Genomic DNA, 93,580 nt, shown 5'->3' with positions numbered 1-93,580 from the left:
TCACTGTTGCGAGGTGGCGTATATTACGCTTTCCTCTTTCAGAGTCAAGCGTTTAATTTCGCTTTTCTCTGCCGAGATTCTCAGGAGAACCTCGCTGACCCGGCGGCTTGTTTGCCGTTGTTCCGTCTCAGTGGGGCCGCATTATAGGGAGTTTCTCATATCCCGCAATAGCTAAATTGCAGAAAAATGACTGACTGCTGCAATCCACAGCAGAACCCCACCTTATACCCATTTACACACAGAGTTATCCACAATCGTCGGAAGTTAGCATCAAAATAGCGCGAGACAATCCCGTCCAATTACCATTTCGCCTTCTATATATAAAGAAGGCGCTGTCGTTTTCTCCGATATCTGCAAAGGTAGTGCCGCCGAGTTGCCAAATCATCCAGCCACCAGTGGATGCTGTATGCCGACACGCGGTCAACTCCGATAGAGATCAAGACAATAGTACAGACGCTACTCTATGAATGAATAGCCCGGCAGGGTAACAATTGATAGGAAGACTTTATTGAACATCAAGATGGTATTAGCGCCTTGAACCAGAAGGACTTTACAAGCATCATCACAATTATTTGGTTACACAGGTAACGTGATGGCTTCCAGCAAATCCCTGCAACAGGCAATTTCTAGTATCACTATCTGGCGCAAAGACGGACAGCGCGCACCACATAAACCGTTATTGCTCCTGTATGCTCTGTCACGTTACAAACAAGGGCACGGCCGTTTCTTTAACTACGACACTGAAATTAGAGAGCCGTTGCATAACCTTCTGGAGCGTTTTGGACCACAGCGCGCCCAGTACCGTCCAGACATGCCATTTTGGCGTCTTCAGGGCGACGGATTCTGGGAACTTATCAATACCGAACGCTGCTCAACTACGGGGAGAAGCAAAGAACCTCGTGCTGGTGAGCTTATAGAAAACAATGTGTCTGGCGGATTTGACGAAAAACACTATGCCTTGCTGGTAAATAGTAAAACGCTTATTAACACTCTTGCACAACAGATTCTAGAATCCCACTTTACAGAAAGCATTCAAGAAGAGCTTGCTGATGAATTGGGCTTTGATATTCAGCAAATTCGCAAATACCGCGACCCTTTGTTCCGCCAGCAAGTTTTACGCGCCTATAACTATCAATGCACCATTTGTGGTTTCAACATGCGGCATGATAATACTTCTATCGCACTGGAAGCCGCTCATATCAAATGGAAGCAGCATGGAGGACCATGTGAAATCACAAATGGCCTAGCACTTTGCGCAATCCATCACAAAGCCTTTGATAAAGGCGCAATTGGAGTGGATGAGAACATGCGAGTCCAAATATCTTCCGCTGTTAATGGCAACAGCATTGTATCCAGACTCTTTTGGGATTTTTCAGGGGCTCAAATCCATCTCCCGATGCAAAAACAGAATTATCCGCAGGACAGTTTTATCGCATGGCATGCGCGGGAAATTTTCAGGAAGTAGCGCTCATATAATTTTGTGTGTGATAAGGATGCTATTTCCGAGATATAGGGGTGGGAAAGCGAGGAAAGCCTTGCGGATACTGGATTTCAGGCACAAAAAAGACGCCCGTTGACGTCTATTGATGTGTTGATGGTGCGAAGGCCGCACCGCGATTTTCAGCATAACAACATGAAATCAATGGATTTATAAAAATACGCAGTTGCTTTGTATACTCACATGTATACTCAGCACCATTTCTTAAGAAATCAATTCATTCAATACTACTCATCATCGTCTTCCACTGGTTCCAGTACGTCAAGCGCAACTCGCACCATCGCAATAGAACCTATACGGATAAAAGCATCCTCCCCATCCTCATCAGTTATCATGTAGCGATCTGCTGTTTCAGGCTCACAATCCAGCATTTCAAAGAACGCGTTCAACTGACCGATATCCCCCGCCTCCTCATTTTGCGGCGCATCAGACTCAACACTCAGCGGTATCACTGGCCCACCGTTGACCAGAGTGATATGAACATTGAAATAATCGTCCTCGTAGTCATCCTCTTCATCAACGATTGTTGGTAAACCATCAGCCAGAAACTGATGAAATACCACTTCACGTATATTTAATGCGTAGCGATGCTGCTCGGAATTAAAAACAAAGAAACGTTCTATATTAGGGGCGGTCTGTTCCTGAAAATAATAATAGAATCGCCGCTTATCCGCAGAAGATATAGGCAATAGCAGGTAATCCTGCTGCCCCTGTAGCCAAAGTTTTACGGTCCAGAGGTTGCAGTCCATTTCGATGCCACTGGTCGCAATATTTTCCAGCTCCTCATCGCTACAACTATACTGACTGCGCACTTTTTTCAGTGTGTTTTCGCCACCAGGAAAGACGGCATTTAGCGGTTTATCCAGCGCTGAACATATTGCCTGCGCAAGCCCCAGTCGGGCTGCAACCTTTCCACTTTCGATACGCTGAATTTGCTGCTGGCTGGTTCCGACCATAAATGCCAGTTCGCGTTGGGTGATAGATAGCTGGGTACGAAGCTGTTTGATGTTGTTCTGTAACATGGCATCCATCCTTCAGAAGGAGACAGAAAGTACCATTAAAACACATAAATGAGTAAAGACACAAAATCGTGTTTTTACTCAGTAATCAGCGCTCGTGAACGAAAAGAAAATCTCTTCAGCGTTCTTCTTTTGTATGCCAGAGATCCACGATATAGATATCATTGTCACGAAGTTCGTAGTGAACCTCGTAATCATCAAATAACACTTTTCGGACTTCCCGAGGTTCATACCGAGGCTGCTGTACGCCAATTGCCGGATGCGCTGCAAGGCCAGCGCATCCAGTAATCAGGCGATCCAAAACGTCATCGGCGTGCTGGCGGCTATACTGAAGGGCAAAACGGTAGATACGCTCCAAGTCATCCTGAGCTTTAAGCGTCCAGTAAATTTCCATTTATCAAGCTTTCTTTAAACGGTTAGCGAAATCCACCATGTTCGAATGACTCACCACACGACCAGCATCCACATCGGCAAGACCGGCCTGGATACTCTGATGACGCCGTTCTCTTTCGGCCAGCATACTGGTCAACGCTTCCTTAATAATCCAGCTCTTAGAACGATCTAACTCAATTGCCAGATTTTCAACAGCAGCAGCCAACTCCACTGGTATCTGTGCGCTGATGGTTTGTTTAGTAAGCGAACCCATAGGGATTATCTCCTTTAATAACATTTAATAACTCCTATTAAGATTAGCATAGAGGTGCCTATAAAAACATCACATCTCATTTTGCAGGCAACATCCCCGGAAAGTGCTTTGCCACAATGTCATTCATCTTTTCCACCAGATCCAGCCGTTTGAACGTGATATGCCCGCTCCCCTTCTGAAAGTAGCGAATGATGAACAAATCATCTTCGAAAACCTGCTGATGCGGGTTATCGCGCACAAAATCCATAAACCGGATGGAGACATCATGCCGGTTATCGGGAATGGTTTTGCCATCCAGCAGATACAGCATCCGCTCCAGATCGGCGAGCTGATCGCGCCGCCAGCCCCAGTTTAGGCTGTAGCCCCATCGGTCATGTTTCACCAGATTGTTAACGATGATCTTCTTGCCGAAGTAGCAAGGGTTATTGGTTTTATAGTCCCAGCTCAACCCTTTAAACACATTGATAATGCCGCGCTCAAAAACGTCCTGCTTGTTATGGTGCAACTGCTCAAAGGTACTCAGGATATTGGCTTCGCTGATGGCCGGAAGATCGCCCTCCTCCAGGTTCTTCGCCCACTGACTACGGGCTTCAGCGTCCATCAAGGTTAACATCCCGGATTTCAGCATCAGATCGCGCCAGATGCTGCGATCGATATTGCGGGCGATAACTGGCAGAGCTTTGTCAGTTGCCTGCATCAACCAGCAGTCAAAAGCCCGCCCCTGTCGCATCGCCCAGTGCTCCGCCGTGTTGCCGCCAATACCGGATGTCAGTCGGGAAATCTCATCAAGCTGGTGGATCACGGCTTCAATCTGTTGCAGCGCAGCATTCCGCCCGGTGACGATCCGTTCAATATTTGTCGAGCAGATAAGTTCGTTATGGTTAGTTAACACTTCAGCTTCTGTTTGCATAATTTTTCGTCCGTATAAAAGCAAACGCGCCCGCCGGGAATGGCAGGCGCATTATGCAGGGAGTTAACAGGGATGAAAGATCGGGAATGGAATACGGGAAGGCCGCTCGCAAGATTCAGTGCGCCGCCAGATGACGGCGACCTCGCAACAGGCCCGTTGCCTGTCGCGCCCGCAGAATATCAACAGCCCTAAGGTAAGGTGATGCGTCCTGCCAACCGAATCCTTTGCGATCGATACGAACCAGTTCGTATTTCTCCACAATAAAATTCACGGCATTAGCCAGCGTGATACCGGCGTCAATGTGTTCCTGAATCACTTTCTCTTCGCTAAACGGCGTGTCGTTGAGCGTGAGGCCATAATGCTTAGCCAGCAAATGCGTCAGCATTTTCTGCCAGATTTCGACAGGCGACGGCTGTGATGGTGTCGCCCGGTATGGGTGGTTGTATTGGGTTTGCATAATGAAATTCCGTTGGTAAACAGATATTGAGGGAGGATGCCGGTCAGCTTTTAACGATGGTTGGGTAAAGCGAAAGATAAACGTAACCAAACGATCCGCACGTATCGGCTTCACAGGTTATGCCACGAATTTCAGTCGTAAAACGTCTGGCCTCGCGCGGATTGAGTGCGCCAGTGCGTAAAGCAGCCTCCATCTGTTTAATAAACATCGGAAATACGATATTCAGCGTCTTTAGTTGCGCCGGGGTAAATTCACCGTAAATACCCGCCCGGTCAGCCAGATAGTGCAGGTGATTACCCTCCTGAACTAACCGCGCGCCAAATGACGGGAAGACATCTTTCCGTAGTCCCCATACCGGTGTGGATGTAGTTTTATTTATTTTCATTTTTAGCTTTCCTTAAAGATGATTAATTCAGGGTCACGCAGCGCAGGAGTGCATACGGTCCGTATTGGTCCTGACGACGTTCGGCAAAGACGGCCAGTACGCCGCTGATCTCGGGTACGTGACGACCGGTGTAATGACAGACGCTGCCGGTCCAGCGGTAATGACCAGTACAGTAAGAGGCCAGCCGCGCGCCGGGCGTCTGCCGGTAAATCGTCATCGCCTGGCGTTTACTGACGATGTTCATAGCCAGCCTCTCTCAGCAAACGAAACAATTTCCCGGTGGCCGACGATGAAGTGATCGAGTGTCCGTACCTCAACCAGCAGCAGCGTATTTTGCAAATTACTGGTGATAAGCCGGTCCGCTTTGCTGGGCTCTGCCGTGCCGGAAGGATGGTTATGCGCGAGGATCACCGCAGCGGCGTTATGGCGCAGCGCTGCTTTCACGATTTCACGGGGATGCACTTCGGTATGGTTGATAGTTCCAGTGAACAGGGTTTCACAGGCCAGTAGCTGGTGCTGGTTATCCAGAAACAGAACTATAAATTCCTCCCGCTCCAGTGCGGCCATTTTCAGCCGCAGCCAGTCACGGGTTTCCTCTGCCGAGAGGAACGATACACCGGGCTGGCGCAGGTGCTGTTCCAGTATCGACAGTGCCTGATGGATGATGCGCTGAGCGCCAGGGGTCAGACTGATTGCCGCAGAGGGTATTACATCGGGCTGGATGGCAACCAGCGATAGTGCTGTGTTCATAAGGGGTTTCCTCAGTCAATCAGCCGCATGATGCCGCTGCATTCAGGATGGGCCAGCGCGTAATCGCGCAGGCGGTAGTAGTGCTCACTGATAGCCTGACAACTGGTGCGGCAGGCATGGTGACTCCAGGCCATCAGGCACACCGCGATACCGGTGGCTTCGGTGCTGAGCTCAGCGTCATTGCCGTTGTGTTCGTTAAACAACGTGTAGCTCTCTTGCTCCGGCGGAGTCAGGAACGCGCCGCCATTCGACAGTATGTGAAAATCCCAGATGCCGCCCTGATAGTCGGTGCTCCAGAGGTCAAGCCAGGAAAACACCTGAGGCTCCAGAAAGACCCACTGGCGGACGCGCCCAAAGCGACGACCCCAGAAGGCGATTCGTTCTTCGTCGGGAACAAGGCTGGCCGTGATGATGGTGCGGTCAGGTTGCATCTGGCGTACCGGTGTTTTTGCTTCAGGTGTAGTGGTGTGTTGCATGATAAAATCTCTCTGCAAATTAATGAGTTGGATAGATAAAGTGAAAAAGGATGTGGTGCTGTCGGGTATCAACTCAGCGCCTGCTGGAGTTCTTCGGCCATCACCCATAACGCCCGGTTGAGCTTCAGGTCGCCATCGATGCCTTTCACGGCACGGGTGTGACTGCGTTTCCCCTGAGCTGAACGGCCCGACAGACCGCCTTTTATCAGCGACTCCTGGATGCGGTTATAGACCGTCCACAGGTCGCCGGATTCGTCCTGCCAGCGGCGGGGGGCCAGAATTTGCGCTTCAGTTACCGGCTGGTGGTCTTCACCAAAGCGGTAAGTCAGCGCGGCCTTTGCAAAAGCCTGTTGTGCGGGAGGTGGAAGTTGCAGCGACTGCATGGCCTCGCGTTTTTCCTCCACGCGGTCAAACACGCCGAGCACCTCGTAAGCGCCTTTGATAACCTTCTCCACCACGTCTCCCCGATGCGGCACGCGGATTTCACCCAATGACTGACCGCAGACGAGCGAATTGGTACAGACGCTTCTGAAGTACCCCGGCAGCATCTGGTACGAACTGGAACCATCGTGGCTGTTGAGCAAAATAATCTCCGGCACCTGCACACCGGTGATTTGCCCGGCACGACGCAGACGCAGCAGATGTTTGGTGTGTTCACGTTTGCCGGGGTCCCTGACTCTGGACTGGCAGGCAAAGAAGGGCTGAAACCCTTCGCGTTGCAGGTTCTCCAGCAGTGTGATGGTGGGGATGTAAGCATATCTGTCACTGCGGGATTCGTGGCGGTCTTCACTGAACACGCTGGGAACCACCTGCATCAGTTCCTCATGGGTTAATGGACGGTCACGGCGTATCTGGTTTATCCACCCGAATCGGCTGGCTAATCGCATGGTTTGTTCCTCAGTAGTGGGGTAACGGTATAAAAAAGACCATGCTCCTGGCGGGAACATGGTCTGATGGTGTGGTTGTGGGCAGGTTATGCCCGCTGTGGCTGAATGTCGGTGGACTACGTCTGCGCTTCTGCCAGCTGGTCACTGGTTTCTTCCAGTGCGCTGACTGCTGCATCCAGTGCAGCAATGGCCGTCTGCATCGCATCGCCGCGCTCGCCATTCTGTAAGCCTTCCGGCAGGTTGTTAAAGGCATCCTCTTCCTCCTCAAGCACAGCCTGCACGTCGTCCTTCAGTTCAGTGACTTGTTGCGCCAGCAGAGCCAGGCGTTTACGGCGTTCGTTGTTCACGCGGACTCCTTACGAATGCCGTAGTCAGCGATAAAGCGGTTCAGCCCCTGACCGGCTCCGGCAGCAAAGTTCCAGTCCCGCCAGATAAGGCTTCCGTCAGTATCACGAACGACCAGACGAAAGTGGGTCTGCTGATCATCTTCGATGGCAACATTCTGATAGCAGTCGGCAATTGCATTTGCTTCGGCACGGATAAATGGCCCGTCGGGTAGTAATGCTGGTTCGGTCATTGCAATCTCCTCAGAGAGCAAACAGAAATAAAGAAGCCCAGTCGCCGTAACGACTGGGCTGTGAAAAAACAGAGATGATGTTGTGTAGAGCGATAAATCAGCGGCTTAGTCAGTATCCTTATAAAACTGACCGTCCATACGGCTCTGAAATGCCATCGGCCAGCAGACGTAGGGAAGTGTGAGCTCAACCTGCTGCTGGCTCTGAATGCTCTGGTAAGTACAGACTTGTTGATTCAGCTGTGCGCTTTTTCTGCTACTAATAAACCGGTAGGTAATATAATCGGTATAGCTCCCGGCCTGACTGGTGACGGGCAGGCATAATGCTCCGGCGACAAGTAATAATCCTGACAGGGCTTTCAGATTGAGTTTCTGGCGTTGCATATTTTACAGCTCCTTATTGGCAATATTGATGATGAATTAATGGCATTGATGTATCACGTAGCTCAGTTCGTCACGATGAGAAATGTTTTCAGTCGTGTGTTATGAATTTTTCATTAGGGAGAGAAAGGGCGATAAATGACCGGGATGTAGTGTTTGAAAAAAATTCATTAGTGTAAGGAATGGCACAACCAAAAGAAACGCACGCAACAAATGCAAAGAGAATGTTTTTACACATTCTCTTTGATGTTCAATGAAGTAATATATATTTAAAATTTATTTAATTTCACCGGAGGAGGTTTTTTGTCTGTTGTATTCCTCAGAAATAAGATGATTAATGAAATAATCCTGATTGAAACCCGTGTGTTTTACCATGCTATCCAACTTTTCATTGTTTTCATGAGATATATAGAATTTTTTGTTGATGTTTTTTCTACCCTTTTTATCTCTTGTTTTTTGCGATGATAATGCGCTGCCTATTTTCTTTCTAAATAACTCCTTCTTCTCCGGAGTATCAAGAATTGCATCATAGAAACCCGTTAGGCATATTTTTTTATCTTCATTTGTGATGGGCAAAAAATACCTGGTGATATTATAAGGCGGTTTCTCAGCATAGTCCCATCGATACGTTATTTCCCTCTCATTATCCTTTGCAAAAGGATCTGGCATATTTACATATTTTTGCCACTCGCCTCTTAAATCATCAAGGATTTTTTTCTTCCTCACCCCACTGCAATCCAATTCATCAAAGTATTTTATCAGCGCATCAAATCGTCCACGATGATCGGGAAATACTTCATTACGTCGGGTGTTGCAACCAATTTTAATATACCATGCCCATAGACAAATTCTTTTATCATTTATCAACCCAAAGTCAGTTAACGGCAACAATTCATCCTTACAGGCCGCCTCCATTTCCTCTATGAACTGATCTATCCGCCGCTTATTTCCCCGATAATAATCGTTGAGTTCATCATCAATCCATTGGCATATTTCACTCGTATTTCCGGATTTATTATCCCAGTCAAATTCATCGCGAACGCTTATTCCTGAACGTCTTCTGCTTTCCATGTAACGGACATAAAACTGGCACTTTCTAATGTTAGTTTCAGAAACATATTTTTCATAACTCATCAACAAATACCTCATTACATAAACAATCACGCCGTGATTTTACCGTCATTCTGCATGATTTTATGGTGTTTTTGTCGCAAATTTATCAAAAATTAACCGAAAATGCGCCGTGACGATTTTAAAGGTCTAAAGAGTGAATGGTGATCGACGTTGATCTTCAGTGAATGAATTTTTAGTTTTATCGACCAGACTATGCTCTGTCACCCTGGTTGGATATAGCCGTCAGTGCTAGCCAGTCACAGCCCAGGAAGCAGTGATTCGTGATATGTGCCATCATGCTGAAATAAGGTTATTACTGTTATTATACAGCGACAGTATATCTGACCGGATACAACGTACATCGTTATCAATACCCTATCTAATATTACTAACCAGAGTCAACTAAAAACTTACGTCCCTCTCTCATGTTCATGATGCAACATAATGAGGAACGCATGATGAAATCAATCCCAGTTACAAACGCTAATCACCCAACATCCCCTCATCTGGAAAGCTGCCTGCACCGGCATGTAGATAACCTCTTCAACAAATTCTCCAAACTAATTCTGCTCAGAATCGATTTTGCCTATCTGAGTTACTCGCCTGAGTTTACTCAGCAGGATGTTCATGGCCTGTGTGCTGATATGGTTCAACTGGAGAACGCATTAAACAATATCCACGGTATCGCGGGTTATCTCTGGGTCGCTGAATATGGGGATAATCACCGACACCATGTACATAGTGCAATATTCATTAATGCTCAGTTACGCAATAAAGCCTGGCCGGTCTTTCAGGAGATTGCTGAGTGCTGGCAGCGTATTACCGATGCAGAGGGTTATGCTCATCGATGTACGCCACAGCGCCATTATAAAGTCAGAGGGGAAGAAGTAACTGAATACAATGACGATGAGGGGATAAACTCTATGAAATACATTCTCAGCTATCTGGCGAAGACTGAGCAAAAACCTGATGGAATAAATATCCGGTTTAGCACTATTCCAGATAGAACCCGCAGGGGAAGGCCAAGAACCCATCTCTGGAAGTGATTTATTACGGCGGCTGTTTTTGTCATGAGCAGTACCACATTCATTCTCATCCATCCCGGTACTGCTCTCCTGTTTACCGGAGAGAACATCATGACCAGCTTGCCAAATACATTATTAAGCGATCAATTAGTCGATATGAAATTCATCACTACATTTACCGGCTTGACGGATAAGTGGTTTTATAAACTTATCCAGGACGGGGGATTTCCAAAGCCGATTAAATTAGGCCGGTCTTCACGCTGGCTGAAAAGTGAAGTGGAAAACTGGCTGCAACAGCAGATAGAAAAATCCCGTGGATAAGGGGGTAATATCCATGAACGATATGATCCAACTATCCGCACTGCAACGGCATTATCAGCGGCTCTTAAACAAGTGTGTTGCCCGCGATGATGCAACGGGCCGTTTGCTATCCCGTCATCGTGACCTGCTCAGAGTTGTACCTGCTGATATATCCGGGATTGGTATCATGCTGGTTCCGACGTTCTTACTCCCGACATCACCAGCGGATTGTGGCGAACGGTTAGTACCTCGCTCTGCCATTCGCTTTACGTCTGAGACGCCCTGGAGCAGTATTCTGACCAGTGAGGTGCATAGATTGGGGCTACGGGATTACACGGCGGCATATAGCCATTTGTCGCCGTATCAACGCGAGGCCCAGGCGCTGGTGGTCTTCAGTGCATTACTCACTAACCACCCGCATTCTCCTGAGCCAGATATCAACGACTTGCAGCGCACCAACCCGGAACATCACCAGCTGGTGGACGAATATCTGTTCTTTGCCTTCTACGACCAGTGGTGCGACATTCCAAAACCAGTGTAAGGCGATTATGATGGTTAGCTGTGTTTTGCTGGCCGCATCGTCATCGCGATTCAAAGCACCGGAAGCGCCTCCCAGTCAAACACATGCCCGGTCGTATCCATCACGTCGGCGTGGCCGCTGTGATGTTGCAGGTAATCGCGTATCGACTCCGGCTGTTCCCCCTGCCGGGTGATCCCCATCCATTCTTCCATTAGCCGGTTGTTGTTTACCGTAGACCAGAGCGGCTGTTGGTTACCAGTTATCGAATCCTGAGTGGCTACCTGTGGGCTGAACCAGAAGAACATCGGCACCTGAATAGCCTCGTGCGGCGGGTGAGTCCCTGCGTGGTGATACATCACATCTCCCACGGGATCGCGCACCAGTGCGTGATCGGAGAAATAGAGCACGGAGGCGTGTTTATCCTGCAAAAGCCGGAAGACCTGACCCATCAGCGCATCAGTGAAATGCACCGAATTGTCATAGCAGCCATCCGGGTTATTCGCGTCCGGGAAAACAGCAGCGTTATGCGGATAGCGGTCGCAGGCGTTTTCATGGCTACCGTAAAGATGCAGCACAATCAGCTTTTTCCCCGGATGCGTCAGCGCATCACGTAAGAGCGGCACCAGTGCATCATCATAGCCCTGATCCACCCATTGCTGGTGGTGAGCCAGTGAAGCGATGGCGGTAATAATATTGTTGTGCGCACCGCCGGTCCCCTGACGACTGAACCACCAGGTATCAAAGCCTGCCTGATTTGCCACGCTGATAATATTATCCCGGTAATGCTGAAAATCATGGTGTGAAGGCGTATCGCCAGTCAGCGCCAGCGGCACTGCCATAATCGTGACGGGCGCACCGCTGGCTGCATGGCGAAACAGCAGCAGATGGTTACGCTGTGCCTCCAGTTCGGGTGTCGTCTCTCGTCCATATCCGTAAATATGCATATTCGCAGTACGCTCCGACTCACCAATAATCAGCACGTAGGTATCAATGCCGGTATCGCGGGTGGTCGGTGCGTACTGTGGTGGATTCGCGGTGACGGAGGTAATGATCTGACTGTCCTGCCAGACCTGTAAAAATACATTGGCATTGCTCACTGGCGTGGCAGCCAGCACCCGCTGTAACGGGCTCTGAAGATTATTGCTGCGCAACTGATGGATCACGGCCTGAATACTGAACCCGGCCAGCAGCAGAAAAAGCAGTAAAACCGGGGTCTGACGAAAACGGTTTGTCAGGTGGGGTGTTCTGATGACGCTCAGTAGCAGAATTGCCAGCGCTATAATAAACAGTATCACGTAGCGGAAATAAAGCCCCAGCATGGACAGCGATTCATCCACGTTGGAATCCAGAACGCTCTGTGCAAATCCATAGCTGAATGCCGAATGAAAGCTGAGCCAGGCCCAGCCGGTCAGGGTGATATCCAGTGCAATCAGCGCCAGCACAGGCAACGCAATACCGTAGCGCCAGCGCTTACTGACGAGCTGAGAGAGACTCAACATTATCAGAACAAAGACCAGCGCCCGGTCAAAAACAACATGGACTGGTGCTATCAGAATATTGGCGAGAACCACCAATAGCGTGGCGATAATTAACGTGGACCAGCGGGAAATACAGGCGACAGAAACAGGCCGTAGCCGGATTTTAGACATAGCTTACCCTACCCGTAATTACAGGTTATTTTTCAGCAGAATGCTGCGGTTAGAAGGCTGGCGCTGCCAGCGCCGCTATTGAGGAGAACGCAATGCGGCCTTCATTCATGAGCCCCTGTTGGCGGGGAATGTAGGCATGTATCCCGATATCTTCGTTTAGCACCACGAGTTATGAATATAACCATGCCGGAGATATGGATTATGCGGAACGGATGCTGGCAGATGTTCACGAGAAAGTCAGATCGTTTTCACAGATCAATTTTTCGATATTGATCGTTTTCACCGATCAGGCGTGAATTCCGGGGATATTTCTCTGAATATTTTTAAGTTCAATCAATAAATGACCAATTTTCTATCGCTGAGTTATGACGCTGGTATCAGTAAGTTAGTCTGAATTATGGTGATGACATAACCAGCCATTAGGCTGGCGTACAGTGCGGTGATTTTCAGTGGGTGAGTAGAGGTATATAAACGATTAGCACAACAGCATTCTGGCCGGTGAGATACTGTGATTAGGGTTAACGGGTGATACGGTAGTATATACCGGTTCGGGGCATCATTGGCTGGCAGACGAATTCTCCGGTAAAAACAGAACCAGCATCAGAGTGAATTTAATAAACTCTGATGCTGTTCGTTCGGCGATATTGCGAGCAGTTTACATTTTTAGATTAAAGGTATTAGTCGCACTGTCTTTAGATACGTTATAACCTTTAGAAAAATAGTGCGTCTGAATATCCTGCGCCATAGCATCGGCCCCAATATTGCTGTTAACACATTGGGCTGTATATGTCTGCTGCCCATCAATAACCATGGTGTAAGACCCGTTTTGACGACCATCTTTCAGATTGTAGCCGGATTCAAGTATTGCATAACCAACCTTGTTGCCATCATTGAATTTGAACCACAGCTCGGATTCGACATACGGCAAAGCACCCGAATGCATGGTCAGGTTATATACCGTTAACAATCTATTGCCATCGAGCTGATCGTCATTCGGATATTCCCATGACTGATGGGTTTGATCATTAACGTAGCCATACCAGACCACGCCATTTTGAGCGTAAGCAGTAACCTGCTGATGGTCATCAAGGTCGCACAGAAATACCTGATGCATATCGCCAGCGTGCGCCGTTGCAGTCGCCAGGATAGCCGCTGCGATAACAGCTTGAATGGTTTTGGTTGTTACCATGAATATCCTCCTTAATTAGTTGTAATTGTTATACCATAGGCAATGTCATCGGTTTGGTTAATTCTGGCATTCCACGCTTGCCGATAATATTTCTGCCTATGCTTTATTGCTCCATGATGTACTTCGTTCACATCCAATTTAGTGGTGGAAAAATCGGTTCTTAATTAAATACTCAGCAGAGCCACTCTGCGGTTTTTTTATTAATTAAAACATAGCCGGACGCTACATAAAAAATGTGCTGTATGCAGATATCTGGATTATCAGAAAGATGGAAGATGCACTTTCTCACCATCCTTGTAGCTAATGTAATCCATCGTGAACCCTGGCTTCAGTTGCTCCGACTTAATGAGGTAACGCAGCTCCCACGCAAAATAGACATCGTTCTTACACATCATCCTGCTGACTAATTTATTGTCATCGTAATACTCAATCATTCCGCGTCCAGTTTTCCAGTTCGGATTATCATTAGTATGAAGCTGGTGAATAGCAGTAGTATCCAGCGTGACTTTCATCTCCCCCTTTTTACTGTCACCGCCCCCCATGAATGAAACGGAAATACGGTCGCGGTACCCGTAACGCTCATCATTTCCGTAACGCGCGTCGATGTGGAGCAATTTATTATCCGGTTTTTCCGGGTACCGAAAGTTCCAGGTGGTTCCTTTATCTTTGTTATGAATGTCTACGTTGTACTGGAGGAAACCATTCCGATTGGTCATTCGGAAATAGTCGCCATTGTCTAACTGGCATTCAAAAATTTCGTATTGTCGGTTAAGTGCATCAGTGACATCGGTATAAGCGCTGGCGTTAGTTGCCACCAATGCGATTGCTGAAAGTACGTATTTAAACATAACAGAGTTCCTTGAAAAACGGCAGCAGGCCTTGGTTACGTTCTCCGACCTGCAATTAGGGAATAAAAAACGTTCCCGAAAAACCTGTCGGTAAAAAAGATGGTGTGACTGGCAATCTATGCAACCCTGAAGGATAACGGTTGCGGAGTAATAAGTTGCTTTATTATCGGGCAGAGAACGCTGGTGAGGCAACAGGTTTCTTAGTGCTGGTTACTACTAAATAGCTGCGTCTAATACCGCTACACCTGCCAGTTACTGACATATGGCTGGTTGCGTGCGAGCAACGCATTTCAGGCCCGATTCGGTGCGGTCAGGCAGAGGAAACGGCCCCAAAGCCTTGCCCTGCAAGCGCCAGACGAAAGCGGAGCACTATTCCGCGCAGCTATTTAGCCAACTGAAACAAACGCAAATAGTATCGTGTTGCATCACAGGAACCGCTTCCCATAAGAGTCTTGTCTCTCTGCTTCTCTGGAGGGCCTTCAACTGTATCGACTATGCCACACCGTGATTTAGAGGTTTATACTCTAGCTATCAAATGTTAACATACAAGTATGGCAAGTATATTCGTCGAAGATCTCACCATCCAGACTGCCGCCTGCCGTTGCTCCCAGCGCGACCCCGCTCCCCATACCCACCAGAAATCCAATCACACCACCGGCAATTGTCCCGACACCCGGTATGATTGAGCCTGCCGCCGCACCGAGCGCTGCACCTTCAGTGCCACCAGATATACCCGCAACGCCACCAGCGATCGCTCCAATGCCACCTCCAATTTTTCTACCGACATTTCGTTTCTGTGTGTTGGTTGAACCGCAATGTGGACAAATCATTTTTATCTCCTGAGGCAATTAAAATAAAACCCGCTTGAAGGTGATTCACAGCGAGCCGTAAGATGTTGTCATGGAGATAATATCTATCTTAAAATAGTTTAGTCATAAAATTACCTTAATTGATTTTTTATATTCAGTATAAATTTTATATTTGAAAATATAGAATAACTACAATTTAGAAATTATATCCCAACATTACTGAAATATTCTTACATTCGGAATAAACAATAATGCTGGGCCAATATCAAGGAGATGGTGAACGGTAAAGAACCGTCTTCAGATAATCATCCGTTGCGGTAAACTCCGGTGCTTGTCCACTCAAAGCCTGCGTCAGAGGGATAATTTTTGTCCTGACCCCCATTCCCCTGAAATCAACGTAACCATAGTCGCGCAAGACTTCCATGATAATCGTATTACGCGGCGAGCGCTGGCCTGCCACCATCTTCTCAACCGACATAGATTTATTCAGCGCACCGGGGCTAATAACCTCGAATCGGTTATTATATAAGCCGATTTCAATCTCAACAAAGCGTGTCCAGTCACGATGCGCCAGGGCATTTACAACGGTTTCACGAACAGCTTCTAACGGATAATACCAAGTGGTTTCCCGACGCAAGTTCGTATCAGGTTGAGAGGCCTCAGAAGTAATAAATGGCATGATGGTTGACATCAAACGCTCAATTAATCCTCCATCGATCAACGCTCTCCCAGCCTCTTCGGTATCAAAACGTCCCACCATTGGGCCATCCAGAATATCATCCAACAACGGCTGATATTCTTTGTCTTCACTGGCAAAGGCAAAGACACGGATACCCGATTGACGTAAATACTGGCGTGGATATTTACCAAAAAGAACTAACCCGGCAATCGTACAGCAAACATTTTCACCCGCTTGCGTCAGAAAGCTCAACCCCAGCAACCGTTGTTGCCATTGTTCCGGTGTCTCCGGAATATCTGGGTCATGCAAAATATCGCGCAGATAATTCAATAAGCGGGCTTCATCCAGGCAGGTAATATCTGTTCTCGGAACGGGCATCACCTCGGTATGTAACATACCGCCAATTTCGAACAAACGCATTTGCTGCTCGCGAGTCGCCAATCTGGACGTGGACCCCACGCGAATGAAGATTTCTTCCCTCCCCTGATGGCGCACGACATAAGGTTTAGAAATTCCTTGAGGAAAGCTCACGATAGCCACCGTAAGAGAATCATCCATTCGGACTTCTTCATAGAACGGCAAAAGCATTGGGTGAATTTTATCCTGCATTACATTCATCACCCACTCTTCCAGGTTCTGACGATGAATACCAGAAATGGTGCCATCATCCTCAACACCTAGCAGGACGCATCCTCCCTGGAAGTTAGCCATGGCAACAACTTCTTTCGCCAGTTGCTCCGGGCGGATATCATCACGCTTAAACTCCACTCCGGAGCTTTCTCCGTTGGCAATGATCTCCAGTAACTCGCTTTTAAGCATGGCTGACTCTCGCTTTTCTGTTATTTAAACCCATATTTTTCCCGGCGTTGATTAAAGGCACTTTGACCACCTTCGAGAATATTCGCCGCCAGGCGTTGGATCTCCGGCAAATCAATAGCCCCCTGCTGCTCAGGAAGAATACGACCTTTACCCTCTTCCACGCTCAATACACCAATCCACTCAGCATCACCGAACACCGGTATGTTAGCGTTATGCGTGGCAAATAAAAACTGCCGGGAGAGCTTCGCCTTGCGCAGCTCTGTCACTATACGCTCTGCAATAAATGCGTTATCCAGGTTATCTTCTGGCTGATCGAGGATCAGTGGGTCTTGATTTTCCAACAACAATAAATGCAAGACAGCAGTACACTGTTGCCCGGTAGAGAGTTCATCAATATGACGCCAGAGAACACCGCCACCGTCATGCATGACATTCAGCTCAATTTGCATCGTATCCGGTAGTGATAATGCTTCCAGTTCCAGAAGCTGTTTTTCGCTCAAACGTAGCAAAGCCTGGGCGACGGTTGGTGTGATTCCCCACCCGGCATTATGTAAGGCCTGTTCACCAAGACGGATATTCTCAACCAGATTTTCCGGTGTAAAATCATGCTCCAGAACCCAGGCAAGCCGCCGTGGACCAACCCCTTCCAGATTACATTGCTCCAGAAAATGCAACAGAGGTTGACGATCGCCTTCTGGCTGCAAATTGAGCCGCACTTTTTCATCTAGTTTTCTGTTCAGGCGTTTGACTGATTTCGCCAACGCAGCGGAACGTTGAGAACGAGCCTGGATAAGCTCCAGAAGTAATCTTTTTCGCTGCTGGTATAGCTCATCAAGTTGTTTCTGCCGGTTCTCCAGAGCCGTTGCTTTAGGACGAATAGAAGCAATCTGGCGTAACAACGTTTGATAATCTGCACCTATCTGTCGCCCGCTTTTTCCCTGGCTGGCCGGGATATCTTTAAAGGCCTTTTCAAGTTGAGCTTCTTCTGCACCGATTAAACTTGATAGCTCGCTTTGTAAAGGAGTAAGTTCTGCTGATGAACGCTGAACAACCTCATCCAGTTGCTGAACCAGTACCGCCGTCTGCTCCTGCACCCGCTGGAGCACATCACGCTGTTGGAGAAGAAGAGACTGATGCGGCAGAACATTTATCACCGCATCGCTGAGATAAGCAAGATCGGGGAGGCTATCTTTTAACGTCAGAAGAGCATCTTGCACTCTGGACAATTCTTCCTGATGGCGTGAGCTAAGCTGCTTTTCTTTTTCCAGCAAGGGAACGATTTTGAGTTTTTCATCCAGACCAAGTTGTTTAAATTGTTCTGCCTGCTCCAGTAATTTCGGCAGCCGTGCAACTTCAAGTTCCGCCTCCGCCTTTTGCTCCAGAGCACTAAGGATAGTTAGGCGGCTATCTCCGAGACGAGCCAACGCTTTGTTGATAATCACATCAAACTGGTTGTGATCACCTTCCAAAAACCTCTCCACTAAATGATTGCGACTCTGCGCATCACGGGTCATTTCGTAAATTTCGTTCTGCCCGTACAACTCCAGCCCAGGAAGTAAATCATCCGGAGAATAAGGCGAAACATTACCTTCACTGTCCGTTACGATGGATTGTCCACCAAATTTGCGGCTAATGGTAAATGCACGCCCCTGCATTGCAGCAGAGCGGACATTCAGTTGGACCAACGCACCATTCCCCAAGTTACTCTTAATAATTGCGCTGTGCTGCTTTTGTGCCGAATCGCCAAAAGGCTGCTTACCAAGAGCGAAACGAATAGCCTCCAGCAAAGTCGATTTACCTGTCCCACGACCGCCAATAACAGCATTAAGGTGGTCGGAAAAAGTAATATCGGTCTCATCCAGATATCCACCAATAAAACGGATATTTTCAATTGCCGAAGCATAGCTATGCGGCTTATCTGCATTCAGACGTACCCGTGATTCAGGATCTAAAAATGCCTGTTTAAATGAGCTAAAACATGGCCTGGTCATTTTTATCAAGCAAGATGCTCCTGCCGTTTTAATTTCTTCAGGCTGAGCAACATCTGCTGCGTTGATAATGGCAATAGGCCGCTCACGACGATAATCAGGAAGTTTGTTCAGGATGGCTTTCCGGTAAAAATCATCCTCAACCCCTTTTAAGTCATCAACCGTTCCAGGAATCTGCGCCGCCAACAATGCACTTTCTTTCCATATATGGTTCATACGGCATTTCAGTACACCATTATCATTGGTGCTATGCGCTGCAAAAATAAATCCGTCCAGATCATCTACTTTTTCAATGATCTGCACAGCACTGAGCTTTGATGGGGAAATACAGTCTTCGGGATCTTCATATCCCAAATTACTCAAATAACGTTCCAGCTCTTGCACTGTCCGATTTTCATCAAACAAACAAACGAAGTGAATTTTCTCGCTGGAGCAAATCTCAAAACCAGGAAAAACGACAATACCATGTTCATTAAAGAGCTGACGAAGTCTGTCCACCGCATCCACAGCACCATGATCAGCAATACCAACAACCTGAACCCCAGCCTCAAGACAGGCCTCCAGAAGCTGCTGGTTGTAGACCTCTTCGCTGAGTGATTCTTTCCCGCGATACTTGTTATAGCCCGCAGGGTTTACCTGCAAAGCGCACTTAAAAAACTCAGCTTTAGTCCAGTTCACAGACATCGTCAGGCTCCTTATCTTTCTGGCGGTTCACTACTCGTAGCAAATAATACGCTTAAAAACCCTGCATACCGTTGATAAATGTATCAATCACACCACGCACGCGCTCATATACTCGCGCCCGAACGCTTTTGCGCTCCAGAATCTTAGGCGTCCAGGCCAGGGTTTCAGCCACCTCATCTTCACGCGGCATCACGTCGGTAAACAAATAGTTACTCTTCAAACAATGCGACGATCGTGCCATGTGGTGATCTTCCCCATGCACTTCAGGGAGGAAAGGTGCTTCTCAAGCTCATTACGCAGTGCTTCATCTACATGAGAGTAAGAAAAAAACAAGAGTTGTCATAATGGTAAGTTGCTCCAGAGCCGTAACCGTCATTATGGCTATTTTACCTCTGAAACGGAAAAAATCACGGTGGTCGATAGCAAAGGCAAAATGTGTTTTGTCATAAGGCCATATGTCTCAATTTCGCGTATCATAACGGAGTTTTTAAACCCTGACCGTGGAGCCATTATGACCGCCAAAGAATATCTGGGTGACATCATTGGTGGCAGCCTGATGTTGCGTGAGAGCAGAGTCATCGCGGAGCTGCTGATATCCTCACCAAATGATGATCAATGGCATAATGCTATTGTAAATGACAATGTGCTGCAGAAGACCTCAGTGCACAGTGTTAAACGCATGGCTTCAACCCTGCGTAAAAGAATTCAACCGATGGGTGAGGCATTCTGGAGTGAGCTACTAAAGGCCCCTGATGATGCAGCCAGACAAATGTTGCTAATGGCGACCATGTGCCAATCCCCAGTGCTGACCGATTTCATGGCAACGACACTGTCTGATGCCCGACAGATGTTTCGTGAATCATTGCGCAGCGAAGACTGGCAGGAATTTATTCTATCCCGCCAGCGTGCCATTGTCGGCTTGGATCAATATTCCGAAAGCTCAATCCAGAAAATGGGCAACAATGTATTTAAAATCCTCGCAGATAGCGGGTATCTGGAATCAGGCCGCAGTAAAAAGCTGAAAAATGTCTTCCTACTACCCCAGATAAGAGAGTGGGCAAACAGTCTCGACTGCCAAAAAGTCTACGATGTGATGGAGACAGTCAGATGAGAGCGAAACTGGACAGTAAGCCGCAATTGTCAGCTCGTCTGGAACAAATCGAAGACCGGCTTAAAAGTGAAGGCTTCCTGAAGAACCAAGAGCTCGGTGGTGAGATCGGTTTTTATATCTTTGATTACCCACCTCAATTTGAACTTACCGTACGGGAGTATCTGAGATTGACTCTGCCTCGCCTAGCTCGGCAGGGGCTGAATTTCGCTCATCTCAATCTGTTCGAAGAGGTACTGGCAATTTTGCAAGAGCGTAAATTGTTAGATAAAGCTTTTGATCTGGAACGCAAAAAAGGTACCGATGAGCTAGCCAAAGCACTTAAAGGACCTCTTGAACAAGGTCGAATTGCTAAGCATCTGATAGATAAAGTGCTTCCGGCCTCGCCTCAATTTGTATTGTTATCAGGTCTTGGCCAATGCTGGCCATTGCTACGTGGTCATAGTTTGCTTAATGCATTACATGCCCATATGGGGGCAATACCATTGGTATTGTTTTATCCGGGCAGTTACAACGGCCTCGAACTTTATCCTTTTGATCTGGACAGCGCAGAAGTGGCAACAGCCAACTACTACCGAGCTTTCCAACTGGTGCCTCACGCATCTAAGTACTGAAATTTAAACTGCTGCCGTAGCTTGTTTTTTGAGAGAATTCAAACCACTAACTTGGCCGCGAAAGAGTCATCACGTTATAGCGAGCAGAAGCGTCTCGCTGTATGATAGAGACGGAATTTTTAATGCAGATAAGAGAGCTGTTTACCAAACAACTGGATCGCCCAATCAATGGTGTGGTGAAAGCCGAGCAGTTGGATGAGCAAATCATCTGGACTGAGCTTGACGAGTATGTGGTGACCCGTGAACTTGACCGCCACCTTCGTCACTTTTTTGAGACCTACCTGCCTGGTGTCAGCCATCCAGATGATCCTAGTGTGGCGGGTAAAATTGGGATTTGGGTATCGGGTTATTTCGGTTCCGGTAAATCTCACTTTATAAAGATCCTCTCTTACCTGCTCGGTAACAAGAAAGCTGTTAACAATGGCCAAACAAAAGCTGCCATCGAGTTTTTCAAAGAGAAAATCAGCGATCCCCTTCTTTACGGTGATATCCACGCTGCAGTTAACCGCAATACTGAAGTAATTCTCTTTAATATCGACAGCCGCGCAGATACTGAAGACAAAGAAGATGCCATTCTCAAAGTTTTCTTGCGCGTCTTCAATGAGCGCCTGGGATATTGCGCTGACCATCCTCATATCGCACATCTGGAACGTGAGTTAGATTCCCGTGGCCAATACGAGCCATTCAAAGCAAAATTTGCTGAACTCACGGGCTCAAGCTGGGAAGAACAGCGTGATGCCTATGGTTTCTGTCGTGATGAAATGGCAAAAGCCTGGGCCTATGCTACCGGCCAGTCAGATGCCTCATCGGTGCAGAGTATGGAAAATCTCGAATCCATGTTTACTCTCGACATTGCCAACTTCTGTAAATGGGTGCGGGAGTATCTCGATCGTAGCGATCCATCTGGTGACAGTAAACGCATGGTCTTTCTGGTAGATGAGGTCGGACAGTTTATCGGCAACAACACCCAGATGATGCTCAAACTGCAGACGATAACAGAAAATATCGGTACCGCTTGTGGAGGCAGAGCTTGGGTAATCGTCACTTCACAAGAAGATATCGATGCCGTACTAGGAGATCTTAGCGCTAAAAAAGGCCAGGACTTCTCCAAGATCCAAGGGCGTTTTCACACAAGGATTTCCCTCTCCTCGTCCAATACCAATGAGGTAATACAGAAACGTCTGCTCGAAAAAAGTGAAGACGCTAAAAACTGCCTGGCAGAATTGTTCAGTCAAAAAGGCGACATTCTTCGCAACCAGTTGACCTTTGATACCAGCACTACAGCTGAGCTTGCTAACTACAGTGATAATGTTGAGTTTGTTGATCACTACCCTTTTATTCCCTATCAGTATCTGCTGGTACAAAAGGTCTTCGAAGCAATCCGCAAAGTGGGGGCTACCGGTAAACATCTCTCCCGTGGTGAACGTTCTCTGCTGGATGCATTCCAGAATGCCGCACGCCAGCAGATGAACAAAGATATCGGTGTATTGGTGCCTTTCCATGCCTTTTATCCGGCAATCGAATCTTTCCTCGATACCAACGTTAAACGCATCTTCGAACAAGCGGCTGAGAAAGCAAGCCTCGATCCTTACGACATTAATATTCTTAAATCGCTGTTTTTAATCCGCTATGTCGATCTGATCAAATCCACCATTGATAATCTGGTCACACTCTCTATTGAAGAAATAGATACCGATAAAGTGGCACTGAAAAGCCGAATCGAAGCCAGTCTACAGCGTCTTGAAAACCAGCTATTGATTGTCAGAAATGGCGATGAATACGTATTCCTGACTAACGAAGAAAAAGAAGTCGAGCAGGAGATCAAACACACTCAGGTTGAAGCAACTGAAGAGAACCGGCAACTGGCCCGGTTGGTGTTTGAAGAGGTAATGGGCAATCGCCGTCAGTATCGCTATCCGGTAAACAAGCAGGATTACCCTCTGACTCGCTTTTGTAACGGTCACTCTATAGACGGCAGCCAACAAACAGATCTGGTGCTCAAAGTCATTTCCCCACTGGATGCCAATTTTGACAGTTATAACGAACAATCCTACAAGGCACTGAGCCAAGAAGGGAATGGTTGTATTCTGGTACGCCTGTCGAGTGAGAAGCGGATCTGGGCTGAATTTGATACTTGGTTGAAAACCGAGAAGTTCCTGGCAGGGATACGAGGTAAACGACCTGAGCAAGAGAAATTGCTGGCAGAAAAAGCACTCGAAAACACCCAGCGTCGCAGCCGTCTGAAATTACTATTCGATGATCTGGTGAAACAAGCACAGATATTCGCACTAGGTAATGAGCTGCAAAGTAAATCGGCTAGTGTCAGCAATATGCTTGATGAAGCTTGTGCCTACGTAATCGAAAACTCATTCCAAAAGCTCTCTTTACTACAAAGCTGTGGTAACAACCCGGTGCAAGAGCTGAAGTCGGTGATCATGGCCGATGACATGGCACAGCTAAATATAAATCTCGGTGAACAAGACCCCAATGCTGCTGCAAAAAAGGAGATTGAACTCTTTTTAAATGTCGCAGATGAAAAAAATCAGCCGGTCTACCTTAAAGAATTGTTAGAGCGATTCAGTGCTCGTCCCTTCGGCTGGAACCGTGACGAAGTAATGCTACAGGTGACTCATCTGGTCTTGCTTGGTAAGGCTGCGCTATCTACACCGAATGGTGATTTGCCCCTCAAACGCAGCTACGAACATTTTACCTCGGTACGTAGCCACAGCACACTGCGTATTCGTCGAGTACGTCAGCATACAGAACAGCAAGTAGCTAAAGCGGCTAAACTGGCGAAAGATATTTTTAATAAACCCTTCGAGAGCAGCGAAAAAGAGCTGGCGAATAAGCTTCTTGACGTACTAGGCGAGTGGCAGCGATTAATTAAAGAATTTGATTTTAAAGCTAAAGATGGGAATTGCCCTGGCAAAAGCACCCTGCTTACCGGCAGTCGATTGATCGCCAGCCTGCTTGAGCTGGGCAACAACAGTTATGCCCTAATCGATGGACTCTGCCAGCAGAGCAACGAATGGCAGGATTTTGCCGAAGATTTTGAAGAAGTCGAGGAGTTTTTCACTCGTCAGTTTGATATCTGGCAACAGTTGCGTCGAGCCCTCAACGATCAATTCAAATCCAATCGCCATGCACTGGAGCAAAACCCAGAAGCGGCTAAAGCATTATCTGCACTGCAGGCTATCTACGATGATAAATCCCCGTATAGCAAACTGCGCCAGGTGGGATCGTTAATTGATCAACTCATCGCCATTAACCTGCAACTGGTAGAACAGAAACGTGCCGCGGCTTTGGAAGCGATCAATGCAACCCAGCAAGGTGTTGCACCGCTGGTTACTGACTTACCAGCTGAGTTACAAAACCAGGCAATGCGTCCCTTTAATCTGTTAAAAGAACGGGTCAGTAACAGCTTATCCTTACATGAGATTGTTAGCCTGCAACAAGAGGCTGATGATGAAGAAGATAAGGTCTTAGAACTGATCAACCGCTACAGCGCCGAACTTCAAGCTCGTCTGGAAGCGGAGCAAGCCGCAGCACGGAAAAAAGCGGCTGAACCGCCTAATAGCGATGCGGGTACTTTGCGAGAACCGGATCCATCAGGCTCGCCAACTACTATTGCGAATAACTCTGCTGCGACAGTGGTTAGCCACAAACCAATACCTAAACCTATCGAACTGGTTTCACCCGCAGAATTACTCGGTGCCAGCCATATCTTTATAGAAACGGAGCAGGATATCGACACCTATCTCGCGACACTTCGCAGCCGTTTACAACAGGCAATAGGTCAGGGTAAAAGAGTGCGGATCAAATAGTGTTGCGCCCAAAAGCAAGGATGTAAAACGCTCGGCCCCTTTTCTCATCAAAAGGGGCGTAAAGAGTGCTTCGAACACAACCATACGGGAAGAGATAAAACATGTACCAAACCGGTGGCACCATCGAAACGCTGCTGAACAAAGTTGAACAGCATGAATATATTTTGCCTGCAATCCAGAGAGAATTTGTCTGGCGGCCAGATCAAATCTGCCAGCTGTTTGACTCTCTACTACAAGGCTACCCGTTTGGTACCTTCCTGTTTTGGAAAATTAAAACTGAGAATCTGCGTCAGTATCAATTTTATGATTTTATGCGTGACTACCACCAGCGTGATCAAGTCCACTGTAAAAAACTAGATATCATCGGTGAAAATGATCGCATCGCGGTTCTAGATGGCCAGCAGCGAATGACAGCACTAAACATCGGGTTACGCGGTTCCTATAGTTGGAAAACTCAGGGTAAATGGTGGTCCAGTGCAGACGCCTTTATCGAACGTCGCCTCTATCTCAATCTTTTTGAATGCACAGACCCTGACAGCGGAACTCGTTATGAGTTCGAGTTCTTGAATGAGGATGAGGCAAGCCACAACGATGAACAACACCATTGGTTTTTAGTCTCCCGTATTCTCGGTATGAATGCCTATGACGTAATGATGTCAGTCATGGAAATGAAAATGCCAGATGAACGCAAACCAGCAGCAGGTAAAGTGATTTCCCGTTTTCATGACATCATTCACAATAAACCTTTGATCAGTTACTACCTGGAAGAAGGTCAGGAGCTATCCAAGGTTCTCAATATCTTTATCCGTATGAATAGTGGCGGAACAACACTCTCCTATTCAGATCTACTGCTCTCCATCGCCGTAACGCAATGGAGCACGCTGGATGCGCGTGATGAGATTCACAAGCTAGTAGATGAAATGAACCAAATAGGTAATGGTTTTTCCTTTAGCAAGGACCTGGTGCTCAAAGCAGGTCTGATGCTGAGTGATATCGGCAGCGTTGGGTTTAAAGTCGAGAACTTTAGCAAAGAGAACATGCGCAAGCTGGAAGATAATTGGGAATGCATCCGTAAAGCTTTACTTCTTGCAGTCAATTTACTCAGCAGTTTCGGCTTCAACAGTTACAATCTGGGAGCAGACAGTGCCCTACTCCCCATAGCCTATTACCTCTACCATCGAGATCTGGATAACCGCTACCTATCCCGTAGCGAGTATGCTGCTGATAGGCAGGGGATCAGAGGTTGGCTAATTCGCTCTATCCTTAAACAATCCGGTATTTGGGGAAGTGGTCTTGATACGCTTCTGGCTAGCTTGCGAAGCAAGATCAAGGAACATGGTCAGCAAGAGTTTCCTTTGATAGAAATATCGATTGCAATGACAGAACGTGGCAAGAGCTTACGCTTTGATGAAGAAGAGCTACAGTCGTTGGTTGAACTCGACTATGGTAACCGTCGAACTTTTGCCTTGCTATCTCTGCTCTTTCCGGGACATGACTTCTCCCATCACTTCCATGTTGATCACATATTCCCTAGAGCCCGCTTTACCAAAAGCCAACTGAAAAAGATAGGGATGACCGATGAAACACAGATTGAAGAGTGGATGATCATGGCTAACCGGCTACCTAACCTACAGTTGTTAGAAGGGGGCCAGAACAATGAAAAACGTGAGAAGTTACCGCATGAATGGTACGAAGTGATGTGGCCGGAGCCAGCTGCCCGTGCCAATCATCTTCACTTACAGGCAATCGACTCACTTCCAGAGACTTTGGCTGGATTTGAGGCGTTCTATCATAAGCGTCGTGAAATATTATTGGCGCGTTTACGTCACCTTCTTAGTGAACCTCTTACGGCATAATTTCTTTTTCAGGTGAGTTACAACTCATCCAACATTGTATTCTGAATGGTGGGATACCGCCCGGATAAACTAATTTGTGAGCCTTAATGAACACTGCCAATTTAAAAAAAATAGCCCCTCGGGCTCGTACAGCATTTATCACAGCGATCAAAGCACGCGCTGCTGAATTTGGAATCACTGCCAAGGGCCATATTGAGCCGGTAATTAGCGGTGAAGTTTTGCAAGTTGCTGGATTTACCCATCCAGCCAGTTGTGCCTCTGCCCTTAAGCGCCTGCAACAACAGCTTGCAAACGATAGCTATGAGACTTTAATAGAGCATGTCGCATACACTTGGTTTAACCGCTTCTGTGCCATCCGCTTTATGGAGCTGAAAAGCGAAGAGGGATATTTAGAACACGGTGTACGTCTGCTATCACACCCTTCTCAGCCACAGGGTTTTGAAGTGTTGGATCGCGCCCCTGAGGTGATCGATTCCCTGATAACAGAAGGTGTGGCTTTGGATAAGCCCGCTCTGTTGGACTTGTTACTGGCAGGTAATGAGCAGGAGACTCTCTTCCGTGAGCTACTTCTCGGCCAATGTCACCGACTGCATCAGGCAATGCCATTTTTGTTTGAAGCCATTGATGATGAAACAGAACTCCTGTTGCCTACAGGCCTTACCCGCACTGATGCCTTCTGGCGCGAACTGGTAGATGAGATCCCAGAACTTGACTGGCAGCAAGTAGAGGTTATCGGCTGGCTTTACCAATTTTACATTAGTGAGAAAAAAGAGCAGGTCATTGGTAAGGTGGTCAAATCCGCAGATATTCCTGCCGCTACTCAGCTGTTCACGCCTAACTGGATAGTACAATATCTGGTGCAAAACTCGGTGGGACGTTACTGGCTGCAAACCTATCCTGAGTCCACACTCAAAAGCACGATGCCCTACTATATCGACCAAGGCGAGCAGGCTTCCGAGGTAGTGGCACAACTGGCTGAACTTACAACCGCCAGCATCGAACCTGAATCAATACGCGTACTCGATCCAGCCTGTGGGTCCGGCCATATTCTGGTGGAAGCCTATAATGTGCTCTATCGAATTTATGAAGAACGCGGTTATCGGAGCCGCGAGATCCCAGTGCTAATACTTAAGAATAACCTCTTTGGACTCGATATCGACGACCGCGCTGCACAGCTGGCGGGTTTTGCTTTGCTAATGCGTGCCCGTCAGGATGATCGTCGTCTGTTTTCTCGTAACAATGGTTGTGATATAGACCTGAATATTTACGCCCTACAGGAAAGTCGACACCTCAACATTCAGAAACTTTGGCAAGCACTTAATCTCAATGCTGATGCGCAGCATGGCCAGACTCAAGATCTACTTACAGTAGCCCAAGCTACAGATGACCCCCGTCTGACGCTTCTAAAAGACCTGCATCAGCGTTTTCTTAATGCCAAAACACTGGGTTCCTTAATTAGTATATCTACTGAACAAGCCTCAGCTATTGAGGAGCTCTATTCCACGATTCAGGAACTCAGCAAAAATGGCGATAATATGCAACGACCTGAATCTAAAAAACTATTACCGCTGCTAGCACAAGCTCGCCTACTAGCTAAACGCTATGATGCGGTGATTGCAAATCCACCGTACATGGGCAGTAAGGGGATGAATGCGGATCTGAAAGAGTTCGCTAAGAAGCAGTTCCCTAATAGCAAGTCAGACCTGTTTGCCATTTTTATCGAACGAAATCTGGATTTAACCAAAGAGTCAGGTGTGGTAGCGATGATCACCATGCAAAGCTGGATGTTCCTTTCTTCATACGAGTCATTGCGTACCCGAATTTTGAATCAACACACTATCCTGAGTATGACCCATCTTGGGGCAAGAGGATTTGATAGTATTGGTGGAGAAGTCGTCTCAACTACTGCATTCGTATTAGGAAATTTTCACCTTTCAAGCTATCAGGGCACTTATCTCCGTTTAGTGGATGGAAACTCTGAAGCAGAAAAAGCAGCCATGTTTAAAGCAGCTATTGCTTAAAGAAATAGGGCTTAAGCAGATAATGTCAAACTCTAACCTCCACAAATTGACTCGCGCCGAGTTAGCCGACATCTATGAAAAATTGGTGCTCTATTACGAGCAGCACCAGGGGCTAACATCTGAACTGTTATCAACCCAGGTTAAAGGATATCGCAAGTTAAAGAGTGGACTTAGTCTACAAATCCAGCCTTTCTCGACTGAAAAAGAGCTGGCGACATCAACCCTACCTACTGCAGATAACAAGCAAAATCTGATCTGGTTCCATAACGCGAAGAGTAACATTTTAAAGAGTATTTTTTACCATCTGCGAAATGCAGCTGCTCATGCCGATATTGAACGAGTTGCAGGAAATCCAATCTGGTATCACATTGAACATCGTTATAAAGGCCAGCTAAAACTCTTCTGTCAAATGAAAAAGACTGACTTCTGGTGCTTTGTTGATACAGCTAAAAATCTGAAAAAAAAAGCAGTAGCAAAACGAAAATAGGGAAAGGAGACACGATATGGGTTTTACATTAGAAGATTTAGGGCTCGCTTATCGTAAGGCTAAAGTAGACCTCTATTACTCGACAACTCCGTCGCTATTTGCCATTGCTGACTACGAGGATAAGCTGCAGGTTAACCTCACTGATTTGCAAGAACGAATCAATGGAGAAGATCAAGATTGGATACACAACCCAGATTTTCTAGGGGGTTGGTCTCTGGTCCCAAAAGCCATTAAAACGGAGAAAACAGATGACAGCACAGGACTAATTTTCGCGTCACCTGATGATGAATGGCAGAAGATAATAGAAGCTGGAAAAGAAATCACAGCAGAATTTCGTTTGATGGCCTGCTGCAGTTTGGACTTCCATGTCCTTTCAGCTCTTTGGATGCTCAAGGTGGGTTCGCTTTTTGATAAAAAACTCAGTAGCAATGTTTATGGCAGCCGATTACGCCGTAATCGCCATGGTCAAATTAACGAACTAGCACTGGGATCATTTACTCCTTACCTCAAACCTTTTCGCGACTGGCGTGATGGCGGCATTAACGCTATGCGTTCAGCACTGCAAGATAAAAAAGAGGTCTTAGCTCTTACAGCTGATGTGAGCAGTTTTTTCCATGAACTAAATCCCGGTTTTATGCAAGATCCGGCCTTTATAAAACTGATCGGCGTCGAATTGGATCAGAGTCAGACGAGAGTGCACCAATTGTTTATTACTGCACTGGAAGCCTGGGCAAAACTAACACCACTCGGAAAAGGCTTACCCGTTGGTTTGCCAGCCTCTGCTGTTGTTGCCAATGCAGCACTCTTTAAGCTCGATCAGTTTATCGAACAGCAGGTTGTTCCACTCTACTATGGTCGCTATGTGGATGACATCCTGTTAGTGATGGAAAATACCAGTAAGATAAAAAATACGTATCAGTTCTGGGATTGGATCTTCAATCGGGATGGGGGCAAAGAGTTATTTAAGTGGGAACATATGGATAACCCAAAAGAACAGGCTATCCTTTTCAAGCCTGATTACCTTGAAACATGTTCCAGCCGTATCGTGTTTACAAACAACAAAAATAAATTATTCGTTCTGTCTGGCGCGGCTGGTATTGCTTTGGTCAATGCTATCTCTGAGCAGATTAATCAACGTGCAAGCGAATGGCGCTCTTTACCAAACCTTCCTGATTCAGCCGAATCAGTGGCAACCGATCTGCTTAAAGCAACCAGTCATATTGGTGAACAAGCCGATAATCTGCGTAAAACTGATGCTTTAACCCTGCATCGAGCTAGCTTCGCTCTCAATCTGCGTGACTATGAAGCTTACGAGCGCGACCTTCCGCCTGATGCCTGGAAAGAACACCGCCATGCTTTTTTTGATGCGGTAACAGGTCATTTGCTTACGCCGATAAAATTCTTCGAACTGGCTCAATACCTGCCACGTATCATTCGAATGGCAGTCGCTTGTGAAGATTTTAGCTATCTTGATAAAATGATTAAGGCTCTTAATAAGCTAACGGAAAAGGTCAAAGATCATTGCACTATATCGATTAAGGCTCTGCAGTCTTCCTTGCAATATCAACAACATGATTGGTGGAACACACTTTACGATGCTGTTGCTGAAAGCATTATTTCGTCTTTTCCACACAAGCTATGTGGTGAAGGAAAGGTTGCCTGGGAGGAATTCCGTAATACCTTACAGTTTAAAAAGCACTTAGAGTCTAGTCTGTTTAAACTTCTCGGCAGCAATGTCTTACAGGGAGCTCATGCTCGGCTATTCAGTTACGATCTAGCGCATATTCCACTTCGCTTCATCGGCCTGCCCAAAGAGATTGTGAGCCAGCGAGGCATCATTGCACGTAATAAATTAATCACCTCAGATGCACATGAGTTACTTCCTTGCAATATAACGGAAGGTATCCGTATTCTCGTGGATTGGCTCAAATTTAAAAGAGGGATCCCGGCAGGTCTAAATTTCGCTACTCGCCCTTTTAGCCTCAATGAGTTGTATTTGATAGCACCAGATCCGTTTAATTCGCTTCACTGCGCTAAGCTGAGCCAGGTGATGCAGGCTTTACGTGGTTTTGAGCTGACCAAGCACAAAATGCCGCATTGGAATAACGGTAAGAAAATACTTCAGATCCCTGATGGCGAACCTAAGTCCAAGCATACAATCGCGGTATCTAGCTGGGAAACTAGTGGGTCGAGTTTTGTCGCAGCGGTGATGAACAAACCCGATCCTGATAGTCGTCGCCGTTATCAGCGACTCAGTCGTCTAATCAATGAACTGATCTCCAGACCTGATAATAGTGGATATCTCATTTTACCGGAGCTGGCTTTACCACCGCAGTGGTTTATTCGCATAGCCCACAAACTTAAGGGGCGTGGTATTTCATTTATCAGTGGTGTGGAATATCTGCATGCTCCGAAAAAGCGCGTACGTAATCAGGTATGGGCCTCGCTGAGTCATGATGGTCTGGGCTTCCCATCTCTGATGCTCTACCGACAAGATAAGCAGCGACCTGCATTACATGAAGAACAGGAACTCTTCCGCCTTGCAGGTCTTGAATTAAGCCCTGCCACACAATGGACACAACCCCCGATTGTGCAACATGGAGATTTTCGTTTTGCATTGATGATCTGCAGCGAATTGACCAATATTCGTTATCGGGCAGATCTGCGCGGTAAAATCGATGCGTTATTTGTACCAGAATGGAACCCTGATACCGACACGTTTAATGCATTGGTAGAATCCGCTGCACTTGATATCCATGCCTACATCATCCAGTGTAATAATCGCCTTTATGGCGATAGCCGTATTCGTGCACCTTACAAAGAACGCTACCAACGCGACTTAATGCGCGTGAAAGGTGGGAATCACGATTACTGCATCACCGGTGAAATTGATGTAACGACCTTACGCCAATTCCAGTCCAACCACCGTTCACCAGGAAAACCCTTTAAGCCCGTTCCGGATGGATTTGCTCAGGATATGGCACATAACAGAAAAGAATTGCCAAAAGGAGACTCATAATGGTCCAGCAAGAAAATAACAACATGGACAAACACTTTTATCGAGCTTCAGCCAAGGATTTTGAAAAAATTCCGGGAAGCCCAATTGCATATTGGGTTAACGACATGGTTATTTCCAGCTTCAAATTTGAAAAGCTACGTGAAGTTGCTGATGCAAAACAAGGCATGGCCACCTCTGATAATGGCCGCTTCTTACGTTTCTGGCATGAAGTAAGCGCGGATAAATCATGTTTTGACTGCAAAAGTGCCGAAGAATCTGAAAGCAGACCTGAGAAATGGTACGCCTACAATAAAGGTGGAGAGTTTCGTCGTTGGTTTGGAAATAACGAATATTTGGTTAACTGGGAAAAAAATGGAGTAGAACTTAAAGAGTTTGTTGAAGAAATTAACAAGCTTAGACCTGGAGGACGCCTAAAAAATCAAGAATACTATTTTCGTGAGAACATAACTTATTCATCGTTAAGCTCTGGCTTATTCTCTGCAAGATATAATCCTACAGGCTTTCTTTTCGATACCAAGGGATCTTGTATATTTCCTATATCTGTAGATAAACATGGGCTACTTGGTCTGTTGAATAGCAAGGTTGCTCAAACTTTTCTGAATATTCTTTGTCCGACACTTGACTACAGTTCAATAGGGATAAATGCGATACCGGTTAAATTACCAGAAAAAAAATTCTTGACCGAGACCCTCATTGAACTGTCAAAAAGTGATTGGGACTCTAATGAGCTTTCTTGGGCATTCAATAGATTACCTCTACTCCCACCAGTTTTCAGTGAGTTATTGTTGGATAACTGCTACCAAAAACTGCGTACATCTATGCACAATAAATCTCAGGAAATGCAACGCCTCGAAGAGGAGAATAACAGTCTTTTTATCGACACCTATGGCTTGCAAAATGAGCTGACGCCTGACGTACCACTAAGTGAAATAACCCTCACCTGTAACCCGCATTATCGCTATGGCGGTAATCTGACCGACAAAGAGCGAGAAGACAGACTGCAATCGGATACCGTCGTAGAACTGATTTCCTATTCGCTCGGCTGTATGATGGGGCGCTATTCACTAGATCGTGAGGGACTGGTTTATGCCCATGCCGGTAACAAAGGTTTTAAAACACTAGTTGAAGGAGGTGCTTATATCAGTTTCCCGGCTGATAGCGATGGTATTCTACCTCTGGCCTCAGAGACTTGGTTTGAGGATGATATTGCTGTTCGTTTTGTAGAGTTTATCCGCACTGTATGGGGGAATATTCATCTGGAAGAGAACTTGCAATTTATTGCCGATAGCCTGTGCTTAGCTGCGATCAAGCCAGTGAAAAAAGGAGGAGAAACCTCACGCGAGACGATTCGCCGCTATCTCTCGACCCAATTCTTTAAAGATCACTTGAAGACCTACAAAAAACGCCCGATCTACTGGCTATTCAGTTCAGGTAAAGAGAAAGCCTTTGAATGCTTGGTCTATTTACATCGCTACAATGAAACAACTCTCCCGCGCATGCGCACTGAGTATGTCACGCCCCTGCTCGGCCAAATGGATAGCCGTATTGAGCGCCTGCGCCTGCAGCAGAATGAAGCAGAAACAGCCGAAGCCAAACTCATCGGTAAAGAGATCGATAGCCTGACCAAACAGCTTACCGAGCTGCGTTCTTTTGGCGACCAACTCAAACACTATGCTGATATGAAGATCCAGCTCGATCTCGACGATGGTGTTAAGATCAATTACGGCAAGTTCGGTACTTTATTAGCTGAAGTGAAAGCTATTACTGGTGATAAAGCCGAGTAAGTTCAAAAAGATAAAGCGGAGACACTAGTGTCTCCGCTTTATAACTTTGTTCTCACTGTCCCCTTGTACAAATCAGTTAGATTAGCTATCGAATCTTTAGCATGTGGGATTCGGTCACTCATCAACGTTCAGAGTTGGTATAATCATCTTCAACATTACACACTACCGCCGATTCACAGCCATGGTGCTGATGGCTTAATTATTCCGAGACGTACTGATGGATATCACTCAGCTTCAAACCGGGCTTAACAACAAATTCACCGCAGATAGGATTGTTTTCTGGCACGACCCAGAACAGAGCTTTACTGCACAGCTAACAGAACTCGCCATACTGTGGAACGGGTTGCCAGTAATAGTGCTCAATATGGCAGAGCAGTCACAGCTTCAGACGCGCAAACGCATTGAAATCGATGAACCCACGCAGGGGTTCCTTCTCTACTGGCCCAGTTCAGAACCATCACCAGCTAAAGACTGGTTGCTCGATATACGTCGTTATAGCACCACGTTTTATGCTGATGCAGCCTCAATTCTGCTTAATGACCTCGGTCTCGCCAATATGGCGCTGCGCGACCACATCGCGTCACGTAAAAGCTTTTTCGCCAACAAGGAGCGTACTGCAGCCTTTAAACGTCGCCTGGACGGCCGTGGCGGCATAGAAGATCCGCTATCACTTGATATGAAAATGATAAGTGTCGTGCTGACCTGTCATGCTCAGATTGCCGAAATAATGAAAAGCATTGGCGATCGGTTACTTGAGAATGCTGAAACCGCTCTTTTTCCGCTAGAACAGCATGGATTGCTGCCTGCATTTTGGCATTTAATGAACCGTGAATATGGATACCACATAGCTGAAGGGACAGAACCGTCACTACGCGAACTGATTCGTAAGTTACTGGTGAGTGAATGCTACGAACAGCTTGATGCTAAAGAGCGCCCTGTCTGGCTACAGTCACAACTATTAGCCACTCCCACCGGACGTGCGAATGCTATGGCTCTACTATCTGGTTGGCGTGATTCTAACCAGTACAGCAGCAATTTTGCCGACATCTCTGCACAGGTAGCGGATCAGCTCGAACTTGCTTCACGCCTGACAGCGCAAGATATCTGGCTCTGGGGAGAAGTCGAAGGCTTTGAAGCAGTCGAACAAGGTTTGATCCGTGAGCTGATATCTGGATTAAACAACGGTGACTTGAAACTGAATCGAGTAGAGTTTGCCCAACTAATCTCTCGTCGTCGACATGGATTCTGGGCCAGAACTATACCTAAATATGCATATATTTACCAGGCGCTGCAACAAGCTGAATTGTTGCTAGAACTACGCCGTTCGAAACCGGATGGTTTTCATTACACTTCAGCGCAAGAAATGTATCTTGCCTATGAAGCTGAATTGTTCCAGTTTGATGCAGCCTATCGCCTATTTAATGAAGCACTATTGCATCTGCAAGGGCAGTCGGTAGAAGTGCTGGCAGTACTGGCCAGTAAAATCGAAGATCTGTATGTGAACTGGTATCTATACCAACTGGGACTGACATGGGATGGGTTGCTAGATAAAGAGCAGTTGCTTGATAACTGGCAACTTGGTCTCCCTTCTCAGCATCGCTTCTATGATACAGTCATCAAACAACGCCTTACCCAAAGCGGCGTCAAGCGCCAGTTTGTTATTATCAGTGATGCCTTGCGCTATGAAGTTGCTCATGAGCTCCAGGGACAGATAAATGAAGCCAAGCGCTTCTCTGCACAGCTCAAGAGCCAGCTCGGGGTACTACCTAGCTACACGCAACTTGGCATGGCCGCCTTACTCCCTCATCAGCAACTTGACTATGCCGCTACCAACTCAACAGTATTAGTAGATGGACAGAACAGCGCGGGTTTAGAAAATCGCAGCACTATTCTAAGTAAGGTAGGTGGTATAGCGATTTCGGCCAAAAGTCTGCTGAGCTGGACCCGGGCAGAAGCTAACGAGGCGGTTGGTGACGCAAAGGTAATCTACGTCTATCACGATGTCATCGATGCTCAGAGTGAATCTCAGAAAAGTGAGCTCAAGACATTCATTCATGCCCGCCAGGCTATAGACGAACTGAATGGACTCATCAACAAAATTATCAATGGGTTTGGCGTTACTCGCGTAGTTATCACAGCCGATCATGGATTCTTATTCCAACAGGCCTCAGTTGAAAACGGGGTAAAATCGTCTCTGAAATACGAACCATCTGGAACTCTGGAAGCTTCAAAACGCTATCTCCTTGGTCGCAATTTACCAACAAACGAAGATGTCTGGCATGGGCAATTGCGTAATATTGTTGATGGTAACTCTGATGTGGAATTCTGGCTTCCGAAAGGAGTGAGCCGTTTCCATTTTGTTGGTGGAGCCCGCTTCGTCCATGGTGGTGCAATGTTGCAAGAGGTCTGTGTTCCAATACTTGAAGTACAAGAGCTGCGTGGCAAGAAACAAACTCTGCATGAAAAAACCAAAGTCGACATAGTTCCGGCATACCAACCCATTAAGCTGGTAAATGTTATCGATAAAATCCGCTTCCTGCAGACCGATGCCGTCGATGAACGTCATAAATCAAGAATGGTTCGTATCTCGGTGTTAGATAGTTCAGAACAAACCGTGTCAGCTATTGAGAAGCTACTCTTTGAAGCGACCTCAAGTAATCTGGATCAGCGCCAGCAAGACGTGCGTTTAAAACTGACCGGTGCTCAATTTGACCGCAAGGCGCAGTATCAATTGCTGCTCGTTGATGATGAGGATGGTATTGAAATGGCACGCTATCCAGTCACTATTGATTTGGCAATCCAGGATGAATTCGGTTTTTAATGGCTCGCAAAATAGCGATCCTGTGGATGTGATAAGTAAATTCTAATGTTGGGTGCCAGCTAATCAGTACCCGGGAGCAATACCAGATGCCACATGATGAGATAAATCCTACTGAAGGTGAGTTTGTAGGAAAGGAAACCGCACAAGAGCCAGCGGTGAATGTCACACATATCACGAACAATGTAGTGATCCAGCAGATGGACGTTTACACGGAGAAGCTTGCCCAGCCGAGCGGAACTACTGTTGATGAGGCTTCTATGCTCAGCATTGACGATGAGTTATCTCAGCATGCCAGCATGGATCTTGATGCCCGTCTAAATCGTTACTTTAAGGGTAAAGTTGTCCGTAAGGATTTGACCAAACAGCTAAAAGAAGGGGCTAATGTCCCTGTCTATGTACTGGAATATCTGCTCGGTATGTACTGTGCTTCAGACGATGATGAAGTGGTACGCGAAGGTCTTGAAAACGTCAAAAAAATCCTCGCTGAGAACTATGTTCGCCCGGATGAGGCTGAGAAAGTAAAATCTCTGATTCGTGAGCGTGGTAGCTTTAAAGTGATCGATAAGATCGGAGTAAAGCTCAACCAGAAGAAAGATGTCTACGAGGCTCAGCTTTCGAACCTCGGTATCAAAGATGCCGTGATCCCCGCCAACATTGTTAAAGCTAACGAGAAGCTGCTCACCGGGGGGATCTGGTGTATCGTTACTCTTAACTATTTTTATGAAGAAGGGCAAAGAATTTCGCCCTTCTCAATTTTCAACCTTAAGCCGATCCAGATGCCCTCCATGGATATGGAAGAACTTTTTGCCGCCCGGGCTAATTTCTCAACAGACCAATGGCTGGATACCCTGATCCGCTCTATTGGCATGGAGCCAACCAATCTGAAGCAACGGGTGAAATGGCATCTGTTAACGCGGATGATCCCCTTTGTTGAGAACAACTATAACGTCTGCGAACTCGGCCCACGTGGTACCGGTAAAAGCCACGTCTATAAAGAGTGCTCGCCTAATTCATTACTAGTCTCAGGTGGCCAGACGACGGTCGCCAATCTGTTTTACAACATGAGTTCCCGGCAGGTTGGGCTGGTAGGCATGTGGGATGTAGTAGCTTTTGACGAAGTGGCTGGTATTACCTTCAAGGATAAAGATGGTGTCCAGATCATGAAGGATTACATGGCATCGGGCTCTTTTTCCCGTGGCCGTGATTCTATCGAAGCCAAAGCATCCATGGTATTTGTCGGCAACATAAACCAAAGCGTAGAAACGTTAGTCAAAACCAGTCACCTGCTGGCACCTTTCCCGGAAGCGATGATCGATACAGCCTTCTTTGACCGTTTCCATGCCTATATCCCAGGCTGGGATATCCCTAAGATGCGGCCTGAATTTTTTACCAATAACTACGGTCTGATCACCGACTATCTGGCCGAATATATGCGAGAAATGCGCAAGCGTAGTTTCTCTGATGCTATCGACCGCTTCTTTAAACTCGGGAACAACCTCAACCAACGCGATGTAATCGCAGTACGCCGCACGGTCTCAGGTTTGCTCAAATTACTGTATCCTCATGGTGTGTTTGGTAAAGAGGAGGTACGTCCTTGTCTCACCTACGCATTAGAGTTACGTCGTAGAATCAAAGAGCAGTTGAAAAAACTAGGCGGCATGGAGTTTTTCGATGTTCATTTCAGCTATCTCGACAACGAAACTCTGGAAGAGTTTTTCGTCAATGTACCTGAGCAAGGCGGGAGCCAGTTGATCCCCGAAGGTCTGAGTAAACCGGGAGTTGTGCACATGGTTACCAAGGGTGTCACAGGCCAACTGGGCCTGTATCGCTTCGAGACTCAGATGACCCCCGGTAATGGTAAACACACGACATCTGGCCTAGGCTCCAATACACCAGCAAAAGAAGCAATCCGTATAGGTTTTGATTATTTCAAAGGCAACCTAAATCGCATCAGTGCTACCGCCAAATTTTCCGAGCATGAATACCATCTACATGCCGTTGAGTTACATAACTCAGGCCCTAGTACCAAAACCAGCCTTGCCGCCTTGGTAGCCTTCTGTTCCATTTTGATGGGCAAGCCAGTGCAAGAACAGATGGTCGTGCTCGGAGATATGACACTTGGTGGTGTGGTGAATCCGGTCGAAGATCTGGCTGGTAGTTTGCAACTGGCAATGGATAGTGGGGGCAAACGTGTGCTGCTGCCGATGGCATCAGCTTCTGATATCCCAACTGTGCCTGCTGAAATTTTCTCCAAATTCCAAATCAGTTTCTATGCAGATCCGGTGGATGCTGTGTATAAAGCATTGGGCGTTCATTGATATAAATGCACCACATCCAAATCTATTATGAGTGGATGTTATTCAAATAATGTTCCCGGAATAAACCACTGACCAGCTCCACTAGGGGCTGGTCAGTCAATTTTAATTTAAATACGCCCTGACAAATATTTCACTCACCATTCCCTTGGTTGATCTTCGCATAGTCAAACGGCGTAATCCCTTTCTCCCGGTTCGCATCTAGGAAATCCGCCCACCATTGCAGCATCAGTTTGCGTTCGTCGATAAACTCCGCCTTATGGATATACGCTGCCCGCACTGAGTTACGTTCCATATGGCTCATCTGCCGTTCTACCGCATCCTTCGACCATAGCCCTGACTCAATCAATGAGCTACAGGCCATCGTGCGGAAGCCGTGACCACAAACCTCAACCTTGGTGTCATAGCCCATCACCCGCAATGCACTGTTCACCGTGTTTTCACTCATGGGTTTACGTGGATCGTGATCGCCAATGAAAATCAGTTCATGCTTGCCACAGAACTGCTTTATCTGTTTCAGGATCTCCTGCGCCTGCTTAGACAAAGGCACCAGATGCGGTGTATGCATCTTTGAGCCGCGATGAGAATGCTTAACGCCAGGTATGGGTTCTCTCTCAGGAGGGATCGTCCACATCGAGGTTTCAAAATCTATCTCCGACCAGCGTGCAAAACGCAGTTCACTGGAACGAATAAAGATAAGCAGGGTGAGTTCGGTTGCCCAACGGGTTAATGGTCTTCCGGTATAGCCATCTATTTTCTGAAGCAGTTCTGGAATACGCTTTAAGGCCAGCGCAGGACGATGCTTTCGATTGCCAGAAGCAACCGCTCCTGCCATCTCCTGAGCCGGATTGTAATCAATTAAACCGCTTTGTACTGCATAACGCATGATGGCCGTAGTACGTTGTTGGAGACGGGAAGCCACTTCAAGACGTCCAGACGTCTCTACGGCCTTAATGGGAAGTAACAAATCGCGGGTGCTCAATTCAGCAATATTGCGCGTCCCAATCGCCGGAAAAACATTATCCTCCAGACTCTTTTTCACACGCTCAGCGTGGTCTTCCGACCATTTCTGGTTGGTCGCGAGCCAATCTCGGGCAACCTTCTCGAAAGTAATAATCTCTTTCGCCTGTTCTTCTTTCACTGCACGTTTATGTTCGCGTGGATCGATACCAGCAGCTACCAGCTTCCTGGCCTCCTCCCTTTTCTTCCTGGCATCCGCAAGTGAAACTTCGGGATAAACGCCAAACGCCATCACATGCTGTTTGCCACCAAAGCGAAAACGAAATCGCCAATATTTGGAGCCATTCGCATGCACCAGTAAAAACAGGCCATCACCATCAGATAGTGGGTTTGCATTATCTTCAGGTTTTGCCGAACGGACTTTAGTATCAGTCAGAGCCATGATGGTTCTCCTTCCATGTACCGCCGTGAGTATACAAACATTATCGAATCAGCATATATACTCAGTTATATACTCACAAGCGACTTGATGTGGGTTGACCCAGGTTGACTTCATCTGAAGGGAAAATCGCGGAAAGCCTTATATGGCGCGGATTTCAGGCATAAAAAAAGACCTCAGTTGAGGTCTATTTACATACTTTTGGTGCCGAAGGCCGGACTCGAACCGGCACGTATTTCTACGGTTGATTTTGAATCAACTGCGTCTACCGATTTCGCCACTCCGGCACGGAAAGGTATGCGGAAAACGTTGTGGATTATACCTACCACGCGCCACCTTGCAAGCACCAGCTTGCACTCGGCGCGCTAAGTGCCGAAAAAAACAGCACTCTTCCATCTCCATCACATTTATCCCCTCTGCATAATCCCCTCTTCCGCCAAGCACCCTGCCCCCACATGCTCTACACTCTCTGTTCAACACCACACGAAAGAGATACACGATGTCCATAATAAAAAGCTACGCGGCAAAAAATGCCGGGGAAGAACTGGAAGTTTGGGAATACGATGCCGGTGAATTACTGCCGGAAGATGTTGAGGTGAAGGTTGACTACTGTGGGATCTGCCACTCGGATCTGTCGATGATCGACAATGAATGGGGATTCTCGCAGTATCCACTGGTTGCCGGTCATGAGGTGATTGGGCACGTGGTTGCGCTAGGCAGCGCCGCGCAGAGTAAAGGACTGAAGATCGGTCAGCGCGTGGGGATTGGCTGGACAGCGCGAAGCTGTGGCCACTGCGATGCCTGTATCGACGGCAACCAGATTAACTGTACCGAAGGTTCGGTACCGACCATCCTTAACCACGGCGGCTTTGCCGATAAACTTCGCGCCGACTGGCAATGGGTAATTCCGCTGCCGGACAACATCGATATTGAAACCGCTGGCCCAATGCTGTGCGGCGGGATTACCGTATTTAAACCGCTGCTGATGCATCATGTTACCGCCACCAGCCGCGTAGGCGTTATCGGGATTGGTGGGCTTGGGCATATCGCAATTAAGCTGCTGCGCGCTATGGGCGCCGAAGTCACCGCATTTAGCTCGAACCCCTCGAAAGAGCAGGAAGTACGGGCGATGGGCGCAGACCATGTGGTGAACAGCCGTTCACCAGAAGCCCTGAAAGAGTTGGCGGGTCAGTTTGACCTTATCATCAACACCGTCAACGTCGACCTTAACTGGCAGCCTTACTTTGAAGCGCTGGCATCGGGTGGCAACTTCCATACCGTTGGCGCCGTGCTAACGCCGCTGCCGGTGCCGGCCTTTACGCTGATTGGCGGTGACCGCAGCATCTCTGGTTCGGCAACGGGTAATCCGTTCGAACTGCGCAAACTGATGAAGTTTGCTGGACGCAGCAAGGTTGCACCCATTACCGAGCTGTTCCCGATGTCAAAAATCAACGATGCTATCCAACACGTACGTGACGGCAAAGCACGTTACCGCGTGGTGCTGAAAGCAGACTTCTGATGTGCTACCGGCGGTGCTCTGCCGCCGGTTCTCCCACACGATTTAAAAGCCTCCAGCCGTAGTTAATGGCCGTGGAGCCGCGGGACAACACTACCCCTTCAATAACATCCTCGACTAGCTGTTTTCTCCCGCTAATAATGAATTTGGGCATAGCCTTCCAAAAAAAAGCAAACCGCATGCAAAGCACAACCCTCGCTGGATAACGCACCGCAAAACGGACAATTTACTGCGTCGCAATGTCGTTGTTTTGCCTATACTCGACGCAGAGAAAATGGAGGAATGACCCATGAGCGCACCTTTGCTAATTGCACGCACCTTAGACACGCAGCTGTTTTTGCTTCCCGGAATGGCCAATCGACATGGGCTGGTTACCGGCGCGACGGGGACAGGAAAAACCGTCACTCTGCAAAAGCTGGCCGAGTCGTTCTCTGAGATTGGCGTGCCGGTATTTATGGCCGATGTCAAAGGCGACCTCACCGGCATAGCCCGTGAAGGTCAGGCGTCTGAGAAGCTGCAGACTCGGCTGAGTAAAATCGGCGTCACCGACTGGGAGCCTCATACAAATCCGGTTGTGCTGTGGGATATCTTTGGCGAGAGAGGGCATCCGGTACGCGCCACCGTGTCGGACCTCGGGCCTTTGCTGTTGGCTCGTCTGCTTAATCTCAATGAAGTGCAGTCCGGGGTGCTCAACATCATCTTCCGCATTGCCGACGATCGGGGTCTACTGTTGCTCGATTTTAAAGACCTGCGTGCCATTACCCAATACATCGGCGATAACGCCAAATCGTTCCAAACCCAGTATGGCAACATCAGCAGCGCCTCCGTCGGTGCTATTCAGCGTGGCCTGCTCACGCTGGAGCAGCAAGGTGCCGAACACTTCTTTGGCGAACCTATGCTGGACATCAAAGACTGGATGCGCACCGACAGCAACGGCAAAGGCATCATCAATATCCTCAGTGCCGAAAAGCTCTATCAGATGCCAAAGCTGTACGCCGCAAGCCTGCTGTGGATGCTCTCCGAACTATACGAACAGCTGCCGGAAGCGGGCGATCTGGAAAAACCGAAACTGGTGTTCTTCTTCGACGAAGCACACCTGCTGTTTAACGATGCGCCGCAGGTACTGCTGGATAAAATCGAGCAGGTGATCCGCCTGATTCGCTCAAAAGGTGTTGGCGTCTACTTTGTCTCGCAGAACCCGGCGGATATTCCCGATGTCGTGCTGGGGCAGTTGGGGAACCGGGTGCAGCATGCGCTGCGCGCCTTTACGCCCAAGGATCAAAAAGCGGTGAAAACCGCAGCGCAGACAATGCGCGCTAACCCGGCATTTAACACCGAACAGGCGATTCAGGAGCTAGGTACAGGCGAGGCGTTAATCTCCTTCCTCGATGAGAAAGGCAGCCCATCGGTGGTAGAGCGAGCGATGGTCATTGCCCCCTGCTCGCGGATGGGGCCGGTTACCGACGATGAACGCAACGTACTCATTAATAATTCGCCACTGTACGGCAAATATGAAGATGAGGTAGATAGAGAATCGGCGTTTGAGATGCTGCAAAAAGGCGTACAGAACAGCGCGGGACAGGCAGATGCGCCGCCAGCGCAAGACCAGCAGCAAAAAGACGATGACGGCATATTGGGTGGGCTGAAAGACATTATCTTTGGCACCACCGGGCCGCGCGGCGGTAAGCACGACGGGCTGGTGCAAACGGCGGCTAAAAGCGCCGTGCGCCAGGTAACGAATCAAATCGTGCGCGGCATGCTGGGCAGCCTGCTCGGCGGCAGACGCCGCTAGCGAAAGAAGAACGTAGGCCCGATAAGCGCAGCGCCATCGGGCATCTTGCCACACCTGCCGGATGGCGGCGTGAACGCCTTATCCGGCCTACGTATTCGTGCGGCGTGTGCAACGGCGGGGAAATTGCGGGCATAAAAAACCCGGCGTCGCGTTCGCTCGGCCGGGCTACAAGAGGGGTTAGCCTTTTCGCATCATCAGCCACAGGCTTATCAGGAAGAAGCTTGCGCTTGGCAGCAACGCACCGATAATCGGCGGGATGCCGTATACCAGCGTCAGCGGGCCAAAGATCTGGTCGAGGACGTAGAACACAAAACCAAAGCTAATCCCCGTCACCACGCGCACACCCATCGCTACGCTACGTAGCGGGCCGAAGATAAACGATAGCGCCATCAGCATCATCACCGCCACGGAGAGCGGCTGGAAGACCTTGCTCCACATGTTGAGCTGGTAGCGCCCAGAGTCTTGTCCACTGGCTTTCAGGTATTTAACGTAGTTGTGCAGGCCGCTAATAGAAAGCGCATCCGGGTCCAGCGCCACCACGCCAAGTTTGTCAGGCGTGAGGGTGGTTTTCCACGTGCCGCTTACCGTTTGTGTGCCGGTAATCTGTTTTGGGTCGCTCAGGTTGGACTCATCCACCTGCGACAGTCGCCACACCTTTTGTTCATTATCGAACTTGGCGCTAGCGGCATAACGCACGGACTGCAAACGACGTTCATCGTTAAACGCATAGATGCTCACGCCACCCAGCTCGTCGCTGCCTTTCACCCGTTCGATATAAACAAAACTGTGACCATCTTTCGCCCACATTCCTTGCTGTGTGGAAAGCAGCGAGCCGCCGTACATCTGCTGGGCACGATAGTTACGCGCCATTTGCTCACCCTGCGGCGCAACCCATTCCCCCATCGCCATGGTCAGCAGCACCAGCGGGATAGCCGTTTTCATCACGGCCAAGGCTACCTGCATGCGGGTAAACCCGGATGCCTGCATAACCACCAACTCGCTGCGCTGAGCCAACATGCCAAGCCCCAGCAAAGCCCCCAACAGAGCAGCCATTGGGAAGAAAATCTGCACATCTTTTGGCGCGCTGAGGATGGTATATAACCCCGCGCCCAACGCGTCGTAACTGCCCTGCCCGGCTTTTTTCAGCTGATCGACAAACTTGATGATGCCGGAGAGCGACACCAGCATGAACAGCGTCATCATGATGGTGGTGAAAATGGTCTTGCCGATGTAGCGGTCAAGTACACCAAACGGCTGCATTATACCGCTCCTCTATGCGTGAAACGGGCGCGGAAACGGCGCATTGGGATGGTATCCCACAGGTTCAACACCACGGCTAAAGCGAAGTAGAGCACGTTCACGGTCCACATCCACAACCCGGGATCAATTTTGCCTTTACCCGCATTCGACTTCAGCGAGGTCTGCAGCAAGAAGAACACCAGATACAGCAACATGGCAGGCAGCATCGACAGCACGCGCCCTTGGCGTGGGTTAACCACGCTCAGTGGAACGACCATCAGCGCCATAATAAAGACCGTGGCGACCAGCGTGAAACGCCAGTGCAATTCCGCTCGAGCGCGGTTAGTGTCAGTCTTCCACAGCGTGCTCATGTTCATTTGCTCGGTATCGGTCGGGTCTGAAGCCACCGTTTGATGACCAATAACGGCCTTATAGTTTTTGAAATCGGTAATACGGAAATCGCGCAGCATCGCGGTGCCTTCAAAGCGGGTCCCTTGGTTTAAGGTGACCACCTGGGAGCCATCTTTAAGCTGGGAAAGCTGGCCGGTATCTGCAACCACCACCGAAGGACGCGCGCTGCCTTTTGGACGAAGCTGTGCCAAGAAGACATCATGGAAGCTCGCACCTTTCACGCCTTCGATAAACAGCACCGCGTTACCATCGCTGGACTGCTGGAATTGCCCTTGCGCTAAGGCTGCCATTCCCGGATTTGCCTTGGCTTCCGACAGCACTTCGTCCTGATGACGAGACGACCACGGTCCCGCCCACATCACGTTCACCGCCGCGACAGTCCCGGTAAACAGCGCCAGCACCATCGCCGCTTTAATCAGTACCGCTTTACTTAGGCCACACGCGTGCATGACCGTAATTTCACTTTCGGTATACAGCTTGCCCAGCGTCATCAATAGACCTAGGAACAGACTCAGCGGGAGGATAAGCTGCGCCATCTCAGGCACGCCGAGCCCCAGCAAAGAAAGCACCAGGTTTGTCGGGATATCGCCGTCAACCGCTGCGCCAAGGATCCTCACCAATTTCTGACAAAAGAAGATCAGAAGTAGAATGAAGAGGATGGCAAGCTGGCTTTTTAGCGTCTCCCGCACCAGATATCGTATGATTATCACTATAAATACGCCCGTAAAAACCCGTCTTATTGCAGGAAAATAGCTTGTTTCATGGCTTAAACGTCATTTATTCTCTTGAGTCGTCGAAAACATCGCTAAGATTAAATGACTCAGCGGTTTCACGTTTCAGGAAATGTTCTGACGCGCCAACACCGTAATAACGTTAAGATTAACACGAAGTCACCGCAACAGCGGAAATGAGTTACGTAAGCTTGCAATTCTATCCGTAGCCACCGCCGTTGTCTTTAAGATTCAGGAGCGTAGTGCATGGAGTTCAGTGTAAAAAGTGGTAGCCCGGAGAAGCAGCGGAGTGCCTGTATCGTCGTGGGCGTATTCGAACCACGTCGGCTTTCTCCCATTGCCGAACAGCTCGATAAAATCAGCGACGGCTATATCAGTGCGCTGCTGCGCCGTGGCGAATTAGAAGGCAAACCGGGGCAGACCTTATTGCTGCACCACGTACCTAACGTGTTGTCAGAGCGCATCTTGCTTATCGGCTGCGGGAAAGAGCGCGAGCTTGATGAGCGTCAGTATAAGCAGGTTATTCAGAAAACAATTAATACCCTGAATGATACCGGCTCCATGGAAGCCGTCTGCTTCTTGACCGAACTGCACGTTAAGGGACGCAACAACTACTGGAAAGTGCGTCAGGCCGTCGAAACGGCAAAAGAAACGCTGTACAGCTTCGACCAGCTTAAAACCAACAAAAGCGAGCCGCGTCGCCCGCTGCGTAAAATGGTCTTCAACGTGCCAACCCGTCGTGAACTGACCAGCGGCGAACGCGCGATTCAGCACGGCCTAGCGATTGCCGCCGGTATTAAAGCGGCAAAAGACCTCGGCAACATGCCGCCAAATATTTGTAACGCCGCTTACCTCGCCTCCCAGGCGCGCCAGTTGGCAGACTCTTACAGCAAGAATGTCATCACCCGCGTCATTGGCGAACAGCAAATGAAAGAGCTGGGGATGCACTCCTATCTCGCGGTCGGCGATGGTTCGCAAAACGAATCTCTGATGTCGGTCATTGAGTATAAAGGTGTCGCTTCCGAGGACGTTCGTCCGATTGTGCTGGTCGGCAAAGGCCTGACCTTCGACTCCGGCGGTATCTCCATCAAACCTGCCGAAGGCATGGACGAGATGAAGTACGACATGTGCGGAGCGGCGGCGGTTTACGGCGTGATGCGCATGGTCGCTGAGCTTCAGTTGCCGATTAACGTCATCGGCGTACTGGCGGGCTGTGAAAACATGCCTGGCGGACGCGCCTATCGTCCAGGCGACGTGCTGACCACCATGTCCGGCCAAACCGTTGAAGTGTTGAACACCGATGCTGAAGGCCGTCTGGTGCTGTGTGACGTATTAACCTACGTTGAGCGCTTTGAGCCAGAAGCGGTCATCGACGTCGCGACGCTGACCGGCGCCTGCGTGATTGCCTTGGGCCATCACATCACCGGTCTGATGTCGAACCATAACCCGCTGGCACATGAGCTCATTGGCGCGTCCGAACAAGCCGGTGACCGCGCATGGCGTCTGCCGCTGGGTGACGAGTATCAAGAGCAGTTAGAGTCCAACTTTGCGGATATGGCCAACATTGGCGGTCGTCCAGGCGGCGCTATCACCGCAGGCTGCTTCTTGGCGCGCTTTACCCGTAAGTACAACTGGGCACACCTTGATATCGCCGGTACTGCATGGCGTTCCGGCAAGGCTAAAGGCGCAACCGGTCGTCCTGTTGCCCTGCTGTCGCAGTTCCTGCTGAACCGCGCTGGGTTTAACGGCGAAGAGTAAGGCTGAAATGCCGGATGACGCTACGCTTATCCGGCCTACATTGGGTATTTAACCGTAGGCCGGATAAGCGTAGCGCTATCCGGCTTCGCATTTAAATCCATCACAAGAAGCCCCATATTATGAAGAATGCAACGTTCTATATTCTGGACAACGACACCACCGTCGACGACCTTAGCGCCGTTGAGCAGTTAGTGTGTGAAATTGCCGCAGAACGTTGGCGCGCCGGCAAGCGCGTGCTTATCGCCTGCGAGGACGAGCAGCAGGCCATTCGCCTAGATGAAGCCCTGTGGACACGTCCACCGGAAAGTTTTGTACCGCATAATCTGGCGGGAGAAGGCCCACGCGGCGGTGCGCCGGTCGAAATTGCTTGGCCTGCCAAACGCAACAGCAGCCCGCGGGACATTCTGATCAGTCTACGGGTCAATCTTGTAGATTTTGCCACCGCTTTCACAGAAGTGGTAGACTTCGTCCCTTACGAAGAAAATCTGAAACAACTCGCACGCGATCGCTACAAAGCCTACCGCGTGGCTGGTTTTAACCTGAATACGGCAACCTGGAAATAATGGAAAAGACATATAACCCACAAGATATCGAACAGCCGCTTTACGAGCACTGGGAAAAGCAGGGCTATTTCAAGCCTAACGGCGATGAAAGCAAAGAGTCCTTCTGCATCATGATCCCGCCGCCGAACGTCACCGGCAGTTTGCATATGGGTCATGCTTTCCAGCAGACCATCATGGATACCATGATTCGCTACCAGCGCATGCAGGGTAAAAACACCCTGTGGCAGGCCGGTACCGACCACGCGGGTATTGCAACCCAGATGGTGGTTGAGCGTAAGATTGCCGCTGAAGAAGGTAAAACCCGTCACGACTACGGTCGCGATGCGTTTATCGACAAAATTTGGCAGTGGAAGGCTGAATCTGGCGGCACTATTACCCGCCAGATGCGTCGTCTCGGCAACTCCGTTGACTGGGAGCGCGAGCGTTTCACTATGGATGAAGGCCTTTCCAATGCCGTGAAAGAAGTCTTTGTCCGCCTGTACAAAGAAGACCTGATTTACCGTGGCAAGCGCCTAGTAAACTGGGACCCGAAACTGCGCACCGCTATTTCTGACCTCGAAGTGGAAAACCGCGAGTCAAAAGGCTCGATGTGGCACATCCGTTATCCGCTGGCTGACGGCGCGAAAACCGCAGACGGTAAAGATTACCTGGTCGTTGCGACTACTCGTCCAGAAACCATTCTGGGCGATACCGGCGTCGCCGTTAACCCAGAAGATCCACGCTACAAAGATCTGATTGGCAAATTTGTTGTTCTGCCGCTGGTTAACCGCCGTATTCCTATCGTGGGTGATGAACACGCCGATATGGAAAAAGGCACCGGCTGCGTGAAAATCACCCCGGCACACGACTTCAACGACTATGAAGTCGGTCGTCGTCACGCCCTGCCGATGATTAATATTCTGACCTTTGATGGCGATATCCGCGAAAGCGCGGAAGTTTACGACACCAAAGGCGAAGAGTCCGATGTTTACTCCAACGCGATCCCGGCCGAATTCCAGAATCTGGAGCGCTTTGCCGCCCGTAAAGCTATCGTCGCAGCCATCGACGCACTGGGTCTGCTGGAAGAGATTAAACCGCACGACCTAACCGTGCCTTACGGCGACCGTGGCGGCGTGGTTATCGAACCAATGCTCACCGACCAGTGGTACGTGCGTGCCGACGTGCTGGCGAAACCGGCGGTGGAAGCGGTTGAAAACGGCGACATCCAGTTCGTGCCAAAACAGTACGAAAATATGTACTTCTCTTGGATGCGCGATATTCAGGACTGGTGTATCTCTCGTCAGCTGTGGTGGGGTCACCGTATCCCGGCATGGTATGACAACGACGGCAACGTCTACGTAGGTCGTACCGAAGACGAAGTGCGACAGGAAAACAACCTTAGCGCCGACGTTGCGCTGCGTCAGGACGAAGACGTTCTGGATACGTGGTTCTCCTCCGCGCTGTGGACCTTCTCGACCCTCGGCTGGCCGGAAAACACCGACGCGCTGCGTCAATTCCACCCAACCAGCGTGATGGTTTCCGGCTTCGACATCATCTTCTTCTGGATTGCCCGCATGATCATGATGACCATGCACTTCATCAAAGATGAAGACGGCAAGCCGCAGATCCCGTTCAAGACCATCTACATGACCGGTCTGATTCGTGATGACGAAGGCCAGAAGATGTCCAAGTCCAAGGGTAACGTTATTGACCCACTGGATATGGTCGACGGTATCTCCCTGCCGGACCTGCTGGAGAAACGTACCGGCAACATGATGCAGCCGCAGTTGGCTGAGAAAATTGCTAAGCGTACCGAGAAACAGTTCCCAGACGGCATCGAGCCGCACGGCACCGATGCTCTGCGTTTCACCCTGGCAGCGCTGGCCTCTACCGGCCGTGACATCAACTGGGACATGAAGCGTCTGGAAGGTTACCGTAACTTCTGTAACAAGCTGTGGAACGCCAGCCGCTTCGTGCTGATGAACACCGAAGATCAGGATTGCGGCTTCAACGGCGGCGAAATGACCCTATCACTGGCCGATCGCTGGATTCTGGCTGAGTTCAACCAGACCATCAAAGCGTACCGTGAAGCGCTGGATAACTTCCGCTTCGATATCGCTGCGGGCATCCTGTACGAATTCACCTGGAACCAGTTCTGCGACTGGTACTTGGAGCTGACTAAACCGGTCATGACCGGTGGCTCTGAAGCGGAACTGCGCGGCACCCGCAATACGCTGGTGACCGTTCTGGAAGGTTTACTGCGCCTTGCGCACCCAATCATTCCATTCATCACCGAAGAAATCTGGCAGCGCGTGAAGGTACTTTGCGGCAACACCGCCGATACCATCATGCTGCAGCCGTTCCCAGAATACGATGCCGCTCAGGTTGATGAAGCAGCACTGGCTGACACCGAATGGCTGAAGCAGGCGATCGTTGCCGTGCGTAACATCCGCGCAGAAATGAACATTGCCCCAGGCAAACCGTTGGAGCTTCTGCTGCGCGGTTGCAGCGCTGACGCGATGCGCCGTGTGAATGACAACATGAGCTTCCTGCTGAACCTAGCACGTCTGGAAAGCATCACCGTGCTACCTGCTGATGATAAAGGCCCGGTTTCCGTGACCAAAATCATCGACGGCGCCGAGCTGCTGATCCCGATGGCTGGCCTCATCAACAAAGAAGATGAGCTGGCGCGTCTGGCGAAAGAAGTCGCGAAGATCGAAGGTGAAATCAGCCGCATCGAGAACAAGCTGTCTAACGAAGGCTTTGTGGCGCGCGCACCGGAAGCGGTAATTGCCAAAGAGCGTGAAAAGCTGGATGGTTATGCACAAGCTAAAGCGAAGCTGATTGAGCAGCAGGCGGTCATCGCCGCGCTGTAATTGCCGTTAAGGTTATTGCTGTAATAAAGGCCGGAGCTTGCTCCGGCCTTGTTGTATCAGATGAACGGGAAGTAGGTCATCACACCGCGTGATACCCACATTGCCGGGCCTGTGGCCAGCTCTTCTTGATGGTCAGTCAGTTCCAACGCATCCAAATCACCCTGTACATGGGAATGACTGGCCAGCCAACTGACCAGCCACATTTTCATCCACGGATAGCCCAGTCCAAACGTAATGCCCGAAATAAATATCACCAGTACAAAACGCCAGACTAAGCCATGCACGGTAACCGAAGAATGAAAGCGGATCTTTCCCTCAGCCAATACGAGGTTATTCATAAACAGATTACGTAGTGTGGTGTACAAAAAACTTCCAACCACAATAATTCCAGTGAAATAAAGAAAATAGCACGCGATTATTCTGCTCTGATTTTCCAAGATAAATTCGTCGTCGGCCACGCCTAGCACAGCCAACATCATCATTTGCAGAAAAATGGGGGCAATCAGCCAGGCAATCACAACAACAAATGGCAGCAGCACTAACACGGCTTTAATGCATCCCACTACGCACATTTTCATATCAACACTTATGGCAAACCGGTGAATACCGAAATATCCGCCATTACCCACTAACTGCATCCATTTTGCATAGGTAATACCGTAGGTGACACCCATGCCCACAATTCCCACAAACGCGATAAATGCTATTCTGACAAGCATTTCAACCCAATCGGTGGCAAGAATCAGCAGATAAACCACGGCCCAGTTTATTAGAGCAAGCACCACTGGCACCGCCAACATATAGAGCCACGCTTGGAATGTTGAGCAGTTAAAGCCAAAACGCACGCCGTTAAGCGATGTCATTATCGCCTGATATTGCAGGCTCTTAATTGTCATCAATGGAAGGGCTGCGACCAATAAGCCAATTAAAGAAAAACCGATAAACGGACTGTTATTAGCAATAAAACTCACGCTGGCAACAGAAATAACCATAATCAATAGAAAACTAACAAAAATAGCCCCACCCGTTGCCTTATAGACAAAGTGCTGTCCGTTAAGCGTCATTTTCTCATAAATATAACGACGACATCTCACGATCGCCCATGGCGTATACACCCCTAGGGTAATACAACTCAGTAAAAAATTTACAAGGCAAATAATAAAATAGTCCCAACCCTTACCGGTGAAAACAAATTTGTGGTTTTGATTACCCTGACCACAGATAGAATTATTCATGAATAATATCCCTAGCATCCATTCCATTAATATAAAAATATGCCAGCTTTAAATTACTGGTCCAATTACAATACTATTTTTAACTACCTAGTGTATTTTGTTTTTTTCTGATTCAGGAACGTCTTGCACCTAACACAAGAGAGTGCTATTAAATAAATATATAAGTGTTTTTCTAGAATTGAGCCATATTATGAATGTAGTGCGACCATCCACGCTAACGCTGCGCCGAATCACCGAAACCGATAATGCCGCTATCGCCGCGGTAATCCGCCTTGTCTCTGCCGAATACGGCCTGACCGCTGATAAAGGTTACACGGTGGCGGATCCCAATTTGGATGAGCTATTCCAAGTTTACAGCCAGCCGGGCGCGGCCTATTGGGTCGTTGAGCAGAATGGAGAAGTGGTGGGCGGCGGCGGCGTTGCGCCATTAGGTTGTAGCGAGCCGGATATTTGCGAACTGCAAAAGATGTATTTTCTGCCGAGCATCAGAGGCCAAGGGCTGGCGAAAAAGTTAGCGCAGATGGCGCTCGATCATGCGCGCGATCAGGGCTTTAAGCAGTGCTATTTAGAAACGACGGCGTTTCTCACCGAGGCAATTCATCTCTACGAACGTTTGGGCTTTGCGCATATTGCCGAACCGCTAGGTTGTACCGGCCACGTAGACTGCGAAGTGCGGATGTTAAAGCCCCTCTGAAATCAGGCAAAGGGGCTTGGTCCGCTTTATTGCATCTCAGCTGACAGCATCAGGCGAATCACGCCAGCCGCGCGGGCTGTGGGCAGTTTAAGCACCTGTGTCCATAGATCCTGCACCATTTCACAGGCCACTTTCTCTTTACCTATTGCTTTGTTCGGGTCGGCCATGATTTCAATATCCGGCCCATATTGCTGCACCAGTTTTGGGCTAATGGCCTGCAGATCCTGCAGCGCCAGCTGTTTTTCTTGTGCCGTTACCGTATGTTTATCCGGACCGTAAGCGGCGTGCATCATGCTCATGTCGTTCTCCATACGGCGACTCATAATCTCACGTGGAATGAGCTTTACCGGATTGATCCCTCCCTTCACCGCCGGGAACAGGAAACGGAAACATTCATCGCCGCCGACTTTCGCTACCGCATTCATTTGCTCAAGGTTAATTTTCATGTAGGCAATGACGTTGGCATCCGGTGCCTGCTGCAAACGCGCCATTTGAAACTGCAGGATCTGCGGCTGAATAGTGTCGATAATTTGCTGCTCACTTTTCCCCGCCTCTTTCATCTGCGCCGATTGCGTGAGGATATTCTGCCATAGCGCCGGGTCATGCTCTTTAATCACCTGGTAGACCGGCACGGACAGCATCGCTTTTTCGAATTTCTGCGTTTCCGTCAGGCCATAGTCCGGGCTTTCACGCGGAATAAGGTAGTGCACGTCAAACAGGTTCCATCCAACAATGGCTAGCACAAAAATCGCCGCACCGGAGATCTTGCCTATCCAACCCTTTTTTCGAAAGACGCCAACTACAATAGCAATCACCGCCCCGATATAACCCGCCAACACCACGTGAGCCCAGTTCATTAACCATCCTTAATCAAATTAATACCTGTTCTGGAGATGTCATGTCTCCTTATTGTGCTGCGATTATTGCGGCAACCTTGGCGTAATTCTAGCCACCAAAATTTTCAGCCGCATTCGGAAGGAGAGATTAGGTCGGAATGCCGCTGTGGAAACGGAATTCGTGGTCGGGAGAGGCAATAAGTACTGCCTCAACTTCACCAAAAAAGCGTATACGCTCGCTGATATCATCGGCAGAAATCTGTTGAGCCAGCGTCAGGTAATCTTGATAATGCCGTGCTTCTGAACGTAACAGCGACAGGTAAAAAGCGTTGAGTTCGTCATCGAGATACGGCGCCAGCGCGGCGAAACGCTCGCAGGAACGCGCTTCGATATACGCCCCGCAAATGAGCTTATCAATCAGCGTCAACGGTTCGTGGGTACGAACCTCTTTCAGCATCCCTTTCGCGTAGCGACTGGCGGTGATTTTCACATAGGGAATGTTGCGGCGCTGCATGACCTCGCGCACCTGCCAAAAATGGTGCAGTTCTTCTTTAATCAACAGCACCATGCTGTCGATAAGCTGACGTCCCCACGGGTCGTCAGTCTTGGGCATAATGCCTTTGCCAATCTGCTTATTGAGTGCGACAAAATCTGGCTCGACACCCTCACGGAAAGTGAACGCCTCATACGGTTTGAGCCAATCGAGCAGCGTCTGCGCGCCGTCTTTATCAGCCACATATTTACGCACCATCAGCATCGCGGTTTGTGCCGCTTTCAGCTCGCAAACCAAATGATCGGTAAGCAATAACGGAAGATTTTCAGGTAAGCGCGCTTTGTCCAGCCACGCTTGGGGCGTTTTGCAATGCAGGAATTGGTAAATGGGGGAGAGTATTTGCGGGTAATCCATCGAGGAATCCTTGGCCTACGGCAGCGGTCGCTGCCGTAGGAAAACAGATGACTTAGTGGCGAACGCCGTCGTCGTCTTCATCGACTTCATCTTCGTCGTCGTCGCCTTCTTCACCGTTAGGATCTTCGTAGTAGGTTCCCCAACCGTCATAATCAACTTCGAATTTCTCAGCCAGGTTCATCAGTTGCTCAACCTGTGCGTCGATAAGCTCAGCATTCAGCGCACATTCACTCAGAATATCGCAGCAGATGACGGTGTCGCCCTCTTCCACTTCCAGCTCTTCCGGTTCGGTAACTTCGTAACCCATCTTGAAGGCTTCAACCGCCGCTTTCTCCAGGCTTTCAAAATCGTCTGCAGAAAGGTGGTGCTCGATGGTGTACAGCGCATCAGGATCGCTGCCGTCTTCCAGCAGCTCTTCAATGATCAGACGTGTTTCTTCACGCTGTTCTTCCAGGTGTTCCGGGTTTGCCATGGCTCGTTCCTCATAATGTGGCAGATACTCTTATTGTCACATACCGTTGCCATTGCCTCCACCTTTCCGATAAAGATTTGTTATTGGGGTTGCAAATGAATATTCATACATATAAAGTGAATTTTAATTCAATAAGTGGCTTGAGCCAGGTGAGGGAAAAATGTCTAGTCTGTATAAAAAACACTTCTTAAAATTACTCGATTTTACCCCTGCAGAAATCACCACCCTGCTGCTGCTCGCGGCAAAACTCAAAGCGGATAAAAAGCACGGCACGGAGTCGCCGAACCTGACCGGTAAAAACATCGCGCTCATCTTCGAAAAAGACTCGACCCGTACACGATGCTCTTTCGAAGTTGCCGCTTACGATCAGGGCGCTCGCGTCACTTATCTCGGGTCTAGCGGCAGCCAGATTGGCCACAAAGAGTCGATCAAAGACACCGCCCGCGTGCTGGGCCGGATGTATGACGGCATCCAATACCGTGGCTATGGCCAAGAGATCGTTGAAACGCTGGCGGAGTATTCCGGCGTACCTGTGTGGAACGGCCTGACTGACGAATTCCACCCAACCCAGCTACTGGCAGATTTACTCACCATGCAGGAGCATTTGCCGGGTAAAGCGTTCAATGAAATGACGCTGGTTTATGCAGGCGACGCGCGTAACAACATGGGTAACTCCATGCTGGAAGCCGCGGCGTTAACCGGGCTCGATCTGCGTTTGGTCGCCCCTCAGGCATGCTGGCCTGAAGCAAGCCTTGTTGCAGAATGCAAAGCGCTGGCGCAGAAAAACGGCGGCAACGTTACGCTGACCGAAGATATCGCCGCAGGTGTAAAAGGCGCTGACTTTATCTATACCGACGTGTGGGTATCGATGGGCGAAGCCAAAGAGAAATGGGCGGAACGTATTGCGCTATTGCGCGGCTATCAGGTCAACAGCGCGATGATGAAGCTAACCGGCAATCCACAGGTCAAATTCCTGCACTGCCTGCCGGCGTTCCACGACGACCAGACCACGCTGGGTAAGAAAATGGCGGCAGAGTACGGTATGCACGGCGGAATGGAAGTGACGGATGAAGTCTTTGAATCTCCGGCCAGCGTCGTATTCGATCAGGCGGAAAACCGGATGCACACCATTAAAGCGGTGATGGTCGCGACGCTGAGCAAATAGCGGCGTCCGGATTCTTCGTGAATGTAGGCCGGATAAGGCGGAACGCCGCCATCCGGCATTGTCACCGCATCGTGCCTGATGGCACTACGCTTATCAGGCCTACTTCTCATCACGCCACCAGCAGCTTAATCACCGCTTTGCGTACTTTAGCTGGCTGCCCTACGGCGCACAGCGGTTTGTGTACTTCGCCCGGATAAAACACCACAAAGTCGCCTTCGCTCATCACCACCATTTTTTCCTGACCACCTTCCGGCAGAAAAGCGATGTCTTTATCTGCGAGCCAATCGGTATCAGGCTTGCCAGCAGGCAATACGCTGAACGCCATTCCTTCCTGACCTTTCAACACCACTTGGATATCTAGATAGCGCACATGATATTCCGCGCGACGATCGGCAAACGGCTCGGTCATATTCTCTGAAATCAGATAAAACAGACGGTTACCGTCGATGTCGTATTTCCCTTCCGGGGTTTCGTCGGTGACGTTAGCTTGCAGGTGAAGAATCGCCTGACGCAGTTCTTCCGGCAGCCATGACGGCAGGTGATGGATGTTGCCAATAATCATAATGACTCCACAAATAAAACGATGTTTCAATTTTAAGTTGTTATACGTAAATTCGGCTTACCATACCAGTACTTTTTGTCATGACTCTGCCAGTGCGCGGTTTTACCGACGACACACTGAATTTAAATTCATTAAAACCGACTCACCAATCGATAAGAATCGTTTACGTAACGCGAATTGTGAATTCAGCGCTTGATTGCCCAATAAAGCTGCGTATAATCCTGCTCCGTTTGCCGGGAGGAAATATGGTTCAGTGTGTACGACATCGCGTCCTACCGCGTCTGAAAACAGACGCTGGCCTGCCGTTTTTTCTTTCCGTTGCATCCCCAATTCTCAAAGCCCCTTATTTAAGGGGCTTTTTTTTTGCGCCGTCGTCAGGAGATAACCATGGCTAATCCGCTGTATCAAAAACACATCATTTCCATAAACGATCTCAGCCGCGAAGACCTTGAACTGGTTTTGTCGACCGCCGCTAAACTCAAAGCCAATCCGCAGCCTGAACTGCTAAAGCACAAAGTGATTGCCAGCTGCTTCTTCGAGGCCTCGACGCGCACCCGCCTGTCTTTTGAAACTTCCATGCACCGCCTTGGGGCCAGCGTGGTCGGCTTCTCCGACAGCGCTAACACCTCTCTTGGCAAGAAAGGTGAAACCCTAGCCGACACCATTTCCGTTATCAGCACCTACGTGGACGCCATCGTCATGCGCCACCCACAAGAGGGCGCTGCGCGTCTGGCGACAGAATTCTCCGGCGGTATTCCCGTGCTGAACGCGGGTGACGGCGCAAACCAGCACCCCACCCAGACGCTGCTCGACCTGTTCACCATTCAGGAAACTCAAGGGCGCTTGGAAAATCTGCACATCGCGATGGTTGGCGACCTGAAGTATGGCCGCACCGTCCACTCACTGACCCAGGCGCTGGCGAAATTCAACGGTAACCGCTTCTACTTTATCGCTCCGGATGCGCTGGCTATGCCACAGTACATCCTCGATATGCTGGATGAAAAAGGCATCGAGTGGAGCCTGCACAGCGCCATTGATGAAGTCATGGCAGAAGTCGATATCCTCTACATGACTCGCGTGCAAAAAGAGCGCCTCGACCCTTCCGAATATGCCAACGTCAAGGCGCAGTTCGTCCTGCGCGCCGCCGACCTCGAAGGCGCCCGCGACAACATGAAAGTGCTGCACCCGCTGCCACGCATTGATGAAATCACCACCGATGTCGATAAAACGCCGCATGCCTGGTATTTCCAACAGGCCGGCAACGGCATCTTCGCCCGCCAAGCGTTACTGGCACTGGTACTGAATAGCGAACTGGTTCTGTAAGGGGAAATGACGATGACACACGACAACAAATTGCAGGTAGAAGCCATCAAACGTGGCACCGTGATTGACCATATCCCAGCACAGGTCGGCTTTAAGCTGCTGACGCTGTTCAAGCTGACGGAAACCGACCAGCGCATCACCATTGGCCTGAACCTGCCGTCCGGCGAAATGGGGCGTAAAGATCTGATCAAGATTGAAAACACCTTCCTGACCGATGAGCAAGTTAACCAGCTGTCGCTGTACGCGCCGCAGGCCACCGTTAACCGTATCGACAACTATGAAGTGGTCGGTAAATCCCGTCCGAGCCTGCCGGAGCGCATCGATAGCGTACTGGTCTGCCCGAACAGCAACTGCATCAGCCACGCCGAGCCGGTTTCCTCCAGTTTTGCAGTGAAAAAACGCGCCGATGACATTGCACTCAAATGCAAATACTGTGAAAAAGAGTTTTCTCATTATGTGGTGCTGGCCAACTAATTGCGGTTGGTATTGAAATGTGGCCTCTCTATAATGGCTAACACCTTATTACTGCAGTTCATCTGGAGATATCATGAGCAAGACTATTGCGACGGAAAAGGCACCAGCAGCTATCGGCCCATACGTTCAGGGCGTTGACTTGGGCAGTATGGTTATCACTTCCGGTCAAATCCCGGTAAACCCGAAAGACGGTAGCGTAGCGGAAGACGTGTCCGCTCAGGCTCGCCAGTCGCTGGAAAACGTGAAAGCTATCGTTGAAGCCGCCGGTCTGAAAGTGGGCGATATCGTTAAAACGACCGTATTCGTAAAAGATCTCAACGATTTCGCGACCGTTAACGCCACTTACGAAGCGTTCTTCACCGAGCATAACGCAACCTTCCCAGCGCGCTCCTGCGTGGAAGTCGCCCGTCTGCCAAAAGACGTGAAGATTGAAATCGAAGCGATTGCCATTCGTCGCTAATTTCGATGCAGTATGAAGAAAAGGCAGCCATTGGCTGCCTTTTTTGCTTTGTACGGTCATTTCGTAGGCCGGATAAGGCGAAGCCGCCATCCGGCAACCTGCGCCATTCTGCCTGATGGCGCTTAGCTTATCAGGCCTACAATGGAGGCTACTGCCAGCCGTAGCGGCGGCAGAAGAAGCCTTTCACCAGTTGCGTCAGCGTCATATAGCCTACCAAAATCGCCACCAGCCACGGGAAGTAGCTTAAAGGCAGCGCCTGCAGCTGCAGATAGCTTGCCAGCGGCGAGAACGGCAGCGCGATGCCGACAGCCATCACCAGCAGGGTCATCGCAAACAGTGGCCATGCGGCGCGGCTTTGCACAAACGGAATACGGCGAGTACGGATCATATGCACAATCAGCGTCTGTGACAGCAATCCTTCAATAAACCAACCGGATTGGAACAGGGTCTGCATTTCCGGCGTATTGGCTTTAAACACCCACCACATCAGGCAGAAGGTCAAAATATCGAAGATCGAGCTGATAGGCCCGAAGAACACCATAAAGCGGCCCAGATCCGCCGGGTTCCAGCGCTGCGGTTTTTGAATCTGCTCGTCGTCTACGTTATCAAACGGCAGCGCCACCTGAGACACATCGTACAGCAGGTTCTGAATCAGTAAGTGTAACGGCAGCATTGGCAGGAACGGCAGGAAGGCGCTGGCTACCAACACACTAAACACGTTACCGAAGTTAGAACTGGCAGTCATTTTGATGTACTTGAGCATGTTAGAGAAGGTACGACGTCCTTCAATCACCCCCTCTTCCAGCACCATCAGGCTCTTTTCCAGCAGGATGATATCAGCCGCTTCACGCGCAATATCCACCGCACCATCAACGGAAATACCGATGTCCGCCGCACGCAGCGCCGGAGCATCGTTGATGCCGTCGCCCATAAAGCCGACCACGTGGCCTTCACGTTTAAGCAACGTCACAATGCGCTCTTTATGCATCGGCGTCAGGCGGGCAAACAGCGTGGTGCGCCGCGCAAGCTCTGCCAGCTCGTCATCGTTCAGGTGTTCAATATCGCTGCCGATGATCACCTCGCCTGCGTCCAGCCCTACCTCGCGGCACACTTTCGCCGCCACCAGTTCGCTATCGCCGGTGAGAATTTTCACCGTGATGCCGCTAGCCTTCAGCGCCTTCAATGCCGGTGCCGTGGTCTCTTTTGGTGGATCGAGGAACGCAATGTAACCTTCAAGGATCAGGTCAGATTCATCAATTCGCTGATAATCGCCTTCACGCGCTGGCAGGAATTTACTGGCGACTGCCACTACGCGCAGCCCTTGGCGGTTCAGGGTGTCGGTCACCCGTTTGATACGGCGCAGCATGGTCTCATCCAGCGGTACGATTTCACCGTTGTGGTACACCTGCGTGCAGACGTTAAGCACCTCCTGAAGTGCCCCTTTGCAAATGAGCTTATGCACCTCAGGTTTTTCATTCACCACCACCGACATGCGACGACGTTCAAAATCAAACGGGATCTCATCGACTTTCTGCCAATCGCTGGAGAGCTGGCGCGCCGCGACTTCATCGACGCCTTCCAGCACCGCCGTGTCGAGCAGATTCTTTAGCCCGGTCTGGTAGTGGCTGTTGAGCCAAGCGGCATGCAGCACGCGCTCGCTGGTTTTACCGGAAATATCGGTGTGGTTTTCCAGCACGATTTTATCTTGGGTCAGCGTACCGGTTTTATCGGTGCACAGAATATCCATCGCGCCAAAGTTCTGGATAGCGTCGAGGTGTTTAACAATGACCTTCTGCTTTGACAGCTTCACCGCTCCGCGCGCAAGCGTTGAAGTGACGATCATTGGCAGCATTTCCGGCGTCAGGCCCACCGCCACGGACAACGCAAACAGCGCAGCTTCCCACCAATCGCCTTTGGTATAGCCATTAATCACCAGCACAATAGGCGCCATCACCAGCATAAAGCGGATGAGCAACATGCTGACGCGGCTAATGCCTTTTTGGAAAGCATTCGGCTCGCTTTCCTGCTCGCTCACCCGCCCAGCCAACTGACCAAACCAAGTATTCGCGCCGGTCGCAATCACCATGGCTTGGGCAGTGCCGCTCACCACGTTGGTGCCCATAAAGCACAAGGTGTCACACTCAAGCGGGTTGGTCTGCTGCGGTTCACGGGTTTTGGCGACCTTCTCCACCGGCAACGATTCCCCGGTCAGCGACGCCTGAGCAACAAACAGGTCACGCGCCTGAATCACGCGCAGGTCGGCGGGGATCATGTCTCCGGCAGCAAGCTTGATGATATCGCCCGGAACCAGTTGATCGATTGGCAATTCAATCCAGCCGTTTTCACCTTTGTCGTTGATGACGCGCAGCACCGTCGCGGTGTTGCTGACCATCGCCTTCAGAGTATCGGCCGCTTTGGTGGAGCGGGCTTCCTGCACGAAGTTCAGTAAGGTGGAAATCCCCACCATCATCACGATCACCACCGCAGCAAACAGATCTTCCGTCGCGTAGGACACGGCGGCCAGCACGGTTAGCAAAATATTGAACGGGTTGCGATAGCACAGCCACAGGTGTACCCACCACGGCTGCGGCTGCTGCGCCGGCAGCTGATTTTCTCCGTGGACGGCGCGCGCCTGTTCGACCTCGGCGGCATTGAGCCCTTCCGGGTGACTGTTAAAGGTCTGCCACAGCGCCTGCTCGCTGAGCTGAGCCATTTTCAGGCAGTGTTCGCTGAGCGAAGTTGGAATGGCGGTATTGCTCACGCTTTGCTGAGTTGGCATCGGATCGCGCTGGATTAAACGGCGCGGCAGATGGCGGCCAAGTTGTGCAAACAACTGCCGGGTGAAATTTTTCAGCATAGATAATCCCTCTGCGAGTACTTTAGACACTCGCAGTCAGGCCCGCGGGCACAGGTAATCTGCTGCCAGCAGGCACTTATTATTTTATTGCAGGGACATAAAGGGACATGTCACTGCCTCACATCATCGGTAAGGCAGCGAAAACTGGCTTACCGGAAAGTTACTCTCCAGCGGGAGAGAGGGGTGGGATCGGGATCCATAACGCCTCCGGTAAGGTAAATGATAGAAAACGCCGCGCATTATACGCAGAAATTCATAAGTTTTGTGATTATTAGAGCGATATAATAACGTCAGGTAATTCAACGGCACGTCAACCATCTGGTTTGACAATAAAATATTCACGCGGGGCAACTATATGGATAATCGGCTGACCATTAAAGATATCGCACGACTGAGCGGTGTCGGCAAATCCACCGTTTCTCGCGTACTGAATAATGAAAGCGGCGTCAGCGATCGCACCCGCGAGCGGGTGGAAGCTGTCATGCAGCAGCAGGGATTCTCCCCTTCTCGCTCGGCTCGCGCCATGCGTGGGCAAAGCGACAAGGTCGTCGCCATTATTGTCAGCCGCCTAGATTCACTGTCAGAAAATCTGGCCGTACAAACCATGCTGCCCGCGTTCTACGAGCAGGGTTATGATCCGATTATGATGGAAAGCCAGTTCTCGCCGGAAAAAGTGGTTGAGCATCTGGCTATGCTCAAACGGCGCAATATTGATGGCGTGGTCCTGTTTGGCTTTACCGGCGTCACCGAAGAGATGCTCAGCAACTGGCAGTCGACGCTGGTGCTGATGGCACGTGACGCCAGCGGCTTTACCTCCGTATGCTACGACGATACCGGGGCTATCACTCAACTGATGCAGCGATTGTTCGATCTGGGACATCGTCATATTAGTTTCCTCGGCGTGCCCACCAGCGATGCCACAACCGGCCAGCGCCGTCACGACGCTTACCAGGCCTTCTGTAAACGACATAAGCTGACACCGGTCGCCGCACTGCCGGGCCTGGCGATGAAGCAAGGCTACGATTTTGCCCGTCAGGTCATCACCCCAGAAACCAGTGCACTTATTTGCGCCACCGACACGCTCGCCCTCGGCGCCAGCAAGTACCTTCAGGATCAACGTATCGACAACGTGCAGTTGGCGAGCGTCGGCAACACCCCGTTGACCAAGTTTCTGCATCCGGAAATTATCACCGTCGATCCCGGTTACGCCGAGGCCGGACGCCGCGCCGCAGAGCAGCTCATTGCGCAAATTGGTGGCAAAAGTGAACCCCATCAGATAGTGATCCCCGCGGTCCTGAACTAAGCCAAATGTCAGTCTAAATGTGATCTTCGCTACGTTTCGGGAACGTTCCCATTTTCCCTAATGGGGAAACCCGCTACGCTTATATTCAACATCCTAATAACGATTCATAGCCTGACACCGTCAGATTGCCCGCACGAAAGGCAGCCTGTAGCGGCGGTATCAGGGAGATCTCACCTCTGTTTTAAGGCCCTATCATGAGCAAAAAAATAGACCAACAGAACATCGATAAACTTATCGAACTGGTCGGCGGGCGCGATAACATTGCGACCGTCAGCCACTGTATTACGCGTCTGCGCTTTGTGCTAAACGACACGGCGAAAGCCAATCCAAAAGCTATCGAAGAGCTGCCAATGGTTAAAGGCTGCTTCACCAACGCCGGGCAGTTCCAAGTGGTTATCGGCACGGAAGTGGGCGACTACTACCAGGCGCTGCTGGCGACCACCGGGCAGAAGTCAGCAGATAAAGAACAGGCGAAACTAGCCGCCCGTCAGAACATGAAATGGCACGAGCAGATGATTTCCCACTTCGCGGAAATCTTCTTCCCGCTGCTGCCCGCACTGATCAGCGGGGGTTTGATTTTAGGCTTCCGTAACGTTATCGGCGACTTGCCGATGAGCAACGGTCAGACGCTGGCGCAGATGCACCCGTCGCTGCAAACCATTTATGACTTCTTATGGCTCATTGGCGAAGCTATCTTCTTCTACCTGCCGGTCGGCATCTGTTGGTCTGCGGTGAAGAAAATGGGCGGCACGCCGATCCTCGGTATCGTGCTTGGCGTTACGCTGGTTTCCCCACAGCTGATGAACGCCTACATGCTGGGTCAGCAGGTACCGGAAGTGTGGAACTTCGGTCTGTTTACCATCGCCAAGGTTGGCTATCAGGCGCAGGTTATTCCAGCGCTGCTCGCCGGTCTGGCGTTGGGCTTTATTGAGACTCGCCTGAAACGTATCGTCCCCGACTACCTGTATCTGGTTATCGTGCCGGTATGTTCGTTGATCCTCGCTGTCTTCCTCGCCCACGCCTTTATCGGGCCGTTTGGTCGCTGGATTGGCGACGGTGTAGCCTTCGCCGTGCGTCACCTGATGACCGGCAGCTTCGCACCGATTGGCGCTGCGCTGTTTGGCTTCCTGTATGCGCCGCTGGTGATTACCGGTGTACACCAGACCACGCTGGCTATCGATATGCAGATGATTCAGAGCATGGGCGGCACCCCGGTGTGGCCGATGATTGCCCTGTCTAACATCGCGCAGGCCTCTGCGGTTGTCGGCATCATCATTTGCAGCCGTAAGGCTAACGAGCGTGAAATCTCCGTGCCTGCGGCAATTTCCGCCTACCTTGGCGTCACTGAACCGGCCATGTACGGGATTAACCTGAAGTATCGCTTCCCGATGCTGTGCGCAATGGTCGGCTCCGGTATTGCGGGTCTGCTGTGCGGCTTGTACGGCGTAATGGCGAACGGCATCGGCGTTGGCGGCCTGCCGGGCATCCTGTCCATTAAGCCCGTCTTCTGGGGCGTCTACAGCATCGCGATGATTATTGCGGTCGTGGTACCGATTGTCCTCACCATGATGGTTTACAAGCGCAAGCAGCGTATGGGCACCCTGCCGGTTATGTAAATCTCACCTTCGTTCGGGGCGCAATTGCGCCCCTTCGCCTTCTTTAAAGGACAACTCCATGAATACACTTCCTCATTGGTGGCAAAACGGCGTCATCTACCAGATTTACCCAAAGAGTTTCCAAGACACCACCGGCCGCGGCACGGGAGATCTGCGCGGTGTGACCTCACGTCTGGATTACCTGCAAAAACTCGGCATCGATGCCATCTGGCTGACACCGTTCTACGTTTCTCCGCAGGTGGATAACGGCTACGACGTAGCAAACTACACGGCCATCGACCCCTCGTACGGTACGCTCGACGACTTCGACAAGCTGGTTGCCGAGGCGCACCAGCGCGGTATTCGCATTGTGCTCGATATGGTGTTGAACCACACCTCGACCCACCACGCGTGGTTTAAAGAGTCGCTGAACAAAGAAAGCCCATACCGCCAATTCTATATCTGGCGCGACGGCACACCGGATACACCGCCAAACAACTGGCGTTCCAAATTTGGCGGCAACGCCTGGCAGTGGGATGCGGCTAGCGGCCAGTACTATCTGCATCTGTTCGCCACCGAGCAGGCCGATCTCAACTGGGAAAATGACGCGGTACGCGCCGAGCTGAAAAAGGTCTGCGAATTCTGGGCCGATCGCGGGGTGGATGGTCTGCGTCTTGACGTCGTGAACCTGATCTCAAAAGATCAATCCTTCCCGAACGATGACCAAGGCGATGGCCGCCGCTTCTATACCGATGGCCCACGCGCGCACGAATTCTTGCAGGAGTTCAGCCGCGACGTCTTTACCCCGCGTAATCTGATGACGGTCGGCGAGATGTCCTCGACCTCACTGGAAAACTGCCAACAGTACGCCTCGCTCGACGGCAAAGAGCTGTCGATGACCTTTAACTTCCACCATCTCAAGGTGGATTATCCCGGCGGCGAGAAGTGGACGCTGGCACGCCCAGATTTTGTCGCGCTGAAATCGTTGTTCAGCCACTGGCAGCAGGGAATGCACAACCGGGCATGGAACGCGCTGTTCTGGTGTAACCATGACCAGCCGCGCATTGCCTCGCGCTTTGGTGACGAAGGCGGGCACCGCGTACGTGCGGCGAAGATGCTGGGCATGGTGCTGCACGGTATGCAGGGCACACCGTACATTTATCAAGGCGAAGAAATCGGTATGACCAACCCCCATTTCGCGAAGATCGAGCAATATCGCGACGTGGAAAGTCACAATATGTACAACGAGCGGCTGGAGCAGGGACAGCAGGCCGATGAGCTGCTGGCGATCCTCGCGAGTAAATCCCGCGACAATAGCCGTACGCCAATGCAGTGGGACGCCAGCGCCAACGCTGGTTTTACCCAAGGTGAGCCGTGGATTGGCGTGTGCGATAACTATGCCGACATCAACGTCGAAAGCGCGCTGAACGACCCAGATTCAGTGTTCTATGCCTATCAGCAGCTGATTGCGCTACGCAAATCACAGCCGGTCCTCACTTGGGGGGATTATGAGGATCTGCAGCCTGAGCACCCGGCGCTGTGGTGCTATCGCCGCCAGCATCAGGGACAAACGCTGTTGGTGGTCGCCAACCTTGGCGCGACGCCTTTGCAATGGCAGCCTCCCGTCACCGATGCTAACGGGCATGTGCTGATGAGCAACTATGCCGATGCGCCGTCATCACCGACCGCGTTAACGCTACGGCCATTTGAAGCCATCTGGTGGCTTTTGGACTAACCTCCCCGCCCGGTAGCGCCATGCTGCCGGGCCTCAACGCATCTCGCTGTTTTCTGACTTATTTTGTGCATTTATCACCCAGCAAAATTTACATATCCCCGCAACGCCTGCCATCTGTACTCTTGCATTTTTACTTTGTTCTGCGTCAATAAAAGCGTAAACATCTTTAATGCAAATCACTACATATAGACCTTAAAATGCATCCCGGCCCAACATATGGTATTTATCGACTATAATTGCAACAATGAGAACCACAAAAAAATAGTCGATATGTGGATAACCTAGGCCGCGAGTGGGGGAACGTATTGGTTAATGGAGTCATTACGCCAATTTCGAATCTCTCGCCTCTGTGGATAACCTGTTCTTATAAATAATGGAGTGATCATGACACCGCATGTGATGAAACGAGATGGCTGTAAAGTGCCTTTCAAATCAGAGCGCATCAAAGAAGCCATTCTGCGTGCAGCTAAAGCAGCGGGAGTCGATGACGCAGACTATTGCGCCACCGTCGCAGCAATCGTTAGCCAACAAATGCAAGACCAGCCGCAGGTTGATATCAACGAGATTCAGACCGCCGTTGAAAACCAACTGATGTCTGGCCCCTATAAGCAGTTGGCCCGTTCTTATATCGAATATCGTCACGACCGTGATAGCCAGCGTGAAAAGCGCGGCCGCCTGAATCAGGAAATTCGCGGTCTGGTTGAGCAGACCAACTCGGCGCTGCTAAACGAAAACGCCAACAAAGACAGTAAAGTGATCCCAACCCAGCGTGACCTGCTGGCCGGTATCGTTGCTAAGCATTACGCTCGCCAGCACCTTCTGCCGCACGACGTGGTGATGGCGCACGAGCGCGGCGTGATTCACTATCACGATCTCGACTATTCACCGTTCTTCCCAATGTTCAACTGCATGCTTATCGATCTTAAAGGCATGCTGACTCAGGGCTTTAAGATGGGTAACGCGGAAATCGAGCCGCCGAAATCTATCTCTACCGCCACCGCGGTCACCGCGCAGATCATCGCCCAAGTTGCCAGCCATATTTATGGCGGCACCACTATTAACCGTATTGATGAAGTGCTAGCCCCGTTCGTCACCGCCAGCTTCAATAAACATCATCAAACGGCAGAAGAGTGGCAGATCCCGAACACCGAAGAATATGCCCTCTCGCGCACTGAGAAAGAGTGTTACGACGCCTTCCAGTCGCTGGAATACGAAGTCAACACGCTGCATACCGCCAACGGCCAGACACCGTTTGTGACCTTTGGTTTTGGCCTCGGCACCAGCTGGGAATCACGTTTGATTCAGCAGTCGATTCTGCGTAACCGCATCGCCGGCCTTGGTAAAAACCGTAAAACAGCGGTGTTCCCGAAACTGGTATTCGCCATCCGCGATGGCCTGAACCACAAGCCGGGCGATGCCAACTACGACATCAAACAGCTGGCGCTGGAATGTGCAAGCAAACGCATGTACCCAGACATTCTCAACTACGATCAGGTGGTTAAAGTCACCGGTTCGTTTAAAACGCCAATGGGCTGCCGCAGCTTCCTCGGCGTGTGGGAAAACGAAGACGGTGAGCAGGTACACGACGGGCGTAACAACCTCGGCGTTATCAGCCTCAACCTGCCGCGTATTGCGCTGGAAGCGAAAGGCGATGAAGCCGCATTCTGGACGCTGCTGGATGAACGTCTGCTGCTGGCACGTAAAGCGCTGATGACCCGCATTGCGCGTCTGGAAGGCGTCAAAGCGCGCGTCGCGCCAATCCTCTATATGGAAGGCGCATGTGGCGTTCGCCTGAAAGCCGATGACGACGTATCTGAAATCTTCAAAAACGGCCGCGCGTCTATCTCACTGGGTTACATCGGTATCCACGAAACCATCAACGCGTTGTTCGGCAACCAGCATATGTACGACAGCGAGATGCTGCGTGAGAAAGGCGTGGCGATTGTCCAGCGTCTGCGCGATGCGGTTGACCAGTGGAAAGATGAAACCGGCTACGGCTTTAGTTTATACAGCACACCAAGTGAAAACCTGTGCGATCGTTTCTGCCGCTTGGATACCGCCGAGTTCGGCTTAGTTGAAGGCGTAACCGACAAGGGCTACTACACCAACAGCTTCCACCTCGACGTGGAGAAGAAGGTCAACCCGTACGACAAAATCGATTTCGAAGCGGCTTACCCTCCGCTGGCGAACGGCGGCTTCATTTGCTACGGCGAATACCCGAATATTCAGCACAACCTGAAAGCGCTGGAAGATGTATGGGACTATAGCTACCAACACGTGCCGTACTACGGGACCAACACGCCAATCGATGAATGCTACGAGTGCGGCTTCACCGGTGAGTTTGAGTGCACCAGCAAAGGCTTCACCTGCCCGAAATGCGGTAACCACGACGCCGCCCGCGTTTCCGTCACACGCCGCGTGTGCGGTTATCTCGGCAGCCCGGACGCACGTCCGTTCAACGCCGGGAAGCAAGAAGAAGTGAAGCGTCGTGTGAAACACTTGGGGAACGGGCAGCTCGGTTAAGTTCGAGCCATTTATCCCCTCACCCTAACCCTCTCTCCAACGGGGAGAGGGGACCGTTCGTCACACACCGCCTCGTCCACTGCGGTCTTTATGCCCGGTGGCGCTGCGCTAACCGGGCCTACCTAATTTGTAGGCCGGATAAGGCGTAGCCGCCATCCGGTTTGGCAAGCGACATTATGAACTACCATCAGTACTACCCGGTCGATATCGTCAACGGCCCCGGCACTCGCTGCACCCTGTTTGTTTCCGGCTGCGTCCATGAATGCCCCGGTTGCTACAACAAAAGCACTTGGCGCGTAAACTCCGGACAGCCGTTTACCGCTGAGATGGCCGACCGCATTATCGCCGACCTCAACGACACTCGCGTCAAACGCCAAGGGATTTCACTTTCCGGCGGCGACCCGCTGCATCCACAAAACGTGGCGGAAATCCTCAAGTTGATTCAGCGCATCCACGCTGAATGCCCCGGCAAGGATATCTGGGTGTGGACCGGCTATAAGCTAGACGAGCTGAACGCAGCACAGATGGAAGTCGTCAACCTTATCAACGTGCTGGTCGACGGCAAATTTGTGCAAGACCTAAAAGACCCGGCGCTGATCTGGCGCGGGAGCAGCAATCAGGTGGTTCATCACCTGCGCTAATCCTACGCCAATCACTCAAAACCGGCTTACGCATTCCATCGCCACCATTTTAAACTCATCAAAACTGCGGGTTGCGGAGAGGCGTGCCATCGCCCGTTCGCGCAGGAAGGTGACGAAGATAGCGTAGATGGCCATCGCCTCTTCATACTCGCTTTTGCTGATCGCTAGCAGGAAGATAATGTGTGCGGTTTCGTCGCCCCAGGCGATACCGTCAGGGGCAATGACGGTGTAGACCACCGTCTTCTTCGCCAGCAATCCCAAGGCGTGCGGCAACGCGATGCCGTCGCCAAGCATGGTGCTGACTATCGCTTCACGTTCAGCCACCGATGCGTAAAACTCAGCGTCCACAAATCCTTCGTGTTCAAGCTGCTCGCAAAGTTCGGCAAACAGCGTTTGCCTATCCATCGGCCCGTCAATAACCCGAAAATGCGCCTCATCGAAGTATTTGTTCAGCATAAAGGGCCGGGTGCGGTCAACCAGCACCAGTTTGCCGATTTGATCCAACTGATATTCAGTCGGGAACGGTGCAATGGTGACAACCGGCTTGTCTTTTTCGCTGATGCGCGCGGTAGAGATAACAAAATCTTCCGCCACCGCCGTGAGCTGTTCGTACTCGCGCTGGGAGACGGTGGCCGCAATCTCCACCTGCGGATACTTGCGTTGCAAAATAGCTTCGATCATTCTCGCCATAGCGTTGCCCGCATCGCACACCAGCAGCACCTTCGGCTGGCGCTGGTAGCCAATGTTGTAGTGACGCTCAAGACCGACACCGATGTGCAGCACCAGAAAACCAATCTCATTTTCACTGATGGCATAAGGCGTATATTTGCCCCAGCTAGAGACTGCCGCCAGCGTCATATCCCACGCCATTGGGTAGTGCTGCTTAATGTTATCGAGAAGCGGATTGGGGATCATAATCTGGTAGCGAACGCGGGTGATCATGGTCTTAATATGGGTCAGCAGATCCGCATGCAGTTGGGCATCTTCCAGCAGATTGTAGTTATATTGCTGATTGATATAGTGCAGGATGTAGTTCACCAGCGCTTCATCATCATCAGCGCTGATCGTTTCCGGATCAACATCCTGCACTTGACGGGCGGCGAGGTGAACACACAGCCACTCTTCTTCCGCCGCCGAGAACGGTTTTCCGGCCCAATTATGCAGCGCATTCGCCACCTCATGGGCCACATCGCGCACGTTCTGCGCCACATCTTCCGCACTGAAATCCGCCAGCGGATAGCCCTCACTCACCCGACGTACCGCCACCGCACCGTACAGGCAGATAAAACGTTCACCCTCATCGGTCAGCCGAACATGGTGACGGGTCAACGTCTCCTGCAAGACGCCTTCGAGCAGCGCTGGAACGCTAGGATCAAAGGCCTCCTCGCGGATAGGCGAGGTCAGCGGACCTTGCTGGCTCAACTCCCACAGCAGGTCGGTCAGGCAGGCGCGAATCGACACCTCGCTACCAAACAGCTTCATGCCGTGGCGCGGGCGCGTTTCCAGCGTCAGCTGATAGCGGGCAAAACGCTCGCGCACCTCGACCATGTCATTTTGCAAGGTAGCGCGGCTAACAAACCACACATCAGCCAAATCCTCGAGCTTGATAGAAAAGGCCGAGGTCAAAAAACGCACCAGTAAAGAGTGAATGCGATCCTGCCCCGTACGCGGGATATGCTGCGACTTCGGCGCCGCCTCCTCCAGCGTTTGATAACGCAACGGATCGTCTATTTTTAGCTGATAGCCGCTGCCGCGGGTCAGCACAAACTGCGCGCCGTAGTGCATCAACAGCGCGTTGAGCGCGGTGATATCGGCGCGAACGGTACGGGTTGAGACCGACAGCCGCTGCGCCAGCTCATCCTGGGGCAGCGTTTCGTTTTGCAGCAGGCTAAAGAGTTGCGCTAAACGTTGGTTGGGAAATCGCATGCCGGTTCCTTCATTTTACGACTTAGGGTTGGGAAGAAATCACCATCTGCGATGGGCTACCAACCGGGGTGTAGTCCGCTGAGAACGTCAACTTACCGTCCTTCGGCGCGACGCTAAAACGGGTAATATTATCGCTACGCTGATTCAAGGCGTACAACCAATGCCCTTGTTTATCCAACGTTAATGTCCTTGGATAATCACCACGCGTCCAGATATCGTCCTGATGTTTCAGGCTGCCGTCCGCCATCACGGTAAAGTGAGCGATGCTGTTATGCAGGCGATTAGCCACGTACAGCTGCTTGCCGTCGGCGCTCAACGCCAGGCCTGCAGCAAAACTGGTGCCTTTATACTCTTTTGGCAGTGTGGAGACCGTTTGACCTTCGCGCAGCAGACCGCTGTCCTTATCGAGATGGTAGAAGGTCAGCGTGGAGGACTCTTCGTTAATCAACCATAGTCCATCGCCTGCGGGCGTGAAGATAAAATGACGCGGCCCTGCACCTGCCGACGACGCGGCAATAAACGGCGGATCGTTCGGCGTCAGCTTGCCGCTGGCGCTGTCCATACGGTATTGGTAAATCCTATCCAGCCCGAGGTCTGTGGAATAGACAAATTGCCCGCTTGGATCTGCCTGCACCATGTGCGCGTGCGGGCCATTATGATCGCTCATAGCAAAACTGCCTTCCACCGCAGCAGCAGGGCGCTCGGCTCCAGCCGGGCCTTTATCCTGATGGACATCCGTCGCATCGCCAAGGCTGCCATCCGCTTTAACCGGCAGGACAGCTATAGAACCGCTGACATAGTTTGCCACCAGCAGATGACGGCTATCGGGAGTCATTGACAGATAGACCGGCCCGGCACCGCCGGAGGCCACCTGATTCAGGCTGCTTAAGCTGCCATCTTTGCCGATGCTCCATGCCTGCACTACGCCCTTTTCCACCTCACTGGCGGCATACAGCGTTTTACCGTCGTGTGAAACGGTAAGCTGCGCGACATTTGGCAGCGAGCCAACCAGCGTCTTATCACGTAACTCGCCGGTTTTTCCATCCACGGTAAACCGGTATAGCCCCTCTCCATTGGGATTGTAGGTTCCTACCCAAGCGTACTGGGTTTGTGCACCAACGCCAGCGGCGAGGAGCGAGAGTGAAGCAGCAAGCAGGTGATGGGCGGCGGGCATGGTGGCTCCTTGAGAGCTAGGTTGGAAGTTTTCCCCTCACCCCGGCCCTCTCCCCAAAGGGGCGAGGGAGAAAACCAAATCGTGCCATTCGCACTATAGGTTCCCTCTCCCCCAAGGGGAGAGGGTTAGGGTGAGGGGGCACAGCGACACTACTTCACTAATGCTTTCGTCATCTCCAGCAGCTGACGCACGTCCGCCGGACGGGTATTGCCACTGGCTTTATCAATAATCGAACTATAGATATGGGGGATAATTTTGCTAACTCCAGCATCCAGCGCAATTTTCAGGATTTCGCTGTAGTTTTCCAGATCGATCCCGCCGGTTGGCTCCAGCCAGAAATCATGACGGGCACAGGCTTGCGCCACCGCCACAAACTCATCGCGATGCTTCAACCCGCCCATTGGGAAGTATTTAATCGAGCTGCCGCCCATATCTTTCAGCAGGGCAATCGCCGTTTCCAGCGGCACGATGCCGTCTGGCGCGGTACTGGACAGCGGGCCGGTAGAGATTTTAACCATGCCAACGGTGCCGGTCGGCGAGACTAGGCCGTTCACCACGGTGTCGTTTTGGCCCAATAGCGCACGGCTGGTTGCCACGCCGGTAAACACCTGGTTGACGTGCTGCGGCTGAACCTGGCGGGAAATCTCGCTCACCATCGCCGACTGGTTCGGATCGCCCGCGCCAAGACCGACGGAAAGCGCATTATCAATCAGCTGCGCATACTCGCGCATATCCGCCACCGCGCTTGCGACGTCCGGGTAATTTTTAGAGAGTACGCCGACCAGCACATGACCTTCCGCCGCTTCATAAATCTCACGGGCGTTGTCTTTGCTGCCCGCCAGAACGTTTAGGCAGACGCGGTCACGGTAAAAATTGGGGGTCAGTTTCATGCGTTATTCTCCTTGTTTAAAACCTCGGCGATGCGACGAGAGACAATCTCCAGCTGCTGCGCGTTCACGCTGCGGACATCGGCTTCAATAATGCCTTCGTTGGCCTTGTAGCCGCGGAAGTAGATAGCGTATTCGCCCTGCTTGAGCGCGGCCACCAGTTCACCGGTGTCGATGCCGGTTACCGCTTCATCAAATTTAATTTCCGCACGAGCAATATCGCGGCCCGCGCTGTCCCACACCACGCGCGCGGTCACGCCGTTTATGGTATTGAGCTGGTCAATAAACGGCGTCATCTTCGCCACCATCTCAGCGCCGCTCTCTTTGGTCGCCGTCAGGTAGTGTTCAATCGCGCAGGTCAGGCCGAGGATGCCCTCTTTGCCGACTTTCATCGCACGACCAATGCCCATTGACTGGCGTTTCACCCACTCAACGTACTGGGTTTTGCCAATAACCAGCCCGCTGGTCGGCCCTTCGATGGCCTTCGCGCCGCTGTAGATAACCAGATCCGCACCGGCACGGTAGTAGGCATGTAAATCTTCTTCCGCCGCCGCATCGACGATCAGCGGCAGATTATGGCTGCGCGCCACGGCCGCAGCCTGCGCCACGTTCAGCATACTTTTCTGCACACAGTGGTGAGATTTGATATATAAAATCGCCGCCGTGCGCGGAGTAATGGCTGCCGCCAGCTGATCGGCTGAACATTCGTTCGCATAACCTGCTTCCACCAGCTTGCCGCCGCCCAGCGCCACCATGGTGCCGACAGGCGCGCCGAAGTTGACGTTGTGACCTTTCGGCAGGACGATTTCGTTGTTCTCAATCGGTGTCACGTGCAGATTTTCCAGCAGCCAGTCGCTGTCTTTTACCAGCACCGCCGCTACCGACTGGGCAATCCCTGCCGATGCGCAGGCGACAACCGTCGCCCCTTCCACATCCAGCAGCTTCGCAATATAGGCACCGGTTTTATTGACCAGATCTTTCATCTCAAAATACTGGTTCATGCCCGCCATTGCGGCCTCGACCACTTCTGGACGCGGCGTAGATACGCCGAGGGCAGTCATGCGGCCTGATGTATTAATCACTTGTTTTAAATCGTATTTCTCAAAAATTGAAGGCATTTTCCGCGCTCCCTTGTTCGGTCAAATAGCCCTTGCCCGCGCGAATCGCGGCAAGCGGCAGCAGAATTTTGTCGGCCTGAAGGCTCTGTTGTTCAGCATCCACCAGCAGCGTTGGGGTTGATGCGAGGGTAAACAGCGTAAGGTCGGCGTCGAAGCCGACTTCCAATCGCCCTTTGTGCGTCAGACGCAGTCCGTCAGCGGCGTGCGCGGTGACACAGTCAATGACCTGTGGCAGCGACATGCCGATGGCGAGGAATTTCGACATCACCAGCGCCAGAGAGCGCACCGGGCCGTCAATACGGTTTCGGCAGTAGATATCCGAGCTGATGGTGTGCGGCAGAATGCCCAGCGCAATCGCCCGTTTCGCCACTTCAAAGCTAAAGCTTGCCGTGCCGTGGCCAACGTCTAAACGAACGCCACGCTGTAAGGCGCGCGTCACGGCGCTTTTCAGCTCACCGGACGGCGTCAGGATACGGTTCGGTTTACCGTTGTAGCAGTGGGTAATAATGTCGCCAGAGGTCAGCAAGTCAGCGATTTCGTCAAGGTTCGGCGGGTTATTGCCGATGTGCACCATCAGCGGTAGGTCACCGTTTTCCTGCTGAAAGGCCTTCGCACGCTCAAGCGGTGCAATGCCGTTATCGCCAACCACGCTGCTGCTCATCCGCGCTTTCAAGCCAACGATAAAGTCCGGATGACGCTGGACTGCCTGCTTCACGGCGTCGGCGTCGATATTGCTCATCTTCGCCAGTTCGTTTTGGGCAATCAGCCCAACGCGGGAAATGTTGAGCAGCGCATAGACGTCGGTGGTTGCCTTGCGGGTAAGCTGATAAAAATCGTCAACGTCGTCCGCGCCGGTGCTACCGGCATCAATCACGGTCGTCACACCGGTAGCGATGCCTACGCTGTCCGGTTCGTCGTGGTAAATCGGTGAGTTCGGGTAGCAGTGGACGTGGGAGTCAATCCAGCCGGCGCTGGCGTAGCATTGGCCATCTAGGTCGATGGTTTTCAGGGCAGGCGCGCTAATCTCGCCCAGCGCCGCGATTTTTCCGTCCTGAATGGCGATATCAGTCAGGGTATCGTCGACAAGGCGCGCGCGGCGCAGGAGTAAATCAAACATATCTCTCTCCTGTTGGAATGGGGGCAATCGTGTAGGCCTGATAAGCACAGCGCCATCAGGCGCGTTGCCTTATCCGGCCTACAACAAAACGCTATCAGCTAATCGCTACCGGGAAGATAGAGCCCAGCAGCATGGCGCCCAGAATAGCGCCACCGGTAATTGGCTTTTGCCAGACATAGAAGATCAAAGCGCCAACCAGTGAACCGACACCGATTGGAATCGATGCAGTCATCGCACTTAAGATAATCAACGGACCGAGGAAGCGGCCGGAGGCGTTACCCGCGCCCATCATCACGTCGGCCCCGTAGGTCGAATCGCTCTGGTTGATGGTGAACTTACGCGCCAAGATGATGATGTAGCCAATTGCCAGACCAATCACCAGTCCGGTAATCAGGGAGGCGATAAAGTTGGTCACCGGGAACATAATGCCGGCACCCAGCAGCAGCGCCGGAACGCCTAAGCCCACACCGGTCTGAATCGCGCCGCCGATGTCCAAAATCCCCACTAGCGAACCTTCGATGATACGGGCGAACAAGAAGCTCGCGCCAAACGCCGCCACCGCGCCGTAGGCACCGGTATCAATCCCCGCTTTTAGCATCGCCACGAAGGCGACTTCGTTAAACGCGCCGATACCGTAGAGGTAGTACATGTGTGTCCCGGCAAACACGCCGGAAGAGAGCAGGCCAACGAAGATCGGGAACGACCAGTCGGCATACCAAAAACCTTTATTCTGTTCCATGTCAGGCTCCCGTTATTTGCCGCTGATTGAGTTGTGGATCAGATCCAGCCAGTTCGGCACGGTCATGTGGAAGGATTCGATCATCTTCATGTCGAAACCACGGAAGAAGGCGCTCAGGACGAACAGCGCAATGATCGCGCCCATCATCACTTTGGTGACACGATGCCAGCCGCTCTCTTCCACACCCTTACCAATCAGAATACCCAGCACCAGGCCCGGTACGGCGTTACCCATAATCAGCTGCGCAGCGCCGCCGAAAATGGTGGCCCAGAAGCCTGATTTCTTACCGGCGTCGATAGCCGCCAGCCAGAAGATCACCGGCATCACGGTATTTACCAGCAGGTTTGCTGCCGGAACCAGTACCTTCACCGCGGTGACCTGCAGTGCCTGTGGCACGGAAGAGGCGGTGAGGTTAAGGAAGGCGACGACGATCATGCCGATGATGCCGCAGGCAATCGCCATCTTGCGCGGATCGTGCAGCGTCTCGCCCACGTTGCGGTTTTTCATCATCAGTGCAGCCGCGCCCCAGTTAGGGATAATGCGGTGGTCAACGTCTTGGGTGAAAGCCCCTGCTGCAACGGAAGAAGCCCAGGCGTTAAAGAAGAAGCCAAGGCCAAAGGAGAAGTGGGAAGCCGGATCGCCCTCACAGGAGTTCAGCTCGCCCAACGTACGAAACGCCCCCATCCCTTGGGTGGTGGGCGCATGGAACATACGTGCCGCTCCGGCGCCCACGCCGACGCCAACTAGGCCGCCGATGATGAGCGATTTTATTAAAATTATCAGGAACATATTCTGACCCTTTAGTAAAAATCAGGTTTGCGTGACGAAGTCCACTTTATCGATATCGATAGCGGTCACGTTGACGGTCACATCCAGCTCCACGCTGTACGTGCGTCGTTCACGGCGTAAAAAGATAAACAGGAATGCCTCTTTTCGTACCGCTTCACGCGCATGAATAACCGCCACGTCCTGTGGCTCAATACGCAGTAGGATGCGCGATGATGTTTTCATCACCGCTGCCTGCACATGGTTCAGAGCATCGGCGAATGCGCGTGTTTTGCTTTCGCCTTTGCCCGTTACCCTCACCGTGGTGGTGAATTGCTCTTTCATGTTCACGCGCCGTACTTCTTCTTCCAGGCTTCTACCAGGCGTTCGCCCAGCTCTTCTTTATCCATAAAGCCGAAGCCCAGCACGTTGTAGCCTTCATTGATGGCGGTCACACCCTCTTCGACTGAACGCATACCGTATTTCGCTTTGTAGCCATGTTTGGTTTGCGCAGTGATAGCGCCAGCGCCGCCGCTACCGCAGAAAGAGATACCGAAGGTCGCGTTTTCTGCTTTCATCACGTCGCCCAGCTTCATATCTGCGGCAACGCCCGGTACAACGACTGCACGAGCACCGGCTTTTTCCGCGCCAGCGGCAACTTTTTGTCCTTTACCCAGGCGGTCGCCAATAACTAAAGTGATCTGTTCCATGTGTTGCTCCTTACAGGTTTTCTTTTGCGACTTCGAAGTGGACGGACAGCAGCCACGCCTCTTCTTTTGGCAGATTGCCGAATTCCGCGACCACGTCGCGAGCCAGATTCATTGAGTCTTCTGAAATCTCTTCAAACAGGCTGGCGTCCACTTCCGGCAGCGGTTCACCGCTGATTGACCGGTGGGCCATTGCCCGTACGTGGGACGTCAGCATTTGCTCCTGCACGTCGTTGGGGGTGATGTGGCGGCGGCTTAACAGCGCGAACACCTGCTGCAGCATCTTGTCTGCCAGCTGTTCGGTCTGCATTGCCTGCTCCCCTGCGTCGTGTGTTACCGCTCCGTTATTCACTCGTATTACCCCGCTAATGTCTCTGGGGATAAAACTAACGCCGGGGCCGTGGAGTTTGTAGCGAGTTGTTTTCCACTTCGAAGTGGAAAGGCTAACGGCATGGGTGATCTGATTCACATATTCATCACGAATCTAACGATATCGATATATTCGCGTGATGGATGTCTCAAATGCAGGTGAAGGTAATAGGAAAAGGGCATGGCAAAACAAAGGGAAAAGTGTGATGTTGACGGAGTTTTGCGGGAGAAAAGCGGGAAACATCGGCCGATGTTTCCCGGATAAACGCTTAGCGATACTTCTTGTGGTAGGTATTGCGGGTCGTTTTGAAGTCTTCTGCAGCGGCCTGGGCTTCTTTCAGCTTACCTTCATTGGCCAGCTTCATGGCGCCATCAATCTGGCCAATCAGGATATCGAAGCCGTGGCGGAAATCTTTCATCTCCGCGCTATCCGCCGCTTTGCCTTCCAGCTTCGGCGGGGTCTCTTTTTGCGCGTCAACAGCGGCGGCACGCATCTTCGTCAGCGCACCTTTCAGCTCGCCCACGTCGGAGGTTTTCTGCACCACCTGCAGATTTTCCGCCAGCGTATCCATATCTTCGCCGAGATCGGCAAACGCCGATGCCGAACCAAGGGCCAAAGCGGAGACCGCCAACATCGCTAACAGCTTTTTACGCATTGCTCACTTCCTTCTTATTATTTAAGCAAAACGGGCGCAGCAGGATGCGCCCCCTTACCCAAAATAATTCGAGTTGCAGGAAGGCGGCAAGTGAGCGAATCCCCAGGAGCGTACAATAAGTACGTGACTGGGGTGAACGAGCGCAGCCAACGCATCTGCAGCTTGAATTATGACAGGTATGAACGTGATTACTGTCCGGCGATCTTCATCTCCGGAAGCAGTACAGAACCACATTGGATATTACTGCGCGTTTCAATATCGTCGGCGATGGTGACAATATTGCGCCACATGTCTTTCAGGTTGCCCGCGATGGTGATTTCACTCACCGGATACTGAATTTCGCCGTTCTCAACCCAGAAGCCGGATGCGCCGCGCGAATAATCGCCGGTGATACCGCTCACACCCTGCCCCATCAGTTCGGTCACGACAAGACCGGTGCCCATCTCTTTAAGCAACTTTTCAAAACTCAGCCCGCGGCCATTGATACGCCAGTTGTGAATGCCGCCTGCATGACCGGTGCTTTTCAGCCCCAGCTTACGCGCAGAGTAGTTGGTCAACAGCCACTGGGTCAGCACGCCATCTTTAATAATGTCGCGACGTTCTGTGCGCACGCCCTCGCCGTCGAACGGCGTAGACGCCAGCCCTTTTAGCAGGTGCGGATGTTCTTCAATGGTCAGCCATTCCGGCAGAATTTGCTCGCCCAGCGAGTCCAACAGGAAGGTCGATTTGCGGTACACCGAACCACCGGCAATCGCACCGACCAGGTGGCCAAACAGCCCCGTCGCCACTTCATTGGCGAAGATAACCGGTGCCTGCATGGTGGAAAGCTTGCGAGGTTCAAGACGTGCTAGGGTACGGCGCGCGCACTCTTCACCGACCCATTCCGGCGACTGCAAATCACTTAAGCGCCGGCCAATGGTGTACGCATAGTCGCGTTCCATATCGCCATTCACTTCCGCAATCACGCAGCTCGACAGGGAGTGGCGCGTTGAACAGTAGCTTTGCAGCATGCCGTGGCTGTTGCCGAAGACCTTGATACCGTAGTGGCTGTTGAAGCTGCCGCCTTCGGTATTGGTAATGCGTTTATCGGCCTTTAACGACGCCTGTTCAGCGCGAGCGGCCATTTCGATAGCTTCATCCGGAGAGACTTCCGCCGGGTGGAACAGGTCAAGATCCGGGGCGTCGAAGGCCAGCAGATCTTTGTCTGCCACGCCCGCACACGGGTCCGGCGAGGTGTAGCGCGCGATATCCAGCGCCGCCTGTACGGTGCGCGCAATGGCGTCCGGGCTTAAATCGGTGGACGAGGCGCTGCCTTTGCGATTCTGGTGATAAACGGTGATCCCCAGCGCGCCATCGCTATTAAATTCGACGTTTTCGACTTCACCGTAGCGGGTGCTGACGCCGATGCCGGTGGTCTTGCTGACCGCGACTTCTGCACCATCTGATTGACTGGCCGCCAGCTCTAGCGCCATTGAGACTGCTTTTTCCAGCGCAATACGTTGTTCCGCAACTTGTGTGATCACTTTCATCGTCTAAGCCATAATCTGAGGTAAAGTTAAATGAAGTCTAACAGAGAACCCTTTCTCAGTATGCGTTCAAGCTGTTAGTATTAGCCTCTTTTTTAAGGAGCCTGAAATGACAAAGCAGCCCGAAGACTGGCTCGACGAAGTCCCCGGTGATGATATCGAGGACGAAGATGATGAAATTATCTGGGTCAGCAAGAGCGAAATTAAACGTGATGCCGAAGAGCTGAAAAAGCTTGGGGCAGAACTGGTTTCTCTGGGTAAAAACGCCCTAGACAAAATCCCGCTGGACGCCGACCTGCGCGCCGCCATTGAACTGGCGCAGCGTATTAAGATGGAAGGTCGCCGCCGCCAGCTGCAGCTGATTGGTAAAATGCTGCGTCAGCGCGACGTAGAGCCTTTCCGCCAAGCGCTGGATAAGCTGAAAAACCGCCACAACCAGCAGGTTGTTCTGTTCCATAAACTGGAACAGCTGCGTGACCGTATGATTGAAGGTGAAGATGACGCCGTTGAAGACGTGCTGAATCTGTGGCCAGACGCCGATCGTCAGCAGTTACGTTCGCTCGTGCGTAACGCCAAAAAGGAAAAGGCCGCGAATAAGCCGCCAAAATCCTCTCGTCAGATTTTCCAATATCTGCGCGAACTGGCTGAAAACCAGGATTAAGTCTCAGAAAAATGCCCTCCTTGTGAGGGTATTTTTTTAGCCGTTCGACAATCGCCGGTGGGTCAGATTGTAGGCCTGATAAGCGCAGCGCCATCAGGCACAACAGCACGCAGGCATTGCCGGGTGGCGGCGTGAACGCCTTATCCGGCCTACTGTTCCATCACTTTCTGGCATAAATCGTCGTTAAAGCGCAGGTACTGCGCCTCAGCAATCGGCTGCGGGTAGCTTAATACGATGAGCTCGTGATCGGCGATATCCGTGTGATAGGTCGGGTGCGTATGCGGCCACGGGTTGGCAAAAAATCCCATACTTTCATAAAAGCGCAGACGCTTGCGGGCGATGTCGCTGGTCAGCGGGTCAATCTCCAGAATCGTTTGCGGCGCCCGCTCAAGGATTTGCCCCAGTAGACGTTTGCCGTAACCCTGCGAGCGCAGGCTGCCGTCGACCGCCAGATGTTCAATATAGACGTAGCCGTCAAACGCCCAGCATCCGCTCATGCCAATAAACTGCTCGCCGTCAAACCACGCTTCCAGCGCGTAATGCGGGTCGCTTAACGCGCGTTGTTTGGCGGGCAACTCACGCTGTTCGTGCCAAGGAAATGCCTGGGCATACAGTGCATCAACACAGACAAAAAGCGGCGTCTGTGTCGACGTCAGTTTTTTCGACGTTAACAAATCCATGTCCGGTCCTTACTTAAAGCAGAAAATAAAAAAGCCAACCGGTTTCCCGGTTGGCTGAGAGGAAACCCAAGCAGTCAGATTTAATCCTGCTGTTGTTCCGCTTTTTTAGCCAGACCATCGAGCAGCTTCTGATGGATGCCACCAAAGCCGCCGTTGCTCATCACGAGGATGTGATCGCCCGGCTCGGCGTTTTTCACCACCATATCCGCCAGTACGTCAACGTCCGCGCTCCAGTGAGCAGGCTGTACACATGCTTCCGCCACTTCCGCAACCTGCCATGGAATATGCTGTGGCTGTAGCAGGAACACTTCATCCGCGCGGCCTAAAGACGGCGCCAGGTCGTCTTTGCAGACGCCCATTTTCATGGTGTTCGAACGTGGCTCCAATACGGCAATGATTTTTGCCGTGCCGCCCACTTTGCCGCGCAGCGCCTGCAGCGTCGCGAGGATTGCCGTTGGGTGGTGTGCGAAGTCATCATAGACGCAGACGCCGTTGGCTTCACCGCGCAGTTCGAGACGACGGCGGGCGTTGATAAAGCTGCCCAACGCATTAGCCGCATCGGCTGGCGCAACGCCAACGTGACGTGCGGCGGCAATCGCCATCAGTCCGTTATGCATGTTGTGTTCGCCAACCAAGCTCCACTTCACTTCACCGACCTTCTCGCCATCCAGCAGCACTTCCCACTCGGAGGCATCGGTATTGAGTTTCTTCGCCTGCCAGTGGCCCTGCTCACCCACCAGCTCCTGCTCACTCCAGCAGCCCATCGCCATAACCTGTTTCAGGTTAGCGTCGTTCTCCGGCAGGATGATGCGGCCTTGTCCCGGTACGATACGCACCAGGTGATGGAACTGTTTCTGAATAGCTTTCAGATCGTCGAAGATATCCGCGTGATCGAACTCAAGATTATTGAGGATCAGCGTGCGCGGGCAGTAGTGCACGAATTTAGAACGCTTGTCGAAGAAGGCACAATCGTATTCATCGGCTTCGATCACGAAGAACGGGCTGTCGCCCAGACGCGCTGAAACATCAAAGTTGCCCGGCAGGCCGCCAATGACGAAGCCTGGCTTATAGCCGCACTCTTCGAGGATCCACGCCGCCATTCCAGCCGTCGTGGTTTTGCCGTGCGTTCCTGCTACCGCCAGCACCCAGCGATCGCGCAGCACGAAATCATGCAGCCATTGCGGGCCAGACATGAACGGAATGTTTTTCTCCAGCACCGCTTCAACGCACGGATTACCGCGGGTCATGGCGTTGCCGATGATCACCAGATCCGGCTGAGGGTCAAGCTGACTTGCGTCGTAACCTTGAATTAAATCAATACCTTGCTTTTCAAGCAGCGTGCTCATCGGGGGATACACATTGGCATCCGAACCCGTGACTTCATGGCCCAGAGAACGAGCCAGCATGGCCAGACCGCCCATGAAGGTGCCACAAATACCCAAAATATGAATGCGCATACGTCACTATCCTTTTTTTATCTGCCCCGCATTTTACCCATATGTTTGCCGCCAGAGAAATGCATTTCAGGATATTCCGTAGTTTGCTGGCGCGATTCACCTGTGCGTATTTTTTTTATTCTTTGTTAAGATTGTTGCAGTCGCTTTACTCATCATCCAATGCAGGGAAAGTGTTATGAAAACGTTAGGTGAATTTATTGTCGAAAAGCAGCACGAGTTTTCTCATGCTACCGGTGAACTCACTGCTTTGCTGTCGGCAATAAAGTTAGGTGCCAAGATCATCCACCGCGATATCAACAAGGCCGGTCTGGTCGATATCCTGGGTGCCAGCGGCGCAGAAAACGTACAGGGAGAAGTACAACAAAAGCTCGATTTGTTCGCAAACGAGAAACTGAAAGCCGCGCTGCGCGCACGTGACATCGTCGCCGGGATCGCTTCCGAAGAAGAGGACGAAATCGTCGTCTTTGAAGGCTGTGAACACGCGAAGTATGTGGTTCTGATGGACCCGCTGGATGGCTCATCTAATATCGACGTTAACGTTTCTGTCGGGACTATCTTCTCTATTTATCGTCGTGTGACTCCGGTCGGCACGCCGGTCACCGAAGAAGATTTCCTGCAACCGGGCAACCGCCAAGTTGCCGCGGGCTATGTGGTTTACGGTTCCTCGACGATGCTGGTGTACACCACCGGCTGCGGCGTTCACGCCTTCACCTACGACCCTTCTCTGGGCGTGTTCTGTCTAAGCCAGGAACGCATGCGCTTCCCGGAACGCGGCAACACGTACTCCATCAACGAAGGCAACTACATCAAATTCCCGAACGGCGTGAAGAAGTACATTAAATTCTGTCAGGAAGAAGATACCAACACCCAGCGTCCGTACACTTCACGCTATATCGGTTCTCTGGTGGCGGATTTCCACCGTAACCTGCTGAAAGGCGGGATCTACCTCTACCCAAGCACCGCGAGCCATCCTGATGGCAAGCTGCGTCTGCTGTATGAGTGCAACCCGATGGCGTTCCTCGCGGAACAGGCCGGCGGTAAGGCCAGCGATGGGAAAGAACGTATTTTGGATATTCAGCCGGAAACGTTGCACCAGCGTCGTTCGTTCTTCGTCGGTAACAACCATATGGTTGAAGACGTTGAGCGTTTGATTCGCGAGTTCCCTGACGCATAATCGCGACATCCCGGCCTACATCTCGTTGTAGGCCGGATAAGCAAAGCGCCATCCGGCGCGATGCGGTGATATTGCCGGATGACGGCGTAAACGCCTTATCCGGCCTACAAAATCAGTAATCCGATTACGACACCTGTAAACGGAACGATGCCATCGCTGAAGTTAGCGCCTGCGACTGCTCTTCCAGCGAACGGGTTGCCGCCGATGACTGCTGTACCAGCGCTGCATTCTGCTGCGCCGTTTCATCCATCTGGCTGACAGCAATATTTACCTGCTCAATCCCACGGCTCTGCTCCTGCGACGCGCTGGCAATTTCGCGCATCAACTTGGTCATCCGCATCACTTCACTGGCAATCTCATCCATGGTTTCACCCGCCTGCTGCGCGAGGTCACTACCTTCATTGACGTGGGTTTGTGAAGCCGAAATCAGCTGACGGATCTCTTTTGCCGCATCGGCGCTGCGGCTGGCGAGGTTACGCACTTCCCCCGCCACGACGGCGAATCCACGCCCCTGCTCGCCCGCGCGCGCGGCTTCCACCGAGGCGTTGAGTGCCAGAATGTTAGTCTGGAAGGCAATGCCATCAATCACCCCGAGGATGTCGGCAATGCGGTTGGCGCTGCCGGAAATATCCTGCATTTTTTCAATCACGTAGCAGACCATTTCGCTACCGCGATCGGCGGTGTCGGAAACGTCCTTCGCCAGCTTATGCGCCTGGTCGGCATTATCGGCGTTTTGCTTCACGGTAGCCGTGAGCTGTTCCATGCTGGCTGCCGTTTGCTCAAGCGAGGTCGCCGTCGATTCAGTACGCTGTGCCAGATGGTTGTTACCCGCCGTCAGCTCGCGGCTGCCGATATCAATCTGCGAGCTAGCGTCACGTACCCGCATCACCGAGTTCATCATCGACTCGCGCATCCCGGCAATCGCCACGTTCAGGCGCTTAATTTCAGTGCTATTGGCTTTCAGCGGTGAATCGGTTAAATCTCCCGATGCCACCTGTTCCAACTGACCAATTGCCGCGTCAAGCGGCTTGAGCAACAGATGGCGCAACTGAAGCCAGCCCAGCGCCATGACGCCGGCGGTCAGTAAAATCGCGATAACCATCAGCGCTAGGACTTTATTTTTGGCGCTGTGTACCGACGCGACTTCAACCTGGCCACGGGACATGCCCCACTGCTGGAAAGCCTGAATCGAATTATCAAACTGGCGGGAGACCGGAATAATGGTCTTTTCCAGCAGGTCATAGTAGTTATCGACGTTTTGCCCTTCGAGTGCCGCCAACATCGGTTTGATTGCCTGCGTATTGTACAGCTCATAGCTTTTCGCCACGTTTGCCATCCGCGTAGCCCCCTCGGCATCGTCTATCGACGACTGGCTGACGGCAGCAATAATTTTTTGCGCCTGCGCGACTTCCCCGCCAATCATTTTGACCGCTTTAGCAGCATCGTCCAGCATGCCGATTTCCATCAGCCTCACCGCTTGGCCGGCCTCATTACGCGCACGCAGCAACAGCGTATAGCCTTCGTTTAGCTGAGTTATTTGGTCACTTTGCAGGTGATTAATGCGTTGCAAGGAGGCAGAACTTTGGGTGAGAGCATAAATACCGATGCCGCTGACCAGAATCAGCAGCAGAGTCATCACGGCAAGCAGAGATAGCAGGCCGGTACGGATAGACAGCGTTTTTAGCATCATAGTGTTGTCCGGTAGCAGGGGTACGTTTGGCGTAAAAGAAAAGTATCGGCTGCTACCGGAAAAACTTTAATGTTTCAGTATGTTAGTTCTTTGTTATGCCAACATTGACGCGAGTCACAGCGGCGTTCTGCCGGTTCTCCCACAGCACCGTCAGGCCGCGCTGTAGCGCAATGAAAATAAACAGCAGGATGCCGATGGCGATCTTGGTCCACCACGAGCTGAGCGTACCGTCAAAGTTAATGTAGGTTTGAATCAGCCCCTGAATGCCCACGCCGAACAGCGTTCCCAGCACCGTGCCGACGCCACCGCTCAGCAGCGTACCGCCGATGACCACCGACGCAATAGCGTCCAGCTCTACCCCGACGCCCGCCAGCGCGTAACCGGCTTGGGTATAAATAGAGAAAACGATCCCAGCCAGCGTCGCCAGCCCCGTCGACAGCATATAAATACGCACAATGGTGCTGCGGGTCGGGATCCCCATCAAATTCGCCGAGGTCGCGCTGCCACCAATGGCGTAAACCTGGTTGCCAAAGCGAGTGCGATGGGCGAGGAAAATGCCCAGCACGACCACCAGCAGCATCAACAGCCCCATGGCGCTCAGGCGTCCTCCGCCGGGAATGGTCCACGCCAGCCCGGAGAGGGTGTCATACAGCGGGTGATCGATAGGAATCGACTCCTCGGAAACCAGATAGCTAACGCCGCGCAGGAAAAACATCCCCGCCAGCGTAATGATAAACGCCGGGATCTTCAGCGCATCAATCAGCCACCCCATAAAGGCCCCAAAGGCGCAGCCCATCACCAGCACCAGAGGGAAAGCCACCAGCGGCGACAGCCCCCAAAATCCAATCGCTTTCGCCAGAAATACGCCGGTGAAAGCAATTACCGACCCGACCGACAGATCGATACCGCCGGAGAGGATCACAAAGGTCATGCCTACCGCTACGATCCCCAAAAAGGCGTTATCGGTGAGGATATTGCAGATAACCCGCGTAGAAGCAAAACCCGGAAACTGCGTCAGGCAATAGAGGTAGCCGATGACAAAGACGCCGAGCGTGATCATCAGCGGCAAATTACGTTTTATCATGGCCTCGTATCCTTTTCAGAATCTGAATAAAGCGCGGCGACTGCACAATCAGCACGCACATCACCACCACCGCTTTCACCACCTGATTAAGCTCTGGCGGGAAACCGGAGAGCAAAATGCCGGTATTCATGCCCTGAATAATCAGCGCCCCCACCACCGACAGCAGTAGGTTAAAGCGTCCGCCCATCAGCGAGCCGCCGCCGATAACCACCGCCAAAATAGCGTCCAGCTCCAACCACAGCCCGGCATTGTTGGCGTCGGCACCACGAATATCCGCGGCCACAATAACCCCGGCAATCGCCGCGCATATGCCGCTCAACACGTAGGCCAACATCACCACGATACGGGTATTCACCCCAGCGTTTTTCGCCGCACGGATGTTGATCCCCACCGCTTCAATGAACATCCCAAGAGCGGTCTTACGCGCGACAACCCAAAAGATAATCAGGGTGACCAATGCAATAATGACCGGCGTTGGAAACAGCAGCATTTTACCGCTGCCGAGCCAGGCCAACGCCGGCGAATCGAAGGTGACAATTTGTCCCGAGGTGATGAGCTGAGCGACGCCGCGCCCGGCCACCATCAGAATAAGCGTCGCCACAAAGGGCTGTATTTTAAGGATGGCGACCAGAATGCCGTTCCATAGCCCAGCCAGCACGCCAGAGCCCAGCGCCGCCAGTAGGACAATCGGCAGGCTGTGTCCGGCAACGGTCATCGAGGCCGCCGTAGCTCCGGCAATCGCCATCACCGCGCCCACCGAAAGATCGATGCCGCCGGTGGCTATCACCAGCGTCATACCTATCGCCAGCAGCGCGACCGGCGCAGCGCGGTTAAGAATGTCGATAGGGCTGCCGAACAGGCGACCATCCTGCAGCGTTATCTGGAAAAAGTGCGGCGCGACTAGGCTATCGACCAGCAGCACCAGGATTAATGCCGAGATTTGCGGCATGCCCGGTGGCCAGCGAAAACGGCGGGCCGACGGTTCAGTTTGCCCAACGGATCGAGGCATCACAATTAACTCCTTAGGCCGCAATAGCGTTCATAATGGCGGGAACGGACAGTTCCGCGAGCGGGATCTCCGCAATCTGCTTGAGATCGCGCATGATGATCACCCGGTCGGCGTAGCCCACCAGTTCTTCAAGTTCAGATGAGATAACGAGCAGCGCCAGACCGTCCGCACATAGCGTTTCGATCAGGCGAATGATCTCCGCATGCGCGCCGACGTCGATGCCGCGCGTTGGTTCGTCTAAGATCAAGAACTGCGGTCGCGTCAGCAGCCAGCGCGATAGCAGCACCTTCTGCTGGTTACCACCGGAGAGAAACTCCACCGGCTGCTCGGCGCTTGGCGTGCGGATCCCCAGCTGGCGAATGAAACGTTCGGCTATGTCATTTTGCTCTTTGCGCGGAATTGGCCGCAGCCAGCCGCGCTGAGCCTGAAGGGCCAGAATGATATTTTCCCGCACCGAAGCGGCAGCGATAATGCCGTCGGTTTTACGATCCTCAGGGCAAAAGCCGATCCCTAAGCAGGATGCTTGGTGTGGCGACCGCAAGGCTTGCGGTTTGCCTTTGATCATCGCCTGTCCGCTGTCGGCAGGACGAATGCCGAAGATGACTTCAGCGGTTTCGGTGCGGCCCGATCCCAATAGCCCCGCCAGGCCGACAATTTCGCCGGGACGAACCTCAAGATCGAACGGCGCAATGGTGCCTTTTTTACCGTAGCCCGTAAACGACGCCACCGGTTTATCGCTCAGTAGCGTGCGCCCGGCGCGCTGTAGCGCCTGGTGCTCTAATTCACGGCCCAGCATCATTTTGACTAGCTCAATTTGCGGCAGCTCGCGGGTTTCTTTACAGCCGACAAAGCCGCCGTTGCGCAGCACGGTTATCCGATCGCTCACCGCATAAACCTGATCGAGGAAGTGAGTAACGAAGATCAGACTTACACCCCGATCGCGCAGATGGCGCATCAGGTTGAACAACATTTCCACTTCTTTGGTGTCGAGGCTGGCGGTCGGTTCATCGAGGATCAGGACTTTGGCGGAGAGATCGATTGCCCGGCAAATGGCGACAATCTGCTGCATCGCCACCGAAAAACGGTTTAGCGGTTCACGCACGTCGAGAGAAAAACCATAGGAGGCCATCAGTTCGGTGGCGCGCTTTTCCATCTCTTTGCGACGGATCAGGCCAAAGCGTTTTGGCTCGCGTCCAATAAATAGGTTATCCGCCACCGACATGTTCGGCAGCAAGTTTACCTCTTGGTACACCGTACCGATGCCCAGCTGCTGGGCGTGAGCGGTATTTTTCGGATGAATTTGTTGGCCTTCCAGCCAGATAGTGCCGCTGTTAGCGTGGTATACCCCTGTCAGGGCTTTAATCAGCGTTGATTTTCCGGCGCCGTTTTCACCAAGCAGCGCCATAATTTCGCCGCGACGGAGGCTGAAATTGACGTTATCCAGCGCTTTAACGCCGGGGAAGTACTGGCAGAGTCCCTCAGTGCGGAGGATTTCCGGGTTGGTTTCAGTGATCATTATGCTCTCTCCTTCGCCCTGGCGCGGTAGGCCGGATAAGGCGCGCTAGCGCCGCCATCCGGCATTGCATTGCCTGATGGCGCTTCGCTTATCAGGCCTACGGCGGGGTAGGTCTGATGGGTGAAGCGCCACCGGGCGGAGCAAAAACTTAGTAGCCCATATTTTTCTTCTTCTCTAGCTCTTCTTTCGCCGTATCCGGCAGATACAGCGTGGACTTGGTCAGCGTCACTTTTTCCGGCATGGTGCCGTCTTTTTTGTATTTTTCCAGTGCATCGAACGCCGGACCGGCCATGTTTGGTGTCAGCTCGACGCTGGCGTTCGCTTCACCGGCAATCATCGCTTTGTAGATGTCCGGCACGCCGTCGATCGAACCGGTCAGGATATCTTTACCCGGTTTCAGCCCGGCTTCTTTGATAGCCTGAATTGCCCCGATTACCATGTCATCGTTATGTGCGTAAACCATGCAGATGTTTTTGCCGTTGTTCTCGGCTTTGATAAAGCTCTCCATCACTTCTTTGCCCTTACTGCGGGTAAAGTCGCCGGACTGAGAGCGGATAATCTTGATGTTTGACGCTTTAGAGATGGCGTCAGCAAAACCTTTCTTACGGTCAATCGCCACGCTCGCGCCAACCGTACCCTGCAGCTCGACCACGTTACACGGCTTGCCGTCAGCGGTTTTGATAAGCCACTCGCCAATCAACTGCCCTTCCAGCACGTTGTTGGCGGTAACGGTAGTCATGTAAAGCGATTTGTCTTTCACATCGATGGAGCGGTCGAGCAGGAATACCGGAATTTTGGCTTCTTTGGCTTCCTTCAGCACCGGTTCCCAGCCCGTTGCGACGACCGGCGCAATGAAGATGGCATCAACGCCTTGGGCGATAAACGAACGTACAGCTTTGAGCTGGTTTTCCTGCTTTTGCTGCCCGTCGGCAATCTTCAGAGTGATACCGCGTTTTTCCGCTTCCTGCTTGGCGACGTTAGTTTCCGCCGCCCGCCAGCCAGATTCAGAACCTACTTGCGAAAAACCCACCGTTAAAGGGGCAGCCATGACCATAGACGACATGGCTGCGGAAACTGCTGTGACAAGAAGTAAGCGCTTCCACATAGAGGTATCCTCATAGGGTTATTGTTGGTTAAATATCCATCTGCGGAAAAACTATAGACAATGGGCTATGTAACGGAATGAGTTACATCACACTTCAAAAAAGTAAATTTTTTGTTAACGCTGGCATTAGCGAAGAGCGCAGGAGGGATAAGGCATCGCGCACCCATTGAGCGCTATCGATTTTGTCGAAAAAATACGCGCGCTGGAGTCATTTTTTACCGTGATGTAAACGGTTTCATGATTTTATTCAGTATGTGGCTAAGATTATGGATTTTCCTGCCATAAGAAGCGGCTGAAAAAGGCGGGACTACGGGGATGTTACGTAAAACAGGCCAAGACTTTCGCGGCGAGTTGGCTATAATACCGGGCACTAGTTTGCCATACATTCTAAAGGAAACAGACATGAGCTTACTCAACGTCCCTGCGGGTAAAGATCTGCCGGAAGATATCTACGTTGTCATTGAAATCCCAGCTAACGCAGATCCTATCAAATACGAAGTCGACAAAGAGAGCGGTGCACTGTTCGTTGACCGTTTCATGTCCACTGCGATGTTCTATCCGTGCAACTACGGCTACATCAACCACACCCTGTCTCTCGACGGTGACCCGGTTGACGTTCTGGTCCCAACTCCATACCCACTGGAGCCAGGTTCAGTTATTCGCTGCCGTCCAGTTGGCGTGCTGAAAATGACCGACGAATCCGGTGAAGATGCCAAACTGGTTGCGGTACCGCACACCAAGCTGAGCAAAGAATATGATCACATCAAAGATGTGAACGACCTGCCAGACCTGCTGAAAGCGCAGATCACCCACTTCTTCGAGCACTACAAAGACCTCGAAGCAGGCAAATGGGTTAAAGTTGACGGTTGGGAAAACGCGGAAGCGGCTAAAGCTGAAATCGTTGCTTCCTTCGAGCGCGCGAAGAAATAAGATTTCTTCTCAAGCATTGAAAACACCGCCTTCGGGCGGTGTTTTTATTTGTGGTGTGTAGGTCGGATAAGGCAACGCCGCCATCCGGCAATGTGCACGGTTGTGTCTGATGGCGCTACGCTTATCAGGCCTACAAAAAACAACGCCACCCGAAGGTGGCGTTGCCGTATTCAATACTGGTCTTTATCCAACCAGTTGCCGCTCTCTATCAGCTTCATCCCGGCAATCGGGCGCTGATAGACGTACATCCAGGCGCTGCCATAGGGCGTCTGGATAAGATGGCGAGCATATTCGCCCGCCTTGGTGCGCAGCGCATCCAGTTCGGCTAGCGTCGAGGCATCAACCCGATAGACTTCACCATGTACCGTGCCTACACCGGGCACCGCGCCTGGATAGTGGCCCAGGCTGTACAGTTGATAATCGGGAACGCTGTGATCGCCCAGCCACTGGGCGTTAGTCATCCAGTGGCTGTTGCCTTGCTTGCGTCGTAAACTGCCGTACACAAATATTCGCATTGCTAAAACTCAAACTGATAGAGCAAATCGAGCGCCTGGTCTACGCCAGACACCGCTTCCAGATACAGCTTAGGCATCAAGCGATAGCGTAACGTGAGCGTCGCTAGCGAGTCAAAGATCCCAACACCATATTTCACCTGTAGACCCGGCAATACGTAACCGCTGACCACCACCTGGGAGGAATCACCCACCCCTTGCGTGTCTAAAGCCAAGTTACTTACGCCAAACGTCTCGCCGATTTTACCCACAACTTGACCACTTTGTGCAACCCCCA

85 protein-coding genes and 1 tRNA gene (1 of these 86 running past the window's edge) are annotated in these 93,580 nt (G+C 51.2%); 33 read left to right on the top strand and 53 right to left on the bottom strand.

The features are described from left to right. Positions 1 to 592: 592 nt before the first annotated feature. Positions 593 to 1,465: a phosphorothioated DNA-binding restriction endonuclease gene (locus AB4K05_RS21015; RefSeq protein WP_368481773.1), complete on the top strand. Its 873-nt coding sequence runs from the start codon at positions 593 to 595 to the stop codon at positions 1,463 to 1,465. A 260-nt stretch (positions 1,466 to 1,725) separates the two neighbouring features. Here AB4K05_RS21015 and AB4K05_RS21010 read toward each other — a convergent pair whose 3' ends face one another. From AB4K05_RS21010 to AB4K05_RS20945, 14 genes are all read right to left on the bottom strand, one after another. Beyond that, entirely contained in the window at positions 1,726 to 2,520 is a 795-nt protein-coding gene (locus AB4K05_RS21010) for a helix-turn-helix transcriptional regulator (RefSeq protein ID WP_094760971.1), read from the bottom strand. 115 nt (positions 2,521 to 2,635) lie between these two features. Continuing rightward, entirely contained in the window at positions 2,636 to 2,911 is a 276-nt protein-coding gene (locus AB4K05_RS21005) for a type II toxin-antitoxin system RelE/ParE family toxin (protein WP_094760972.1), read from the bottom strand. Between the two features lie 3 nt (positions 2,912 to 2,914). Further along, a complete protein-coding gene (locus AB4K05_RS21000; protein WP_094760973.1) occupies positions 2,915 to 3,163 on the bottom strand; it encodes a CopG family ribbon-helix-helix protein in 249 nt (82 codons plus the stop codon). Between the two features lie 76 nt (positions 3,164 to 3,239). Beyond that, positions 3,240 to 4,073, bottom strand: a complete 834-nt coding sequence (locus tag AB4K05_RS20995) for a DUF4942 domain-containing protein (protein WP_094760974.1) — start codon at positions 4,071 to 4,073, stop codon at positions 3,240 to 3,242. 115 nt (positions 4,074 to 4,188) lie between these two features. Continuing rightward, positions 4,189 to 4,530 carry a TA system toxin CbtA family protein gene (locus AB4K05_RS20990; protein WP_094760975.1) on the bottom strand — a complete coding sequence of 114 codons (342 nt, stop codon included), beginning with the start codon at positions 4,528 to 4,530 and terminating at the stop codon, positions 4,189 to 4,191. A gap of 43 nt (positions 4,531 to 4,573) precedes the next feature. After that, positions 4,574 to 4,915, bottom strand: a complete 342-nt coding sequence (locus AB4K05_RS20985) for a type IV toxin-antitoxin system YeeU family antitoxin (protein ID WP_094760976.1) — start codon at positions 4,913 to 4,915, stop codon at positions 4,574 to 4,576. 22 nt (positions 4,916 to 4,937) lie between these two features. Further along, entirely contained in the window at positions 4,938 to 5,159 is a 222-nt protein-coding gene (locus AB4K05_RS20980) for a DUF987 family protein (RefSeq protein ID WP_094760977.1), read from the bottom strand. Continuing rightward, on the bottom strand, positions 5,156 to 5,665 hold the full coding sequence (gene radC / locus AB4K05_RS20975) for a DNA repair protein RadC (RefSeq protein ID WP_171862414.1): 510 nt from the start codon (positions 5,663 to 5,665) through the stop codon (positions 5,156 to 5,158). The genes AB4K05_RS20980 and radC overlap by 4 nt, the downstream gene beginning before the upstream one ends. An 11-nt stretch (positions 5,666 to 5,676) precedes the next feature. Further along, on the bottom strand, positions 5,677 to 6,096 hold the full coding sequence (locus AB4K05_RS20970; RefSeq protein WP_094760978.1) for an antirestriction protein: 420 nt from the start codon (positions 6,094 to 6,096) through the stop codon (positions 5,677 to 5,679). A 113-nt stretch (positions 6,097 to 6,209) separates the two neighbouring features. Beyond that, positions 6,210 to 7,028 carry a DUF932 domain-containing protein gene (locus AB4K05_RS20965; RefSeq protein ID WP_094760979.1) on the bottom strand — a complete coding sequence of 273 codons (819 nt, stop codon included), beginning with the start codon at positions 7,026 to 7,028 and terminating at the stop codon, positions 6,210 to 6,212. A gap of 116 nt (positions 7,029 to 7,144) precedes the next feature. Then, entirely contained in the window at positions 7,145 to 7,375 is a 231-nt protein-coding gene (locus AB4K05_RS20960) for a hypothetical protein (protein ID WP_094760980.1), read from the bottom strand. Further along, positions 7,372 to 7,605 (bottom strand): DUF905 domain-containing protein, encoded by a 234-nt coding sequence (locus AB4K05_RS20955; protein ID WP_094760981.1) that lies wholly within the window; start codon positions 7,603 to 7,605, stop codon positions 7,372 to 7,374. Before AB4K05_RS20955 ends, AB4K05_RS20960 begins: the two co-directional genes overlap by 4 nt. Positions 7,606 to 7,710: 105 nt before the next feature. Then, positions 7,711 to 7,986: a hypothetical protein gene (locus AB4K05_RS20950; RefSeq protein ID WP_094760982.1), complete on the bottom strand. Its 276-nt coding sequence runs from the start codon at positions 7,984 to 7,986 to the stop codon at positions 7,711 to 7,713. A gap of 273 nt (positions 7,987 to 8,259) precedes the next feature. Next, the gene (locus AB4K05_RS20945; RefSeq protein ID WP_094760983.1) at positions 8,260 to 9,117 is read right to left on the bottom strand and encodes a hypothetical protein; all 858 of its coding nucleotides are present in this window, start codon (positions 9,115 to 9,117) and stop codon (positions 8,260 to 8,262) included. A gap of 434 nt (positions 9,118 to 9,551) precedes the next feature. Between AB4K05_RS20945 and AB4K05_RS20940 the strand changes: the two genes are divergently transcribed. The 3 genes from AB4K05_RS20940 (at position 9,552) to AB4K05_RS20930 (ending at position 10,962) form a co-directional block, all read left to right on the top strand. Continuing rightward, positions 9,552 to 10,142 (top strand): inovirus-type Gp2 protein, encoded by a 591-nt coding sequence (locus AB4K05_RS20940; protein WP_174329944.1) that lies wholly within the window; start codon positions 9,552 to 9,554, stop codon positions 10,140 to 10,142. A 90-nt stretch (positions 10,143 to 10,232) separates the two neighbouring features. After that, positions 10,233 to 10,442, top strand: a complete 210-nt coding sequence (locus tag AB4K05_RS20935; RefSeq protein ID WP_094761036.1) for an AlpA family transcriptional regulator — start codon at positions 10,233 to 10,235, stop codon at positions 10,440 to 10,442. Between the two features lie 22 nt (positions 10,443 to 10,464). Beyond that, positions 10,465 to 10,962, top strand: coding sequence for a hypothetical protein (locus AB4K05_RS20930; protein ID WP_368481772.1), 498 nt, complete (start codon positions 10,465 to 10,467; stop codon positions 10,960 to 10,962). A 50-nt stretch (positions 10,963 to 11,012) separates the two neighbouring features. Here the strand turns inward: AB4K05_RS20930 and AB4K05_RS20925 are convergent, their stop codons facing one another. From AB4K05_RS20925 to AB4K05_RS20895, 7 genes are all read right to left on the bottom strand, one after another. Beyond that, positions 11,013 to 12,590, bottom strand: a complete 1,578-nt coding sequence (locus AB4K05_RS20925; RefSeq protein ID WP_094760986.1) for a sulfatase-like hydrolase/transferase — start codon at positions 12,588 to 12,590, stop codon at positions 11,013 to 11,015. A 655-nt stretch (positions 12,591 to 13,245) separates the two neighbouring features. Next, the gene (locus AB4K05_RS20920) at positions 13,246 to 13,779 is read right to left on the bottom strand and encodes a hypothetical protein (RefSeq protein ID WP_094760987.1); all 534 of its coding nucleotides are present in this window, start codon (positions 13,777 to 13,779) and stop codon (positions 13,246 to 13,248) included. A 260-nt stretch (positions 13,780 to 14,039) separates the two neighbouring features. Then, positions 14,040 to 14,627, bottom strand: a complete 588-nt coding sequence (locus tag AB4K05_RS20915) for a hypothetical protein (RefSeq protein ID WP_094760988.1) — start codon at positions 14,625 to 14,627, stop codon at positions 14,040 to 14,042. 646 nt (positions 14,628 to 15,273) lie between these two features. Further along, positions 15,274 to 15,414, bottom strand: a complete 141-nt coding sequence (locus AB4K05_RS20910; RefSeq protein ID WP_181629285.1) for a hypothetical protein — start codon at positions 15,412 to 15,414, stop codon at positions 15,274 to 15,276. 287 nt (positions 15,415 to 15,701) lie between these two features. After that, the gene (locus AB4K05_RS20905) at positions 15,702 to 16,934 is read right to left on the bottom strand and encodes an RNA-binding domain-containing protein (protein ID WP_248890660.1); all 1,233 of its coding nucleotides are present in this window, start codon (positions 16,932 to 16,934) and stop codon (positions 15,702 to 15,704) included. A gap of 20 nt (positions 16,935 to 16,954) precedes the next feature. Continuing rightward, a complete protein-coding gene (locus tag AB4K05_RS20900) occupies positions 16,955 to 19,606 on the bottom strand; it encodes a TrlF family AAA-like ATPase (RefSeq protein ID WP_094760990.1) in 2,652 nt (883 codons plus the stop codon). Between the two features lie 52 nt (positions 19,607 to 19,658). Then, positions 19,659 to 19,847 carry a hypothetical protein gene (locus AB4K05_RS20895; RefSeq protein ID WP_171862386.1) on the bottom strand — a complete coding sequence of 63 codons (189 nt, stop codon included), beginning with the start codon at positions 19,845 to 19,847 and terminating at the stop codon, positions 19,659 to 19,661. 270 nt (positions 19,848 to 20,117) lie between these two features. On the opposite strand from AB4K05_RS20895, the gene AB4K05_RS20890 reads away from it, so the two are divergent. From AB4K05_RS20890 to brxL, 10 genes are all read left to right on the top strand, one after another. Then, positions 20,118 to 20,717 carry a DUF1819 family protein gene (locus AB4K05_RS20890; RefSeq protein WP_094760991.1) on the top strand — a complete coding sequence of 200 codons (600 nt, stop codon included), beginning with the start codon at positions 20,118 to 20,120 and terminating at the stop codon, positions 20,715 to 20,717. Beyond that, on the top strand, positions 20,714 to 21,328 hold the full coding sequence (locus tag AB4K05_RS20885) for a DUF1788 domain-containing protein (RefSeq protein WP_001201808.1): 615 nt from the start codon (positions 20,714 to 20,716) through the stop codon (positions 21,326 to 21,328). Before AB4K05_RS20890 ends, AB4K05_RS20885 begins: the two co-directional genes overlap by 4 nt. Positions 21,329 to 21,429: 101 nt before the next feature. Continuing rightward, complete coding sequence (gene brxC / locus AB4K05_RS20880) at positions 21,430 to 25,152, top strand: BREX system P-loop protein BrxC (protein ID WP_223374968.1); 3,723 nt, start codon at positions 21,430 to 21,432, stop codon at positions 25,150 to 25,152. A 101-nt stretch (positions 25,153 to 25,253) separates the two neighbouring features. Next, the gene (locus tag AB4K05_RS20875; protein ID WP_079805578.1) at positions 25,254 to 27,008 is read left to right on the top strand and encodes a DUF262 domain-containing protein; all 1,755 of its coding nucleotides are present in this window, start codon (positions 25,254 to 25,256) and stop codon (positions 27,006 to 27,008) included. An 86-nt stretch (positions 27,009 to 27,094) separates the two neighbouring features. After that, positions 27,095 to 29,029 carry a BREX-1 system adenine-specific DNA-methyltransferase PglX gene (pglX, locus tag AB4K05_RS20870; protein WP_023280806.1) on the top strand — a complete coding sequence of 645 codons (1,935 nt, stop codon included), beginning with the start codon at positions 27,095 to 27,097 and terminating at the stop codon, positions 29,027 to 29,029. Positions 29,030 to 29,051: 22 nt separating this feature from the next. Further along, positions 29,052 to 29,516: a hypothetical protein gene (locus AB4K05_RS20865; RefSeq protein WP_137675670.1), complete on the top strand. Its 465-nt coding sequence runs from the start codon at positions 29,052 to 29,054 to the stop codon at positions 29,514 to 29,516. Between the two features lie 16 nt (positions 29,517 to 29,532). Next, positions 29,533 to 32,535 (top strand): reverse transcriptase domain-containing protein, encoded by a 3,003-nt coding sequence (locus AB4K05_RS20860; protein WP_099433764.1) that lies wholly within the window; start codon positions 29,533 to 29,535, stop codon positions 32,533 to 32,535. Beyond that, positions 32,535 to 34,319: a BREX-1 system adenine-specific DNA-methyltransferase PglX gene (gene pglX / locus AB4K05_RS20855; RefSeq protein WP_099433765.1), complete on the top strand. Its 1,785-nt coding sequence runs from the start codon at positions 32,535 to 32,537 to the stop codon at positions 34,317 to 34,319. The genes AB4K05_RS20860 and pglX (AB4K05_RS20855) overlap by 1 nt, the downstream gene beginning before the upstream one ends. 217 nt (positions 34,320 to 34,536) lie before the next feature. Further along, complete coding sequence (pglZ, locus tag AB4K05_RS20850) at positions 34,537 to 37,140, top strand: BREX-1 system phosphatase PglZ type A (protein ID WP_099433766.1); 2,604 nt, start codon at positions 34,537 to 34,539, stop codon at positions 37,138 to 37,140. A 257-nt stretch (positions 37,141 to 37,397) separates the two neighbouring features. Further along, positions 37,398 to 39,458 (top strand): protease Lon-related BREX system protein BrxL, encoded by a 2,061-nt coding sequence (brxL, locus tag AB4K05_RS20845; RefSeq protein ID WP_171862425.1) that lies wholly within the window; start codon positions 37,398 to 37,400, stop codon positions 39,456 to 39,458. A 130-nt stretch (positions 39,459 to 39,588) separates the two neighbouring features. On the opposite strand, the gene AB4K05_RS20840 is transcribed toward brxL, so the two are convergent. Then, on the bottom strand, positions 39,589 to 40,857 hold the full coding sequence (locus AB4K05_RS20840) for an integrase arm-type DNA-binding domain-containing protein (RefSeq protein ID WP_094760997.1): 1,269 nt from the start codon (positions 40,855 to 40,857) through the stop codon (positions 39,589 to 39,591). A gap of 199 nt (positions 40,858 to 41,056) precedes the next feature. Continuing rightward, positions 41,057 to 41,141: transfer RNA gene (locus AB4K05_RS20835), tRNA-Leu, on the bottom strand. Between the two features lie 212 nt (positions 41,142 to 41,353). On the opposite strand from AB4K05_RS20835, the gene AB4K05_RS20830 reads away from it, so the two are divergent. Further along, positions 41,354 to 42,373 (top strand): NAD(P)-dependent alcohol dehydrogenase, encoded by a 1,020-nt coding sequence (locus tag AB4K05_RS20830; protein ID WP_368481771.1) that lies wholly within the window; start codon positions 41,354 to 41,356, stop codon positions 42,371 to 42,373. A gap of 286 nt (positions 42,374 to 42,659) precedes the next feature. Then, entirely contained in the window at positions 42,660 to 44,162 is a 1,503-nt protein-coding gene (locus tag AB4K05_RS20825; RefSeq protein WP_368481770.1) for a helicase HerA-like C-terminal domain-containing protein, read from the top strand. 177 nt (positions 44,163 to 44,339) lie between these two features. Here the strand turns inward: AB4K05_RS20825 and lptG are convergent, their stop codons facing one another. Both lptG and lptF read right to left on the bottom strand, forming a co-directional pair. Then, on the bottom strand, positions 44,340 to 45,422 hold the full coding sequence (lptG, locus tag AB4K05_RS20820; RefSeq protein WP_368481769.1) for an LPS export ABC transporter permease LptG: 1,083 nt from the start codon (positions 45,420 to 45,422) through the stop codon (positions 44,340 to 44,342). Further along, a complete protein-coding gene (gene lptF, locus AB4K05_RS20815) occupies positions 45,422 to 46,522 on the bottom strand; it encodes an LPS export ABC transporter permease LptF (RefSeq protein ID WP_368481768.1) in 1,101 nt (366 codons plus the stop codon). Before lptF ends, lptG begins: the two co-directional genes overlap by 1 nt. 267 nt (positions 46,523 to 46,789) lie before the next feature. On the opposite strand from lptF, the gene pepA reads away from it, so the two are divergent. From pepA to valS, 3 genes are all read left to right on the top strand, one after another. Continuing rightward, the gene (gene pepA, locus AB4K05_RS20810; RefSeq protein WP_052282401.1) at positions 46,790 to 48,301 is read left to right on the top strand and encodes a leucyl aminopeptidase; all 1,512 of its coding nucleotides are present in this window, start codon (positions 46,790 to 46,792) and stop codon (positions 48,299 to 48,301) included. A 119-nt stretch (positions 48,302 to 48,420) separates the two neighbouring features. Beyond that, a complete protein-coding gene (gene holC / locus AB4K05_RS20805; RefSeq protein ID WP_368481767.1) occupies positions 48,421 to 48,864 on the top strand; it encodes a DNA polymerase III subunit chi in 444 nt (147 codons plus the stop codon). Beyond that, entirely contained in the window at positions 48,864 to 51,719 is a 2,856-nt protein-coding gene (gene valS, locus AB4K05_RS20800; RefSeq protein WP_368481766.1) for a valine--tRNA ligase, read from the top strand. Before holC ends, valS begins: the two co-directional genes overlap by 1 nt. Positions 51,720 to 51,775: 56 nt before the next feature. On the opposite strand, the gene AB4K05_RS20795 is transcribed toward valS, so the two are convergent. Next, a complete protein-coding gene (locus AB4K05_RS20795) occupies positions 51,776 to 52,954 on the bottom strand; it encodes a YjgN family protein (protein WP_368481765.1) in 1,179 nt (392 codons plus the stop codon). 190 nt (positions 52,955 to 53,144) lie between these two features. Between AB4K05_RS20795 and AB4K05_RS20790 the strand changes: the two genes are divergently transcribed. Further along, complete coding sequence (locus AB4K05_RS20790; RefSeq protein ID WP_368481764.1) at positions 53,145 to 53,648, top strand: GNAT family N-acetyltransferase; 504 nt, start codon at positions 53,145 to 53,147, stop codon at positions 53,646 to 53,648. 26 nt (positions 53,649 to 53,674) lie between these two features. Here AB4K05_RS20790 and AB4K05_RS20785 read toward each other — a convergent pair whose 3' ends face one another. The 3 genes from AB4K05_RS20785 to rraB form a co-directional block, all read right to left on the bottom strand. Then, the gene (locus AB4K05_RS20785; protein ID WP_368481763.1) at positions 53,675 to 54,505 is read right to left on the bottom strand and encodes a topoisomerase II; all 831 of its coding nucleotides are present in this window, start codon (positions 54,503 to 54,505) and stop codon (positions 53,675 to 53,677) included. Positions 54,506 to 54,632: 127 nt separating this feature from the next. Further along, the gene (miaE, locus tag AB4K05_RS20780) at positions 54,633 to 55,391 is read right to left on the bottom strand and encodes a tRNA isopentenyl-2-thiomethyl-A-37 hydroxylase MiaE (protein ID WP_368481762.1); all 759 of its coding nucleotides are present in this window, start codon (positions 55,389 to 55,391) and stop codon (positions 54,633 to 54,635) included. Positions 55,392 to 55,443: 52 nt separating this feature from the next. Beyond that, entirely contained in the window at positions 55,444 to 55,863 is a 420-nt protein-coding gene (rraB, locus tag AB4K05_RS20775; protein ID WP_052282407.1) for a ribonuclease E inhibitor RraB, read from the bottom strand. A gap of 160 nt (positions 55,864 to 56,023) precedes the next feature. Here rraB and argF point away from each other — a divergent pair, with 160 nt between their 5' ends. Next, the gene (gene argF / locus AB4K05_RS20770; protein WP_368481761.1) at positions 56,024 to 57,028 is read left to right on the top strand and encodes an ornithine carbamoyltransferase; all 1,005 of its coding nucleotides are present in this window, start codon (positions 56,024 to 56,026) and stop codon (positions 57,026 to 57,028) included. A 109-nt stretch (positions 57,029 to 57,137) separates the two neighbouring features. Here argF and AB4K05_RS20765 read toward each other — a convergent pair whose 3' ends face one another. Further along, on the bottom strand, positions 57,138 to 57,590 hold the full coding sequence (locus AB4K05_RS20765) for a YhcH/YjgK/YiaL family protein (RefSeq protein ID WP_368481760.1): 453 nt from the start codon (positions 57,588 to 57,590) through the stop codon (positions 57,138 to 57,140). An 80-nt stretch (positions 57,591 to 57,670) separates the two neighbouring features. Between AB4K05_RS20765 and AB4K05_RS20760 the strand changes: the two genes are divergently transcribed. The 4 genes from AB4K05_RS20760 to ridA all read left to right on the top strand — a co-directional run bounded on the left by AB4K05_RS20760 (position 57,671) and on the right by ridA (position 59,847). Further along, positions 57,671 to 57,985, top strand: coding sequence for a pyrBI operon leader peptide (locus AB4K05_RS20760; protein WP_368481759.1), 315 nt, complete (start codon positions 57,671 to 57,673; stop codon positions 57,983 to 57,985). Continuing rightward, complete coding sequence (pyrB, locus tag AB4K05_RS20755) at positions 57,978 to 58,913, top strand: aspartate carbamoyltransferase (RefSeq protein ID WP_368481758.1); 936 nt, start codon at positions 57,978 to 57,980, stop codon at positions 58,911 to 58,913. The genes AB4K05_RS20760 and pyrB overlap by 8 nt, the downstream gene beginning before the upstream one ends. Before the next feature lie 12 nt (positions 58,914 to 58,925). Continuing rightward, positions 58,926 to 59,387 carry an aspartate carbamoyltransferase regulatory subunit gene (gene pyrI / locus AB4K05_RS20750; RefSeq protein WP_368481757.1) on the top strand — a complete coding sequence of 154 codons (462 nt, stop codon included), beginning with the start codon at positions 58,926 to 58,928 and terminating at the stop codon, positions 59,385 to 59,387. A 73-nt stretch (positions 59,388 to 59,460) separates the two neighbouring features. Then, positions 59,461 to 59,847 carry a 2-iminobutanoate/2-iminopropanoate deaminase gene (gene ridA / locus AB4K05_RS20745; protein WP_368481756.1) on the top strand — a complete coding sequence of 129 codons (387 nt, stop codon included), beginning with the start codon at positions 59,461 to 59,463 and terminating at the stop codon, positions 59,845 to 59,847. A gap of 148 nt (positions 59,848 to 59,995) precedes the next feature. Here the strand turns inward: ridA and mgtA are convergent, their stop codons facing one another. Both mgtA and mgtL read right to left on the bottom strand, forming a co-directional pair. Then, on the bottom strand, positions 59,996 to 62,704 hold the full coding sequence (mgtA, locus tag AB4K05_RS20740) for a magnesium-translocating P-type ATPase (RefSeq protein ID WP_368481755.1): 2,709 nt from the start codon (positions 62,702 to 62,704) through the stop codon (positions 59,996 to 59,998). A 149-nt stretch (positions 62,705 to 62,853) separates the two neighbouring features. Further along, positions 62,854 to 62,904 (bottom strand): mgtA regulatory leader peptide MgtL, encoded by a 51-nt coding sequence (gene mgtL / locus AB4K05_RS20735; protein WP_122983162.1) that lies wholly within the window; start codon positions 62,902 to 62,904, stop codon positions 62,854 to 62,856. Between the two features lie 155 nt (positions 62,905 to 63,059). On the opposite strand from mgtL, the gene treR reads away from it, so the two are divergent. The 5 genes from treR (at position 63,060) to nrdG (ending at position 70,501) form a co-directional block, all read left to right on the top strand. Next, positions 63,060 to 64,007 (top strand): trehalose operon repressor TreR, encoded by a 948-nt coding sequence (gene treR / locus AB4K05_RS20730; RefSeq protein WP_368481754.1) that lies wholly within the window; start codon positions 63,060 to 63,062, stop codon positions 64,005 to 64,007. 194 nt (positions 64,008 to 64,201) lie between these two features. After that, a complete protein-coding gene (treB, locus tag AB4K05_RS20725) occupies positions 64,202 to 65,623 on the top strand; it encodes a PTS trehalose transporter subunit IIBC (protein ID WP_368481753.1) in 1,422 nt (473 codons plus the stop codon). Between the two features lie 58 nt (positions 65,624 to 65,681). Continuing rightward, complete coding sequence (treC, locus tag AB4K05_RS20720; RefSeq protein ID WP_368481752.1) at positions 65,682 to 67,337, top strand: alpha,alpha-phosphotrehalase; 1,656 nt, start codon at positions 65,682 to 65,684, stop codon at positions 67,335 to 67,337. A gap of 384 nt (positions 67,338 to 67,721) precedes the next feature. Further along, entirely contained in the window at positions 67,722 to 69,860 is a 2,139-nt protein-coding gene (nrdD, locus tag AB4K05_RS20715; protein ID WP_368481751.1) for an anaerobic ribonucleoside-triphosphate reductase, read from the top strand. Between the two features lie 176 nt (positions 69,861 to 70,036). After that, complete coding sequence (nrdG, locus tag AB4K05_RS20710) at positions 70,037 to 70,501, top strand: anaerobic ribonucleoside-triphosphate reductase-activating protein (RefSeq protein WP_368481750.1); 465 nt, start codon at positions 70,037 to 70,039, stop codon at positions 70,499 to 70,501. 15 nt (positions 70,502 to 70,516) lie between these two features. Here the strand turns inward: nrdG and AB4K05_RS20705 are convergent, their stop codons facing one another. From AB4K05_RS20705 to pmbA, 12 genes are all read right to left on the bottom strand, one after another. Further along, the gene (locus tag AB4K05_RS20705; RefSeq protein WP_368481749.1) at positions 70,517 to 72,427 is read right to left on the bottom strand and encodes a transcription antiterminator; all 1,911 of its coding nucleotides are present in this window, start codon (positions 72,425 to 72,427) and stop codon (positions 70,517 to 70,519) included. Positions 72,428 to 72,449: 22 nt separating this feature from the next. Next, positions 72,450 to 73,601, bottom strand: a complete 1,152-nt coding sequence (locus AB4K05_RS20700) for a lactonase family protein (protein WP_368481748.1) — start codon at positions 73,599 to 73,601, stop codon at positions 72,450 to 72,452. Between the two features lie 149 nt (positions 73,602 to 73,750). Then, positions 73,751 to 74,491: a KDGP aldolase family protein gene (locus tag AB4K05_RS20695; RefSeq protein ID WP_368481747.1), complete on the bottom strand. Its 741-nt coding sequence runs from the start codon at positions 74,489 to 74,491 to the stop codon at positions 73,751 to 73,753. Then, a complete protein-coding gene (locus tag AB4K05_RS20690) occupies positions 74,488 to 75,606 on the bottom strand; it encodes a DgaE family pyridoxal phosphate-dependent ammonia lyase (protein WP_368481746.1) in 1,119 nt (372 codons plus the stop codon). The genes AB4K05_RS20695 and AB4K05_RS20690 overlap by 4 nt, the downstream gene beginning before the upstream one ends. Continuing rightward, the gene (locus AB4K05_RS20685; RefSeq protein ID WP_368481745.1) at positions 75,590 to 76,723 is read right to left on the bottom strand and encodes an amidohydrolase/deacetylase family metallohydrolase; all 1,134 of its coding nucleotides are present in this window, start codon (positions 76,721 to 76,723) and stop codon (positions 75,590 to 75,592) included. Before AB4K05_RS20685 ends, AB4K05_RS20690 begins: the two co-directional genes overlap by 17 nt. 94 nt (positions 76,724 to 76,817) lie before the next feature. Next, entirely contained in the window at positions 76,818 to 77,462 is a 645-nt protein-coding gene (locus AB4K05_RS20680) for a DUF4310 family protein (protein ID WP_062777780.1), read from the bottom strand. Positions 77,463 to 77,474: 12 nt separating this feature from the next. Continuing rightward, positions 77,475 to 78,251: a DUF4311 domain-containing protein gene (locus AB4K05_RS20675; protein ID WP_368481744.1), complete on the bottom strand. Its 777-nt coding sequence runs from the start codon at positions 78,249 to 78,251 to the stop codon at positions 77,475 to 77,477. Between the two features lie 21 nt (positions 78,252 to 78,272). After that, positions 78,273 to 78,572 (bottom strand): DUF4312 family protein, encoded by a 300-nt coding sequence (locus AB4K05_RS20670; RefSeq protein WP_368481743.1) that lies wholly within the window; start codon positions 78,570 to 78,572, stop codon positions 78,273 to 78,275. 2 nt (positions 78,573 to 78,574) lie between these two features. Next, positions 78,575 to 78,937: an SFCGS family glycine-rich protein gene (locus AB4K05_RS20665; RefSeq protein WP_368481742.1), complete on the bottom strand. Its 363-nt coding sequence runs from the start codon at positions 78,935 to 78,937 to the stop codon at positions 78,575 to 78,577. Positions 78,938 to 78,947: 10 nt separating this feature from the next. Then, the gene (locus AB4K05_RS20660; RefSeq protein WP_368481741.1) at positions 78,948 to 79,286 is read right to left on the bottom strand and encodes a glycine dehydrogenase; all 339 of its coding nucleotides are present in this window, start codon (positions 79,284 to 79,286) and stop codon (positions 78,948 to 78,950) included. Positions 79,287 to 79,572: 286 nt separating this feature from the next. Beyond that, positions 79,573 to 79,959, bottom strand: a complete 387-nt coding sequence (gene cybC, locus AB4K05_RS20655) for a cytochrome b562 (RefSeq protein ID WP_368481740.1) — start codon at positions 79,957 to 79,959, stop codon at positions 79,573 to 79,575. A 188-nt stretch (positions 79,960 to 80,147) separates the two neighbouring features. Then, positions 80,148 to 81,488: a metalloprotease PmbA gene (pmbA, locus tag AB4K05_RS20650; RefSeq protein WP_368481739.1), complete on the bottom strand. Its 1,341-nt coding sequence runs from the start codon at positions 81,486 to 81,488 to the stop codon at positions 80,148 to 80,150. Between the two features lie 106 nt (positions 81,489 to 81,594). On the opposite strand from pmbA, the gene yjgA reads away from it, so the two are divergent. Further along, positions 81,595 to 82,146, top strand: a complete 552-nt coding sequence (yjgA, locus tag AB4K05_RS20645) for a ribosome biogenesis factor YjgA (RefSeq protein WP_368481738.1) — start codon at positions 81,595 to 81,597, stop codon at positions 82,144 to 82,146. 149 nt (positions 82,147 to 82,295) lie between these two features. Here the strand turns inward: yjgA and AB4K05_RS20640 are convergent, their stop codons facing one another. Both AB4K05_RS20640 and mpl read right to left on the bottom strand, forming a co-directional pair. Continuing rightward, the gene (locus tag AB4K05_RS20640) at positions 82,296 to 82,820 is read right to left on the bottom strand and encodes a GNAT family N-acetyltransferase (RefSeq protein WP_368481777.1); all 525 of its coding nucleotides are present in this window, start codon (positions 82,818 to 82,820) and stop codon (positions 82,296 to 82,298) included. An 86-nt stretch (positions 82,821 to 82,906) separates the two neighbouring features. After that, entirely contained in the window at positions 82,907 to 84,283 is a 1,377-nt protein-coding gene (gene mpl / locus AB4K05_RS20635; protein ID WP_368481737.1) for a UDP-N-acetylmuramate:L-alanyl-gamma-D-glutamyl-meso-diaminopimelate ligase, read from the bottom strand. 175 nt (positions 84,284 to 84,458) lie between these two features. Between mpl and fbp the strand changes: the two genes are divergently transcribed. Then, complete coding sequence (gene fbp, locus AB4K05_RS20630) at positions 84,459 to 85,457, top strand: class 1 fructose-bisphosphatase (RefSeq protein ID WP_368481736.1); 999 nt, start codon at positions 84,459 to 84,461, stop codon at positions 85,455 to 85,457. A gap of 124 nt (positions 85,458 to 85,581) precedes the next feature. Here fbp and AB4K05_RS20625 read toward each other — a convergent pair whose 3' ends face one another. The 5 genes from AB4K05_RS20625 to ytfQ all read right to left on the bottom strand — a co-directional run bounded on the left by AB4K05_RS20625 (position 85,582) and on the right by ytfQ (position 91,861). Next, the gene (locus AB4K05_RS20625; protein ID WP_368481776.1) at positions 85,582 to 87,144 is read right to left on the bottom strand and encodes a methyl-accepting chemotaxis protein; all 1,563 of its coding nucleotides are present in this window, start codon (positions 87,142 to 87,144) and stop codon (positions 85,582 to 85,584) included. An 85-nt stretch (positions 87,145 to 87,229) separates the two neighbouring features. After that, positions 87,230 to 88,231: a galactofuranose ABC transporter, permease protein YjfF gene (yjfF, locus tag AB4K05_RS20620; RefSeq protein WP_368481735.1), complete on the bottom strand. Its 1,002-nt coding sequence runs from the start codon at positions 88,229 to 88,231 to the stop codon at positions 87,230 to 87,232. Continuing rightward, the gene (gene ytfT / locus AB4K05_RS20615) at positions 88,218 to 89,243 is read right to left on the bottom strand and encodes a galactofuranose ABC transporter, ATP-binding protein YtfT (protein WP_368481734.1); all 1,026 of its coding nucleotides are present in this window, start codon (positions 89,241 to 89,243) and stop codon (positions 88,218 to 88,220) included. The genes yjfF and ytfT overlap by 14 nt, the downstream gene beginning before the upstream one ends. Positions 89,244 to 89,253: 10 nt before the next feature. Then, entirely contained in the window at positions 89,254 to 90,756 is a 1,503-nt protein-coding gene (ytfR, locus tag AB4K05_RS20610) for a galactofuranose ABC transporter, ATP-binding protein YtfR (RefSeq protein WP_368481733.1), read from the bottom strand. 148 nt (positions 90,757 to 90,904) lie between these two features. Further along, entirely contained in the window at positions 90,905 to 91,861 is a 957-nt protein-coding gene (gene ytfQ, locus AB4K05_RS20605) for a galactofuranose ABC transporter, galactofuranose-binding protein YtfQ (protein ID WP_368481732.1), read from the bottom strand. A gap of 402 nt (positions 91,862 to 92,263) precedes the next feature. Here ytfQ and ppa point away from each other — a divergent pair, with 402 nt between their 5' ends. Continuing rightward, positions 92,264 to 92,791 (top strand): inorganic diphosphatase, encoded by a 528-nt coding sequence (ppa, locus tag AB4K05_RS20600; RefSeq protein ID WP_234503220.1) that lies wholly within the window; start codon positions 92,264 to 92,266, stop codon positions 92,789 to 92,791. A 170-nt stretch (positions 92,792 to 92,961) separates the two neighbouring features. Here ppa and AB4K05_RS20595 read toward each other — a convergent pair whose 3' ends face one another. After that, positions 92,962 to 93,306, bottom strand: coding sequence for a gamma-glutamylcyclotransferase (locus tag AB4K05_RS20595; protein ID WP_368481731.1), 345 nt, complete (start codon positions 93,304 to 93,306; stop codon positions 92,962 to 92,964). A gap of 2 nt (positions 93,307 to 93,308) precedes the next feature. Further along, positions 93,309 to 93,580, bottom strand: the 3' end of a protein-coding gene (tamB, locus tag AB4K05_RS20590; protein ID WP_368481730.1) for an autotransporter assembly complex protein TamB. Its footprint extends 3,505 nt past the window's final position; 272 of the gene's 3,777 nt are visible here — the last part of the coding sequence; its start codon lies beyond the right edge, outside the window; its stop codon occupies positions 93,309 to 93,311.

Origin of the sequence: Kluyvera sp. STS39-E (assembly GCF_040932435.1) — a bacterium.
Lineage (GTDB): Bacteria > Pseudomonadota > Gammaproteobacteria > Enterobacterales > Enterobacteriaceae > Kluyvera.
This window is presented reverse-complemented; position numbering and strand designations above follow the sequence as displayed.

What these genes read in the sequence shown, in the direction of transcription:
- AB4K05_RS21015 (WP_368481773.1), top strand. Translation starts at nt 593, where the DNA reads ATGGCTTCCAGCAAATCCCTGCAACAGGCAATTTCTAGTATCACTATC.
- AB4K05_RS21010 (WP_094760971.1), bottom strand. Translation starts at nt 2,520, where the DNA reads ATGTTACAGAACAACATCAAACAGCTTCGTACCCAGCTATCTATCACC.
- AB4K05_RS21005 (WP_094760972.1), bottom strand. Translation starts at nt 2,911, where the DNA reads ATGGAAATTTACTGGACGCTTAAAGCTCAGGATGACTTGGAGCGTATC.
- AB4K05_RS21000 (WP_094760973.1), bottom strand. Translation starts at nt 3,163, where the DNA reads ATGGGTTCGCTTACTAAACAAACCATCAGCGCACAGATACCAGTGGAG.
- AB4K05_RS20995 (WP_094760974.1), bottom strand. Translation starts at nt 4,073, where the DNA reads ATGCAAACAGAAGCTGAAGTGTTAACTAACCATAACGAACTTATCTGC.
- AB4K05_RS20990 (WP_094760975.1), bottom strand. Translation starts at nt 4,530, where the DNA reads ATGCAAACCCAATACAACCACCCATACCGGGCGACACCATCACAGCCG.
- AB4K05_RS20985 (WP_094760976.1), bottom strand. Translation starts at nt 4,915, where the DNA reads ATGAAAATAAATAAAACTACATCCACACCGGTATGGGGACTACGGAAA.
- AB4K05_RS20980 (WP_094760977.1), bottom strand. Translation starts at nt 5,159, where the DNA reads ATGAACATCGTCAGTAAACGCCAGGCGATGACGATTTACCGGCAGACG.
- radC (WP_171862414.1), bottom strand. Translation starts at nt 5,665, where the DNA reads ATGAACACAGCACTATCGCTGGTTGCCATCCAGCCCGATGTAATACCC.
- AB4K05_RS20970 (WP_094760978.1), bottom strand. Translation starts at nt 6,096, where the DNA reads ATGCAACCTGACCGCACCATCATCACGGCCAGCCTTGTTCCCGACGAA.
- AB4K05_RS20965 (WP_094760979.1), bottom strand. Translation starts at nt 7,028, where the DNA reads ATGCGATTAGCCAGCCGATTCGGGTGGATAAACCAGATACGCCGTGAC.
- AB4K05_RS20955 (WP_094760981.1), bottom strand. Translation starts at nt 7,605, where the DNA reads ATGACCGAACCAGCATTACTACCCGACGGGCCATTTATCCGTGCCGAA.
- AB4K05_RS20950 (WP_094760982.1), bottom strand. Translation starts at nt 7,986, where the DNA reads ATGCAACGCCAGAAACTCAATCTGAAAGCCCTGTCAGGATTATTACTT.
- AB4K05_RS20945 (WP_094760983.1), bottom strand. Translation starts at nt 9,117, where the DNA reads ATGAGTTATGAAAAATATGTTTCTGAAACTAACATTAGAAAGTGCCAG.
- AB4K05_RS20940 (WP_174329944.1), top strand. Translation starts at nt 9,552, where the DNA reads ATGATGAAATCAATCCCAGTTACAAACGCTAATCACCCAACATCCCCT.
- AB4K05_RS20935 (WP_094761036.1), top strand. Translation starts at nt 10,233, where the DNA reads ATGACCAGCTTGCCAAATACATTATTAAGCGATCAATTAGTCGATATG.
- AB4K05_RS20930 (WP_368481772.1), top strand. Translation starts at nt 10,465, where the DNA reads ATGATCCAACTATCCGCACTGCAACGGCATTATCAGCGGCTCTTAAAC.
- AB4K05_RS20925 (WP_094760986.1), bottom strand. Translation starts at nt 12,590, where the DNA reads ATGTCTAAAATCCGGCTACGGCCTGTTTCTGTCGCCTGTATTTCCCGC.
- AB4K05_RS20920 (WP_094760987.1), bottom strand. Translation starts at nt 13,779, where the DNA reads ATGGTAACAACCAAAACCATTCAAGCTGTTATCGCAGCGGCTATCCTG.
- AB4K05_RS20915 (WP_094760988.1), bottom strand. Translation starts at nt 14,627, where the DNA reads ATGTTTAAATACGTACTTTCAGCAATCGCATTGGTGGCAACTAACGCC.
- AB4K05_RS20910 (WP_181629285.1), bottom strand. Translation starts at nt 15,414, where the DNA reads ATGTCGGTAGAAAAATTGGAGGTGGCATTGGAGCGATCGCTGGTGGCG.
- AB4K05_RS20905 (WP_248890660.1), bottom strand. Translation starts at nt 16,934, where the DNA reads ATGCTTAAAAGCGAGTTACTGGAGATCATTGCCAACGGAGAAAGCTCC.
- AB4K05_RS20900 (WP_094760990.1), bottom strand. Translation starts at nt 19,606, where the DNA reads ATGTCTGTGAACTGGACTAAAGCTGAGTTTTTTAAGTGCGCTTTGCAG.
- AB4K05_RS20895 (WP_171862386.1), bottom strand. Translation starts at nt 19,847, where the DNA reads ATGGCACGATCGTCGCATTGTTTGAAGAGTAACTATTTGTTTACCGAC.
- AB4K05_RS20890 (WP_094760991.1), top strand. Translation starts at nt 20,118, where the DNA reads ATGACCGCCAAAGAATATCTGGGTGACATCATTGGTGGCAGCCTGATG.
- AB4K05_RS20885 (WP_001201808.1), top strand. Translation starts at nt 20,714, where the DNA reads ATGAGAGCGAAACTGGACAGTAAGCCGCAATTGTCAGCTCGTCTGGAA.
- brxC (WP_223374968.1), top strand. Translation starts at nt 21,430, where the DNA reads ATGATAGAGACGGAATTTTTAATGCAGATAAGAGAGCTGTTTACCAAA.
- AB4K05_RS20875 (WP_079805578.1), top strand. Translation starts at nt 25,254, where the DNA reads ATGTACCAAACCGGTGGCACCATCGAAACGCTGCTGAACAAAGTTGAA.
- pglX (WP_023280806.1), top strand. Translation starts at nt 27,095, where the DNA reads ATGAACACTGCCAATTTAAAAAAAATAGCCCCTCGGGCTCGTACAGCA.
- AB4K05_RS20865 (WP_137675670.1), top strand. Translation starts at nt 29,052, where the DNA reads ATGTCAAACTCTAACCTCCACAAATTGACTCGCGCCGAGTTAGCCGAC.
- AB4K05_RS20860 (WP_099433764.1), top strand. Translation starts at nt 29,533, where the DNA reads ATGGGTTTTACATTAGAAGATTTAGGGCTCGCTTATCGTAAGGCTAAA.
- pglX (WP_099433765.1), top strand. Translation starts at nt 32,535, where the DNA reads ATGGTCCAGCAAGAAAATAACAACATGGACAAACACTTTTATCGAGCT.
- pglZ (WP_099433766.1), top strand. Translation starts at nt 34,537, where the DNA reads ATGGATATCACTCAGCTTCAAACCGGGCTTAACAACAAATTCACCGCA.
- brxL (WP_171862425.1), top strand. Translation starts at nt 37,398, where the DNA reads ATGCTCAGCATTGACGATGAGTTATCTCAGCATGCCAGCATGGATCTT.
- AB4K05_RS20840 (WP_094760997.1), bottom strand. Translation starts at nt 40,857, where the DNA reads ATGGCTCTGACTGATACTAAAGTCCGTTCGGCAAAACCTGAAGATAAT.
- AB4K05_RS20830 (WP_368481771.1), top strand. Translation starts at nt 41,354, where the DNA reads ATGTCCATAATAAAAAGCTACGCGGCAAAAAATGCCGGGGAAGAACTG.
- AB4K05_RS20825 (WP_368481770.1), top strand. Translation starts at nt 42,660, where the DNA reads ATGAGCGCACCTTTGCTAATTGCACGCACCTTAGACACGCAGCTGTTT.
- lptG (WP_368481769.1), bottom strand. Translation starts at nt 45,422, where the DNA reads ATGCAGCCGTTTGGTGTACTTGACCGCTACATCGGCAAGACCATTTTC.
- pepA (WP_052282401.1), top strand. Translation starts at nt 46,790, where the DNA reads ATGGAGTTCAGTGTAAAAAGTGGTAGCCCGGAGAAGCAGCGGAGTGCC.
- holC (WP_368481767.1), top strand. Translation starts at nt 48,421, where the DNA reads ATGAAGAATGCAACGTTCTATATTCTGGACAACGACACCACCGTCGAC.
- valS (WP_368481766.1), top strand. Translation starts at nt 48,864, where the DNA reads ATGGAAAAGACATATAACCCACAAGATATCGAACAGCCGCTTTACGAG.
- AB4K05_RS20795 (WP_368481765.1), bottom strand. Translation starts at nt 52,954, where the DNA reads ATGAATAATTCTATCTGTGGTCAGGGTAATCAAAACCACAAATTTGTT.
- AB4K05_RS20790 (WP_368481764.1), top strand. Translation starts at nt 53,145, where the DNA reads ATGAATGTAGTGCGACCATCCACGCTAACGCTGCGCCGAATCACCGAA.
- AB4K05_RS20785 (WP_368481763.1), bottom strand. Translation starts at nt 54,505, where the DNA reads ATGAACTGGGCTCACGTGGTGTTGGCGGGTTATATCGGGGCGGTGATT.
- miaE (WP_368481762.1), bottom strand. Translation starts at nt 55,391, where the DNA reads ATGGATTACCCGCAAATACTCTCCCCCATTTACCAATTCCTGCATTGC.
- rraB (WP_052282407.1), bottom strand. Translation starts at nt 55,863, where the DNA reads ATGGCAAACCCGGAACACCTGGAAGAACAGCGTGAAGAAACACGTCTG.
- argF (WP_368481761.1), top strand. Translation starts at nt 56,024, where the DNA reads ATGTCTAGTCTGTATAAAAAACACTTCTTAAAATTACTCGATTTTACC.
- AB4K05_RS20765 (WP_368481760.1), bottom strand. Translation starts at nt 57,590, where the DNA reads ATGATTATTGGCAACATCCATCACCTGCCGTCATGGCTGCCGGAAGAA.
- AB4K05_RS20760 (WP_368481759.1), top strand. Translation starts at nt 57,671, where the DNA reads ATGACTCTGCCAGTGCGCGGTTTTACCGACGACACACTGAATTTAAAT.
- pyrB (WP_368481758.1), top strand. Translation starts at nt 57,978, where the DNA reads ATGGCTAATCCGCTGTATCAAAAACACATCATTTCCATAAACGATCTC.
- pyrI (WP_368481757.1), top strand. Translation starts at nt 58,926, where the DNA reads ATGACACACGACAACAAATTGCAGGTAGAAGCCATCAAACGTGGCACC.
- ridA (WP_368481756.1), top strand. Translation starts at nt 59,461, where the DNA reads ATGAGCAAGACTATTGCGACGGAAAAGGCACCAGCAGCTATCGGCCCA.
- mgtA (WP_368481755.1), bottom strand. Translation starts at nt 62,704, where the DNA reads ATGCTGAAAAATTTCACCCGGCAGTTGTTTGCACAACTTGGCCGCCAT.
- treR (WP_368481754.1), top strand. Translation starts at nt 63,060, where the DNA reads ATGGATAATCGGCTGACCATTAAAGATATCGCACGACTGAGCGGTGTC.
- treB (WP_368481753.1), top strand. Translation starts at nt 64,202, where the DNA reads ATGAGCAAAAAAATAGACCAACAGAACATCGATAAACTTATCGAACTG.
- treC (WP_368481752.1), top strand. Translation starts at nt 65,682, where the DNA reads ATGAATACACTTCCTCATTGGTGGCAAAACGGCGTCATCTACCAGATT.
- nrdD (WP_368481751.1), top strand. Translation starts at nt 67,722, where the DNA reads ATGACACCGCATGTGATGAAACGAGATGGCTGTAAAGTGCCTTTCAAA.
- nrdG (WP_368481750.1), top strand. Translation starts at nt 70,037, where the DNA reads ATGAACTACCATCAGTACTACCCGGTCGATATCGTCAACGGCCCCGGC.
- AB4K05_RS20705 (WP_368481749.1), bottom strand. Translation starts at nt 72,427, where the DNA reads ATGCGATTTCCCAACCAACGTTTAGCGCAACTCTTTAGCCTGCTGCAA.
- AB4K05_RS20700 (WP_368481748.1), bottom strand. Translation starts at nt 73,601, where the DNA reads ATGCCCGCCGCCCATCACCTGCTTGCTGCTTCACTCTCGCTCCTCGCC.
- AB4K05_RS20695 (WP_368481747.1), bottom strand. Translation starts at nt 74,491, where the DNA reads ATGAAACTGACCCCCAATTTTTACCGTGACCGCGTCTGCCTAAACGTT.
- AB4K05_RS20690 (WP_368481746.1), bottom strand. Translation starts at nt 75,606, where the DNA reads ATGCCTTCAATTTTTGAGAAATACGATTTAAAACAAGTGATTAATACA.
- AB4K05_RS20685 (WP_368481745.1), bottom strand. Translation starts at nt 76,723, where the DNA reads ATGTTTGATTTACTCCTGCGCCGCGCGCGCCTTGTCGACGATACCCTG.
- AB4K05_RS20680 (WP_062777780.1), bottom strand. Translation starts at nt 77,462, where the DNA reads ATGGAACAGAATAAAGGTTTTTGGTATGCCGACTGGTCGTTCCCGATC.
- AB4K05_RS20675 (WP_368481744.1), bottom strand. Translation starts at nt 78,251, where the DNA reads ATGTTCCTGATAATTTTAATAAAATCGCTCATCATCGGCGGCCTAGTT.
- AB4K05_RS20670 (WP_368481743.1), bottom strand. Translation starts at nt 78,572, where the DNA reads ATGAAAGAGCAATTCACCACCACGGTGAGGGTAACGGGCAAAGGCGAA.
- AB4K05_RS20665 (WP_368481742.1), bottom strand. Translation starts at nt 78,937, where the DNA reads ATGGAACAGATCACTTTAGTTATTGGCGACCGCCTGGGTAAAGGACAA.
- cybC (WP_368481740.1), bottom strand. Translation starts at nt 79,959, where the DNA reads ATGCGTAAAAAGCTGTTAGCGATGTTGGCGGTCTCCGCTTTGGCCCTT.
- pmbA (WP_368481739.1), bottom strand. Translation starts at nt 81,488, where the DNA reads ATGAAAGTGATCACACAAGTTGCGGAACAACGTATTGCGCTGGAAAAA.
- yjgA (WP_368481738.1), top strand. Translation starts at nt 81,595, where the DNA reads ATGACAAAGCAGCCCGAAGACTGGCTCGACGAAGTCCCCGGTGATGAT.
- mpl (WP_368481737.1), bottom strand. Translation starts at nt 84,283, where the DNA reads ATGCGCATTCATATTTTGGGTATTTGTGGCACCTTCATGGGCGGTCTG.
- fbp (WP_368481736.1), top strand. Translation starts at nt 84,459, where the DNA reads ATGAAAACGTTAGGTGAATTTATTGTCGAAAAGCAGCACGAGTTTTCT.
- AB4K05_RS20625 (WP_368481776.1), bottom strand. Translation starts at nt 87,144, where the DNA reads ATGCTAAAAACGCTGTCTATCCGTACCGGCCTGCTATCTCTGCTTGCC.
- yjfF (WP_368481735.1), bottom strand. Translation starts at nt 88,231, where the DNA reads ATGATAAAACGTAATTTGCCGCTGATGATCACGCTCGGCGTCTTTGTC.
- ytfR (WP_368481733.1), bottom strand. Translation starts at nt 90,756, where the DNA reads ATGATCACTGAAACCAACCCGGAAATCCTCCGCACTGAGGGACTCTGC.
- ytfQ (WP_368481732.1), bottom strand. Translation starts at nt 91,861, where the DNA reads ATGTGGAAGCGCTTACTTCTTGTCACAGCAGTTTCCGCAGCCATGTCG.
- ppa (WP_234503220.1), top strand. Translation starts at nt 92,264, where the DNA reads ATGAGCTTACTCAACGTCCCTGCGGGTAAAGATCTGCCGGAAGATATC.
- AB4K05_RS20595 (WP_368481731.1), bottom strand. Translation starts at nt 93,306, where the DNA reads ATGCGAATATTTGTGTACGGCAGTTTACGACGCAAGCAAGGCAACAGC.